Source organism: Streptomyces sp. NPDC102467 (assembly GCF_044765445.1).
Classification (GTDB): domain Bacteria; phylum Actinomycetota; class Actinomycetes; order Streptomycetales; family Streptomycetaceae; genus Streptomyces.
In genome coordinates, this window is record NZ_JBIWKA010000019.1 from 1 (window position 1) to 115,343 (window position 115,343).

General features: G+C 70.3%; 98 protein-coding genes and 1 pseudogene (1 of these 99 running past the window's edge). 63 read left to right on the plus strand and 36 right to left on the minus strand.

What is annotated here, in order from left to right; translation table 11 throughout:
- Positions 1 to 1,204: 1,204 nt before the first annotated feature.
- The 10 genes from ACIREE_RS33800 (at position 1,205) to panD (ending at position 11,947) form a co-directional block, all read left to right on the plus strand.
- Complete coding sequence (locus ACIREE_RS33800) at positions 1,205 to 1,885, plus strand: aminotransferase class IV (RefSeq protein ID WP_404160914.1); 681 nt, start codon at positions 1,205 to 1,207, stop codon at positions 1,883 to 1,885.
- A 128-nt stretch (positions 1,886 to 2,013) separates the two neighbouring features.
- A complete protein-coding gene (locus ACIREE_RS33805) occupies positions 2,014 to 2,376 on the plus strand; it encodes a hypothetical protein (RefSeq protein WP_404160917.1) in 363 nt (120 codons plus the stop codon).
- A complete protein-coding gene (locus ACIREE_RS33810; RefSeq protein WP_404160920.1) occupies positions 2,369 to 3,820 on the plus strand; it encodes a pyridoxal phosphate-dependent decarboxylase family protein in 1,452 nt (483 codons plus the stop codon). Before ACIREE_RS33805 ends, ACIREE_RS33810 begins: the two co-directional genes overlap by 8 nt.
- 237 nt (positions 3,821 to 4,057) lie before the next feature.
- A complete protein-coding gene (locus tag ACIREE_RS33815) occupies positions 4,058 to 4,984 on the plus strand; it encodes a phytanoyl-CoA dioxygenase family protein (protein WP_404160922.1) in 927 nt (308 codons plus the stop codon).
- Positions 4,985 to 5,110: 126 nt separating this feature from the next.
- The gene (gene hppD / locus ACIREE_RS33820) at positions 5,111 to 6,250 is read left to right on the plus strand and encodes a 4-hydroxyphenylpyruvate dioxygenase (protein WP_404160924.1); all 1,140 of its coding nucleotides are present in this window, start codon (positions 5,111 to 5,113) and stop codon (positions 6,248 to 6,250) included.
- Positions 6,247 to 7,431, plus strand: a complete 1,185-nt coding sequence (locus tag ACIREE_RS33825; RefSeq protein WP_404160927.1) for an alpha-hydroxy acid oxidase — start codon at positions 6,247 to 6,249, stop codon at positions 7,429 to 7,431. Before hppD ends, ACIREE_RS33825 begins: the two co-directional genes overlap by 4 nt.
- The gene (locus tag ACIREE_RS33830) at positions 7,428 to 8,741 is read left to right on the plus strand and encodes a PLP-dependent aminotransferase family protein (RefSeq protein WP_404160930.1); all 1,314 of its coding nucleotides are present in this window, start codon (positions 7,428 to 7,430) and stop codon (positions 8,739 to 8,741) included. Before ACIREE_RS33825 ends, ACIREE_RS33830 begins: the two co-directional genes overlap by 4 nt.
- 92 nt (positions 8,742 to 8,833) lie before the next feature.
- Positions 8,834 to 9,898 (plus strand): prephenate dehydrogenase, encoded by a 1,065-nt coding sequence (locus ACIREE_RS33835; protein ID WP_404161342.1) that lies wholly within the window; start codon positions 8,834 to 8,836, stop codon positions 9,896 to 9,898.
- 274 nt (positions 9,899 to 10,172) lie between these two features.
- Positions 10,173 to 11,363, plus strand: a complete 1,191-nt coding sequence (gene fabV, locus ACIREE_RS33840) for an enoyl-[acyl-carrier-protein] reductase FabV (protein WP_404160933.1) — start codon at positions 10,173 to 10,175, stop codon at positions 11,361 to 11,363.
- Positions 11,364 to 11,527: 164 nt separating this feature from the next.
- Entirely contained in the window at positions 11,528 to 11,947 is a 420-nt protein-coding gene (gene panD, locus ACIREE_RS33845) for an aspartate 1-decarboxylase (RefSeq protein WP_404160935.1), read from the plus strand.
- 748 nt (positions 11,948 to 12,695) lie between these two features.
- Here the strand turns inward: panD and ACIREE_RS33850 are convergent.
- Complete coding sequence (locus tag ACIREE_RS33850) at positions 12,696 to 13,271, minus strand: GNAT family N-acetyltransferase (protein ID WP_404161345.1); 576 nt, start codon at positions 13,269 to 13,271, stop codon at positions 12,696 to 12,698.
- Positions 13,272 to 13,355: 84 nt separating this feature from the next.
- Complete coding sequence (locus tag ACIREE_RS33855; protein ID WP_404160938.1) at positions 13,356 to 14,189, minus strand: hypothetical protein; 834 nt, start codon at positions 14,187 to 14,189, stop codon at positions 13,356 to 13,358.
- A 58-nt stretch (positions 14,190 to 14,247) separates the two neighbouring features.
- Between ACIREE_RS33855 and ACIREE_RS33860 the strand changes: the two genes are divergently transcribed.
- The 6 genes from ACIREE_RS33860 to ACIREE_RS33885 all read left to right on the plus strand — a co-directional run bounded on the left by ACIREE_RS33860 (position 14,248) and on the right by ACIREE_RS33885 (position 21,827).
- On the plus strand, positions 14,248 to 15,597 hold the full coding sequence (locus tag ACIREE_RS33860) for a 6-phospho-beta-glucosidase (RefSeq protein ID WP_404160941.1): 1,350 nt from the start codon (positions 14,248 to 14,250) through the stop codon (positions 15,595 to 15,597).
- Positions 15,598 to 15,804: 207 nt separating this feature from the next.
- The gene (gene tgmA / locus ACIREE_RS33865) at positions 15,805 to 15,996 is read left to right on the plus strand and encodes a putative ATP-grasp-modified RiPP (RefSeq protein WP_404160944.1); all 192 of its coding nucleotides are present in this window, start codon (positions 15,805 to 15,807) and stop codon (positions 15,994 to 15,996) included.
- A 14-nt stretch (positions 15,997 to 16,010) separates the two neighbouring features.
- Entirely contained in the window at positions 16,011 to 17,039 is a 1,029-nt protein-coding gene (gene tgmB, locus ACIREE_RS33870; RefSeq protein ID WP_404160947.1) for an ATP-grasp ribosomal peptide maturase, read from the plus strand.
- Positions 17,040 to 17,117: 78 nt separating this feature from the next.
- Entirely contained in the window at positions 17,118 to 18,572 is a 1,455-nt protein-coding gene (locus tag ACIREE_RS33875) for a carboxylesterase/lipase family protein (protein WP_404160950.1), read from the plus strand.
- Between the two features lie 149 nt (positions 18,573 to 18,721).
- A complete protein-coding gene (locus tag ACIREE_RS33880; RefSeq protein ID WP_404160953.1) occupies positions 18,722 to 20,776 on the plus strand; it encodes a phosphocholine-specific phospholipase C in 2,055 nt (684 codons plus the stop codon).
- Between the two features lie 112 nt (positions 20,777 to 20,888).
- The gene (locus tag ACIREE_RS33885; RefSeq protein WP_404160955.1) at positions 20,889 to 21,827 is read left to right on the plus strand and encodes a phospholipid scramblase-related protein; all 939 of its coding nucleotides are present in this window, start codon (positions 20,889 to 20,891) and stop codon (positions 21,825 to 21,827) included.
- 18 nt (positions 21,828 to 21,845) lie between these two features.
- Here ACIREE_RS33885 and ACIREE_RS33890 read toward each other — a convergent pair whose 3' ends face one another.
- Together ACIREE_RS33890 and ACIREE_RS33895 are read right to left on the minus strand one after the other, a co-directional pair.
- Positions 21,846 to 22,790, minus strand: coding sequence for a DMT family transporter (locus ACIREE_RS33890; RefSeq protein WP_404160958.1), 945 nt, complete (start codon positions 22,788 to 22,790; stop codon positions 21,846 to 21,848).
- On the minus strand, positions 22,787 to 23,779 hold the full coding sequence (locus ACIREE_RS33895) for a phosphatase PAP2 family protein (RefSeq protein WP_404160961.1): 993 nt from the start codon (positions 23,777 to 23,779) through the stop codon (positions 22,787 to 22,789). The genes ACIREE_RS33890 and ACIREE_RS33895 overlap by 4 nt, the downstream gene beginning before the upstream one ends.
- Before the next feature lie 209 nt (positions 23,780 to 23,988).
- Between ACIREE_RS33895 and ACIREE_RS33900 the strand changes: the two genes are divergently transcribed.
- A complete protein-coding gene (locus ACIREE_RS33900; protein WP_404160964.1) occupies positions 23,989 to 24,627 on the plus strand; it encodes a TetR/AcrR family transcriptional regulator in 639 nt (212 codons plus the stop codon).
- A 193-nt stretch (positions 24,628 to 24,820) separates the two neighbouring features.
- Here ACIREE_RS33900 and ACIREE_RS33905 read toward each other — a convergent pair whose 3' ends face one another.
- Positions 24,821 to 25,864, minus strand: coding sequence for a DUF2510 domain-containing protein (locus ACIREE_RS33905; protein ID WP_404160966.1), 1,044 nt, complete (start codon positions 25,862 to 25,864; stop codon positions 24,821 to 24,823).
- A 232-nt stretch (positions 25,865 to 26,096) separates the two neighbouring features.
- Here ACIREE_RS33905 and ACIREE_RS33910 point away from each other — a divergent pair, with 232 nt between their 5' ends.
- Positions 26,097 to 28,772 (plus strand): ATP-binding protein, encoded by a 2,676-nt coding sequence (locus ACIREE_RS33910; protein ID WP_404160968.1) that lies wholly within the window; start codon positions 26,097 to 26,099, stop codon positions 28,770 to 28,772.
- Here the strand turns inward: ACIREE_RS33910 and pcaD are convergent.
- The 4 genes from pcaD to pcaH all read right to left on the minus strand — a co-directional run bounded on the left by pcaD (position 28,769) and on the right by pcaH (position 32,810).
- A complete protein-coding gene (gene pcaD / locus ACIREE_RS33915) occupies positions 28,769 to 29,890 on the minus strand; it encodes a 3-oxoadipate enol-lactonase (RefSeq protein ID WP_404160971.1) in 1,122 nt (373 codons plus the stop codon). The two genes, ACIREE_RS33910 and pcaD, sit on opposite strands and share 4 nt — an antisense overlap.
- Before the next feature lie 227 nt (positions 29,891 to 30,117).
- The gene (pcaB, locus tag ACIREE_RS33920; protein ID WP_404160974.1) at positions 30,118 to 31,428 is read right to left on the minus strand and encodes a 3-carboxy-cis,cis-muconate cycloisomerase; all 1,311 of its coding nucleotides are present in this window, start codon (positions 31,426 to 31,428) and stop codon (positions 30,118 to 30,120) included.
- Positions 31,425 to 32,030, minus strand: coding sequence for a protocatechuate 3,4-dioxygenase subunit alpha (gene pcaG, locus ACIREE_RS33925; protein WP_404160977.1), 606 nt, complete (start codon positions 32,028 to 32,030; stop codon positions 31,425 to 31,427). Before pcaG ends, pcaB begins: the two co-directional genes overlap by 4 nt.
- A 6-nt stretch (positions 32,031 to 32,036) precedes the next feature.
- Positions 32,037 to 32,810 carry a protocatechuate 3,4-dioxygenase subunit beta gene (gene pcaH / locus ACIREE_RS33930; protein WP_404160980.1) on the minus strand — a complete coding sequence of 258 codons (774 nt, stop codon included), beginning with the start codon at positions 32,808 to 32,810 and terminating at the stop codon, positions 32,037 to 32,039.
- 177 nt (positions 32,811 to 32,987) lie between these two features.
- Here pcaH and ACIREE_RS33935 point away from each other — a divergent pair, with 177 nt between their 5' ends.
- Positions 32,988 to 33,455: a MarR family winged helix-turn-helix transcriptional regulator gene (locus tag ACIREE_RS33935; protein ID WP_404160983.1), complete on the plus strand. Its 468-nt coding sequence runs from the start codon at positions 32,988 to 32,990 to the stop codon at positions 33,453 to 33,455.
- Positions 33,456 to 33,485: 30 nt separating this feature from the next.
- Here the strand turns inward: ACIREE_RS33935 and ACIREE_RS33940 are convergent, their stop codons facing one another.
- Together ACIREE_RS33940 and ACIREE_RS33945 are read right to left on the minus strand one after the other, a co-directional pair.
- Entirely contained in the window at positions 33,486 to 34,406 is a 921-nt protein-coding gene (locus tag ACIREE_RS33940; RefSeq protein WP_404160986.1) for a DUF3048 domain-containing protein, read from the minus strand.
- A 44-nt stretch (positions 34,407 to 34,450) separates the two neighbouring features.
- The gene (locus tag ACIREE_RS33945) at positions 34,451 to 35,512 is read right to left on the minus strand and encodes an ATP-dependent DNA ligase (protein ID WP_404160988.1); all 1,062 of its coding nucleotides are present in this window, start codon (positions 35,510 to 35,512) and stop codon (positions 34,451 to 34,453) included.
- A 73-nt stretch (positions 35,513 to 35,585) separates the two neighbouring features.
- Here ACIREE_RS33945 and ligD point away from each other — a divergent pair, with 73 nt between their 5' ends.
- Positions 35,586 to 36,617 (plus strand): non-homologous end-joining DNA ligase, encoded by a 1,032-nt coding sequence (ligD, locus tag ACIREE_RS33950; protein ID WP_404160991.1) that lies wholly within the window; start codon positions 35,586 to 35,588, stop codon positions 36,615 to 36,617.
- Positions 36,618 to 36,653: 36 nt separating this feature from the next.
- On the opposite strand, the gene ACIREE_RS33955 is transcribed toward ligD, so the two are convergent.
- Positions 36,654 to 38,873, minus strand: coding sequence for an OmpL47-type beta-barrel domain-containing protein (locus ACIREE_RS33955; RefSeq protein ID WP_404160992.1), 2,220 nt, complete (start codon positions 38,871 to 38,873; stop codon positions 36,654 to 36,656).
- A 4-nt stretch (positions 38,874 to 38,877) separates the two neighbouring features.
- Positions 38,878 to 41,391 carry a ThuA domain-containing protein gene (locus tag ACIREE_RS33960; protein WP_404160995.1) on the minus strand — a complete coding sequence of 838 codons (2,514 nt, stop codon included), beginning with the start codon at positions 41,389 to 41,391 and terminating at the stop codon, positions 38,878 to 38,880.
- A 260-nt stretch (positions 41,392 to 41,651) separates the two neighbouring features.
- Here ACIREE_RS33960 and ACIREE_RS33965 point away from each other — a divergent pair, with 260 nt between their 5' ends.
- Together ACIREE_RS33965 and ACIREE_RS33970 are read left to right on the plus strand one after the other, a co-directional pair.
- Positions 41,652 to 42,596 (plus strand): multicopper oxidase domain-containing protein, encoded by a 945-nt coding sequence (locus ACIREE_RS33965; protein WP_404161347.1) that lies wholly within the window; start codon positions 41,652 to 41,654, stop codon positions 42,594 to 42,596.
- A gap of 112 nt (positions 42,597 to 42,708) precedes the next feature.
- Entirely contained in the window at positions 42,709 to 44,301 is a 1,593-nt protein-coding gene (locus ACIREE_RS33970) for a GMC family oxidoreductase (protein ID WP_404160998.1), read from the plus strand.
- Positions 44,302 to 44,322: 21 nt separating this feature from the next.
- Here ACIREE_RS33970 and ACIREE_RS33975 read toward each other — a convergent pair whose 3' ends face one another.
- Positions 44,323 to 45,543 carry a glycoside hydrolase family 64 protein gene (locus tag ACIREE_RS33975; RefSeq protein WP_404161001.1) on the minus strand — a complete coding sequence of 407 codons (1,221 nt, stop codon included), beginning with the start codon at positions 45,541 to 45,543 and terminating at the stop codon, positions 44,323 to 44,325.
- A gap of 246 nt (positions 45,544 to 45,789) precedes the next feature.
- Here ACIREE_RS33975 and ACIREE_RS33980 point away from each other — a divergent pair, with 246 nt between their 5' ends.
- Positions 45,790 to 46,581 (plus strand): VOC family protein, encoded by a 792-nt coding sequence (locus ACIREE_RS33980; protein WP_404161003.1) that lies wholly within the window; start codon positions 45,790 to 45,792, stop codon positions 46,579 to 46,581.
- Positions 46,582 to 46,669: 88 nt separating this feature from the next.
- Positions 46,670 to 46,912 carry a WhiB family transcriptional regulator gene (locus tag ACIREE_RS33985; RefSeq protein WP_404161006.1) on the plus strand — a complete coding sequence of 81 codons (243 nt, stop codon included), beginning with the start codon at positions 46,670 to 46,672 and terminating at the stop codon, positions 46,910 to 46,912.
- Here the strand turns inward: ACIREE_RS33985 and ACIREE_RS33990 are convergent.
- The gene (locus ACIREE_RS33990) at positions 46,899 to 49,376 is read right to left on the minus strand and encodes a hypothetical protein (RefSeq protein ID WP_404161009.1); all 2,478 of its coding nucleotides are present in this window, start codon (positions 49,374 to 49,376) and stop codon (positions 46,899 to 46,901) included. The genes ACIREE_RS33985 and ACIREE_RS33990 overlap by 14 nt on opposite strands.
- Positions 49,377 to 49,529: 153 nt before the next feature.
- Between ACIREE_RS33990 and ACIREE_RS33995 the strand changes: the two genes are divergently transcribed.
- The 3 genes from ACIREE_RS33995 to ACIREE_RS34005 are packed head-to-tail and all read left to right on the plus strand — an operon-like array spanning position 49,530 to position 51,935.
- Positions 49,530 to 50,057, plus strand: coding sequence for a hypothetical protein (locus ACIREE_RS33995; protein ID WP_404161011.1), 528 nt, complete (start codon positions 49,530 to 49,532; stop codon positions 50,055 to 50,057).
- A 2-nt stretch (positions 50,058 to 50,059) separates the two neighbouring features.
- A complete protein-coding gene (locus tag ACIREE_RS34000; RefSeq protein WP_404161014.1) occupies positions 50,060 to 51,274 on the plus strand; it encodes a histidine kinase in 1,215 nt (404 codons plus the stop codon).
- Positions 51,267 to 51,935 (plus strand): response regulator, encoded by a 669-nt coding sequence (locus ACIREE_RS34005; RefSeq protein ID WP_404161017.1) that lies wholly within the window; start codon positions 51,267 to 51,269, stop codon positions 51,933 to 51,935. Before ACIREE_RS34000 ends, ACIREE_RS34005 begins: the two co-directional genes overlap by 8 nt.
- Before the next feature lie 43 nt (positions 51,936 to 51,978).
- Here the strand turns inward: ACIREE_RS34005 and ACIREE_RS34010 are convergent, their stop codons facing one another.
- Entirely contained in the window at positions 51,979 to 52,623 is a 645-nt protein-coding gene (locus tag ACIREE_RS34010; protein WP_404161020.1) for a TetR/AcrR family transcriptional regulator, read from the minus strand.
- Between the two features lie 181 nt (positions 52,624 to 52,804).
- Here ACIREE_RS34010 and ACIREE_RS34015 point away from each other — a divergent pair, with 181 nt between their 5' ends.
- Positions 52,805 to 53,425: an SRPBCC family protein gene (locus ACIREE_RS34015; protein WP_404161023.1), complete on the plus strand. Its 621-nt coding sequence runs from the start codon at positions 52,805 to 52,807 to the stop codon at positions 53,423 to 53,425.
- A gap of 121 nt (positions 53,426 to 53,546) precedes the next feature.
- Here the strand turns inward: ACIREE_RS34015 and ACIREE_RS34020 are convergent, their stop codons facing one another.
- The 4 genes from ACIREE_RS34020 to ACIREE_RS34035 form a co-directional block, all read right to left on the minus strand.
- Positions 53,547 to 54,524, minus strand: a complete 978-nt coding sequence (locus ACIREE_RS34020) for an acyl-ACP desaturase (protein ID WP_404161025.1) — start codon at positions 54,522 to 54,524, stop codon at positions 53,547 to 53,549.
- Between the two features lie 97 nt (positions 54,525 to 54,621).
- Positions 54,622 to 55,398, minus strand: coding sequence for a dimethylargininase (gene ddaH, locus ACIREE_RS34025; protein WP_404161028.1), 777 nt, complete (start codon positions 55,396 to 55,398; stop codon positions 54,622 to 54,624).
- Between the two features lie 146 nt (positions 55,399 to 55,544).
- Positions 55,545 to 57,890 (minus strand): ATP-binding cassette domain-containing protein, encoded by a 2,346-nt coding sequence (locus tag ACIREE_RS34030; protein ID WP_404161031.1) that lies wholly within the window; start codon positions 57,888 to 57,890, stop codon positions 55,545 to 55,547.
- A 79-nt stretch (positions 57,891 to 57,969) separates the two neighbouring features.
- A complete protein-coding gene (locus ACIREE_RS34035; protein WP_404161034.1) occupies positions 57,970 to 59,610 on the minus strand; it encodes an ABC-F family ATP-binding cassette domain-containing protein in 1,641 nt (546 codons plus the stop codon).
- A gap of 294 nt (positions 59,611 to 59,904) precedes the next feature.
- Between ACIREE_RS34035 and ACIREE_RS34040 the strand changes: the two genes are divergently transcribed.
- Entirely contained in the window at positions 59,905 to 60,564 is a 660-nt protein-coding gene (locus ACIREE_RS34040) for a GPP34 family phosphoprotein (RefSeq protein WP_404161037.1), read from the plus strand.
- Positions 60,565 to 60,970: 406 nt separating this feature from the next.
- On the opposite strand, the gene ACIREE_RS34045 is transcribed toward ACIREE_RS34040, so the two are convergent.
- A complete protein-coding gene (locus ACIREE_RS34045; protein WP_404161040.1) occupies positions 60,971 to 61,387 on the minus strand; it encodes an SsgA family sporulation/cell division regulator in 417 nt (138 codons plus the stop codon).
- A gap of 256 nt (positions 61,388 to 61,643) precedes the next feature.
- On the opposite strand from ACIREE_RS34045, the gene ACIREE_RS34050 reads away from it, so the two are divergent.
- The 5 genes from ACIREE_RS34050 to ACIREE_RS34070 all read left to right on the plus strand — a co-directional run bounded on the left by ACIREE_RS34050 (position 61,644) and on the right by ACIREE_RS34070 (position 66,802).
- Positions 61,644 to 62,687 (plus strand): WD40/YVTN/BNR-like repeat-containing protein, encoded by a 1,044-nt coding sequence (locus ACIREE_RS34050; RefSeq protein WP_404161350.1) that lies wholly within the window; start codon positions 61,644 to 61,646, stop codon positions 62,685 to 62,687.
- A gap of 94 nt (positions 62,688 to 62,781) precedes the next feature.
- Positions 62,782 to 63,855: an ABC transporter ATP-binding protein gene (locus ACIREE_RS34055; RefSeq protein WP_404161043.1), complete on the plus strand. Its 1,074-nt coding sequence runs from the start codon at positions 62,782 to 62,784 to the stop codon at positions 63,853 to 63,855.
- 34 nt (positions 63,856 to 63,889) lie between these two features.
- Positions 63,890 to 65,104 (plus strand): ABC transporter substrate-binding protein, encoded by a 1,215-nt coding sequence (locus ACIREE_RS34060; RefSeq protein WP_404161046.1) that lies wholly within the window; start codon positions 63,890 to 63,892, stop codon positions 65,102 to 65,104.
- Positions 65,105 to 65,120: 16 nt separating this feature from the next.
- Positions 65,121 to 65,975, plus strand: a complete 855-nt coding sequence (locus ACIREE_RS34065) for an ABC transporter permease (RefSeq protein WP_404161353.1) — start codon at positions 65,121 to 65,123, stop codon at positions 65,973 to 65,975.
- Positions 65,976 to 65,986: 11 nt separating this feature from the next.
- Positions 65,987 to 66,802, plus strand: a complete 816-nt coding sequence (locus tag ACIREE_RS34070; RefSeq protein ID WP_404161049.1) for an ABC transporter permease — start codon at positions 65,987 to 65,989, stop codon at positions 66,800 to 66,802.
- Positions 66,803 to 66,818: 16 nt separating this feature from the next.
- On the opposite strand, the gene ACIREE_RS34075 is transcribed toward ACIREE_RS34070, so the two are convergent.
- The 4 genes from ACIREE_RS34075 to ACIREE_RS34090 form a co-directional block, all read right to left on the minus strand.
- Positions 66,819 to 67,826 carry an iron-siderophore ABC transporter substrate-binding protein gene (locus tag ACIREE_RS34075; RefSeq protein WP_404161052.1) on the minus strand — a complete coding sequence of 336 codons (1,008 nt, stop codon included), beginning with the start codon at positions 67,824 to 67,826 and terminating at the stop codon, positions 66,819 to 66,821.
- 35 nt (positions 67,827 to 67,861) lie between these two features.
- The gene (locus ACIREE_RS34080; RefSeq protein WP_404161055.1) at positions 67,862 to 68,683 is read right to left on the minus strand and encodes an ABC transporter ATP-binding protein; all 822 of its coding nucleotides are present in this window, start codon (positions 68,681 to 68,683) and stop codon (positions 67,862 to 67,864) included.
- A 62-nt stretch (positions 68,684 to 68,745) separates the two neighbouring features.
- Entirely contained in the window at positions 68,746 to 69,822 is a 1,077-nt protein-coding gene (locus tag ACIREE_RS34085; protein WP_404161057.1) for a FecCD family ABC transporter permease, read from the minus strand.
- Positions 69,819 to 70,892 (minus strand): FecCD family ABC transporter permease, encoded by a 1,074-nt coding sequence (locus ACIREE_RS34090; protein ID WP_404161356.1) that lies wholly within the window; start codon positions 70,890 to 70,892, stop codon positions 69,819 to 69,821. Before ACIREE_RS34090 ends, ACIREE_RS34085 begins: the two co-directional genes overlap by 4 nt.
- Positions 70,893 to 71,081: 189 nt before the next feature.
- Here ACIREE_RS34090 and ACIREE_RS34095 point away from each other — a divergent pair, with 189 nt between their 5' ends.
- Both ACIREE_RS34095 and ACIREE_RS34100 read left to right on the plus strand, forming a co-directional pair.
- Positions 71,082 to 71,660 (plus strand): MSMEG_1061 family FMN-dependent PPOX-type flavoprotein, encoded by a 579-nt coding sequence (locus ACIREE_RS34095; RefSeq protein WP_404161060.1) that lies wholly within the window; start codon positions 71,082 to 71,084, stop codon positions 71,658 to 71,660.
- Positions 71,661 to 71,670: 10 nt separating this feature from the next.
- Complete coding sequence (locus ACIREE_RS34100) at positions 71,671 to 72,375, plus strand: endonuclease V (RefSeq protein WP_404161063.1); 705 nt, start codon at positions 71,671 to 71,673, stop codon at positions 72,373 to 72,375.
- Here the strand turns inward: ACIREE_RS34100 and ACIREE_RS34105 are convergent.
- Positions 72,347 to 73,546: a saccharopine dehydrogenase family protein gene (locus ACIREE_RS34105; RefSeq protein WP_404161066.1), complete on the minus strand. Its 1,200-nt coding sequence runs from the start codon at positions 73,544 to 73,546 to the stop codon at positions 72,347 to 72,349. The two genes, ACIREE_RS34100 and ACIREE_RS34105, sit on opposite strands and share 29 nt — an antisense overlap.
- A 183-nt stretch (positions 73,547 to 73,729) precedes the next feature.
- On the opposite strand from ACIREE_RS34105, the gene ACIREE_RS34110 reads away from it, so the two are divergent.
- The 4 genes from ACIREE_RS34110 (at position 73,730) to ACIREE_RS34125 (ending at position 79,746) form a co-directional block, all read left to right on the plus strand.
- Positions 73,730 to 74,887: a CaiB/BaiF CoA transferase family protein gene (locus tag ACIREE_RS34110; protein ID WP_404161069.1), complete on the plus strand. Its 1,158-nt coding sequence runs from the start codon at positions 73,730 to 73,732 to the stop codon at positions 74,885 to 74,887.
- 8 nt (positions 74,888 to 74,895) lie between these two features.
- Complete coding sequence (locus ACIREE_RS34115) at positions 74,896 to 76,038, plus strand: acyl-CoA dehydrogenase family protein (protein WP_404161072.1); 1,143 nt, start codon at positions 74,896 to 74,898, stop codon at positions 76,036 to 76,038.
- Positions 76,039 to 76,083: 45 nt separating this feature from the next.
- Positions 76,084 to 77,298: an acetyl-CoA C-acetyltransferase gene (locus ACIREE_RS34120; protein WP_404161074.1), complete on the plus strand. Its 1,215-nt coding sequence runs from the start codon at positions 76,084 to 76,086 to the stop codon at positions 77,296 to 77,298.
- A 276-nt stretch (positions 77,299 to 77,574) separates the two neighbouring features.
- Positions 77,575 to 79,746 carry a 3-hydroxyacyl-CoA dehydrogenase NAD-binding domain-containing protein gene (locus tag ACIREE_RS34125; RefSeq protein ID WP_404161077.1) on the plus strand — a complete coding sequence of 724 codons (2,172 nt, stop codon included), beginning with the start codon at positions 77,575 to 77,577 and terminating at the stop codon, positions 79,744 to 79,746.
- A gap of 22 nt (positions 79,747 to 79,768) precedes the next feature.
- Here ACIREE_RS34125 and ACIREE_RS34130 read toward each other — a convergent pair whose 3' ends face one another.
- Positions 79,769 to 80,536 (minus strand): MerR family transcriptional regulator, encoded by a 768-nt coding sequence (locus tag ACIREE_RS34130; RefSeq protein WP_404161079.1) that lies wholly within the window; start codon positions 80,534 to 80,536, stop codon positions 79,769 to 79,771.
- A gap of 266 nt (positions 80,537 to 80,802) precedes the next feature.
- Here ACIREE_RS34130 and ACIREE_RS34135 point away from each other — a divergent pair, with 266 nt between their 5' ends.
- Both ACIREE_RS34135 and ACIREE_RS34140 read left to right on the plus strand, forming a co-directional pair.
- Positions 80,803 to 82,275, plus strand: a complete 1,473-nt coding sequence (locus tag ACIREE_RS34135; RefSeq protein WP_404161082.1) for an amino acid permease — start codon at positions 80,803 to 80,805, stop codon at positions 82,273 to 82,275.
- Positions 82,276 to 82,414: 139 nt separating this feature from the next.
- Positions 82,415 to 82,690 (plus strand): hypothetical protein, encoded by a 276-nt coding sequence (locus ACIREE_RS34140; RefSeq protein WP_404161083.1) that lies wholly within the window; start codon positions 82,415 to 82,417, stop codon positions 82,688 to 82,690.
- Here the strand turns inward: ACIREE_RS34140 and ACIREE_RS34145 are convergent.
- The gene (locus tag ACIREE_RS34145) at positions 82,687 to 83,562 is read right to left on the minus strand and encodes an oxygenase MpaB family protein (protein WP_404161359.1); all 876 of its coding nucleotides are present in this window, start codon (positions 83,560 to 83,562) and stop codon (positions 82,687 to 82,689) included. The genes ACIREE_RS34140 and ACIREE_RS34145 overlap by 4 nt on opposite strands.
- 119 nt (positions 83,563 to 83,681) lie before the next feature.
- Between ACIREE_RS34145 and ACIREE_RS34150 the strand changes: the two genes are divergently transcribed.
- Complete coding sequence (locus tag ACIREE_RS34150) at positions 83,682 to 84,521, plus strand: oxygenase MpaB family protein (RefSeq protein ID WP_404161086.1); 840 nt, start codon at positions 83,682 to 83,684, stop codon at positions 84,519 to 84,521.
- Positions 84,522 to 84,538: 17 nt separating this feature from the next.
- Here ACIREE_RS34150 and ACIREE_RS34155 read toward each other — a convergent pair whose 3' ends face one another.
- Positions 84,539 to 86,014, minus strand: a complete 1,476-nt coding sequence (locus ACIREE_RS34155; protein ID WP_404161089.1) for a M1 family metallopeptidase — start codon at positions 86,012 to 86,014, stop codon at positions 84,539 to 84,541.
- A 201-nt stretch (positions 86,015 to 86,215) separates the two neighbouring features.
- Between ACIREE_RS34155 and ACIREE_RS34160 the strand changes: the two genes are divergently transcribed.
- The 6 genes from ACIREE_RS34160 to ACIREE_RS34185 all read left to right on the plus strand — a co-directional run bounded on the left by ACIREE_RS34160 (position 86,216) and on the right by ACIREE_RS34185 (position 94,422).
- On the plus strand, positions 86,216 to 88,189 hold the full coding sequence (locus ACIREE_RS34160; protein WP_404161092.1) for a Xaa-Pro dipeptidyl-peptidase: 1,974 nt from the start codon (positions 86,216 to 86,218) through the stop codon (positions 88,187 to 88,189).
- On the plus strand, positions 88,186 to 89,478 hold the full coding sequence (locus ACIREE_RS34165; RefSeq protein ID WP_404161095.1) for a M14 family metallocarboxypeptidase: 1,293 nt from the start codon (positions 88,186 to 88,188) through the stop codon (positions 89,476 to 89,478). The genes ACIREE_RS34160 and ACIREE_RS34165 overlap by 4 nt, the downstream gene beginning before the upstream one ends.
- Positions 89,479 to 89,604: 126 nt before the next feature.
- On the plus strand, positions 89,605 to 91,236 hold the full coding sequence (locus ACIREE_RS34170; RefSeq protein WP_404161362.1) for a BCCT family transporter: 1,632 nt from the start codon (positions 89,605 to 89,607) through the stop codon (positions 91,234 to 91,236).
- Between the two features lie 220 nt (positions 91,237 to 91,456).
- A complete protein-coding gene (locus tag ACIREE_RS34175) occupies positions 91,457 to 91,621 on the plus strand; it encodes an HAD hydrolase-like protein (RefSeq protein ID WP_404161098.1) in 165 nt (54 codons plus the stop codon).
- Positions 91,622 to 91,688: 67 nt separating this feature from the next.
- Positions 91,689 to 92,723 carry an oxidoreductase gene (locus ACIREE_RS34180; protein WP_404161101.1) on the plus strand — a complete coding sequence of 345 codons (1,035 nt, stop codon included), beginning with the start codon at positions 91,689 to 91,691 and terminating at the stop codon, positions 92,721 to 92,723.
- Positions 92,724 to 92,784: 61 nt separating this feature from the next.
- Entirely contained in the window at positions 92,785 to 94,422 is a 1,638-nt protein-coding gene (locus ACIREE_RS34185; protein ID WP_404161104.1) for an ABC-F family ATP-binding cassette domain-containing protein, read from the plus strand.
- 42 nt (positions 94,423 to 94,464) lie between these two features.
- On the opposite strand, the gene ACIREE_RS34190 is transcribed toward ACIREE_RS34185, so the two are convergent.
- Both ACIREE_RS34190 and ACIREE_RS34195 read right to left on the minus strand, forming a co-directional pair.
- On the minus strand, positions 94,465 to 96,873 hold the full coding sequence (locus tag ACIREE_RS34190; RefSeq protein WP_404161107.1) for a Tex family protein: 2,409 nt from the start codon (positions 96,871 to 96,873) through the stop codon (positions 94,465 to 94,467).
- Positions 96,874 to 96,996: 123 nt separating this feature from the next.
- Entirely contained in the window at positions 96,997 to 97,872 is an 876-nt protein-coding gene (locus tag ACIREE_RS34195) for a hypothetical protein (RefSeq protein ID WP_404161109.1), read from the minus strand.
- A gap of 115 nt (positions 97,873 to 97,987) precedes the next feature.
- Here ACIREE_RS34195 and ACIREE_RS34200 point away from each other — a divergent pair, with 115 nt between their 5' ends.
- Together ACIREE_RS34200 and ACIREE_RS34205 are read left to right on the plus strand one after the other, a co-directional pair.
- A complete protein-coding gene (locus ACIREE_RS34200) occupies positions 97,988 to 98,980 on the plus strand; it encodes a GlxA family transcriptional regulator (protein WP_404161112.1) in 993 nt (330 codons plus the stop codon).
- Between the two features lie 74 nt (positions 98,981 to 99,054).
- The gene (locus ACIREE_RS34205; protein ID WP_404161115.1) at positions 99,055 to 99,690 is read left to right on the plus strand and encodes a DJ-1/PfpI family protein; all 636 of its coding nucleotides are present in this window, start codon (positions 99,055 to 99,057) and stop codon (positions 99,688 to 99,690) included.
- Here ACIREE_RS34205 and ACIREE_RS34210 read toward each other — a convergent pair.
- Entirely contained in the window at positions 99,677 to 100,510 is an 834-nt protein-coding gene (locus tag ACIREE_RS34210) for an enoyl-CoA hydratase/isomerase family protein (protein ID WP_404161118.1), read from the minus strand. The two genes, ACIREE_RS34205 and ACIREE_RS34210, sit on opposite strands and share 14 nt — an antisense overlap.
- Positions 100,511 to 100,733: 223 nt before the next feature.
- Here ACIREE_RS34210 and ACIREE_RS34215 point away from each other — a divergent pair, with 223 nt between their 5' ends.
- A complete protein-coding gene (locus ACIREE_RS34215) occupies positions 100,734 to 101,276 on the plus strand; it encodes an ATP-binding protein (RefSeq protein WP_404161121.1) in 543 nt (180 codons plus the stop codon).
- An 89-nt stretch (positions 101,277 to 101,365) separates the two neighbouring features.
- On the opposite strand, the gene idi is transcribed toward ACIREE_RS34215, so the two are convergent.
- From idi to galE, 4 genes and pseudogenes are all read right to left on the minus strand, one after another.
- A complete protein-coding gene (gene idi, locus ACIREE_RS34220) occupies positions 101,366 to 101,959 on the minus strand; it encodes an isopentenyl-diphosphate Delta-isomerase (protein ID WP_404161124.1) in 594 nt (197 codons plus the stop codon).
- A gap of 143 nt (positions 101,960 to 102,102) precedes the next feature.
- A pseudogene (locus ACIREE_RS34225) lies at positions 102,103 to 102,843 on the minus strand (SAM-dependent methyltransferase); the annotation flags it as partial.
- 154 nt (positions 102,844 to 102,997) lie between these two features.
- The gene (locus tag ACIREE_RS34230; protein WP_404161127.1) at positions 102,998 to 103,933 is read right to left on the minus strand and encodes a cation diffusion facilitator family transporter; all 936 of its coding nucleotides are present in this window, start codon (positions 103,931 to 103,933) and stop codon (positions 102,998 to 103,000) included.
- Positions 103,934 to 104,124: 191 nt separating this feature from the next.
- A complete protein-coding gene (gene galE / locus ACIREE_RS34235) occupies positions 104,125 to 105,108 on the minus strand; it encodes a UDP-glucose 4-epimerase GalE (RefSeq protein WP_404161130.1) in 984 nt (327 codons plus the stop codon).
- Between the two features lie 285 nt (positions 105,109 to 105,393).
- On the opposite strand from galE, the gene ACIREE_RS34240 reads away from it, so the two are divergent.
- The 11 genes from ACIREE_RS34240 to hpnE all read left to right on the plus strand — a co-directional run.
- Positions 105,394 to 107,166, plus strand: coding sequence for a DUF5941 domain-containing protein (locus ACIREE_RS34240; RefSeq protein WP_404161365.1), 1,773 nt, complete (start codon positions 105,394 to 105,396; stop codon positions 107,164 to 107,166).
- Complete coding sequence (locus ACIREE_RS34245) at positions 107,163 to 107,915, plus strand: phosphocholine cytidylyltransferase family protein (RefSeq protein ID WP_324772460.1); 753 nt, start codon at positions 107,163 to 107,165, stop codon at positions 107,913 to 107,915. Before ACIREE_RS34240 ends, ACIREE_RS34245 begins: the two co-directional genes overlap by 4 nt.
- Positions 107,903 to 108,970 carry an iron-containing alcohol dehydrogenase family protein gene (locus ACIREE_RS34250; RefSeq protein WP_404161134.1) on the plus strand — a complete coding sequence of 356 codons (1,068 nt, stop codon included), beginning with the start codon at positions 107,903 to 107,905 and terminating at the stop codon, positions 108,968 to 108,970. Before ACIREE_RS34245 ends, ACIREE_RS34250 begins: the two co-directional genes overlap by 13 nt.
- Positions 108,948 to 109,727, plus strand: a complete 780-nt coding sequence (locus tag ACIREE_RS34255; protein ID WP_404161137.1) for a CDP-alcohol phosphatidyltransferase family protein — start codon at positions 108,948 to 108,950, stop codon at positions 109,725 to 109,727. Before ACIREE_RS34250 ends, ACIREE_RS34255 begins: the two co-directional genes overlap by 23 nt.
- A gap of 53 nt (positions 109,728 to 109,780) precedes the next feature.
- Positions 109,781 to 110,626, plus strand: coding sequence for a glycosyltransferase family 2 protein (locus tag ACIREE_RS34260; RefSeq protein ID WP_404161368.1), 846 nt, complete (start codon positions 109,781 to 109,783; stop codon positions 110,624 to 110,626).
- A 95-nt stretch (positions 110,627 to 110,721) separates the two neighbouring features.
- Positions 110,722 to 111,657: an ABC transporter permease gene (locus ACIREE_RS34265; protein WP_404161140.1), complete on the plus strand. Its 936-nt coding sequence runs from the start codon at positions 110,722 to 110,724 to the stop codon at positions 111,655 to 111,657.
- Positions 111,650 to 112,447, plus strand: a complete 798-nt coding sequence (locus ACIREE_RS34270) for an ABC transporter ATP-binding protein (RefSeq protein ID WP_404161143.1) — start codon at positions 111,650 to 111,652, stop codon at positions 112,445 to 112,447. Before ACIREE_RS34265 ends, ACIREE_RS34270 begins: the two co-directional genes overlap by 8 nt.
- A 429-nt stretch (positions 112,448 to 112,876) precedes the next feature.
- Positions 112,877 to 113,788 carry a squalene synthase HpnC gene (gene hpnC, locus ACIREE_RS34275; RefSeq protein ID WP_404161146.1) on the plus strand — a complete coding sequence of 304 codons (912 nt, stop codon included), beginning with the start codon at positions 112,877 to 112,879 and terminating at the stop codon, positions 113,786 to 113,788.
- Positions 113,785 to 114,735, plus strand: coding sequence for a presqualene diphosphate synthase HpnD (gene hpnD / locus ACIREE_RS34280; RefSeq protein WP_404161149.1), 951 nt, complete (start codon positions 113,785 to 113,787; stop codon positions 114,733 to 114,735). The genes hpnC and hpnD overlap by 4 nt, the downstream gene beginning before the upstream one ends.
- Positions 114,735 to 114,905 (plus strand): DUF6380 family protein, encoded by a 171-nt coding sequence (locus ACIREE_RS34285; RefSeq protein WP_404161152.1) that lies wholly within the window; start codon positions 114,735 to 114,737, stop codon positions 114,903 to 114,905. The genes hpnD and ACIREE_RS34285 overlap by 1 nt, the downstream gene beginning before the upstream one ends.
- On the plus strand, positions 114,902 to 115,343 hold the 5' portion of the coding sequence (gene hpnE, locus ACIREE_RS34290; protein WP_404161154.1) for a hydroxysqualene dehydroxylase HpnE. Its footprint extends 992 nt past the window's final position; only the first 442 of its 1,434 coding nucleotides appear in the window; the start codon lies at positions 114,902 to 114,904; its stop codon lies beyond the right edge, outside the window. The genes ACIREE_RS34285 and hpnE overlap by 4 nt, the downstream gene beginning before the upstream one ends.

Genomic DNA, 115,343 nt, shown 5'->3' on the forward strand with positions numbered 1-115,343 from the left:
GTCAGCCCACCGCCTTGCGCGTACCTCATGCACTCGGCATACCGCAGGGATCATGAACCGTCAGTCCTACCGACACCACGCTTTGAAGGTCAGTAGTACTGCAATCTCGACTCAATTCCAAACAACTGCGACCGGAACTGATTCCGCAAGATCATCACCATATAGACACTTCGACGTCAAGGATCTTGAGGTTATTTGAGGTTCCCTTGAGGTTTCTTGGAGGTCGCTACAAATCCGACATGGGAGAGTTGGTGTCTATTACAATGGCTAATGCAATGTGATGCGCCCCCTAGGGGCCGTGTCCCGTTGGAGATTGGGCTTTGTCCGGGGTGCGGGCGGCTTTGCCGTAGGGCGTGCCGGACGGGCTGGTGCACACCGATGCCCAGTGGGAACTTGGGCTCCGCTGTGAGGTCCGGGGGCTGCGCGAGGTCGACGTGTGGCAATGCCTTGGCGAGGTCCTGCCGGCTGAGCTGAACGCGGCCGCGCGACGGTCCGGTATCGCCACGTGGGCGACTTCTGCCACGTCAGGGCCCTGAGCCCTGGATGGGAGATGCCGCCCAGCAGCGGCATTGACTGCGTGACTTCGACGGGCCAAGGGCCTGCCTGAAGCCATCGGTCGTGTCGCCCGTCGCCCGCCGAAATGCCCGCCTCTACGCCGTTACTTGGTATCTACCGGTGAGTAGTCGAGCAGACCTCTGCCGAGCCGCAAGGATTCTGATGACTCCGCATCCACCGGGAAAGCCGACCCGACAACGGAGCCTTCCGCGAACTGGACCGTGGCCTCATAACCCAGCGGTAACTCCAGTCATTGGGTTGCCCGTTCTCGGATCAGCGGAAGAACCCTCTTGTCGATCATCGTTGCCTGGTGCAGACTATGGACGCGACCGGGCAGTTTGCATGGGATGGCGGTATCGGACCGCAGACCCCCATGGTGGCCCACGGCTCAACCGAGACGGAGCGGCCGGGCCCTCGCTTACACGAGTAGGCGAATCACCCGAACTCGACACCTGCGACGCCTGTCGGCTCGCGGGTCACTATGCAGAACTCTGTCCGACTTGGCGCAGGAAGCTTTTTGACCACCGGACAGCCCACCGATACGTACGTAAAGGGTGGAGCCGTTTCAGGGCTGCGCACACGCGGTCCCCGCACGTGTGCTTAGAAACCGGCTGCCCTAATCACTGGTACGCAACGCACAGGAGAAAAGGTGTCGTCGGCAATATCCGGTAACTTGATCGAGGTCGATGGTGTCATTTCGACGCTAGGCCCCCACGGCACCGACTCGGCACACGAAGCTTCGAAGCATTCCTCCAACGTCGCCTCCGGGCACAACGGAGTCACGCTTTGGGTGAGCAGCCGCTACACCCGATCCGCCCTGGGCGGCACTGGCACAGCCAAGTTCGGCGGCAACTACGCCGCCGGTCTCGCAGCCGAGATCGAGGCCAAGGAGCACGGCTGCGACCAAGTCATGTACCTCGACAGGACGGGTGGGGACGGCAACCTGGAGGAGTCGGGCGCGATGAATCTGTGCCTGATCACTTCGGACGGTCACCTCGTCACACCCAAGCTCGGCACGATTCTGGAGGGCGTCACCCGCGATGCCATCCTCGCCCTAGCGCCCGAGTTCGGACTTACCCCGGTGGAACGGACGATCTCTTTGGGGGAGTTGCGTACCAACGTGGCCGAGGGCCTCATCACGGAAACGTTTGCCGCTGGAACCGCAGCTGTGATTACGCCCGTTGTTGGATTCAAGGGCGATGACTATGCGTTCACGGTGGGCGAGGGCACGCCAGGCAAGCTGACCTGCGCGCTGCGTGAACGGCTTCTCGACATCCAGTTTGGGCGTGCTGAGGACCGTCATGGCTGGATGCACCACATCCAGCCATGACGAGAGACTCGACCTGGCCGTAGGGCGTCCCGGCGCAGCGACGTACGAGAGACCCCGCCGACAGAACCCGTAGGGACCCGACTGCCCGGCCTTCGGTCAGCCGGCTTGATCAGAAGAGGAGAGAAAGCATGAGTGCAGAGAAGATCACGGTGATCGAGACCTGGAAGCTGAAGGAGGAGTTCACCGGGCGCGCGCTGGAATTGATGCAGGTGATGGACGACATCGTCGGCCCGGGCGCGCACGGCGACCCGGGCTGGTGCGAGCACGGCCGCTTTTATCAGCTTCAGGAGCGTGAGCGGGAGATCTGGATGATGTACACCTGGCGCAGCCGTGCCGAGCACGAGGTGTTCATCAAGGAGGAGGAGAAGCTGCTCGGCGAATTCTACGAACAGTACTGCGATGGCCCGCGCGGCATCCTCTACTTCACGGAACTTCCGGTCGACGTCGAGGCAACCGACCCGCACGCCCATGCGGCAAGCACGCATGTCTGAACACACGGGCGACTGGGCGCCGGCAGACTTCGAACACCATGGCCGTGAGCTGCTCGCGACAATCCGTCAGCACTTCGAACAGGTCAGGGACGTGCCGGTGGCGCGTCCGTACGACGCAGCGGAGCTTATGGGCCGTCTGGACGTAGACCTGCCTGAGCAAGGCGAGGAGTTCCCGCGCATCCTCACGGATACGTGGGAGAAGGTCGTTCCTGACCTTGTCCACTGGAACCACCCCGGCTTCCACGGCTACTTTTCCACCTGCGCGAGCTTTCCCGGCATGCTCGCCGAGACGATGACGGCTGCACTCAACGTCAACTCGATGCTGTGGAAGACCAGTCCGTCGGCCTCGGCTCTCGAGCAGGTGGTCTTGCGGTGGCTCGCCGAACTGGCGGGCTACCCGAGCGAGGCGGACGGTCTGCTGGTCGGGGGTGCCTCGCTGGCCACGCTCTACGCCCTCGGCGCGGCCCGGGACGCGGCGCTCAGTTACGACGTGCGCGAGGAGGGTATGAGCGGGCCGCATGCCCGGGTGGCTCGGATCTACACCTCCGACCAGGCCCACAGCTCCGTGGACAAGGCCGCCATCACGCTCGGCATCGGTCTGCGGAACGTGGTGAAGATCCCGTCCGACGACCAGTACCGGATGCGACCGGACCTGCTGGAGGAGGCCATCGCTCGTGACCTCGCGGCCGGTTGTGTGCCGGTCGCAGTCGTCGCAACGGTCGGTACCACCTCGGTGGCGGCGGCGGATCCGCTTGAGCCGATCAGTGACATCTGCCGGCGGTTCGGGGTGTGGCTGCATGTCGACGCCGCCTACGGCGGCCTGTTCGCCTTCTCATCTCGCATGAGCGGTGCAGCGGAGGATGTGTCGGTCGGTGACTCGCTGGTAGTCAACCCCCAGAAGACGCTGTTCGTGCCACTGGACTCAACCGCGCTGTACTGCAAGCGGCGTGGCGTGCTTGCCAACACATACCGTCTCGTGCCGGAGTACCTGACTTCGGTTCATACGGGCGGCACGTTCGACTTCATGGACCTGTCACCACAGCTCGGAAGGGGCTTCCGGGCCCTGAAACTCTGGTGGGTGATGCGTTCGTTCGGCCGCTCGGGGCTGCAGTCCCGGTTGGATTACGCGATGCAACTGGCGGACAAGTTGCGGCAGTTGGCTGCCGACGACCCGAATTGGCAGTGCCCCGCTCCGTCGCGTTACCCGCTTGTATGCCTGCGGTACCTGCCGCAGGACGGGACGGCTTCGGACGCAAAGGCGGTGGACGACCTGAACGCCCGCATCGTCACGGAGCTCAACAACTCCGGCGAAGCCTTCGTATCTCACTCGGTGATCCGCGACGGCTACGTCGTCAGGGTCTCCCTCGCCAACATCCACACCACGGGGCAGGACATCGAGCGTCTGTGGAGCGTGCTGAACCGCACGGCGAAGATGTGCCGGTGATCCGTCACGTCGTGCCTGTGGGCTGGATCCCGGCTTCAGCCGGGAGCGCCCCTGGACGCACGAGGCCAGGCCTGCTGAACAACGACGAAGTCCTCGGCCGCCGCCTCGCCGATCCCCTTTACCGCAAGACAGCGAGTATCCGGGCGCGGCGCGGCTGCCGCGGGATCGCCTACGAGAAGGAAGCCCCGCCTCGGTAGGCAACCGTCGCACCCCCGCAACAGCGTTAAGGAGAATGACGTGTCCGCACCCACCGAGACCTTTGCCCTGACCGATGAGGAGCGCGAACTCCTGCCGTCGGACAGCGATGTCGCGTTCTACGCCGAGCATGGCTGGTACCTGTCGAAGAAGCTGTTCACTGACCGGGAGACCGCTCTGCTGCGGTCGGCCAGCGAGGAGTTCTACGCGGGACGGCGCGACCGGGTGCTTCCGAAGCATCCCGCGCGGCTGGCGTACTGGACTCCCGAGAAGGGCGACGTCCAGCGTCACAACGACTACGTCCACTACGAGAGCGACACGATCGCCGAGGTGCTGCGCAAGCCGCTGCTGGGAGCGGTGGCGGCGCGGCTGGCCCAGGCTGAGCAGATCCGGGTGTTCCAGTCGACCCTCATCCGCAAGCCGCCGCGGCCCGAGGAGCCCAGCAACGTCGTGCCCTGGCACTTCGACCGGGACTACTGGGCGACGTCGACCTCGGAGCAGATGCTGACCGCTTTCATCCCGTTCCACGACTGCGACGAGCACATGGGCACCATCACTATGGTCGACGGCAGCCACCGCTGGAAGGAGCTGAGCCGTGACGCCGTCACAGCCCGGCACTTCGCAGAGCTCGGGCGTGACGCGGAGTCGGTGCTTGAGCGTACCGCCGAGGCCAATGGCGCGAAGGTCGTCAAGGTGCCGGTGGTGATCCCGGAAGGGCATGTGAGCTTCCACCACTGCCGCACCTATCACGGCAGCGGGGCCAATCGATCCACCGAGCCGCGCCGCGCCATTTCGCTGCACCTCCAGGACGGCGCCAACGCGTACCGGGACTTTCCTCTCTCGGATGGCACCCTCGCCGCCTACAACCACGACGAGTTGGTGCGCAGGGCACCACACGGGACTCCCGACTACGCCGACCCCGAGTTCTGCCCTGTCGTCTGGGACGGCGCCGTGCCTCCGGTCGCGTAGGACGAATCGTCTCAGGGGGGCGACAACGGGCCGAGGCCCGGAACGAACCCGTGGACACCGGCGATGTGGGCCCGCCCGGCATCGCAACGATAGATCACTAGTACAGGAAGAAGCGGTTTGAGCGGCATGACCATCGCAGCAGACTCCGAACGCCCCGCACACTCGCAGCCCGCCGCTGAGCTCCCGGTCGGAGATCTCCGCCTTGACCACGTGGAGCTCTACGTCGAGGACCTCGACCGCGAGGCCGCCGATTGGACCACGCGGCTCGGCTTCACCGTCGTGGGCTCCGCCGGCGGAGCGGGGGCGGGATTCCGTAGCCTCGCTCTGCGCCAGGGGAAGATCGTCCTGGTACTCACCGAAGGCATCGAGGAGGAACACCCGGCCTCGCTCTTCACGAGTCTGCACGGGACTGGTGTGGCCTGCATCGCTCTGCGCACCGCCGACGTCGCGGCCGCTTTCGCGTACGCGGTGGGTCGAGGTGCGCGGCCGCTGGCCAAGCCCGTCCAGCTGTCAGGGCCGGGTGTAGTCGCCACCGCCACCATCTCGGGCTTCGGAGACGTTGTGCACACCCTCATCGAGCGTGAGAGCACCGACTGTCTACCGGCGGGCTTTGAGCCGATGTCGTCCGACTCCGTGATGGGCCCGTCCGCCTCCGAGGACGCCGGCCTTGAGGAGATCGACCACTTCGCCGTGTGCGTGCAGGCCGGGGAGCTGGATGAGGTCGTCAAGTGTTACCAAGAGGCGCTGGGGTTCAAGGAGATATTCGAGGAGCGGATCGTCGTCGGCTCGCAGGCCATGCTGTCGAAGGTGGTGCAGAGTTGCGAGGGTGACATCACGTTCACGATCATCCAGCCGGATCCGGAAGCCGACCCCGGGCAGATCGACGACTTCCTGAAGAACCATGGCGGTGCGGGAGTCCAGCACATCGCGTTCTCCAGCCCCGACGCCGTCGGTTCGGTCCGTGGTCTGAGTGCCGCCGGTGTGGACTTCTTGAAGACTCCCGCGACCTACTACCAACTCCTGTCTCAGCGTGTGGAGTTGCTCCGTCACGGGCTGGAGTCGTTGCGCGAGTGGAACCTCCTCGTCGATGAGGACCACGGCGGGCAGCTGTTCCAGATCTTCACCCGGTCGACGCACCCCCGGCGTACCCTCTTCTTCGAGGTGATCGAGCGGCTCGGCGCTGAAACGTTTGGGTCCTCCAATATCAAGGCTCTCTACGAAGCCGTCGAGTTGGAACGGCTGCAGCAGAACGCCTCCGTTCGATGACGGCGGCCACGGACACGTTTACGTCGGGTGGCTTCTTCGCCCTGGCCGACTTCGAACGGGCAGCGGATGCCGTGCTGCCTGCCGCCGTACGTGACTTCGTGGCGGGAGGCAGCGGTGCGGAACTCACTCTCGCCGCCAACCGGGCCGCGTTCGACCGGCTGCGGATCGTGCCGAGAACGCTGCGCGACGTATCGGAATACGAAGGTGCGACCACCCTGCTGGGCAGCCGGTCCGCCATGCCTGTGGCCACCGCGCCGATCGGTTACCAGAGGTTGGTACACCCCAAGGGCGAGCTCGCCGCCGTGCGCGCGGCGGCTGAGGCCGGAATCCCCTTCACCGTCGGCACGCTGAGCAGCTACACCGTGGAGGAGATTACGGCCGTCGGGGCCACGACATGGTTTCAGCTCTACTGGCTGCGTGACCGTGAGCGGTCGTTCGACCTGGTGCGCCGCGCCGAGGACGCCGGGTGCAGCGCCGTGATGCTCACCGTCGACGTGCCCTGGATGGCCCGTCGGAGGCGTGACCTTCGCAATGGCTTTGTACTGCCGGACGATGTTGTGGCCGCGCATTTCCCGGCGGGTGCGGAATCGGCAGCGCATCAGGTGGTTTCGGGCGAATCTGCGGTTGCCCGCCACACCGCCGCAGCCTTCGCGCCGTCCCTGAGCTGGGCCGACCTGGAGGAGCTTCGGCGCCGCACCCGGCTGCCACTGCTGGTCAAGGGCGTGCTCGATCCGGCGGACGCGGCCCAGGCGGCCGAGTCGGGGGTGGACGGCATCGTCGTCTCCAATCACGGCGGACGACAGATGGACGGGGCCGTAGCAAGCATCGACGCGCTGGCGGAGGTGTGCGCGGCGGTGGACGGGCGTTGCGAGGTGCTACTCGACAGCGGCGTCCGCAGCGGGCTCGATGTGCTCAAGGCTCTAGCACTCGGGGCGAGCGGCGTTCTACTTGGACGTCCGCTGCTATGGGGGCTCGCGACAGGCGGGGCCGAAGGAGCGCGCGCGGTCCTTGACCTACTCGCGGACGAGCTGCGCGACGCGCTCGGGCTCGCAGGGTGTTCCGGTCCGGAGTCCGCGAGCACCCTGCGCGTCGTGCGGGACGCGATGGGCGCGGGTCGTACTGGTACGGCCCACGACCACACCACGTGCACGACCAGCCATGAAGGGATGGCCCTACGGTGACACAGCGGTATCCGGCAACTCTGTTGCGCACAGCGGAGTTGCATGCATCCCTCGAGGACAAGTCGCTGGGATCGATGAATTTTCTGAACGAGATCGCCCAGCGTTTTCCCGAGGCAATTTCCTTCGCGCCGGGGCGGCCCTACGAAGGCTTCTTCGACACCGATCTCGTCTACGACTACCTTCGGCGCTTCGAGCAGTATCTGAGAGAGGAGAAGGGGTACGACGAGGCGCAGGTGCGCCGGACCCTCTTCCAGTACGGGCGGACCAACGGCATCATCCACGAGCTGATCGCCCGCCACCTGGAAGTGGACGAGGGAATGACCGTGGACCCTGAATCGGTCGTGGTCACCGTTGGCTGCCAGGAGGCGATGTTCCTGGCGCTGCGCGCGCTGCGCGTGGACGAGCGGGACGTAGTCCTCGCCGTGTCGCCGAGTTACGTGGGACTTACTGGGGCCGCCCGCCTCGTGGACATGCCGGTCCTTGAGGTGGCCGGCGGGCCGAACGGCGTAGACCTGGAGAGTCTCGAGCGGGTGGTGTACGAGGCACGCGCGCGCGGTCTGCGTCCCCGAGCCTGCTACCTGGTTGCAGACTTCGCCAATCCCTCGGGCATCAGCCTGGATTTGGCGACCCGTCACGCACTGCTCGATCTCGCGGAGCGGCTCGACCTTCTGTTGCTGGAGGACAACCCGTACGGCTATTTCGCTGCGGACGGCGTGCGGTTGCCCACGATGAAGTCGCTCGACACCCGGGGCAGGGTTATCTATCTGGGGTCGTTCGCGAAAACCGGTCTGCCCGGTGCTCGGATCGGATACGCAGTGGCCGACCAGCGAGTCTTGGGCGCCGATGGCCGGGAGGGGCTATTGGCCGATGAACTGTCGAAGATCAAGAGCATGCTCACGGTGAATACCTCGCCCGTTGCCCAGGCTGTCATCGCGGGCAAGCTCCTGACTCACGACCTGAGTCTGTACAGAGCCAATGAGCGCGAGATCGCCTTGTACCGCAACAATCTGCATCGCGTGCTGGCGGGCTTGGACCGACTCTTCCCGTCCGCCGGCGCATCGGGAGTGACCTGGAACGTACCGGGCGGCGGGTTCTTCATCGTGTTGACGGTGCCTTTCCCGGCGGATGACGCGCTGCTGGAGATCTCCGCACGCGACTACGGGGTGCTGTGGACCCCGATGAGCTACTTCGGCTCAGAACCGGAGGCCGCTCACCAACTCCGCCTGTCCTACAGCCAAGTCGACGGGGCGGAGATCGATGAAGGGCTTGAACGCCTCGCCGCTGTGCTCTCCGTGCAGCGGCAGGGCTGACCCCTGGGACGGTCTGCCTTCCAACGGCCGCGGAATCAAGCGCAACTTCGGCCTGGGTGTTGTCGATTCGATCAAGCTTGAGGGAATCCATGTTGCGTAGTGCCGCTGTCGTCGGGACGGGGCTGATCGGTACTTCGATCGCTCTGGCGCTTTCCGCCAGAGGAGTCGTCGTCTACCTGATCGACCAAGAACCCATGGCCGCCATGACCGCTGCAGCAATGGGAGCCGGGCGTGCCGAGGAACCCGCGGAAGCGGTCGACCTGGCCATTCTTGCGGTACCGCCGGCGGAACTCGCCACCACCCTCGCACGGGTACAAAAGCGCGGGCTCGCCCGAGCCTATACAGACGTCGCCAGCGTCAAGGCGCGGCCCATGGCGGACGTCGTCGAGCTGGGATGTGATCTCACATCCTTCGTGGGAGGCCATCCCATGGCCGGCGGAGAACGTTCCGGCCCGCTCGCCTCACGAGCCAACCTGTTCGAAGGACGGGTCTGGATCCTCTCCCCCCACGCCGCAACTTCGGAGCAGGCTCAACATGCCGTCGAGAGCATGATCGATATATGTGGCGCCCATCTGCTCGTCATGAGGCCGGACGAGCACGATGCGGCAGTCGCCTTGGTCTCCCATGCTCCGCACATTGTTGCCAGCCTCATGGCCGCGCGCCTGGAGAATGCCGCAGAGTCACAGATCAGCCTGGCAGGTCAGGGCGTGCGTGATGTCACACGGATCGCGGCGGGTGATCCCGAGCTGTGGCTCGATGTTCTGTCCGCCAACGCCGGCTCCGTGGCCGACACCCTCACCGAACTGGCCCGTGACCTGGAAAGAGTGACAGCGGCGCTGAGACGTCTGGAGCTTGGCGCAGAGAGGACGAGCGACGACGGTGCCGAGGCTCTCCTCGACGTGCTGAACCGAGGCGTTGCCGGCCACGAGAGGCTGCCGAACAAACACCGTGCTCCGAAGGCTCGTTATGTAACGATCACGGTGCCGGTGGGCGACCAGCCAGGCGAGCTGGCTCGTCTCTTCACGGACATCGGGGCGGCAGGGGTGAACGTCGAAGACGTCTTCATAGACCACGATCCGGGGAAGACAACCGGGGTGGTGGAACTGCTGGTTGCGCCTGAAGTCGCTGAGGAGCTCTCTCGGAGCCTGAAGGGCTGAGACACTCGCCGAGGATGGTGTCAGCCACATCACGGGGCGAATTGCCTGTCGGATACAATCGAAGTTTGATCCAGCAGACAGCCCCGGCGTCTCTCACGCACAACGACAGATCTCCGTGTGGCGAATTGGCGCCGTGAGCCACTGCCCCTTTTGAGCAGCTCCGCGATGGTAAGAGGGCGGTTCGCTCCAACATCGCCTCGCCTGCCTGGGCACCCGTGCACTGCTCGCCGTGGCCCGGCGCATCCCCAATCTCGATCAAGAAGGGCACTCTCCCATGAGTGAACGACACCTCGCCCCCGGAGGCCGCGGCTTCCTTATGGTCAACGCCCACCCTCAAGGCGCAGTGGACACAGTTGACAGGCTCTGGCAGCAACTCCCGCAGCAAGAAGCCGCCGCGGAGAAGCCTCCGGTCGTGGTGGTTGTCGGCTTCAGCGCCGGCTACGGCCTGGCCGCGACACTTGCTGCGGCCCGCCGCGGAGCGGTCGGCGTCGGCGTTGCTTACGAGGCTGCCGAAACGCACCGCCGCACCGCCTCCGCCGGTTGGTACCGTGCTGCCCGCACCGCTGAACTCGCCGACGGGTGGACCTTCCTCAATACCGACGCGTTCGCCGACACCGCCAAGACCGAGGTCATCAAGGAACTGGCACAGCGCTACGGCAGGGTCGACCACCTGATTTACAGCATCGCTGCCCCGCGCCGCACCGACCCCGTCACCGGCCAGGTCCACCACTCCGTCGTCCTGCCGCTGGGGCAAGCCTCCACCGCCAAGACTTTGGAGTTCACAGACGATCGACCCGTCATCGGCAGCTCCACGCTGCAACCCGCCACCGACGCCGAACGCGACGCCACCGTCAAGGTCATGGGCGGCGAGGACTGGCAGCACTGGATTGGCGCCCTCGCAGAGGCCGATCTCCTCGCCGACGGCTTCACCACGACCGCGCTCACCTATGTGGGCTCCGACCTGACTGCCGACATCTATCGCAACGGCACCATCGGTGCAGCCAAGGAGCATCTCGAAGCATCCGCACACCACCTCGGCACCCGACTCGCCGACCACGGCGGGCGCGCCTTCACCGCCGTCGCCGGAGCCGCCGTCACCCAGGCCTCGACCGCGATCCCCAGCATCGCCCTTTACACCAGCCTGCTGCACCACGTCCTCGGGGAGGACGGCTTTCTCACCACCGCACAGCAGATGGACGTTCTGTGGTCCCAACTCGAGGGCGAACAGCCATTCCTCCTCGATGACGCAGGCCGCATCCGCCTCGACGGCTGGGAGCTCGACGCCACCGTCCAGAGCCAGGTCCGGACCCAATGGGACCAGATCACCACCGAGAACGTCACCGACCATGCCGACACCGGGTGGTTCCGCCGGCAGGTCGGGCAGCTCTATGGCTGGAACGTCCCTGGCATCGACTACGACCTCCCGAGCCAGACCGCCGTGCCCTGGCCCCAGCCCACTGCATAGCGCTATGGGGCTCGTCGGCCACCAGCTGCGGCCCCGGTCTTGTTGTCCGGTGAACGGCCGGGCAACAACGGTAGTGAATGCCCGAAAACGTGACTCATTGTAAAAAACCGCACTCGACCTGTCCCGAAATCAGGCAGCGAGCTTAGAAGGCCAGGAGTGTCTCGATGCTACGCACCATGTTCAAGTCCAAGATCCACCGCGCTACCGTGACTCAAGCCGAACTGCACTACGTGGGATCGGTGACTATTGACGCGGGCTTGCTTGAAGAAGCCGACCTGCTTCCGGGCGAGCTGGTTCACATCGTGGACATCACCAACGGTGCTCGCCTGGAGACATACGTCATTGAAGGTGAGCGCGGATCCGGTGTGATCGGTATCAACGGGGCCGCTGCCCATCTGGTCAACCCCGGGGAGCTGGTGATCATCATCAGCTACGCTCAGGTAACCGACGCCGAGGCGCGGAGCCTGAAGCCGAAGGTCGTCCACGTGGACGGCGACAATCGGATCGTGGCCATGGGCGCGGACCCGGCGGAACCGGTGCCCGGATCGGATCAGGAGCGCAGCCCGCAGGCGGTCGGGGGTTGAGCGGGGCATTGGTGGCTGCCACCCAGCATGTCCGTGACGTCGTCGCCGCGGAGTGACCCCGATCATGTGGACCCGCTGGGACCGGTTCATGGTCTCCGACGACTTGCCCGGGTGATCACGGGCACGCTTCATCCGCACCTGGCCCGCTACCCCCGCCCCAGGGACTTCTCAAGGACTTTCAGGTCTGCCCCAGGGAGGGGCCAGGGATTTTCCGCCAGGTAAGCAGGGAAGGCCCTGACAGCGCTGAAAGAGCTGAACTCGCTGTTCAGGGCCCATTTCCTCAGCACTCGATGATGTTCACCGCGAGACCGCCGCGCGCGGTCTCCTTGTACTTCACGAACAAGTGGGTCCAGGGCCATCGGGGCATCCCCGAGTTGGTGGGGAGGGCCAGGCCATCGCCGACCAGAACAGGTCCGCCTACGGAACACACGGGTCCGCGGGTGTGTTCCGATCTCTGGGCGCTCGCACACAGAACTGACGAGTCGTCACTAAAGTCAGCAACGGGTCAGCACCGATGCGGCCAGGGAGGGCGAAAGCCTGAGACACCTGCACATGAGGCTTTGCTCCAGTAGTCGTCCTCGCCTGGGTCTTTGCAGGTCAAAACCAGTCTCCTAGACCGATCGCGTGCCCGTGCAAACGAACCAGTCGTACCACTCGACGGCGTTGCCGACGGAGGCGGCGAGGAGTTGGCGCGCCGGGTGTCATGATCCTGACCCGTTCCCAAGAAGGTCCCTGCTCACGCGTGACATCAACCGCTGCCGGGGATCGCCTCGGTCGTCGGCTGCCACTCCCGCCTGAGCAACCCGAACACCCACGTGTCGGAGACCTCGCCGTTCACGACGCAGTCCTCCCGCAACGTCCCTTCCCGCACGAACCCGATCTTCTCCAGGACCCGGGCGGACGCCACATTGCGCGTATCGGTCTCGGCCTGCACCCGATTCAGGTCCAGTGTGTCGAATGCCCACTGGAGCACGGCGTGCGCGGCTTCCGTCGCGTAGCCCTGGCCCCACATCGCTTCGTCGAGGACGTAGCCCAACGACGCGCTGCGGTACTCCGGGTTCCATCCCGTCAGACCGCACCAGCCGACGAAGGCCCCGTCGGAAGCGCGGTCGACGGCCACCCGCGCCCCGGTGCCCTCGTCCGCCAGCTTCCGGCAGATCGTGATGAACCGCTCGGCGCGAGCCGGTTCGGTCCATGGTGCTGAATCCCAGTAGCGCATCACGTAGGCGCTGCTGTGCAGGGCGAAGAGGGAGGCCGCGTCGGCGTGGGCGAAGGGCCGCAGGCGCAGGCGAGCGGTGTGCAGAACGGGCGTGGCCAGAGTCATGCGCGCCATCTTGCGTCCTCATGGGGCGGGCGGAACACCGAATATCCGACCCCCGCGCCCCGCCGCCGCACACCTCAGGACACCTCAGGAGCGCTTGTACGCGATCACGGCCGTCGTCACCAGGCACGGTGAGGGCGGCACGACCGCGACGCGCAGGGTGCCGCGCGCGGCGTCGTAGTCGATGCCCTCCGCCTCGAACGTGCCGGAGCAGACGCTGCGCTGCGGGATGGCGAAGGCGGTCGTGACGTGGCCCGTGACCGGCTTGCCGTCGAGCGGCCGGTCGAGGGCGACGCCCAGTACCTCCTTCGCCGCGTCGTCGGACGAGCACAGCAGGTGCGTGGCGTCGGTGAAGTCGCAGCCCTGGATGTTCTCGACGGACGTGTCGAGGGTGATCTGCCCGGCCTGCGGCAGGTTCGCGCCGGGGGCGGGCGCGGACGCGTTCAGCGCCGGCGTGGGGAAGACCTGGAGCCGCTTCATGGCGCCCCACTCGCCGGACACCAGCCACTGTCCGTCGGGCGACACGGAGGCGAACGAGTTGTTGAGCAACTCGCCCTGGTCCAGCGCGTGTTCGTACGTCGTGCGGGTGCCGTCCGGGGCCGTCGCCGCGAACATCTTCTCCGTCGCGTCGTCGCCGCCCTGGTACGCGTCGAAGGTGTAGCCGCCCGCCACGTCCGGGTCCCCGACGTGCGTCCAGCCCGCTATGCGCAGATCGAGCGGGACCGAGGCGAGCCCCCGCTGCACGAGCGAGCCGTCGGCGCGGCTCGCCAGGCCCTGACTGCCGGTGAGCGAGTTCACGTGGCTCGTGCCGGTCTCGGTCCAGGCGGGCGCCGCCGTGGCCGACGCGGTGCCCGCGCCGAGGGCGAGCGCACCCGTCAGCGCGGTCAGGGTCAGGAGTTGACGTCTGGTGTGCCGGTTCATGGGGGGCCTCCGCCGGTCGAAGATCAGGTCGGGGACCAGGCTGCCCTACGATCACGCCATGAGGCTGACGATTCTCGGCGGTGGCGGATTCCGGGTGCCCCTCGTGTACGGAGCGCTGCTCGCCGACCACGCGCAGGGCAGGGTTACCGAGGTCACGCTGCACGATGTCGACGCAAACCGGCTGCGGGCCATCACCGGCGTACTGAGAGAACAAGCCACCGGCGTGCCGGACGCGCCCGCCGTGCGGGCCACGACCGATCTCGACGAGGCGCTGCGCGGCGCCGACTTCGTCTTCTCGGCGATCCGGGTCGGTGGCCTCGCGGGCCGCGCCGCGGACGAACAAGTCGCCCTGGCCGAGGGTGTGTTGGGGCAGGAGACGGTCGGCGCGGGCGGCATCGCGTACGGGCTGCGCACCGTGCCCGTGGCCGTACACATCGCGCGCCGGGTCAAGGAAGTGGCCCCCGACGCCTGGGTGATCAACTTCACCAACCCGGCGGGCCTGGTCACCGAGGCCATGTCCCGGCACCTGGGCGACCGCGTCATCGGCATCTGCGACTCGCCCGTGGGCCTCGGGCGCCGCGTCGCCCGGGTGCTCGGCGCGGACCCGGCCGACGCGTGGGTCGACTACGTCGGACTCAACCACCTCGGCTGGCTGCGCGGTCTGCGGGTGCGCGGCCGCGATGAACTGCCGCGCCTGCTCGCCGACGAGAAACTGCTCGGCTCCTTCGAGGAGGGCCGCCTCTTCGGCACGGACTGGCTGCGCTCGATCGGCGCGATCCCCAACGAGTACCTGCACTACTACTACTTCAACCGCGAGACGGTGCGCGCCTACCGGGAGGCCGAGCGCACGCGCGGCGCCTTCCTCGCCGACCAGCAGTCCGCGTTCTACGCCGACCCCTCGTACCCGAGCTGGGAGCGCACCCGCGCCGAGCGCGAGGCCACGTACATGGCGCACAACCGGGAGGCCTCCGGCGCGGGCGAGCGTGACGCCGCCGACCTGGAGGACTCCGGCGGCTACGAGAAGGTGGCCCTCGCCCTGATGCGGGCCATCGCGCGCGACGAACGCGCCACCCTCATCCTCAACGTCCGCAACCGGCGCACCCTCGCGGCACTGGACGCGGACGCCGTCATCGAGGTGCCCTGTCTCGTCGATGCCAACGGCGCCCACCCGGTTGCCGTGGACCCGTTGCCGCTGCACGCCACCGGCCTGGTCACCGCCGTGAAAGCCGTGGAACGCGAGGTGCTCGCGGCGGCCGATTCGGGGTCGCGCGCCACCGCCGTGAAGGCGTTCGCGCTGCATCCTCTCGTGGACTCCGTGACAGTGGCCGACCGCCTGGTCGACGGCTACATCGGCGTGCACTCGGGACTCGCCTACCTCTCCCATGGAGGACGCCGTAAGGACGTGTAAAGGCTTGTAAAGGCGGTAGTGCTAAGGGGCGGCCTTTCGGGCCGCCCCTTTTGCGTTCTGACGTCGTGCCATCGCACGCCGCGGCGGAAGCAACTCCTCCGCAGGTGTGATGCGTTCTACAGAGAGAATCTGAGAATTTCCTCAGGAGAGTGACGCCGGAGAGTCACCATGGGCTTGACTTGGTGGGCCCCTCAACTAGGAGTACTCATGCGACCGTTCGCCCTGAAGTACGCTCGTGCCGCGCGAGACGCTGAGGTCAGCGCGGTGTACACATATGACTCCGCACTGCAGTTGAATCTGCTGCCCGACGGCGGAGTGGCCGCGCGCGACTACGCAGTGTTGCGAGAATGTGCGGCCACCACGTCCACCGCAGGATCCAAAACCCATTTCGACGACTGAACGGCCGATCGGAAATGACGGTGCTGATCCTGACGAGCGAACAGGATGTGACGGCCGACATGGCCGTCGTCGAATTGAACGCCAAGGGAATCCCGGTCCTCCGGCTCGACCCGGCCGAACTGCCCGGCGGCGTCGACCTGTCGGGGGAGTACGCGCACGGCGTGTTCCACGGTCACCTCTCCGTCGGCGGTCGCGTGGTCAGCATGGGCGGGCTGCGCTCCATCTGGGTGCGCAGACCCGGCACGCCGGGCGCACGGTCCCCGGCAGCGTCGTCCTGGCTCACGGAGGAGGCCTCGCAGGCCCTGTACGGGATGCTGCGCTGCACGGACGCGCGGTGGATGAACCATCCCGACGCCGCCCGCCGGGCACGGCACAAACCCTGGCAGTTATGGCTTGCGCGGGAGTGCGGGCTGCCCGTGCCGGCCACACTGATCACGACGTTCCCGCGGGTGGCGCGGGCCTTCGCCGAGCGCTACCCCGACCTGGTCGTCAAGCCGGTGTCCGGGGCGCACCCCGGCGACGGAGCGCTCGCCGTGCCGACGACCCGGGTGCGGCCCGGCGAGGACTACCAGGACGTGGCGCACGGGCCGACGCTGCTGCAGCGCAGGGTGCGCAGGACCGCCGACATCCGCCTCACCTGCGTCGGCGACCGGCTGTTCGCCGCGCGTTCGCGGAGCGCCACCGACGGTGCCGATGGCGTCGATGACATCGATGCCACCGGCGACATCGTGGACGTCCGCTTCGACCCCGGCGCCGGTCCCTGGCGGCCGGTGAGCGTGCCGCGGCGCGTCGCCGACGGCGTCCACGCGTATCTCGACAGGGCGCAGTTGGCGTACGGCGCCTTCGATTTCGCCGAGGACGCCGACGGCATCTGGTGGTTCCTGGAGTGCAACCAGTCCGGCCAGTTCGGTTTCGTGGAGATCGAGACCGGGCAGCCCATCGGCCGGGCCGTGGCGGAGTGGCTCGCGGGAGAGCCGCTGGGGCCGGCCGGAGCACCGCCCGGGCCCGGTCCGCTGCCGGACGGGGACCCGACATGCCCTTGATCTTTACGTGGCGGGGGTCGGCAGGGTACGAGAGGGGTGGTGCCCGATCCCGGGCACCCTGGCCGAGGGAGCCTCCGCATGACCGACGCATCGCCTGAGTGCACCACCCGGCAGGGCGCCGTGCGCGGCCGCACCGAGCGAGGGGTCACCGCGTTCCTCGGAGTGCCGTACGCGGCCGCGCCGTTCGGGCCGCGCAGGTTCGCCGCGCCCGCGCCCGCCGAACCGTGGACCGGGGTGCGCGACGCCACCACGTACGGGCCGACCGCGCCCAAGGCCCCGTACGCGCCACCCTTCGACGTGCTCATCCCCGAGACGTCCGTGCCGGGCGAGGAGTGCCTCAACCTCAACATCTGGACCCCGGAGCCGGGCCCCGGCGCGCGCCTGCCCGTCATGGTGTGGCTGCACGGCGGCTCCTTCTCCAACGGCTCCGCGAACGCCTCCGGGTACCGCGGCGACACCTTCGCCCGCGACGGCGTCGTCTTCGTCGGCGTCAACTACCGCCTGGGCACCGACGGCTTCCTGCACCTGCCGGGCGCCCCCGACAACCGCGGCCTGCTCGACCAGATCGCCGCCCTCGAGTGGGTGCGCGACAACATCGGGGCGTTCGGCGGCGACCCGGACCGCGTCACCGTCTTCGGCGAGTCGGCCGGCGCCATGGCGATCGGGCTGCTGCTCACCGAGCCGCGCGCCCGCGGTCTGTTCCGGCGGGCCGCGCTGCAGAGCGGGGCGTGCCACCACTTCGTCCGCCCCGACACGGCGCTCCGGATCGGCGAGCGGATGGCCCGCAGCCTCGGCGTCGCGCACTCGGCGCAGGCCTTCGCGGACGTGCCGCTGCCCGAACTGATCGCGGCCCAGGACGCTCTGCGCGCCGACTACGCGTCCAGGCCGGACCCGGCCGTCTGGGGCGACGCGGCCCGCAACGGCATGGTCTTCGAGCCGGTCGCCGAGCGGCTCGCCCTGCCCGGACCCGACCTCGGCGTCGACCTCCTCGTCGGCAGCAACCGCGAGGAGAACCGGCTGTTCATGGTCCCGACCGGCCGCTTCGCCACGATCACCGAGGAGCGCGCCCGCCGGGGCGCGGCGGCCTACGGCATGGACCTCGACCGGTACGCGGCCGCCCGGCCCGGCGCGAGTCCGGGGGAGCTTTTGGAAGCGATCGGCACCGACTGGTTCTACCGGATCCCCGCCGTGCGCCTGGCCGAGTCCGTCCCCGGCTCGCACGTCTACGAATTCGCCTGGCGCTCGCCGCAGTTCGACGGCGAGCTCGGCGCCTGCCACGCGATCGAGATCGGCTTCGTCTTCGACCTCCTCGACGACCCCGACTACCTCCCCCTGGTCGGCGAGAAGGGGCCGCGCGAGCTGGCCCGTACGGTCCACGCGGCGTGGGTGGCGTTCGCGTCGACCGGAGATCCGGGCTGGCCGGCCTACGACCCGGCGGGGGAGCGGACGACCATGGTGTTCGACGACGGAGCCTGCCGCGCCGAGGCGGATCCGCGGGCGGCGGAGCGGGAATTCTGGCACGACGCGCGGTGACGCTTTGGTGACTTCACGCATCGGCCGCGCACATTTTGCGCGACTGTCACTTCAGTTCCCTTTCCTTCCACCCCGGTCGTCTTGAACACTCCCCGTTGCCCCTCATCGCGGACGGACCACCACCGAAGCAACAGGAGACCCCCACACTCATGACCGAACTCAATCGGCGTCGCTTCCTCCAGATCGCCGGCGGGACCGCCGCCTTCACGGCGCTGTCCGGCTCCATCGACCGGGCCGCCGCCATCCCCGCGGCGCGCCGCAGCGGCACCGTGCAGGACATCGAGCACATCGTCGTCCTCATGCAGGAGAACCGTTCCTTCGACCACTACTTCGGGTCGATGAAGGGCGTCCGCGGCTTCGGTGACCCGCGTCCGGTGACGCTGCCCAGCGGCAAGCCGGTGTGGAACCAGTCGAGCGCGGGCAAGGAGACCCTGCCCTACCACCCGGACGCCGACGACCTGGGCATGCAGTTCATCGCCGGTCTCGACCACGACTGGGCCGGCGGGCACAGCGCCTTCAACAACGGCAAGTACGACAACTGGATCGCCGCCAAGGGCACCGGCACGATGGCGCACCTCACGCGGGGCGACATCCCGTTCCACTACGCCCTCGCCGACAAGTTCACCGTCTGCGACGACTACCACTGTTCGTTCATCGGCGCGACCGACCCGAACCGCTACTACATGCTCACCGGCCACGTCGGCAACGACGGCACCGGCGGCGGTCCGGTCCTGGGCAACGAGGAAGCGGGGTACGGCTGGACGACGTACGCCGAGCGCCTGGAGAAGGCGGGCGTCTCCTGGAAGGTGTACCAGGACATCGGCGACGGCCTGGACGCCGCGGGCGGCTGGGGCTGGATCGACGACGCGTACCGCGGCAACTACGGCGACAACTCCCTGCTGTACTTCAACAGTTATCGCAACGCCAAGCCCGGCGACCCGCTCTTCGAGAAGGCCCGCACCGGCACGAACGCCAAGGCGGGCGACGGGTACTTCGACCTGCTCAAGTCCGACGTGAAGGCCGGGAAGCTGCCGAAGATCTCCTGGATCGCGGCCCCCGAGGCGTTCTCCGAGCACCCCAACTGGCCCTCGAACTACGGTGCCTGGTACGTCTCCCAGGTCCTCGACGCCCTCACCTCCAACCCCGAGGTGTGGAGCAAGACGGCCCTGTTCATCACGTACGACGAGAACGACGGCTACTTCGACCACGTCGTGCCGCCCTACGCGCCCGCCTCGGCGAACCAGGGCCTCTCCACGGTCGACACGAAGCTCGACTACTACCCGGGCGGCAGCCGGGCCGCGGGCCCCTACGGGCTCGGCCAGCGCGTGCCGATGATCGTGGTCTCGCCGTGGTCGACGGGCGGCTATGTGTGCTCGGAGACCTTCGACCACACCTCGATCATCCGCTTCATGGAGAACCGGTTCGGGGTCAAGGAGACCAACATCTCGCCGTGGCGCCGTGCCATCTGCGGTGACCTCACGTCGGCGTTCGACTTCTCCCTCAAGGTGACCGACCCGGCCGACCTGCCCGACACCGCGGGCTTCGAGCCCCCGGACCGCGAACGGCACAGCAGCTACGTGCCGAAGCCGCCCGCGCAGGGCGCCCTGCCCAAGCAGGAGAAGGGCTCGCGGCCCAGCCGTCCGCTCGGGTACGCGCCCTACGTCGACGGCGCGCAGGATGTCGCGACCGGCAAGTACAAGCTGACGTTCAGCGGCGGCGACAAAAAGGGCGCGGCCTTCCAGGTGCGCTCCCAGAACCGCGGCGACGGCCCCTGGACCTACACGGCCGAAGCCGCCAAGTCGCTCTCCGACAGCTGGAACTCGGCCTACTCCAGCGGCAGTTACGACCTCACGGCGCACGGCCCGAACGGCTTCCTGCGCGCCTTCAAGGGCAACAACAAGGTCGCCGAGCCGGAGGTGACCGCGCGGCACGACGGCGGCACGGGCAATCTCAAGCTGACCCTGAAGAACCCGACCACCGCCGACGTCCACCTCACGGTCACCAACGCCTACGGCGGACAACCGCAGACGTACACGGTGCGCGCCGGTGCCACCGTGGCACAGACCGTCGACCTGCGTGCCACCAAGCGCTGGTACGACCTGAAGATCGTCGTCGAGGGGAACGCCGGCTATCTGCGGCGCCTTGCCGGGCACGTCGAGAACGGGCAGGCCGGCGTGAGCGACCCGCTCATCGCGACCGCCTGACAACCGCCTGAACCGTGTGCCCCTGCGCCCCTGTCACGGCAGAGGCGGAGGGGCACACATCACATTTGTTGGGTCTGGATGTGTTCATGGGGTGGCGCGATAGTGTGCCCCGGTGACGACGCAATCGAACACCCCTGCAGGTTGGTACCCGGACCCCCAGGGGGCTCCCCAGGCGCTGCGGTGGTGGGACGGTTCCCAGTGGACCGAGCACACGCACGCGCAGGGGCAGGCCCAGGCGCCCGCCGCGGGGCAGGTGCCGCAGCAGCAGCCGCAGGCCGCTCAGCCGGTGCAGCAACAGCAGCCCGCCCAGGGGCAGTTCGCCGGATACGGACAGCAGCAGCAACAGCAGCAGCAGCCCTACGGTTCCCAGGTGCAGCAGAACGCGGACGTGGGCCGCGTGCAGCGTCAGGTGCAGCAGCAGGCCGGGGTCGCGCCGGCCGGGCAGGGTGGCGGCTCGCTGTTCACCGAGCCGGTCCTGGTGGTGAACCAGAAGGCCAAGCTGATCGAGATGACCAACGAGTACACGGTCATGGACCAGCACGGCAACCAGCTCGGCTCGGTCACCGAGATCGGCCAGAGCAGCCTGAAGAAGGCGCTGCGCTTCGTCTCAAGCGTCGACCAGTTCATGACCCACAAGCTGGAGATCCGGGACGCGTACGGGCAGCCGCAGCTGGTGCTCACCCGCCCCGCGAAGATCATGAAGTCGCGGGTCGTCGTGGAGCGCCCGGACGGTTCGCCGGTCGGTGAGATCGTCCAGCAGAACATGATCGGCAAGATCAACTTCGCGATGAACGTGAACGGCCAGCAGGTCGGAGCGATCAAGGCGGAGAACTGGCGGGCCTGGAACTTCGCGATCGTCGACCACGCGGACCAGGAGGTCGCCCGCATCACGAAGACGTGGGAGGGACTCGCCAAGACGATGTTCACGACCGCGGACAACTACGTGCTGCAGATCCACTTCCAGCTGCCCGAGCCGCTGCTCAGCCTCGTCGTGGCGACGGCCCTGACGGTGGACACCGCGCTGAAGCAGGACTCGCGCGGCTTCGGGTGAGCGAACGCCCGCCGGGCCTCAGGAAGCGCGCAGGGTGAGCGGTTCGGAGTCGGGCTGAGCCGGCAGGGTCGGCAGGGATGAGAGAGGCGCCAGGGACGGCAGCGTCACCACGGTGGCCTGCGTCCCTGCGGGCGGCGCGGGACGCGCACTACGGGTCAGCAGGAGCACCCCGCGCGCCGCCAGTACCGCGCCGGCGCCGGCGAGAACGATCCCCGCGACCCCGCCCTGCAGCCGCTCGCCCAGCAGTGACAGGCCGATGACCGCGGCGGCCACCGGGTTCGCCAGGGTCACCATCGCGAGCGGCGCGCCGAGCCCGCCGCGGTACGCGGTCTGGGAGAGCAGCAGACCGCCCGCGGCGAACGCCGCGACGAGCAGCGCCACCACGATCACCTGCGGGGCGAGCAGCGGGCCCGAGCGGTCCGTCGCCGCGACGGTCACGGTCTGGGTGAGTGCGGAGGCGACGCCCGACGCGAGTCCGGACGCGGTCGCGTGCCGCAGGCCCGGCTTCGCGCCGCGCCGCGAGAGGACGCCGATGAACGCCGCCGTGGCCGCCGCCACCGCGAGCGCCTCGGGCAGCGAGAGCGTGTCGTCGGGTGCGGGACCCGACGCCGTGACGAGCAGCGCGCCCAGGCCGGCCAGGGTCAGGGCCGTGCCCCGCCACTCGCCCGCCGTGACGTGCCGTCCGGCGATCCGGGCGCCCAGCGGCACGGCCGCGACGAGCGTGAGCGCGCCGAGCGGCTGGACCAGGGTGAGCGGCCCGTACTTGAGGGCGGCGACGTGCAGCAGCGCGGCCCCGGCGTTGAGGACGACCGACCACCACCAGGAGCCCGTGCCGAGCAGCCGCAACAGGCCCGCTCCGGCGCCGGCGGTGCGGGCGGCGAGCCGTTCCTGGGCCACCGCCGCGGCGGCGTAGGCCACCGCGGAGACGAGGGAGAGCGCGACGGCGAGCAGGGTGGCGCTCATCGGCCGGCCCCGGTCGTGACGAGCTGCGGGGCGGTCGCCGCCGAGGTGGACCCGGGTGTCGGGGAGACCCGCAGCGGTATACGCAGCGGCGGCGGCTGCTTCAGTACGTCCGCGGCGGACAGCGAGTCCGGGGGCGTGCGGAACGCGGTGGCGGGCCGCCAGGGCGCGGGCTCCAGTGCGGCGCGCGCCCGGCCGGCGGCCGGGGTGGCCGTGGTCGCAGGGGCGGGCAGCAGATGGCGGCGGATCGCGGCAGGACCGCCGACGGTGTGCGGCATCCGGACCAGCGCGAGGGCGATGCCGAGCAGCGCCGTCGCCACGATCGCGTCGAGCCAGTAGTGGTTGGCGGTGCCGACGACCACGAGCAGCGTGAGCAGCGGGTGCAGCAGCCACAGCCAGCGCCAGCGCGACTTCGTGGCGACGATCAGGCCGATCGCGACCATCAGGGCCCAGCCGAAGTGCAGCGACGGCATGGCCGCGAACTGGTTGGCCATGGTGTCGGTGGCCGGCTTCGCGGCGTACACCGAGGGCCCGTAGACCTGGGCGGTGTCGACGAGGTGGGCCGCCGCCAGCATCCGCGGCGGCGCCAGCGGGAAGCCGAGGTGCAGTGCGAGCGCCGCGGCCGTCAGCGCGGCGAGCACGCGCCGCGTCCACACGTAGTGGCGCGGGCGGCGCAGGTACAGGAAGGCCAGCGTGGCGAGCGTGGCGGGGAAGTGCACGGTCGCGTAATAGGTGTTCGCGATGTGCACCAGCGCGTCGCCGTGCAGCAGGGCGCTCTGGATCGCGCCCTCGCCCGGCAGGTGCGCGACGCGCTCGAAGCGCCACACGTCGCCCGCGTTGCGGAACGCCTCGGCGGTGTGGCCGTTGGCCAGCTGTCGGCCGAACTTGTAGATGAGGAAGAGTCCTACGACCAGCAGGAGCTCGCGGACCAGGGGCGGTCGGGCAGATCGGCTGTCCGGCTCCGGTTCGGCAGGCTCGGTAAGGGAATCCATCCCCCGGCCCCTTTTCGTGACGACTGGGTGGTACGTGGTGGTTCAGGTGCGCTTGTGGCGCGTGTGGTGAATGCGGCCCCGAACCGCACTCATCGATACGACAGTGTACCGATACGCCAGTGTACCGAAACGCGGCCGTACCGGTACACTGGCGTATCGATAGAGAGTGTGATCTCATCGACACGAACCGCAGAGCGAGGAGTGGAGCCATGGAGACGCGAGAACAGGCCACCGCGACAGCGACCGTGCCGCCCGCCTCGCGCCGCTCCAAGATCACCCCCGAGCGCGCCCAGGAGTTCTACGACGCGGTCCTCGACCAGCTCCGCAGGAACGGGTACGACGCCCTGACCATGGAGGGTGTGGCGGCCCAGGCCTGCTGCAGCAAGTCCACGCTGTACCGCCAGTGGAAGACGAAGCCGCAGCTCGTCGCCGCCGCGCTGCGGGCCGGACGCTGTACGAAATTCTCCGCGTCCGACACGGGCAGCCTCGCGGGCGACCTCGTCGCCGCCGCACGCAACGCGGCGGGGCAGGCGCTGCCGGACACGGCTCTGCTGCAGGCTCTCGGGCACGCGGTGCGCCAGGACGGCGAGCTGCGGGGTGCGCTGCGCGAAGCGCTGGTCGAGCCGGAGCTCATGTCGATCGACGTGATGATCGAGCGGGCCGTGGCGCGTGGCGAGATCGCCGCCGACCACCCCGCACTGCCCTACCTGGCCGCGCAGCTCTTCGGAGTCATGCGCAGCCGTCCCTTCCTGGAAGGGCGCGACGCCGACGCCGACTATCTGGTCGGCTTCGTCGAGTGTGTCCTGATCCCAGGACTCGGCCTGACCGTTTCGGATCGGGCCACCTGAACGGGAGGCCGCCGGTCGCAGAGATGACCGACCGGTGGTCTGCCCGCGCCGCACCGTGGGGACGGGGGCGGCGCGCACCCCCGGGCCGGGCGGGTTCCTCCTTGAGCGGAGGGGCACCCGCCCGGCCCCAGGTCTGCAGGGCCCGGGCGGTCACGCCGGGCCGGTCGTCAAAGACCGGCTCTCGGGCCGTGACTCAGACGTCCTGGCCGCTGCCGCCCGTGCCACCGGTGACCGAGGCCTTCTTGATGCCCTTGACGATCTTGTCGATCGCCGTGTTGTCCGGTCCCGCGGCCTTCTCCTTGCTGCTGCGCGGTATGTCGACGCCGATGCGGACCACGACGAGCGTCTTGGGGTCGGTCGGCGAGGGGAACGCGACCGACTCCACCCAGGCGTCGATCTTCGACTTGGTGTCCACGTTCCAGCGGACCCGGTAGCCCTGCTCCCCGGCGACCGTGACCTTCTCGGACAGCAGCTCGTCGTGCTGGACGATGCCGCCGTAGACCTTGCCGCCGTAGGACGCCTTCGCGTTCTTGAGGATGTCCTCCTTCGCCGCCGTCTCCGCCGTCGTCCCGTCGAGCTTGAGGCTCTTCGCGGACGAGACGGAGGCGCCGCCCTTCACGCAGCTCTGCTCCACGTCGTCGGGGCATTTGTACGTGCCCGTCTGCACGCCGGCGCCGCCCGCGCCGTCGGAGCCCGTCCACTTGTCGAGGACCGGCAGCGCGACCCCGTTCACTATGTCGGTGGCGAAACCCTCGTCGAGCGGGGCCCGCGGTGAACCGGGGGCCTCGGGTGAGCGGCTGCCGCCGCCCCCGCCGCTTTCGCCGCCCGGACCGCCGGGGCCCTGGGGCTCCTTGGGCTGCCGCGACTCGGCGCCGACCCTGCCGCTCTTGCCGCCGTCGTCGGACGTCAGCGCGAAGACCCCTCCGACGATGCCGGCGAGCACGACCACCGCGACCCCGGCCGCGATCGCGATCCGCGTCCGATTGCGCGGCTTCGGCGGCAACTGGCCGGGATATGCCGGATAGTTGCTGTATGCCGGAATGGTCCCGGGCGCGGTCGGCTGCTGCGCCAGCGGCGCGGGACCCGGCGCGGCCGCCCCCGGCGGGAACGGCGGCGGGGTGGTGGCGGGCCGGGTCTGATCCGTCCAGCGGCTGCCGTCCCACCAGCGTTCGGTGCGCGGGCCGTCGGGGACCTGGCCAGGATCGGGGTACCAGGCTGCGGGAGTCTGCGACGTCATGGACGGAACAGTATGAGGCGCGCCTGAAAAGGGGATGAGAGGGTCCGTGTTGCGGTCGGGATCGCTGCCGCGATCGTTATGGATCGAGCCGCACGGACCCGCCGGGCGCCCAGGTCCGGCCAAATGTCATCGGCTCCGCCCGACCCCCGACCATGGCACCGCGCGGCCCACTACTCTCGTGACCAGGACATCGATCGATCGGTCGACGTGCATGACACCGGGAGGGTGCGGGATGACTCAGGGACGGCACACCGACGCCGCCTCCTTTGGCCCGCCGCTGTGGGAGCGGGAGTCCGAACTGGACGTGGCGGTGCGGGCGTTGGACGACCTGTGCGGTGACGCCGCGTCGTCGGGCAGCCTCGTCGTGTACAAGGGCGAGGCGGGCATCGGCAAGACCGCCCTGCTCGGCTGTCTTCGCGAGATAGCGGCGGGCCGGGCCACCGTATGGTCCGCCCGGGGCGGCGAGACGGTCACCTCCGTCCCCTTCAACGTCGTACGCCAACTCCTGCAGCCCACCCTGCTCGCGCTCTCCGACGAGGAGACCCGCGAGTACTTCGGTGACTGGTACGACATCGCGGGCCCCGCCCTCGGCATAGCCGAGCCCACCGGACGGCAGGCCGACCCGCAGGGTGTGCGCGACGGTCTCGTTGCCGCAGTCTCCCGACTGGCCCGCCTGTACTGGCCGTTGGTGATCCTCATAGACGACGCGCAATGGGCCGACCTGGAGACCCTGGAGTGGCTGGCCGCCTTCGCCGAGCGCCTCGACGACCTGCCGGTGCTCGTCGTCGTCGCCCAGCGCGACCCCGAGGAGGAGGCCGCAGCCGTCTGTCTGGACGCGGTGGCCGCCGCCGCCAGACCCGGCACCCACAGACTGCGTGCCCTGACCCCCGACGCCACCGCGGGCCTCACCCGTGCCACGCTCGGCGACCACGCCGACGACCCGTTCTGCCGCGAGGTCTGGGCCGTCACCGGCGGAAACCCGTACGACACCGTCGAGTTGCTCGCCAAGGTGCAGGACAGCGATCTGCACCCCGAGGAGGACTCGGCCGCCGAACTGCGTGCGCTGAACAAGTCGGCGCGCGGCCGCGGACTCGTCGCCCGCCTCGAAGGCCTCGGCATCGAGGCGACCAAGTTCGCCTGGGCCGCCGCCATCCTCGGCACCCGGATCAACCCCGGACTCGCCGCGCTGCTCGCCGGTCTCAACCCGGAGCAGGCCGGCCGCTGCGCCGAGCGGCTGAGCGCCGCCCGCATCCTGACCGAGAGCCTGTACGGCGGCGAGGCCGCCCTGGAGTTCGTGCACCCGCTGATCGCGTCCGCCGTCTACGACGCCATCCCGGCGGCCACCCGCACCGCCATGCACGGCCAGGCCGCCTGGGCCGTCACCGCGTCCGGCCGCGGGCCCGCCGCGGCCTCCCGCCACCTGCTCGAAGTGCACCCGGACGACGACCCGGAGCTCGTCGAGCAGATGCGCGCCGCCGCCCGCGAGCACCTGGCCGTCGGCGCGCCCGACGCCGCCAGGCGCTGTCTGGAGCGCGCCCTGCAAGAACCGCCGCTGCCGGACGTCCGGTCCCATCTGCTCTACGAGTTGGGCTGCGCCACGCTGCTCACCTCGCCCGTCACCACCATCAAGCACCTGGACGCCGCGCTCGACACGGCATCAGGACTCGTCGGCCACCTGCGCGTCGACGCGGTGTGCCGGCTGTCCCAGGCGCTGGTCCACAACGACCAGCTGGAGGAGGCGCTGCGGCTCATCGACGGCGAGAGCGACCGCCTCGATCCCGGCCCCGCCCGCATGCGCCTGCAAGCCGTCCACTTCATGTGGGAGGGCATCCACGCGGGCGAGGAGGACTCCCCGGGCCGCTCGCGGCGGCTGGCCAGGATCGCCGACCAGCTCGCGGGCCGGGACAACTCCGAGCGCGTTCTGCTGATCCTGCGCGCGTTCGACGCCATGACCCGCGGGGAGAACGCGGAGGAGGTCGTCGAGCGCTGCGACCGCGCCCTGGTCAACGGCCGGCTCGCGCCCGGGCTCGGCTGGCTCGACCCCGAGTGGGGCTTCGAGGTCCTCGCCATGCTCGGCGCCGCGTATCTCTTCGCCGACCGGCTCGACCGCGCCGAGAGCCTGTTCACCGGGGCCGTCCGCGAGTACGAGTCGGCCGGCTGGAGCGGCGGTCACCTCGCCATCGCGCACGCCTTCGTCGGCTACGTGCACCGCAGGCGCGGCCGGCTCACCGACGCCGAGGCGTTCCTGCGCGAGTCGCTGCGCCTCGCCGACCGCGTCGGACGCGGGCTGCCGATGCACTGGGACGCGGCGTGCATGCTCATCGACACGCTGCTCGCCCGCGGCAAGGCGGACGAGGCGCAGGCGATCGCCGACCGCTACTCGTTCGGCCCGCCCTACCCCTCCACGATCGTGCTCCCCGACGCCCATTCGGTCCGCGGCCGCCTGCTCCTCGCGACCGGCCGGGTGGAGGAGGGGGTCAACGAGCTGGAGACCGCCGCCAAGTCCGCCATCGCCCGCGGCGGACACAACACGATCATGGCGCCGTGGGCCTGCGACCTGGCCCGCGCCCTCGCCCCCAGCGACCCGCACCGCGCCGCCGAACTGGTCGCGGAGGCCCGCGTCCAGGCCGAGCGCTTCGGCACGGACACGGCGATCGGCGAAGCGCTGCGCTGCGCGGCGGCGTTGGAGACGGGGCAGAAGCAACTCACCCTGTACGCCAAGGCGGTCACCTACCTCGAAGCCTCGCCCTGCGCCTACGAGCACGCCCTCGCCCGCGTCGAGTACGGTACGGCGGCCCGCTCCCTGTCCGAACTCAACCGCGGTCTCACCCTGGCCCGTTCCTGTGGCGCGGACGGTCTCGCGGCGCGCGCCCGTGAGGTTCTGGAGACGGGGCGCGGCCTGCGTTAGCTCTCCTCCTCGGCGAGTACGCGCCGGGCCACGGCGAACGCGGAGTTGGCGGCGGGTACGCCCACGTACACGGCGCACTGCTGCAGTACCGCGCCGATCTCGTCGGGGGTCAGGCCGTTGCGGCGGGCCGCCCGTACGTGCATGGCCAGTTCGTCGAGGTGCCCGTGGGCGACGAGCGCGGTAAGGGTCACCATGCTGCGCTCGCGCCGCGACAAGGTCGGGTCGGTCCAGATCTCGCCCCACGCGTAGCGGGAGATGAAGTCCTGGAACCGGGCCGTGAACGGCGTCTGCTGCCCCTGCGCCCGGTCCACGTGCGCGTCGCCGAGCACCTCACGGCGCACCTCCATGCCGCGCGGGGCGCCCTGCCCGAAGTGCGTGCGCAGCAGCCCGAGCACCGCCTCCGGCCGTTCGGCGACGGCCAGATGGGAGGCCCCGGCCAGCTCGGCGAGTTCGGCGTCCGGCACCGCGTCGGCGATCTCCCGCAGGTGCGCGGGCGGTGTGGCGGGGTCCTCGCGCCCGGCGACCAGCAGCGTCGCAACGGTGATCTCGCCGAGCCGGTCGCGCAGGTCGAAGGCGGCGAGCGCGTCGCAGCACGCGGCGTACGCCCCCGGGTCGGCGTCCCGGTTGTCCCGCACAAGGCGCGGGATCGTGAAGCCGGGCGTGAACCACCGGGTGGGTGCCGTCTCGGCGACGCCGCCGGTCCCCTCCTCGCGCACCAGCGCGGCCCGCTCCCGCCAGGGCGCGGCGCCACCGAAATGGGCGGAGGAGCACAGGACGGCGAGACGGGTGAGCCGCTCCGGGTGGTGCACGGCGAGATGCAATCCGACCGCGCCGCCCAGCGAGACACCCGCGTAGCCGAACCGCTCGATGCCCAGCGAGTCGGCGAGGGCGAGGACCAGCCCGGCGAGGTCCGCCACGGTGGCCCCCTCGGAGACCAGCCCGGCATCGGACCCGCCGTGCCCCGGCAGATCCCAGCGCACGACGCGGTGAGCACTCGACAACTCGGGCGCGACCTGGTCCCAGAGGGCCAGCGACGTCCCGAGCGAGGGCCCGAGAAGCAGCGGGGGAGCGGAGGGCGAGCCCTCGGTGCGGTGGTGGAGGAGGGGGGAGGGCGTCATGGGCGGGCTCCAGGTGGGGTGCGGGGGAGTCGGGGCGACGGGTCGGGCTCCGGTCCGTGTGCTCGGTCGACGGCGGTGTGGGAAGTCGGTGGCGGGCCGGGGCCGGTCCGTGGGTGGTTGCTGCCGTCGGGCCGGCTCAGGGCGTCGAGGCGGGGGCACAGCCGCCGCGGTGCCTCCGGTCAGCGGCAGCGTCTGGGCGGGGCACGACCGCCGCGTGGTGCCTCCGGTCAGCGGCGGGTCAGCGCGCGGTCCACGAGGTGGCCCGCCGCCCCGGTGTACCGCTCCGGGTCCGTCAGTTCGGTCAGGTCCATGGAGGCCAGCTCCGGTTCCGCGCCGAGTACGTCGGTCAGGGTGCGGCCCTCGGAGGTGGCGCGGCGTGTCGCCTCGCCGAGCAACTCCTTGGCCCGCCCGCGCCCGAGCACCGCGGCCAGCTCCGCCGACAGCCGCTCCGAGACGATCGCCCCGCCGGTCAGCGCCAGGTGCTCGCGCATGACGTCAGGGCGGACCACCAGGCCGTCGACCAGCTCGGCGGCGTTGCGTGCCGCCCCGCCGACCAGCCGCAGCAGCTCCCGCAGCGTGGCCCATTCGGCGTGCCAGGCCCCGGCCGGCCGCTCGTCCTCCGCGGCCAGCGATCCGTACAGCGTCGCCGCGAGGCCGGGCGCGCGGCGGGCCGCGGCGGCGATCAGCGTGGCGCGCACCGGGTTGGCCTTGTGCGGCATCGCGGACGAACCGCCCCCGGCGCCCTCCGCCAGCTCCCCGATCTCGGTCCGGGAGAGGGTCAGGACGTCGACGGCCAGTTTCCCGAGCGCCCCGGCGGCGAACACCGCTGCCCCGGCCAGATCCGCCACCGGCGTCCGCAGTACATGCCAGGGCAACTCCGGTTCAGCCAGGCCGAGTTCTCGCGCGTAGGCCGACACCAGCGCCGGCGGATCGCTCGCCCCGTACGCCGCGAATGCCGCCAACGTCCCTGCCGCGCCGCCCAGTTGCACCGGAAGCGCCGCCCGGACGGACCGCAGCCGGTCCCGCGCGTCGAGGACCAGCGACCGCCACCCGGCCGCCTTCAGGCCGAACGTCGTCGGCACGGCATGCTGCGTGAGCGTGCGCCCCGGCATGACGGTGTCCCGGTGCGCGGCCGCGAGCCGCTCCAACTCGCCCTGTGTGGAGTCGAGTTCAGACAGGGTCACGTCCAGCGTGCGTACTGCCATCAGCATCAACGCCGAGTCCAGCACGTCCTGGCTGGTCGCGCCCCGGTGCACGTACGGCCCGTACTCGGTGGGAACGGCCGCCGTCAGATCGGCGACCAGCGGGATCACCGGATTGCCCCCCGCGCGGGCCCGCCGGGCAAGATCACGCAGGTCGAAGGAGGCCGCCACCGCGACCGCCGTCACGGCGTCGGCCGCGTCGGCGGGCGCGAGCCCGAGCGCCGCCTGGGCCCGCGTCAGACCCGCCTCCGCGTCCAACAGGGCCTGCAGAAAGGCCTCTTCGGACGTGCTGCGCTCGGCGGGCGCGTCCTCGGTGCCGGGGTCGAACAAGCTCACGTGAACTCCAGGAAGACCGTCTCGCCCTCGCCCTGAAGGCGGATGTCGAAACGGTACGTGCCGTCTGCCTGCTCCCGCGCGACCAGCGTGTCGCGCCGCGCGGGCTCGACCCGCGACAACAGCGGGTCGGCGGCGAGGGCCGGGTCGTCGCCGGGCAGGTAGATCCGGGTGAAGAGATGGACGAGCAGGCCGCGCGCGAACACACAGAGGCTGAGGTACGGGGCGCTGTCGCCCCGCGCGCCGGGCCGCAGCGTACGCACGTACCAGTGGCCGTTCGCGTCGGTCTGGACGCGGCCCCAGCCGGTGAACTCCACGCCGTTGCGCCCGAGATAGCCGCCGCTCGCCGGGTCGCGCCGGATCGAGCCGTCGACCCGCGACACTCTGCCCTCGGGGTCGGCGCCCCACACCTCGACGAAGGCGTCGGGCAGCGGATCGCCCGCGCCGTCGTACACGTACCCCTGCACGGTGACGGTGTCCGGGTGCCCGACGGGCGCGATGTCGCCGCCGCCGGGGAACGGCAGGGCGTACCCGTAGAACGGGCCGACCGTGTGCGACGGGGTCGGCAGCGCGTTCCCGGGGCTGCTCGTGTCGATCTTCGTCATGGCTGCTCAGCGCCCTTCTTCTATCCAGGTGGCGGACGGTCCGTCGAGCACGATGTCCCAGTGGTAGCCCATCGAGAACTCCGGCACGGAGAGGCTGTGGTCGTACGTCGCGACCAGGCGCTGCCGGGCGGCGTCGTCGGTGACGGACTGGATGATCGGGTCGTACGGGAACAGCGGGTCGCTCGGGAAGTACATCTGCGTCACGAGCCGCTGGGTGAACGCCGAGCCGAACATCGAGAAGTGGATGTGCGCCGGGCGCCAGGCGTTGACGTGCTGACCCCACGGGTAGGGCCCCGGCTGGATCGTGGTGAAGCGGTAACGGCCCTCGGAATCGGTCAACGTCCGCCCCACCCCGGTGAAGTTGGGGTCGAGCGGGGCATCGTGCTGCTCGCGCTGATGGGCGTAGCGGCCGGCCGAGTTGGCCTGCCAGATCTCGACGAGCTGGCCGCGCACCGCGCGCCCGGCCCGGTCGAGGAGGCGGCCCGAGACGGTGATCCGCTCGCCGACGGGCTCGCCGACGTGCTGCTTGGTGAGGTCGTTGTCGAGCCCGGTGATGTCCCGTTCGCCGAAGGCGGGCGAGGCGAGCTCCACGAGCTCCGGGTCCTTCGACACGTCGATGTTGATCGGCGGCTGCACCGGGTGGCGCAGCACGGACGAGCGGTACGGGGCGTAGTCGCGGCGCGGGTGGTGCTCGACGGGCGCCCCGCCGGCGATCCGCTTCTCGTACGCGGAGTGCGCGGCCGCCATCTCCGCGTCGATGTCGTGCTGGGTGAGAACCATGTCGAGACCCGTCTCATCTCTAGGAACTGCTCAGGATCTATTCAAGATCGCTCAGGAATTACTCAGGGCACTGAGTATTTGTCGAGAGGGCCTCACGGTGCCACCGGCCATGTTGGCCGTCAAGGGTCTAACATCGCTCAGTACACGTACGTAAAGTGAGCAGAGCGGAGGACCGTGATGGCCGCGGTGGACCTGACCACCCACCCCGGGCACCTCGCCCGGCGACTCCAGCAGGCGCACTACCTGCTGTGGAACACGATGGTCTCGGAGGAGATCACGTCACCGCAGTTCGCGGTCCTCAACACCCTCGTGGCCGAACCGGGCCTCGATCAGCGCACGGTCGGGGAGCGGGTGGGCCTCGACCGGTCCACGATCGCCGAGGTGGTCAGCCGTCTCACCCGGCGGGACCTGGTCGACAAGACGCGGGACCCGGAGGACGGCCGTCGCTGGCTGCTGCGGCTGACACCGGAGGGCCTGCGCACGCACAAGAAGCTGACCGTGCGGACCGCGCGGATGAACCAGATCTTTCTGGCGCCCCTGAGCGGCGAGGAGCAGGCCGTCTTCTTCGACCTGATCCAGCGGGTCGCCGACGCGGCGGAGGGCCTGCGCCACCCGGCGGAGCCGTTCGCGAGCCCCGGGGTCTGACAGAGAGGCGTACTGCTTCTGGCAGGAGGCCTACTTCTTCGCGAACACCACCCACACCTGCCCCGGTGCGAACGGCAGCGGCCGCCCGTCCACCGTGAACGCGGTGCTGTTCCCGGCACCCGGCCGCTGCCACGTCGCGTCGTACGCCCGCCCGTCGCGCAGCACCACGGCCTGCCCGGAGCCGACGGTGCGGGACAGCGGTGTCATATTGCCGAGCTTGTCGTGGAAGCGGGACTGCTGCACGTCGACGTACTGCACGACGACCGTCGCCGCGGCGAGCCGGGTCCCGTCCGCTGTCACGGCCGCGCTGCCGTCCATGCTCACCAGCCAACGCCTTTTCGGCGCGGACCAGTTGAAGGTGAAGCGGGCCGAGGGGAAGCGCACCGTGCGCTCCGTCTCGGGCCGCCCGCCCGCAGGCACCCGCGCGGCGAACCGGAAGCCGGCCGCCGCCCCCGCGCTCGCCCCCGGCGCCGTCCGGCCCAACTTCGCGGGCCGTAGAAAAAGGTTGTGCGGAGCGGGCTTTTCATTGCTCCGGAAGTACGCCCCGTGGTCCTTGCCCTGCGGGATCGCGCGCAGCGGCGCCGCGTCGATCAGCGTCTGCACTCCGGCCTGGGCGCCCGAGTACGCGAGCGTCGGCTGTTCGAACTGCGCGAGCAGCTCCAGGTCGGTCTCCCGCGCGCTGCGCACCGGCCCCACGACGTCCGGGAGCCGCGAGCCGAACACCGCCATCAGCCGGCTGAGCCCGCCCTCGACCTGTTCGGCGTACACGATGTCGGCGTCCTGAACGCCGGTCTGCGGCCGCGCGGCGCCCACATTGTCGATCTTCACGGCGAGCAGGCCGGTGCCGCGCGCCGGAGCGGAGTCGGCCCCGCCGGTCGGCTCGCAGGCCGCCGCGGCCACCGCGAGCGCACCGACGAGGAATCCACGCCTCCGTAGCCCGTTCGTCTCCACGGCACCTCCCTACCCGCCCGGAGGGCGCTCCACGTCCGGCCTGTTCAGCGCAGTACGTCTGCCAGGTCGAACTTCATCGGCTCGTCCAACTGCGCGTACGTACAGCTCTCGGGTTCCCGGTCCGGGCGCCAGCGGCGAAAGCGCGCGGTGTGCCGGAAGCGTGCCCCGTTCTCCATGTGCTCGTACGCCACCTCGGCCACCAGCTCCGGGCGCAGCGCCACCCATGACAGGTCCTTCTTACCAGTCCAGCGGCTGGGCGCGCCCGGCATCCGGGAAGCCTCGTGCGCCGCGTCGTCCGTCCACGCCGCCCAGGGGTGATCCCCGGCGGAGTCCATGCGCAGCGGCTCCAGCTCGGCGATCAGCTCCGTGCGCCGCTTCATCGTGAACGCCGCGCAGACCCCGACGTGCTGCAGGGTGCCGGCGTCGTCGTACAGGCCGAGCAGGAGCGAGCCGACGACGGGGCCGCTCTTGTGGAAGCGGTACCCGGCGACCACGCAGTCCGCCGTCCGCTCGTGCTTGACCTTGATCATGAGGCGTTCGTTCTGCCGGTAGCGCAGGTCGAGCGGTTTGGCCACGATGCCGTCCAGACCCGCGCCCTCGTACTTCTCGAACCAGCGCTCGGCGAGCCCGGCGTCGGTCGTCGCGGGCGCCACGTGGACCGGCGCCGGGACGTCCGCGAGGGCCTCCTCCAGGCGCCGCCTGCGCTCGGTCAGCGGCGCGTCGAGCAGGGGCTCATCGCCGAGGGCCAGCACGTCGAACGCCACGAACGACGCCGGGGTGCGCTCCGCCAGGGTCTTCACACGGGACGCGGCCGGGTGGATCCGCTCGGTGAGCGCGTCGAAGTCGAGCCGTCCGTCGCGGGCGATGACGATCTCCCCGTCCAGCACGCAGCGCTCCGGAAGCCGCTCGGCGAGAGCCGCCACCAGTTCGGGAAAGTACCTGGTCAGCGACTTGGTGGAGCGGCTGGCGAGCTCGATCTCGGCGCCGTCCCTGAAGACGATCGCCCGGAAGCCGTCCCACTTCGCCTCGTAGTGCATCCCGGCGGGGATCCGGGCGGCGGACTTGGCGAGCATCGGGCGGACCGGCGGCAGCACGGGAAGATCCATGCACTGATTCTGTCGCTTATGCATGCTCATCGCCCGGTATGCGCGGTTCGTTCCTTCGGCCTAGCGTGGCCCCATGGGCAGCAAGGGCGCGGCAGTGGAACTGGAAGCGGGCGGGCGGACGGTGCGTCTGTCCAGCCCCGACAAGGTGTACTTCCCCGAGGGTGGCCCGTCCGGGTACACCAAGCTGGACGTCGCGCAGTACTTCCTGTCCGTGGGCGACGGCATCCTGCGCGCGCTCCGCGACCGCCCCACGACCCTGGAGCGCTACCCCGAAGGCGCCACCGGCGAGTCCTTCTTCCAGAAGCGGGCCCCCAAGAACCTCCCCGACTGGACCCCCACCGCCACCATCGGCTTCCCCTCCGGCCGCACCGCCGACGAGATGTGCCCCACCGAGGTCGGCGCCGTGCTCTGGGCCGCCCAGTACGGCACCCTCACGTTCCACCCGTGGCCGGTGCGGCGCGCCGACCTCGACCACCCCGACGAACTCCGCATCGACCTCGACCCGCAACCCGGCACCGACTACGCCGACGCGGTGCGCGCCGCCCGCGAACTCCGCGCCGTACTCGACGAGTTCGGCGGTCTGCGCGGCTGGCCAAAGACCTCGGGCGGCCGCGGCCTGCACGTCTTCGTGCCCATCGAACCGCGCTGGACCTTCACTCAGGTCCGCCGCGCCGCCATCGCCTGCGGCCGTGAACTGGAGCGCCGCATGCCGGAGTCCGTCACCACGGCCTGGTGGAAGGAAGAGCGCGGCGAGCGCATCTTCTTCGACTACAACCAGACGGCCCGCGACCGCACCATCGCCTCCGCCTACTCGGTCCGCGCCCGCCCGCACGCGCCCGTCTCCGCCCCGCTCACCTGGGACGAACTGGGCGACGCCGAGCCCCGCGACTTCGACATCGCGACGATGCCCGGGCGGTTCGCCGAGGTGGGCGACCTGCACGCGGGCATGGACGACGAGCACCATTCGCTCGACGCGCTCCTCGAACTGGCCGACCAGGACGAGCGGGACCGGGGTCACGCCGACCTGCCGTACCCGCCCGAGTACCCCAAGATGCCGGGTGAGCCCCCACGCGTACAGCCGAGCCGGGCCAGACACAAGGCCTGACCCGGCTCGACTCATGTACGCGAACTCACCTACGGACTAAGGGAGTTCCTTCACGCGGACGTCCCGGTACGAGATGACATCCGACGTGCTGTGCACCTGGAGCCCGATGTAGCCGGAGGAGTAACGCCGGCCGTCCGTGCCCGGGTCGTCCGACCGCGGCGGCTCGAAGACCTGGCCGCCGGTGTTGTCGAACTCGTTGATCAGCACACCGTTGCGGTAGATCGAGAAGTGCTGGTCCACCACCTTGATCTCGTAATCGTTCCACGTGCCCTTCTGGGTGACGCCCGCGCCCGCGAGGCCGACCCGGTCGAAGCCGTAGACCGAACCGGTCTTGTACATGTCCCCATCGGGCTTGTCGAGGGCCTGTATCTCATGCCCGTACTTGATGGCGACCCACTCCGGGTTCGGCTCCTCGGCGTTGCCGTGCACCCACGGGAAGCGCACGAACACACCGCCGTTGGCGTTACCGGTGCCCGGGGCGTCGTCGCGCCACTGGAGCTTCAGCGAGTAGTTCGCGTACTTGCGCTGCGGGAACCAGAGCATGCCCATGCCGTCCACCGACGTGTCGCTGGTGATCGACCCGTCGGCGTTCAGGTTGAACTTGCCACCGCCGACCTGCTCCCACTTGGCGAACTGGGCCTGCGTGCCGTCCAGGATCTTGGTGTAGCCGTCGGTCTGGCCCGGCTTGCCGATCGCGGACTGCTTCGCCGCCTTGTTGATCTTGTTGTACTCGCGCTGGTCGACGACGCCTTCCTTGAGGAGCTTGTCGGTGACCGTCTTCACGTGCTTGACGAAGAGCGCGTGCGACGTCCACTCCTTCTCGTCCTCGATCAACTCACCTATGCGGCACCGGTTGTTGGTGACGCGGTTCGGGATGCCCGTGTCGGTCGTGCCCACGAACACCGTTGTCCGCTCGTCCAGTTCGGGGCAGTTGGGCGCCGGGACGCCGCCTCCCGAGGAGACCGCGAACACGAAGGTCTGCGCCGCGGCGGCGTTGCCCGCCTTGTCGCTCGCCCGGTACGCCACCGAGTGCGCGCCCACCCGGTCGACCACCACGGGGGCGGTGTAGGCGAGATACGGGCCTCCGTCGAGTGAGTACTCGACCTTGTCGACGCCGGACTCGTCGTCCGTCGCCGTCACCGTCAGCTTCGCGTTGTTGATGTACGCGCCGTCGGAGTTCTTGTCCCCGCCGACCGCGAGCGACACCGACGGCGGCGTCGTGTCCTTGACCGGCGGCGCCACCACCGAGAAGCCGACGGACTTCTCGGCCGCCGCGTTGCCCGCCTTGTCCGCGGCCCGGTAGCGCACCGTGTAGGTGCCCGGGTCGTGGACCATCACCGGCGCGGTGTACGGCTGCCAGGCGCCGTCGGCGCCGAGCGCGTACTCCACCGTGTTGACCCCGGAGCCGGTGTCCGACGCGGAGACCGTCACCGTGGCCATGCCGACGTAGGCGCCGGTGTCGTCCTTGTCACCGGTCACCGTCGCCGAGGTCTCCGGCGCCGTCGTGTCGTTCGTGTCCGGCGCGACCACGGTGAAGTCGAGGGACTTCTCGGCGGCCGCGTTGCCCGCCTTGTCGGTCGCCTTGTACTTCAGGGTGTGCGTGCCGACCTGGTCGACGACCACGGCCGCCGTGTAGGGCGTGTACGCGCCGCCGTCGAGGGCGTACTCGATCTTGTCGACGCCCGAGCCCGCGTCGGTCGCGGCGATCGAGACGGAGGCGGACCCGACGAACGCGCCGTCGGCGTTGGTCTGCCCCTCGGCCTTCGCCGAGGTCTCCGGCGCGGTCGTGTCGTCACCGCCGCCGCCGTCCGTCACCACCAGGACCCCCTGCATGCTGAGGTGGCCGGGGATCGTGCAGTGGTAGCGGTACTTGCCGGGGGAGAGGGTGACCTCGGCGGTGTGCTTGCCGCCCTGGTCGTCGTTGGGGTTGGCCATGATGTTGAGCGGTACGTCGTTGTTGTACTCGGGGTCCGACACGTCGAACGTCAGCGTGTGCGGCATGCCCATCGTGTTGCCGGTCGCCGTGCTGTTCTCGAAGACGATCGTCGCCTTGCCGGCGACGGCCGTCGTCGGCGCCGACGCGTACTTCGTGATGTCGTCGCCGGCCGTCCAGGTCAGCACCTGGTCGGCAGCCGCGTCCGGTGCGGGCGCCGCCGTGGCGGCGGGCAGCACACCGAGCCCGAGACACATGAGCAGGGCACCGAGCAGCGCGGTCAGGACCTTGTGTCTGTGGAGAGGTCGCGATTGCAGTCGCATGGGATCAGCCCTTCCCGGTCAGCTGATCGGCCGCCGGAGTAGCCTCGCCGCCGGTGTAAGTGACCTTCCACAGCGCCGACTTGGAGTCGGAGGTGAAGAAGCCACGCCCGTAGTCGAGGACGTACAGAGCACCGTCGGGACCGAACTTCCAGTCCATGAGGTTCTTGATGCCGTCGTTGCCGATCGGAATGATCTTCTTCAACGACTCGGAGTGGACCGGGATCGATCCGTCGCCGTGCGTCTTCGGGTCGGTGAGGACCGCGTTGCGCGGCTGGTCGGAGTCGTAGAAGTCACCGACGAACCACTTGCCGTCCCAGTAGCTCGGCCACTTGTCGGCGTTCGGGATCGACGCGTCGTAGCGGTAGACGGGCCCGTCCATCGCCGCCTGGCCGCCACCCTTCAGCCACGGAAGCAGGTACTTCGCCTCGGACTGCTTGTAGGAGGGAACGCCCTTGGCATCGCGCGGATAGTCCGGGGCGCCGCCCTGCGGCGAGTACCAGATGTTGTTGCCGGTGACCGGCGGCAGGTTGACGAGACCGTTGTTGTTCGGCGACTCGTTCTTCGGGTGGTCGCAGTCGTACCAGCCCAGCGGCTTCGTCGGGTCGGGCAGATTGCGGTCGCGGTAGGGCTGCTTGTTGCCCATGCAGTACGGCCAGCCGCGGTTGCTCGGCTTGGTGATGACCGCGAACTGGTCGTACTTGGCCGGGCCCCAGGTCGTCGACGGCTCACCGGCGTCCGGGCCGACCCACCCCGCGTACAGGGTGTCGGTCTTCTTGTCGATCGAGATGCGCGCCGGGTTGCGGACGCCCATCACATAGATCTCGCCGCGGGTCTTCCCGCCGCCCTCGGCGGTCTCCTTGCCGGTGAAGAGGTTCCCCTCCGGCAGGCTGTACGTCCCGTCGCTCTCCGGGTGGATGCGCAGGATCTTGCCGTTGAGGTTGTTCGTGTTGCCCGCGGTGCGGCGCGCGTCGGCGAACGAGACGCCCTTGTAGTTCGGCTGCGGGTTGTTGCCCGAGTAGCCGTCGCTGAACTGCGAGGAGTTGTTGTCACCGGTCGCGATGTACAGGTTGCCCTTGGAGTCCCAGGCCATCCCGCCGCCCGCGTGGCAGCAACTGTGCACCTGAACCGGCCACTTGAGCAGGACCTTCTCGCTGCTCATGTCCAGCTTGTTCGTGGTCAGGTCGAGCGTGAAGCGGGAGACCTGCCGCTCGGCCATCTGCTTGTCCCGGTCGAGCCCGGAGTGCGGCGTGTAGTGCAGGTACACCCACCCGTTCTGCTCGAACTCCGGGTCCAGCTCGATGCCGAGCAGGCCCTCCTCGACCTTGACGAGCTCGTCGCCGCCGCCCTTGTTGCCGAAGATGGTCAGCGCCCCTGCGAGCGTCACCTTCTTCGTCTTCGGGTCGTAGACGTGGATCTGCCCGGTGCCCTTGCCGACATCGGGGTCGTTCCAGTCGGTGATCACCGGCTGCGAGGAGTCGGCTCCGCCCCGGCCGATGTAGAACACGCGCCCGTCGGGAGCGGTGACGACCCCGTGCGGCTCGCCGATCTGGTCGTTCTGGCCCGCCTGGTTGGGCTGGGTCAGACGCTCGGCCTTGTAGTTGGCGTCGATCGCCGCCTTGCAGTCGGCGCGCACGATCCGCGACGTCCACAGCAGGGCCCCGCGCAGATGGTCGCGGAAGTCCACCTCGTCGAACGACGCGACGGTCCCGCCCATACCGGTGTAGAAGGACCGGCCGCCGTCGTAGTCACGGCACCAGGACACCGGGTGGTCCGCGCCGTTCGCGCTCTCGCCCGGCTTGTACGTCGACTCGTTCACCCGGGCGACCGTGTGCACGTCGCCGGACGGGTTCTTCACCCAGTTCAGCCACTGGTCGGGCCGCTTCCACTGCACCGGCAGGTCCTTCGTGGCCGGATTCTGCCGGTCGCCGACCTCGACGGTCGCCCGCTGTACGGAAGTCGGCGACGTGGCGGTGGGCCTGGCCCCGATCAGACCGGCGAACCAGTCCGAGTACGGCTCGGCACGCGCCGCGTCATGGATGCCGACGAAACCGCCGCCCGCCTCCATGTACGCCTCCAGGCCGGCTTCCTGATCGGGGTCGAGGATGTCGCCCCCGCCGGTCAGGAACACGACGGAGTTGAAGCGACCCAGCTTCTTGGCGTTCGTGAACACGGAGGCGTCATCGGTCGCCGTGATCGTGAACTGCTGGGCCGCGGCGCCGGACTGGCCGATCTTCTCGATCGCCTCGATGCCCGCGTTCACCGTGGGCGACTCGTCGCCGCCGGCCGCGGACCCGTAGAACACCAGGACCCGCGGTGCGGCGCCGCCGGGTGGCGACTTCACGGACATCGTTGTCACGGACGGGCTCGGATCCTGGTACGCGCTGGCGGCAGGACCGCTCAGCAACCCGGCGGCCACCGCGCCGGCGGCAACACCGACCGCCAGTAGGCGACCGCGTCTCCTCCTGCTCGCTCTGAACTCTCGTACGGGCAACGGCTCTTGATGCGGAAACCGCCGCATGTGTTCACCCACCCCTCGTCGGACCCAGCAACAGCGCGGTGAAAACTAGACCTCTTTGCGTGTTCCGCCAATAGGTATGACCGGGATTCCACAAACTTTGTCCTGAGTGTGGATAAACGAAGATCACCTGGCTACCGTGCTCAGCGCGACGAGAAGGCCCGTACGAGGGTGGGGAGTTGGCTGTGACGACGGAGCACGATGGACCGCGGGACGAACCGAACCGGGCGAGCGAGCAGGACAGACGCGCGCTGAGCCGGCGCATGCTGATCGGCGGTGCGGTGGCGGCCACGGCCGGGGTGACATCGTTGTCGATAGCGGCCTCGGCCCCTCCGGCGGCCGGGGCCGACACCCCGCCCCGCACGGCCCCCGCGGGCGGCGAGGTCCGCCGCCTCACCCTGTACGCGGAGAAACTCGCCGACGGCCAGCTCGGCTACGGCTTCGAGAAGGGCAAGGCGTCGATCCCCGGCCCGCTCATCGAGCTCAACGAGGGCGACACGGCGCACATCGAGTTCCACAACCTCACGGACGTGGACGCGAGCCTGCACGTGCACGGCATGGACTACGAGATCTCCAGCGACGGTACGCGGATGAACCGCAGCCACGTCGAACCCGGCGGCACTCGCACCTACACCTGGCGCACCCACACGCCCGGCCGCCGCAAGGACGGCACCTGGCGCGCGGGCACCGCGGGCTACTGGCACTACCACGACCACGTCGTGGGCACGGACCATGGCACGGGCGGGATCAAGAAGGGCCTCTACGGTCCGGTGATCGTGCGCCGCAAGGGCGACATCCTGCCCGACCCCGGCAAGACGTTCACCATCGTCTTCAACGACATGACGATCAACAACAAGGGAATGCACGAGGCCCCCAACTTCGAGGCCACGGTGGGCGATCGGGTCGAGATCGTGATGATCACGCACGGCGAGTACTACCACACGTTCCACATGCACGGTCACCGCTGGGCGGACAACCGCACCGGCATGCTCACGGGCCCCGACGACCCGACCCAGGTCCTCGACAACAAGATCTGCGGCCCCGCGGACTCCTTCGGCTTCCAGATCATCGCGGGGGAGGGGGTCGGCGCCGGCGCGTGGATGTACCACTGCCACGTCCAGAGCCACTCGGACATGGGGATGGCGGGGCTGTTCCTGGTGAAGAAGGCGGATGGCTCGATTCCGTCGTACGACGCTCCGCATCACTGACCCGACGTTCGGCGCATGGGTGCGCAGGCCCCCGCCCCGGGTGTAGACCATCGGTAACACCTGTGGCACCTGTAGCACCTGTACGCGCCGGAAAGCCGTCGAGGGAGCCGAGTTGAGCAAGGATCGTACGTACGACTACGTCATCGTCGGGGCCGGGTCCGCCGGATGTGTGCTCGCCGGGCGGCTGAGCGAGGACCCGGCGGTGCGGGTCGCGCTCGTCGAGTCGGGGCCGCGCGACCGCAAGCCGGAGATCCGGATACCGGCCGCGTTCCCGAAGCTGTTCAAGACGCCGTACGACTGGGACTACACCACCGCGAAACAAGGCGCCCTGGACGACCGGGAGTTGTACTGGCCGCGCGGGCACATGCTCGGCGGATCGTCGTCGCTCAACGCCATGATGTGGGTGCGCGGACACCGCGCCGACTACGACGCGTGGGGCGAGGCAGCCGGGCCCGAGTGGGCGTACGACCAGTTCGTGCGGTATTTTCAGCGCGCGGAGAGGTGGGCAGGTCCCCGGCCCGAGAAGTCGGTGTACGGCACGCTCGGCCCGCTGCACATCGCGCCGCCGCGCCGGCCGAACCCGACCACGTCCGCCTTCCTCGACGCCTGTCGCGGCCAAGGGCTCCACGCATTGGGCGAGTTGAACGAGGCGGACCACAGCGGCTTCGCCCTCACCCCGGTCAACCAGTACCGCGGGCGCCGCTGGAGCGCCGCCGACGGCTATCTCAAGCCCGCCGCGCGCCGTCCGAACCTCGACGTCTACACCGATGCCCGCGTCACCCGTCTCGACTTCGACGGCACCCGCGCGGCGGGCGTCGTCGCCGATGGGGTGGCGGTCGGGACGCTGCGCGCCACCCGCGAGGTGATCCTCGCCGCGGGCGCCATCGGCTCGCCGCAGCTGCTGCAGCAGGCCGGCATCGGTGATCCGGAGACCCTCGCGGCCGCCGGCCTCGACACCCTCGTCGCCTCGCCCGACGTGGGCCGTCACCTCCGCGACCACCTCTCCTACGCCGTCACCGTCCGCTGCCCGCGCCCGGTCACGCTGACCGGCGCGGACACGCCGGCCAACATCGCCCGCTTCCTGCTCCGCGGGCGCGGACCGCTCACCTCGAACGTCGGCGAGGCCGTCGCCTTCATCAAGACGCGGCCCGAACTGGACGCCCCCGATGTCGAGTTGGTCTACGCGCCCGTGCCGTTCGTGAATCATGGGCTGACCCCGCCGACCGAGCACGGCATCACCCTCGGCGTGATCCTCCTCCAGCCGCGCAGCGCGGGCCGCATCACGCCGACCGGGCCCGGCGCCGGGGCCCGGCCCCGGATCGACCCCGGTTACCTCGCCGAGGAAGAGGATCTGCGCACGCTGGTCGCGGGGGTGCGCAGGGCGGAGGAACTGCTCGCCGACGCCGCGCTGCGACCGTTCCACTCGGAGCCCATGGCCGGATACCCGGGCGTCGTCGACGACGAGACACTCTCCCGCTCGATCCGGGCGGGCGCCGAGACGCTCTATCACCCCGTCGGCACCTGCCGGATGGGCACCGACGACGGCTCCGTCACCGATGAACGGCTACGGGTCCGCGGCACAGAGGCGCTGCGTGTCGTCGACGCCTCCGTGATGCCGCACATCACCCGCGGCCATACGCACGCACCGACGGTCGCCCTCGCGGAGAAGGCCGCCGAACTGATCCGCGAGGACGCCCGCAAGTGACCGCTCACCAGGGAGAGACGGTCAGGAACCCACGCTCACCGTGAAGCGGCGCGGGTTGCCGTCGTTGGCCGCGCCCGACACGTCGGCCTCGCCGTCGGGGCGCACGTCGTCGTACGGGAACGCGTACCCGATGGGGGAGTTGGCGTGCACGATCCGCGACCAGTGGTTCGTCGTGGCGTCCTGGTAGTAGTCGCCGGAGCCGGTGCCGTTCGGCTGCTCGGGATGGGTGAGCATGATGCTGCGGTTGAATCCGGCGGCGAGCCGGGCCAGCAGGCCCTTCTTGTCGTCGGAGTCGCCCGGGTTGTTCGTGAACGGCCCGTAGTTGCAGGTGAAGATGTCCTTCGCGGACGGCTTGCCGAACGTGTGCCCTCCGTTGAAGGTGAGCGTGTCACCGCTGACCCGGCCGGTGAAGACGCCGCGGCCGCCCTGCAGATCGATCTTCAGGTCGGTCGAGCGGTACTTGTCCCAGACCTGGTCGACGTAGCCGTTCCACGCGTCGCGGAACGGCATCTGGTCGGGCCGGTCGAAGTAGGGCGCCATCAGGTTCTGCGGCGAGATGACCCGCAGCACCTTCCCGTCGCCGCCCTTGATCACGAGCTTGTCCCAGGGCTGCCCGTCCTTGGCGGCCTGCGCGGCGAGATCCGCGGCGATTCTGTCGACGGCGCCGTCCGGCAGCGGCGCGACGGTGTGGGTGGCGTCGCCCTCCAGGGTCAGCCCGATCGGCAGCGCCGTCACCAGGTCGACGTAGCTGATGTTCGCGTACAACTGGTCGGAGTTGAACGTGAACTCGGCGAACGACCAGGTCTTGCCATAGTTCGCGTCGGTCGGCGTCGCGAAGGCCGGCTCGACCAGACCGGGACCGGGGTTGAGGAAGAAGTCCAGCGTGTCGTCGCGGACGAAGTAGACGCGCGCGCCGTACATCTGCGGCAGCGTCACCACTTTCGGCGCGGAGCCCGCCGCGCCCAGCGGGATCGCGCAGTCGACGGGCAGCGGCGTCTGCGGGGCGCTCGGCGACGCCGGGCGGTAGACACTGCCGTCGGCGCGCAACAACGCCCAGTTGCCGGTGGACTGCTCGTGGCCGGTGACGTACGCGCGCACGGTGCCGGGCAACGACTTGTTCTGCAGGGCGAGTTCACAGGTGGCGGGCGCGGCGCCCGCCGTCCAGGCGGGGACGGACAGTGAGGCGGCGGCAGTTGCGACGGTCGCCCCGGCGCCGGCGAGGAACATCCTGCGCGATATCACGATCGCACTCCTGAAGTGTGGGGGGTGTGTGGGGAGCACCACTGTGGCGAGAGGGACTGTGAGCGTCAAGACTTACGACGGGGAGCGCTCCCAGCTTTTGTTTACGTTCAATTGTTGAAGATCGCCGCTCCCCGGTTCATTGGTCCATACCTTGCCTGGTCAGCGCGGTGCGGCGGCGATTGTCAGTGGGCGGTGGAAGACTCGGCAGTCCAGGAAAGAGAAACCCTCGACGAGGAGGGCACGACCATGATCACCACGGATTTCGCGACCGGCGCACCGACCTGGCTTGACCTCGGCACCCCCGACCTGAAGGGTGCGATCTCGTTCTACCGGGGCGTCTTCGGCTGGCAGTTCCAGGCCGGAGGACCCGAGACCGGTGGATACGGGATGTTCCGGGTCGACGACAAGACGGTGGCGGGCGGGATGACCGTCTCCGCCGACCAAGGCGTCCCGGCCTGGACGGTGTACTTCGGGAGCGCGGACGCGGACGCCACCGTGAAGGCCGCCGAGCAGGCGGGCGGCACGGTGTTCCTCCAGCCGATGGACGTCCTCGACCAGGGCCGGATGGCGATCCTGGCCGACCCGGCGGGCGCTTCCTTCGGCATCTGGCAGCCGGGTCGGCACAAGGGATTCGGCCACGTGACGCAGGACGGCGGGTTGAACTGGGTGGAGCTGTACACCCCCGACGTGTCCGCGGCGAAGGACTTCTACGGATCGGTGCTCGGCTGGAGCGCGTTCGACGTGGAGTTCCCGGGTGGCTCATACACGACGGTCAACCCGGCGGGCACGGACGAGAACGGGATGTTCGGAGGTATCGTCCCGCTGGACACCGACCCGGCCGAGGCGCGGGCAGGCGCGCACTGGACGCCGTACATCCACGTCCCGGACGTGGACGCCGCGGCCGACAAGGTCCAGCAGACCGGCGGCACCGTGCGCTCCGCACCCGTCAGCATCCCCGGAGTGGGCCGGATCGCGAAGCTCGCGGACCCCTACGGAGCGGGATTCGCGGTGATCAAGGGCGACCCGGACCAGCAGTAGTCGCGTGAGAGGCGAGCGGAGCCGCCCGGCGAGCCGCGTTGATCGTTCATTCAGCAATCGTTTTTCGCCGCGCGGCACCCTCGTCACCATGCACGCGAACACGACCCTCACGCCCGGCGGCCCCACCTGGCAGGACCAGGCCCTGTGCGCCCAGACCGGTGGAGACTTCTTCTTCCCCGAGCCGGGCAGCTCCGTCCGCGAGGCCAAGCTGATCTGCCGGATGTGCGAGATCCGCCCCGCCTGTCTGGAGTACGCCCTCACCCACGACGAGCGGTTCGGCGTCTGGGGCGGCCTCTCCGAGAAGGAGCGCCACCAGCTCAGGCGTAGGTGACCGCGAACTCACCGGTTCCCGCGGGCACATGGACGTCGTCACCGAAGCCGGTCACGTCCAGCTCCCGCCCGTCGGCGACGGCGGAGCGCACCGTCCCGAAACGGCACGGGTAGACGAACCGCACCCCGTCGGGCGCCGCCCCGATCCGCACGATCACCCGGCGCGCGGCCGTATCGTGCGTGAGCCGGTACCCGAAGGGCCCGCCGAACAGGGTCGGCGCGTCCTCGACCGCCACGGGCCGCGCGTCCGGCACCCAGTGCGGCCGCACCCCGGGGGCGATGTACAGATGCGGGTCCCGGTCCTCGTCCGCCTCGAAGAACAGAATGTCGCGGACGAGCAGCAGATACTCGGCGGCGGCCCAGCCGTGCGGCATGTCGCCCATGTACCAGTGCCGGCCGGGCACTTCCGCGAAGTCCGACGCGATCGGGAAGGCGTGCTGCTCGTTCCACGCGCCCAGCGCCACCGCCCGGTCCCGCGTGCGCGCGAACGCCGACGCCACCACCCAGCCGAGCAGCGCGTCGGCCCGCTCCGGGTTCCCGGCCAGCAAGTAGGCGTGCGCCAACTGCATGGTCAGATAGGGCCCGTACGCGTTCCACGCCGCCTCGTGCCGGAACCCGCCGGTCACGAAGTGCGCGTACATCGTGTCGAGCGTGCAGCGAGCCGCCCGGTCGATGTCGTCGCCGAGCTTGCTGCCCATGTGCAGCCGCAGCGGATGGAAGTACGCCGCCGCGCCGATCATCGTCGAGTCGAGCCGGCCCACGTCGCCCGGCCCCGTCGGCAGGTACGTCTCCCAGGCCCCGCGCCGCCGCTGCTCGTCGAGCACCCAGCGCATCGACGCGACCGTGGCGGCCTTCAAGTCGTCGAAGGCGCCCCACAGTTCGGGCACCTGCGGCGCGCCGATCCGCTCCGCGAGCCGCGCGCTCTCGTAGAGCCCGGCAAGGCCCCACAGGTCGTCCCAGTAATGCGGCTTGTCCCGCTCGCCGAGGTGCTCGGCGCTCCACCCGCTGTGCAGCAGCCCGAACCCGTCCCGGTTGTCGCGCAGCCACCGCGCGCCGTCCAGCACGTACGGGCTGTACAGCTTGGCGCCGAACGCCGCGGACCGTCCGGAGGTCCGGTCGAACCGGCCGATCGCCCAGAGCGCCTGCCCGTTGCTGTCCCACTCCCGGTCGTCCTTCTCGTGCCGCCCGCCGTAGAACCCGTACTCGGCGCACGGGCCGATCCGCCCGCCGCCCCGGTTGAACTTCAACGGATAGTGCGTCCCCAACTGGTGCTCGGCCAGCGCCGAATCACCGACCAGGGAGCACGCCGTCGCCTCCACCGACGAGTCCCGGATCCAGAACGAGTCGTACACGGTCGGGCCCGGATGGATCTCCCCGAGGTCGGACAGGATGAGCAGCTCGGACCGCGCCTGCCGGAACAGGTCCGTCAAGTGGGCCACAGGGCGCGGCAGTTCGGGCTGCACGCCCTGCCGCAGCAGCTTCTCCGTCCAGAAGTCCCGGTTGGCGCTCTCCAGTACACCGGCCGGCGTCGCGCGCAGCTCGGCCAGGTCGTCGGGCCCGCTGTACAGATCGACGGGCAGCCGCACGTCGACCTCCATCAGCTCGTCCTCCACCACCCGGTACGGCCAGGCGAACACGGCGCTGCACAACCCCGCCACCTGGTCCTGCGCCTCGGCGGCCCCGTTCAGCTTGCCGTCCGTCACCAGGTCGCGGAACGGATTGTGCCGCACGTACAGGTCGGGATCCGTGCTGAAGTCCGCGTTGCCGTACACCCCGAACCGGTCGGGAGGCGTGTCGAAGACAGGACCCCAGCCGCTGTTCGTCTCGACCCGCCGCTCACCGGGCAGATACCGCAGGAACGTCAGCCGCCGGTCGGTGATCTCCCTCCCGTTGCGGTCGTGCCGCTGGAAGCCGCTCGGCCCGGCCGGCATCACCGCCGCGCACAACAGGCCCTCCCGAGCCTGCGCCGTCGGCGAGCCCACGGTCAGCCGTGTCACGACGACGTCCCGCTGCCGGGCCCCGATCGGCGCCGCGAAGGTCCGCTGCACGAACTCGACCCCGTCCACGGTGCGGAACGTCGTCAGCACCACGGGCAGATACGGCGCCTCCATCCGCTGCTCCACCGTCCCGCCGTCCGCGAGCTGCGGCAGGTGCAGCGCGCCGGTCGCCGGGTCGAACAGGAAGAACGAAAGGCAGTACTTGTCGTAGACCGGCTCGATCTCACCGGCCTGCCCGACCAGGGACTCCTGCCGGTGGTCCTTCACCCCGACCATGCTCCAGTACCGGTACAGCGCGTTCGAGGCGAACGCCGCCTCCTTGGAGTCGTACGTCCCGGCGTCGAAGTCGTCGCTCCACCGCCCCAGCGCCTGCTGCGCCCACCACGGCACCGGATACGGCACCTGGGCCCGCCCGGCCCAGCTGCGCCACATGACCTCGTAGAACATCCACTCGTGCGTCTGGGCCATGGAGTTCACCCCCTGGTCGCACCGTGGCACCGTTGCGACGGCGCGGGAAGGGCCCTGGAGCCTCTCCGGAGCCGAGGGGTACGGGCCATCTCCACCCCGGGTTCCACCTATGGGTCCAGGTGCCGGAGGCCTTGCCACAGCAGGCTTAAGGGCATGACAACGACCGAGTGGATCACCGACATCGCTCTCATCCTCGTAGTCTTCCGGCAGCTGCGGGAAGGCCGTCTGGACCTCAGGTCCTTCCTGATCCCGCTGGGGATCGTGTCCTTCGTGGCCTACTCCTACCTCGACACCATCCCCACCGCGGGCAACGACCTGGTGCTGATCGGGACCCTGATGGGCGCGGGCGCCGCGCTCGGCATCGCCGGCGGCGTCTACACCCGGATCAGGACCTCGGGCGAGCACCTCCTGATCAAGGCCGGAGCGGTCTCGGCGATCCTGTGGGTGCTCGGCATGGGCGCCCGGATGGGCTTCCAGCTGTGGACCGACCACGGCGGCGCCGACAACGTGGGCCGGTTCAGCATCGCCCACCACATCACGAGCGACCAGGCCTGGGTCGCGGCGTTCGTCCTGATGGCGCTCACCGAGGTCGTCACGCGACTGGCCACGATCTTCCTCCGCAGCCGGCTGGTCCGCGCCGGGCAGCCGGTCGCCGGGACCGTTCTCGACGGGACGCTCTGACCGTGCGTTATGGTCTGGCCGTGCCCACAAGCGAGACCGATCCGCCGCCCGGGCCGGCCCCCTCGAAGGGGGCCGGCCCCCGGCCGGTTCCCGGTTACGACCCCCGTGCGCAATGGGTGGCGACCCTCACGGTCATCGTCGCCGGGATCGTGACGATCCGGCCCATGGGACTCAGCGGTCGCGGCCTGGCGGTCGCCGCCCTCTTCGTGGTCAACTGCCTTGCCCTGCTGGCCCGGCGGCTGCCCGAGGCCAAGGTCCCCCCGCGCATCGCCCTGGTCTGGCTGACGCTCGGCATCATCGCGGCGGCCGCGCTGATCGGCGTCAGCCGCGGCGGCACGAGCTACCTGTTCGCCTTCTTCCTCGCCGGTCACATCGGCTACCGCCTCGAGACCAGGCCGGCGATCATCCTCGCGGTCTTCTGCAGTCTGCTGTGCGGCGCCGTCCTGTACTTCCGTCTCGGCCCCGGCCACCACGAGTTGCTCTGGGGAGTCGGCCTCGCCGCCGGAGCCCCCGTGCTGGTCGGCATCGCCAACCGCAGCAGGCACCGCGCCATCCTGGCGGCGATCTCCGTCGCCGAGTCCGCCGAGCGGGCCGCCCGGGCCGAGGCCCGCACCGCCGTGCTGACCGAGCGCAGCCGGATCGCCCGCGATGTGCACGACGTCCTCGCGCACTCGCTGGCCGGGATCAACATGCAGCTGGAACTGGCCGACGCGCTGCTCGACACCGGCGACCTGGACAAGGTCCGCGAGGCCAACGACAAGGCCCACAGCATGGTCAAGGAGAGCCTGAAGCAGGCCCAGTGGACCGTGCACGCGCTGCGCGAGGACGCCCTGCCGCTCCTCGAGAGCCTCACCGCGATGATCGAATCGTCCGGCCACCGCGACGCCCTCAGGATCACCGGAACCGTCCGCGAGGTGCCGGCCCGCGTGACCCAGGCTCTGCTGCGGATCGCCCAGGAGGCGCTGACCAACGCGGCCCGGCACGCGCCCGGCGGCGACGTCGGGGTGGAGCTCACGTTCGCCGCCGCGTCGACCACGCTGACCATCCGCAACCGTCCCGCCACCCGCGCGGCGGCCGCGGGCGTCGGCAGCGGCATGGGACTGATCGGAATGCGCGAACGCGTCGCCCTCTTGGGCGGAACCATCACCGCGGGCCCGGTCGTCGAAGGACCGGACCAGGGCGGCTGGCAGGTGGAGGCAGTGATCCCGAATGAGTGAACAGACCGAGAAGCAGAAGAAGTTGAGAGTGGTCGTCGCCGACGACCAGGCCGCCGTGCGGGAACCGCTCGCCGCGGTGCTCGGGCTCTCCGAGGACATCGAGGTGGTCGCGGCGGCCGCGGACGGCACGGAGGTGCTGACCGCGGTGGCGGACGCCGGGCCGGTGGACGTGGTGCTGATGGACCTGCGCATGCCGGTCATGGACGGCACCGAGGCGACCCGCCGACTGGGCGAGGAGCACCCGGAGGTGGCTGTGGTCGTGCTGACCACCTTCGCCGACGACGACTCGATCCTGGCCGCGCTGAGCGCCGGGGCCCGCGGCTATCTGACGAAGAACGCCGGGCGCAAGGACATCGTCCGGGCCATCCGGGCGGCCGCCGCCGGGCAGTCCGTGCTCGACCGCGAGGTGCAGGACCGGCTGCTCGCCACGGTGCGGACCAAGTCACCCGCGCCGGGCGGGTCGTTGCCCGAGGACATCACGCCCCGCGAGCGCGAAGTGCTCACCCTCATCGGCCAGGGCCTGCCGAACCGGGCGATCGCCGAGAAGCTGTTCATCAGCGAGGCCACGGTCAAGACCCACATCAACAACCTGTTCGCCAAGGCGGGGATCCGCGACCGGGCCGACGCCGTGCGCCGGGCCATCTCGGCAGGCCTCGCCTGAGGTTGAGGCTGACGCTGAGACCGGGCTGGGCCGGTGCGGGGCGTCAGCCTGCCAGCAGGTCGTCCAGTTCGGCCTCGAAGAGCCGCGCCGGGTCGAATCCCATCCCGGCGAAGTGACCGGCGGCCTCCAGGGACAGGACGCCGTGCAGCCGCGTCCAGACGGACAGGGCCCGGTGGAGGACCGCGGGCGGGGCGGAATGACCCGCCGCCCACTGCCGATGCGCGTCGATGTGCGTGTCGAACGGGGCCGGGGTGCCGTCACCGGTCAGCGCCGCGCAGGCGTCGAGCAGCGAAGCCATGACCTCGGAGGCGATGGCGGTGATGTCGTCGGGCGCGTGGTAGCCGGGGACGGGTGTGCCGAAGACGAGGAAGTAGCGGTGCGGGTCGTCGAGCGCCCAGCCGCGCAACGCGTGCGCCAGCGCGGGAAGGTCGGCGCCTGCGCTCCCCACGGTGGTGCGGAAGAGGTCGGCGAGGCTCCGGTAGGCGTCCCTGACGAGCTCGGTGATCAGCTCGTCGCGGCCGGCGAAGTAGCGGTAGAGCGCGGGTCCGCTCATGCCCATCTGCTTGGCGATCGCGTTGAGGGAGAGTGCGGACGCTCCCGCCGTGGCGATCTGCTGCCACGCGTGTTCTTTGATCTCCGCGCGCACCTGGGCCCGGTAGCGCTCGCGCGGGGTCTTCGTGTCCGCCATCGGCCTGCCACCTTTCTTCAGTTGGAAGCGTTTAGCCAGAGGCCTCAGTTAGAGGCTATCACGAAGGTTATTGACGCTTCCCGAGCCCGGGTGCTACAACTTCGGCGTGGGGCGTTAGAGCCTCTAACGAATGAGAAGGAGCGTAATCAGAACGTTCCTCTCGCCTTCCAAGGGGAGTGCCATGTCCAGCATCCGCAAGCCCGGCGTCCGCGCCGCCCTGGTCGCCGTCCCCCTCGCCCTCGGCGTCCTCGCGACCGCGGTCGCCCCCGCCGGGGCCACCGCCTCGCACCGTCCCGGCCGGGCCCTCACGTGCCGCGGGGAAGGCGTCGACCCCGACGCCCGCGTCCGCTACAGGACCCGGACGGTGATTCACGCGCCGCTGAGCACCATCTGGAAGGTGCAGACCGATGTGCGGCGCTGGCCGTCGTGGCAGAGCCCCGTCAAGACCGCGGAACGTCTCGACCACGGCCCCCTCCGCGCGGGCTCGGCGTTCCGCTGGACCACCCCGGTGCCGCCCAATCCATCGACTCCCGCCACCAGCCTGGAGATCACTTCGACGGTCGAGCAGCTGGAGCGCGGCTCCTGCATCCGCTGGACCGGGCCCGCGATCGGCGAGGGGCTGCGGATCGACGGCGTCCACGTCTGGAACTTCACCAAGGTCAGGGGCGGCGTCCTCGTCCGCACGGAGGAGACGCACACCGGCGCGCAGGTCGACGCCGACGTCCCCACCGCGACGAAGATCCTCGGCGACGGCCTCGAAGGCTGGCTGAGCGACCTGAAGACCGAGGCCGAGGCTGAGTGAGTCGGACCGGGCGCCGAACGGGTTGCCGTGCGTCGGACGCGAGGGGCGCATGCCGTAGTGGCGTGCCGCCGCCACCGTGACCGGCGAGGCGCCGTGGGGCGATCGGCGCCTCGCCGGACGGTCAGGCGCTCGCGGCCCGCGCGGCGAGCCGGGCCTTGCGGGCGGCCAGCTTCTCGTCGAACTTGGCGGCCTCGGCATCGAGCCCGTTCATGAACAGGCCCAGCTCCTCCTGTGCGCGCAGACCCTCGGGGCCGAGCCCGTCGATGTCCATGATCTTCAGGAAGCGGAGCACGGGCTGGATCACGTCGTCGTGGTGGATGCGCAGGTTGTAGACCTCGCCGATCGCCATCTGCGCCGCGGCCCGCTCGAAGCCGGGGATGCCGTGACCCGGCATGCGGAAGCCGACGACGACGTCGCGCACCGCGCACATCGTCATATCGGGGGCGATCTCGAACGCTGCCTTCAACAGGTTCCGGTAGAAGACCATGTGCAGGTTCTCGTCCGTCGCGATGCGCGCCAGCATGCGGTCGCAGACCGGGTCGCCGGACTGGTGTCCGGTGTTGCGGTGCGAGATGCGCGTAGCCAGCTCCTGGAAGGAGACGTAGGCGACCGAGTGCAGCATCGAGTGCCGGTTGTCCGACTCGAAGCCCTCGCTCATGTGCGCCATGCGGAACGTCTCGAGCTTGTCCGGGTCGACCGCGCGCGACGCCAGGAGGTAGTCGCGCATGACGATGCCGTGCCGGGCCTCCTCCGCCGTCCAGCGGTGCACCCAGGTGCCCCAGGCGCCGTCGCGGCCGAATAGCGACGCGATCTCGTGGTGGTAGCTGGGGAGGTTGTCCTCGGTCAGCAGGTTGACGATCAGGGCCGTGCGGCCGATCTCCGTGACCTTCGACTGCTCCTTGTCCCAGGCCTCGCCGTCTTCGAAGAAGCCGGGGAAGTTACGGGCGTCGGACCAGGGCACGTACTCGTGCGGCATCCAGTCCTTGGTGACCCCTAGATGGCGGTTGAGCTCCTGCTCGACCACTTCTTCCAGCGCGTGCAGAAGACGAGCGTCGGTCCAGGTGGTCGACGACCCGAGGCGGGGGGAGATGACGGTCACGAGGGCTCCTGGGGGACGGAGGTACAGCGAGCGGTGGTATTACCTACGGTGTCGTAGGTTACGTTGCCGTAGGTTAAGCGCTCGATAAAGGCTCGGGTCAAGCTTGAAGCCCGCGGAGCCGGACTGAGAGGCACGTCACACAGCCCTCCAGTTTCTCGAATTCCGAAATGTCCACCAGGACGGGCTCGTAACCGAGGTCGGCGAAGAGTTCCGCCGACTTCGGGGCGCTCGCCGCCATGAGCAGCCGGTCTCCGCCGAGCAGGACGACGTGAGCGCCCGCTTCCTCCGGCACCGGCAGGAAGCGGGGGAAGATCGAGGCGTGGTCCACCAGTGGCGCGTGCCCGATGACCGTACCGTCCGGCAGCGCCGTCACCGCGGACTTCAGATGCAGCACCGAGCTGACGGGAACGGGCACCACACGCGCGCCGAGCGGCTCGAAGACCGCCCGCAGTTGCTGTACCCCCGCCGCGTTGGTGCGTCCGCCGCGCCCCACGTAGAGGGTGTCGCCCACCTTCAGTACATCGCCTCCGTCGAGGGTACCGGGCTCCCACACCCAGTTGACGGAGCAGCCGAGCCGCGCCACGGCCTCCTCGACCCCGGCGGTCTCGCCGCGCCGGGACTCGGCGCCAGGCCGCGCGATCAGTGCCACGTTGCGGAAGGCGACCACCGCGTCCTCGATGAACACCGCGTCCGGGCAGTCGTCGGCCGGCTCCACCAGGAAGGTCTCCCAGCCGTGCGTCTCCAGCGCCGTGACGTACTCCTGCCACTGCGCGAGCGCCTTGCCGACGTCGACGGGTGTGCGCTCCACATGCGTGACCAGCCCCTCCGCGATGCGCGGTCCGGGGTGGCGGACGAGGGCCTTCTGGCTGGGCACGGGCGTACTCCATGGCTGGTGCTGGTGCTGGTGCTGGTGCTGGTGCTGGTGCTGGTGCTGGTCCTGGTGTTCTGGCGCTGGGCTGTGTGTCCGTGGGGCGACGGCGTTCATCATGCACAGCCCGGGGGCCGCGGCGGTATCCCCCGTTACGCGGCTGTCACCTGCCCCTCACCGCGCCCCTCCACGCCCGCGACCGTCCGCCGCAGGTGCTGGGCGGTGAACGACCCGTCCGCGTCGAGGAGTTGGGCCGGCGTCCCCTCGAAGACGACCCGTCCGCCGTGCCGCCCGCCACCGGGGCCCAGATCGATCACCCAGTCCGCACGCCGGACCACATCGAGATTGTGCTCGACGACGATCACGGTGTTGCCCGCGTCGACCAGCCGGTCCAAGAGCGCCACGAGCCCGTCGACGTCCGCCATGTGCAGCCCCGTGGTCGGCTCGTCCAGGACGTACGTCGCCGCCGTGCGGTGCAGCTGCGTGGCCAGCTTGATCCGCTGCCGCTCGCCGCCGGACAGGGTGCTCAGCGCCCGGCCGAGCGTGAGGTAGGTCAGGCCGACGTCGCGCAGCGCGCGCAGCCGGCGGCGCACCGGCTCCTCGCCGGGTCCCGTGAAGTAATCGAGGGCCTGCCCGGCCGTCATGTCGAGCACATCGGCCACGCTGCTGCCGCGCACGGTGAGCCGCAGCACCTCGTCGCCGAACCGCCGACCTCCGCAGGCCTCGCACACGGTGGTCACCGGGTCCATGAAGGCGAGGTCGCTGCAGACCACCCCGCGGCCCTGGCAACTCCCGCACGCGCCGGACGAGTTGAAACTGAACAGGCCCGCCGGCGCGCCGGTCCCGCGGGCGAAGAGCGTGCGTACGCCGTCCATGATCCCGAGGTACGTCGCCGGGGTGGACCGCCCGGAGATGCCGATGGACGACTGGTCGACGACCACCGCGTCCGGCTGCGCGGCACACAGTGCCCCCGCCACCAGCGAACTCTTTCCGGACCCGGCGACCCCGGTCACCGCGGTGAGCACCCCGGTGGGCACCCGTACGGTCACGTCCTTCAGGTTGTGCAGCCGGGCCCGCTCGATCCGGACGGCGCCGGTCGCCTCGCGCGGGTGCTCCTTCACGCCGCCGGAGCCGCGCAGGCACCGGCCGGTCAGGGTGTCGGCGCGCCGCAGCCCGTCCGGCGTCCCCTCGTACATCACGCGCCCGCCGCCCGCTCCGCCCAGCGGCCCCATGTCGACCACGTGATCGGCGACAGCGATGACATCGGGGTCGTGCTCGACCACCAGGACGGTGTTGCCCTTGTCGCGCAGGCGCAGCAGCAGGTCGTTGAGGCGGTCCACGTCGCGCGGGTGCAGGCCGACGCTCGGCTCGTCGAAGATGTACGTCATTCCGGTCAGGCTGGACCCGAGGTGCCGCACGGTCTTGAGGCGCTGCCCCTCGCCGCCGGAGAGCGTGGAGGTGGGCCGGTCGAGGCTGAGGTAGCCAAGACCGATCGACTCGATCCGTTCGAGCGCGGTGACGGCTGCCGCGGCGATCGGCCCGGCCACCGGCTCGGCGGCCTCCTCGATACGCCGCAGTACGGGAATCAGCTCGCCGACCTCCATCCGCGTGCAGTCGGCGATGTTCCGGCCGTCGATCCGGGTGGCCAGCGCGGCGGCGGTGAGCCGCGCGCCCCGGCACGCCGGGCAGGGGCCGTCCGTCAGATACGGCTGCACCATGTCGCGGGTCCGCCGGCTCAGCGCCGACAGGTCGCGGTTCACGTACAGCCGCTCGAACCGGTCGGCGAGTCCTTCGTAGGCGATGTCGCGGCTGCCTCCGGTGTTGTCGACCCGCACCTGCGTGCCGCGCCCACGCAGGAGGAACTCCCGCTCGGCGGCGGTGAATTCGCCCACCGGTTTATTCGTGTCGAGGTCGGTGGTGTTCGTGTACGTCTGGCCCTGCCAGGTGCCGACGGCGAACGGCGGGAAGCGCACCGCGCCGCCCGCGAGCGACTTCCCCGGATCGAGGATGCGCTCGTAGTCGGGCCGCACGGTGCGCCCGAGCCCGTCGCACCCGGGACACATGCCCCTCGGGTCGTTGAACGAGTACGCGGTGGCCGGCCCCGCGCTCGGCGTCCCGCACCGCGAGAACAGCACGCGGATCACCGAGTAGATGTCCGTCATCGTGCCGACCGTGGAGCGAGAGTGCCCGCCGATCGGTTTCTGGTCGACGACGATCGCGGGGGAGAGGTTCTCCAGCGCGTCCGCGTGCGGCCGCTCGTACTTCGGCAGCCGGTTGCGCAGGAACCAGGTGAACGTCTCGTTCAGCTGGCGCTGCGATTCGACCGCGATGGTGCCGAAGACCATCGACGATTTCCCCGAGCCGGAGACCCCGGTGAACACGGTGAGGCGCTCTTTGGGGATGCGCAGGGCCACGTCCCGGAGATTGTTCTGGCGGGCGCCGACGATGTGCAGATAGGCGTGGTGGGGTCCAGTGGTACGTCCTGTTGTACTCGGCATGTTTTCGACGCTAGACGCGATACCGGACACCTTTTGTCGGTGTTTCGCGCCCGAGGGGCGCGGGGATTCCGCGCACCCCTCACGGAGCCGTCGTGTCCCGGAGGGTGCCGTCCAGCAACAGCCACCGGGTCACCCCGATCGAGGCGAGGAACGGCAGGTCATGGCTGGCCACGATCAGCGCTCCCTCGTACGACTCGAGCGCCGACGTCAGCTGCCGGGTGCTCGCCAGGTCGAGGTTGTTCGTCGGCTCGTCGAGCATGAGCAGCTGCGGTGCCGGTTCGGCGAGCATCAGCGCGGCGAGCGTCGCGCGGAAGCGTTCGCCGCCTGACAGGGTCGCGACCGTCTGATCGGCCCGCGCCCCCTTGAACAGGAACCGGGCCAGCCGGGCCCTGACCCGGTTGTTGGTGGCGTCCGGCGCGCACAGTGCCACGTTCTCGGCGACGCTCGCCTCCTCGTCCAGTACGTCGAGTCGCTGCGGCAGGAACCGGAGCGGCACATGCGCCGTCGCCTCGCCCGCGACCGGCGCGAGCTCTCCGGCGATCGTGCGCAGCAGCGTCGTCTTGCCCGCGCCGTTACGCCCGATCAGGGCGATGCGCTCGGGACCGCGCAGCTCGAACTCGCCCTCCACACGCGCCCCGTGGGCCAGGTGCAGCCCGCTCAGTGTCAGGACGGACCGGCCCGGCGGGACGGCGGTGTACGCCAGGTCGACGCGGATCTCGTCGTCGTCACGTACCGCCTCCACCGCCTCGTCGAGGCGCTCCTTCGCCTCGGTGAGCTTCTCCTCGTGCATGATGCGGTGCTTACCGGCGGAGACCTGGGCCGCCCGCTTGCGCGCACCCATCACGATCTTCGGCTCGCGCTTGCTGTCCCACATCTTCTGTCCGTAGCGCTTGCGCCGGGCCAACTTCACCTGCGCGTCCGACAGTTCGCGCTTCTGCTTCTTCAGGTCGGACTCGGCGACGCGCACCATCCGTTCCGCCGCGTCCTGCTCGACGGCGAGAGCCTCCTCGTAGGCGGAGAAGTTCCCGCCGTACCAGGTGACCTCGCCGCCCCGCAGATCCGCGATCTGGTCGACGCGGTCGAGGAGTTCGCGGTCGTGGCTGACCAGGATCATCACCCCTGACCACCCTTCGACGGCCGCGTACAGACGGTGCCGTGCGTGCAGATCGAGATTGTTCGTCGGCTCGTCGAGGAGCAGCACGTCTGGCCGGCGCAGCAGCAGCGCCGCAAGCCGCAGCAGTACCGACTCGCCGCCGGACACCTCGCCGGTCGTGCGGTCCAAGTCGACGTGCGCGAGGCCGAGTTCGCCGAGCAGGGCGACCGCGCGCTCCTCGACGTCCCAGTCGTCGCCGACCGCGGTGAAGTTCTCCTCGCGCACGTCGCCCGCCTCGATGGCGTGCAACGCGGCACGGGTGTCGGCGATGCCCAGGGTCTCGTCGACCCGGAGCGTGGTGTCGAGCGTGACGCTCTGTGGCAGATAGCCGATCTCGCCGGATACGCGCACGGCGCCCTCGGCCGGGACCAGCTCGCCGACGATCAGCTTCAACAGGGTTGATTTACCAGACCCGTTGACGCCGATCAGGCCCGTGCGGCCAGGGCCGAAGGCGGCTTGCAGTCCGTCGAAGACGCCGGTGCCGTCCGGCCAGGCGTACGAGAGCGCGGTGACGGCGACGGACGTGGGGCCGTGGCTGTGGCTGTGGGAGGGGGAGGAGGTAGACATACAGGCCTCGCGGTTGCTCGGTGCGAACGGTGACGGATACGACGCGTTCGAGACACCGCGGGCCATGAGGCAACAAAAAAGGGCCTGGAGCGGCGGGGAGGACGGCTCGGATGCCGAGGTCTCACACGACGACATGTACGCGGCGAAGGGCACGTGAAGGAACGTGCACGGCGTGACATGCGCGGTGTCTCAGGACCTCAGACGAGCAACGTCCTACTCCGATCGACGACAACAGAACCGCTATACACCGTAAGAGCCTGTCGCTGGGCGTGTCAACCGAATAACGTGGCGCGGGTGCCCCCTGGCTCCCTCTCCGTTCCCGCCCGCCTCTTCCTCCTGGCGTACGACACCGGCAAGGACCGGGTCGCCGGCGCCCCCGACCTGCCGCTCGCGATCCGCGCGGCCGTCCTCGCGGAGCTCGCCGAGCGAGAGCTGATCCACGAGGTGGACGGCATCGTCACCCCGGTCCTCGGCGTCCGCACCGGTGACGCGGTCCTCGACGACCTCCTGGAACTCATCGAGGAGTCCCGGCCCAGGAAGTGGCGCGGCTGGATCACCCACCGGGCCCGGAGCACCGCCTCACTGGTCCGGCAGAGCCTGGTCACGGACGGCTACCTGCGCGCCGCGCGCCGCCGCGTCCTCGGTCTCTTCCCGAGCACGCACTACGCGCTGGAGCGCGCGGGATACGTGGAGGTGCTGCGCGGGGAGGTCCTCGGCGCGCTGACGGGCCCGGCGCCGCCCGACGAGATCCGGCGCGAGGACGCGACCCTGGCCGCCCTCGCCGCCGCGGGCCACCTCCGCACCGTGCTCCGCGCCCGGGAGCGCCGCCACCACCAGACCCGCCTGGCGGCGCTGACCGTACGGGCGGGCCCCCACCTGCCGCCGATCGCCAGGGCCCTGGAATCCGCGGTGAAATCCGCGGAGGAGGCCAGATCCTCCGGAGGCGGCGCCTGACACGACCCACGTCGCCTCACGCCCGGCCGAGGGGGCGCCCCCTCAAGGGCGACCCGTACCCACCGACGACCGGGTCCCGGCAGAGGGGCCCCGCCCCCGCGCCGTGATCCGCCGGACCCCGATCGCCCCGCCGGCGACCCCCGCCCCGAGAATGACCGCGGCCAACGGCCGCCCGGCCCCGGACATGCCGGCCGGCACCGCCGCGGCCCCCACCACGAGGCACGTCCCGACGCACGCGCCGACCCCCTCCGCCCAGACCCCTGAAGCGGACCGCTGAGCCGTCGGACCCGTCGACCAGGCATCACTCGCCACGAGGTATCCGACCAGAAGCGCGGCCGCGCAGGCGGCCTGCCACATCGGCGGATCGCCGAACGCCGCGACGGTGACCGCCGCGCACCCGGGAGCCTCAGTACACGTCCCGCAACAACTCCGCGAGATCCGCGTCCACGTCCACGTACAGGTGCTCCTCGCCGACCGGCACCAGCTCCGTGGTGTCTGAAAGGAAGCGCTCGACCTCGCCCGTGCGGATGTGCACGACGGCGGTGCCCTCCATGGCGTGGAACTCCAGGACCGTCCGGTCGTAGCCGTACGGACGGACGCGGACGTCACCGGCGCCCACCGGCTCCTCCACCCCGGAGGCGAGCAGCTCGCGGGCGAACGTCCAGCACACCTCGACACCCTCCAGCGTGGCCGGGGCCGGGAACGACATGCGCACGGCGAACGGGTCACGCGCGTCGTAGGCCAGCGTCGCGGGGATGCTCGCCATACGCGGCGCGGCGGCGACGAGACGGGCCTCTACGGCTTGCTCGATGACGATGGACAACGCCTGCTCCTTGGGACAACTGCACGGACGACGACGGACGGTCGGACGGGCTCACTTGACTAGACGGCGGAACGGGGGAATCCGTGCACCTGAAGCCGGACGAAACACGAGTGACCTCTGTCACCGGTTTCAATCAAGGTCCTCTGGACGCCACCCGGACGGCGGACTACCTTCGCGCGCCATGAGGAGACTGAGGACTGTGAGAACACGGAGAAGTGCGGGTCGTGCGGCGAACGCGGGGCGGATGGTGCAGGTCATGGGGGTGGCGGTGGTCGCGGCCGTCGCGTTCGGCGCCGCGCCGGGACCCGCCGCCGCCCAGGCGCCGGCCTGGGACCTGAAGGACAGGCACACCGACGCCCGGTTCCGTGGCCTGGCGGCCGTCGACCGGAGCACGGCCTGGGTCGCGGGCACGAAGGGCACGGTGCTGCGCACCACGGACGGCGGCGCGCGGTGGAAGACCGTGTCCCCGGCCGGCGCGGAAGCGCTGGAGTTCCGCGACATCGAGGCGTTCGACGCCCGCCGCGCGGTGGTGCTCGCCATCGGCGAGGGCGAGGCGTCCCGGATCTTCCGCACCGATGACGGCGGGGCGAGCTGGACGGAGTCGTTCCGCAACACCGACCCGAAGGCGTTCTACGACTGCGTCACGTTCTTCGACCACCGGCACGGCCTCGCGATGAGCGACCCGGTCGACGGCAAGTACCGCATCCTGTCGACGCGGGACGGCGGCCGCTCCTGGCGGGTCCTGCCGAGCGCGGGGATGCCGCCCGCGCAGACCGGCGAGGCGGGGTTCGCCGCGTCCGGGCAGTGCCTGGTGGCGTCGGGCCCGAAGGACGTCTGGCTGGCCACCGGCGGCGGCGCCGCCTCCAGGGTGCTGCACTCCGCCGACCGCGGCCTGACCTGGACCGCGGCCGGGACCCCGGTCCCGGCGGGCGACCCGGCCCGGGGCGTCTTCGGCCTGGCGTTCCGCGACCGGGCGCACGGCATCGCGGTCGGCGGCGACTACCGTGCCGACCAGCCCTCGCCGCGGGCCGCCGCGGTGACCGGCGACGCGGGCCGCCGCTGGACCCCGTCGGCGCAGCCGCCGCCCGCCTACCGCTCCGGCGTCGCCTGGCTCCCGCGCGGCCACGCCGCCGCCCTCGCCGTCGGCCCGACCGGCACCGACCTCTCCACGAACGGCGGTCGCACCTGGCGCACCGTGGACACCGGCTCGTACGACACCGTCGACTGCACGCGCGACGGCGCCTGCTGGGCGGCGGGCGAGAAGGGGCGCGTGGCGCGCCTGGGACACCGGTTGCCCTAGCCGCGCGGGCGACATTTCAATTCCAGTACAAGAGTGATCGACGGGCCGCAGGCGCTCTTGTGGGGGGTCGTTGAAATGTGCATGATTTACACGTATGGCTATGCCGGAACATGCGACAGAAGGCGCGGAGCACGGGGCAGCCGCGATCGCCCTGCGCGGTGTGCACAAGACATTCGGTGACGTACGTGCCGTCGACGGCATCGAACTCGACGTGGCCGAGGGCGAGTTCTTCTCGCTGCTCGGTCCGTCCGGTTCGGGGAAGACCACCGTGCTGCGCCTGATCGCCGGGTTCGAGACGCCGACGAGCGGCACCGTCCGGCTCGACGGTGCCGACGTCACCCGGCGCGCCCCGTTCGAGCGTGACGTCACCACCGTCTTCCAGGACTACGCGCTGTTCCCGCACATGAGCGTCGAGCAGAACGTCGCCTACGGCCTGAAGGTGCGCGGCGCCGGCCGAAGAGAGCAGGCCGAGCGGGCCCGTGCCGCCCTCCACTCCGTGCGCCTCGAGGGATTCGGCAGGCGCAGGCCTGGCCAGCTCTCCGGCGGTCAGCGCCAACGCGTCGCGCTGGCACGGGCGTTGGTCGTACGCCCCCGCGTCCTGCTCCTCGACGAACCGCTCGGCGCCCTCGACCTCAATCTGCGCGAGCAGATGCAGACCGAGCTGAAGGAGCTGCAGCGCGACGTCGGCATCACCTTCGTGCTCGTCACCCACGACCAGGCCGAGGCTCTCGCGCTGAGCGACCGGGTCGCGGTCATGAACGCCGGACGTGTCGAACAGGTGGGCACGCCGGGGGAGTTGTACGAGGCGCCCGGCTCCGTGTTCGTCGCCTCCTTCGTCGGCACCTCCAACACCCTCACCGGCGCGGCCGCCGAACTGATCGTGGGGAAAGCCGGGACATTCGGCGTCAGACCCGAGAAGATTCGGGTCCTGCCCGACGCGGAGAAGCACGACCGGGTCCACCACAGCGAGGTGCGCGGTACCGTCGCCGACGCCGTGTACCTCGGGGACAGCACCCGCGTCGTCGTCGACACCGACGCCGGCGCGCGCTTCGTCGTCGTACGGCAGAACCTCGACACGACGGCGGCCGACGCGCTCGCCCTGCCGGGCAACCGCGTCCTGCTGCGCTGGCACCGACGGCACAACGTCCCACTGAGTCAGACGACTTGAGCGACACACGCGAATCGACCGACAGGGAGACCTCGTGCGCGCACCCCGAACCCTTCTGGCCGCCACCGCCCTCGCCGGGCTGCTGCTCGCCACCGCCTGTGGCTCCTCCGACGGCGGGGGAGACAAGGCCGGCGGCGCGCCCGGCGGGCAGGGCTTCACTCCGCCGAAGCTGTCCGCCCCCACCTCTCTCGGCAAGACCGAGGGCGAGGTCAACCTCATCGCCTGGGCCGGCTACGCCGAGGACGGCTCCAACGACCCGAAGGTCGACTGGGTCACCCCCTTCGAGAAACGGACGGGCTGTCAGGTCAGCACCAAGATCGCCGGCACCTCCGACGAGATGGTCAACCTGATGAAGACCGGCCAGTACGACGCCGTCTCCGCGTCCGGCGACGCCTCCCTGCGCCTGATCGCCTCCGGTGACGCGGCCCCCGTCAACACCGACCTCGTGCCCAACTACCGAGACATTTTCCCCGGGTTGAAGATGCAGCCCTGGAACTCCGTCAAGAACGTCGCCTACGGAATCCCGCACGGCCGCGGCGCCAACCTCCTCATGTACCGCACCGACAAGGTCACCCCGGCCCCCGACTCCTGGAAGGCCGTCTTCGACGACGCGTCCGCGTACAAGGGGAAGGTCACCGCGTACGACTCGCCGATCTACCTCGCCGACGCCGCGCTGTACCTCATGAAGACGCGGCCGGACCTCGGCATCAAGGACCCGTACGCGCTCGACCAGAAGCAATTCGACGCGTCCGTGGCCCTGTTGAAGAAGCAGAACGGGAACGTCGGCGAATACTGGAGCGACTACCTGAAGGAGATCTCCGCCTTCAAGAGCGGTGACTCGGTGATCGGCACCAGCTGGCAGGTCATCGTGAACAGCGCCCAGGCCGAGAAGGCCCCCGTCAAGGCCGTCCTCCCGAAGGAGGGCGCCACCGGCTGGTCCGACACCTGGATGGTCGCCGCGAAGGCCGAGCACCCCAACTGCGCCTATAAATGGCTCGACTGGATCGTCTCCCCGAAGGCGAACGCACAGGTCGCCGAGTACTTCGGCGAAGCTCCGTCGAACGCGAAGGCCTGCGCGCAGACCGCCGACAAGCGACACTGCGCGACCTACCACGCCGACGACGCCGCCTACTGGAAGCGGGTCCACTTCTGGACCACGCCCATCCCGCAATGCCTCGACGGACGCACCGACGTCGCCTGCGTCCCGTACGCGAAGTGGGTCCAGGCGTGGACCGAGATCAAGGGCTGAGGTGGTCGTGACCGTCGTGAAGAAGGCCGCCGGGGTGCTGCACCGCAGGCCCCGGCTGCGCTTGCCCCTCCTGCTGGCGGCCCCCCTGACATGGCTCGTCGTGGCCTACCTGGGGTCGCTCGCGGTGCTCTTCCTGTCGGGCCTGTGGACCACGGACCCGTTCACGTCGGACATCGTGCGCACCTGGACCCTCGACAACTTCAGGACTCTGTTAACGACCGACGTGTACCGCCAAGTGGCCCTGCGCAGCATAGGAGTTGCCCTGGGTGTCACGGCGCTGTGCGTCGTGCTGGCGTTCCCGATCGCCTTCTACACGGCGCGGGTCGCCCGCCCCCGGTGGCGTCCGCTGCTCGTCGTCGCCATCCTCACCCCGCTGTGGGCGAGCTACCTCGTCAAGGCATACGCGTGGCGCGTCATGCTCGCCCAAGGCGGCCTGCTGGACTGGCTGTTGACCCCCTTCGGACTGACCGGCCCCGGCTACGGACTCACCGCGACGGTCCTCGTCCTCACTTACCTCTGGCTGCCCTACATGATCCTGCCGATCCACGCGGGCCTCGAACGCGTCCCCGCGGGCCTGCTCGACGCCTCCGCCGACCTCGGCGCCCGCACCTGGCGCACCTTCCGCACGGTGCTGCTGCCGCTCGTCCTGCCGTCCGTCGCGGCAGGCTCCGTCTTCACGTTCTCGCTCAGCCTCGGCGACTACATCGCCGTACAGATCGTGGGCGGCAAAACGCAGTTGATCGGCAACGTCGTCTACTCCAACATCACCCTCGACCTGCCGCTGGCCGCCGCCCTCGGCACCGTGCCGGTCGTGGTGATCGTCCTCTACCTGCTCGCCGTGCGACGCACGGGCGCGCTCAGCAGCCTCTGAAGGAGCCCGTGGTGCACCTGTCCCGCCCCGCGCGCATCGCGCTCCGCGTCGGCGCCCTGGCCGGCTTCGCCGTCATCTATCTCCCGCTGCTCCTGGTCATCGTCAACTCCCTCAACCAGGACCGCAGTTCGGGCTGGCCGCCGAGCGGACTCACCCTGCGCTGGTGGCGGGACGCCTGGCACAGCGCGGGCGCCAGGGACGCACTGTGGACGTCGGTGAAGGCGGGCTGCGGCGCCACCGTCATCGCCCTCGTCCTCGGCACGCTCCTCGCCTTCGCGGTCTCCCGGCGCCGCTTCTTCGGCCGGGAGACGATCTCCTTCGCCGTCGTCCTGCCCCTCGCACTGCCGGGCATCATCACCGGCGTCGCCCTCAACACGGCGTTCCGCACGGTCCTGGAACCGCTGGGGATCGGCCTCGGCCTGTTCACCGTCATCGTCGGCCACGCCACGTTCTGCGTCGTGGTCGTCTTCAACAACGTCGCCGCCCGGCTGCGCCGCCTGCCGGGCTCGTACGAGGAAGCGGCCATGGACCTGGGCGCCGACACCTTCCGCACGTTCCGCGACATCACGTTCCCGCTGACCCGCTCGGCGCTCGCGGCCGGCGGCCTGCTCGCGTTCGCGCTGTCCTTCGACGAGATCGTGGTCACGACGTTCACGGCGGGCCCCGGCGTCCGGACGCTGCCCTTGTGGATCTTCTCCAACATGGCCAGACCGCAGCAGGCCCCCGTGGTCAACGTCGTCGCCGTCGTCCTCGTCCTGCTGTCGGTCATCCCGGTCTACGTGGCCCAGCGGCTCTCCTCCGACACGGCGGCGGGCAGCCGGGTGTAGGGGCCCCGTACCTGCTCTACTTCATGGCCTCCGCGAACAGCGGGACCACGTGCTGGAGCGCGTACCGCACGGACAGGACCGAGTCGGTGGCGAAGGCCGAGCTGATGTCCGTGTCGTCGAAGACCACCGCGTGCCCCTTCTTCGCCGCGGGGATCGACGCGAACAGCGGGTCGGAGCTGATCTTCTTCGCCGTGGTGCCGATCGGCGCCATCACCATCAGATCGGCGTCGAGCATCTGGAGGTTCTCCTCCGACACGGCCACGGAGAACGCGCTGCCCGCCTTCTTCTCCACCGCCGGGTTGTTCTTGAAGCCGAGCCGCTCGACGAAGTCCACGCGGCCGGTGCCGCGCACGTACGCGCCCCAGGTCGTGGCGGTACGGGACGCCACGGTGATCGTCCTCCCCTTGAACTCGGGGTGCGCGGCGGCCGCTTCGGTGAACTGCTTCTCGGTGTCCGCGATCAGCGTCTTCCCCTTCTCGGGGGCGCCGAGTGCCTGGGAGACCATCGTCGTCTGCTTCTTCCAGGAGACCTTGTACTGGTCGCCGCCATTGGGCACTCCGACCGTAGGCGCGATCTTGCTGAGCGTGTCGTAGCGGGTCCGGTCGCCGCTCGACTTGGTGTCGAGGATGAGGTCGGGCTTGAGCGCCGCGATCTTCTCGTACTCGGGCTCAAGGGTGCCGATCTTCTGCGGCGACTTGTCGTACTTCTCCTTGACCCAGGGGCCGAGGCCGTCCCCGCCGAACGCCAGCCAGTCGCTCGCCCCGACGGGCTGCACGCCGAGCGCGAGGGCCGTCTCCGCGTCGCCCCAGCCGAGGGCGACCACGCGCTTCGGCTGCTGCTTCACCGTGACGGTGCCGAACTTGGTGGACACCTTCGCGGGGAAGCTGCCGGCGGACTTCTGGCCGGCGCTGTCGGCGGTGTCGTCCGTGCCGGAGCCGCAGGCCGCGAGCGAGCCGGCGAGCGCCAGGGCGAGGGCGCCGACGAGGAACCGGCGGCGACCGGTACGGGGAGAGGGGGTCGGCATGGGTGTGCTCTTTTCTTGATTCACGGGGGTTGGCCCTACGCGGCCGGAGTGGGGGAGGCGCCGACGTGATGGCGCCCCATGGGGACGATGAGCGGGGTGCCGGATGCCGGGTCGGGGACGACGGTGCTGCGCAGCCCGAAGACCTCCTCGACGAGGGACTCGGTGACGATGTCCGACGGTGCGCCCTCGGCGACGATCCCGCCGTCCTTCATGGCGACGAGATGGTCGGCGTAGCGGCAGGCCAGATTGAGGTCGTGCAGAACCACGACCAGCGTGACGCCGCGCTCCCGGTTGAGATCGGTCAACAGGTCGAGGACGTCGAGCTGATGGCTGATGTCGAGATACGTCGTCGGTTCGTCGAGCAGCAGGACATCTGTCTCCTGGGCCAGGGCCATGGCGATCCAGACGCGCTGGCGCTGCCCGCCGGAGAGCTCGTCGATGGACCGCTCCGCGAGGTCGAGGACGTCGGTGGCGTGCAGGGCCGCGGCGACCGCCTCGTCGTCGGCGGGCGTCCAGCGCCGGAACCAGCCCTGATGCGGATAGCGGCCCCGTCCGACCAGGTCGGCGACGGTGATCGACTCGGGTGCGACCGGTGTCTGCGGCAGCACGCCGAGCACGGCGGCCACGTCCTTGGTGGACATGTCGTGCACGCTGCGCCCGTCGAGCAGGACCGTGCCGGCCGTCGGGGCGAGCAGCCGGGCCATCGAACGTAGCAACGTCGACTTGCCGCAGGCGTTCGGCCCGACCACGACGGTGATTCGGCCGGGCGGGATGTCGACGTCGAGCCCGGCGACGATCCGGCGCTCGCCGTAGCCGAGTTCGAGGCCGCGGGCCTGGAGGGTGTGCGGGGCAGCCACGGGCGTCTCCTCGGCGGGGCCGGAGCGGGGGCAGGGGGTGGTGTGCGGTGCCGTGCGCATGGTCAGCCGCCCCGGCCGGTCCGGTTGGCGCGGGCCAGGAGCCAGAGCAGGTACGGGGCGCCGATCACGCTCGTGACGATGCCGACCGGCAGTTGGGTGCCGGGGAGCAGGTGCTGTCCGGCGAAGTCGGCGACGATCACGAGCAGCGCGCCGGTGGCCGCGGACGGCAGCAGCGCGGCCCCCTGTCCCGGCAGCAGGCGCCGGGCGATGGGCGGCGACACGAAGGCGACGAACCCCACGGGACCCGCGGCTGCCGTCGCCACTCCGGCGAGGGCGGTGGCGCAGGCGAGCAGGGCGAGCCGGTCCCGCTCGACGCGTGCGCCGAGCCCGCCGGCCGTGTCGTCGCCGAGCTGCAGCGCGGGCAGCGCCCTGGCCGCCAGGGCGGTCAGCGGCACGAGCAGCGCGGCGCCGACGAGCAGCGGCCAGAAGTGCGGCCAGGAACGGCCGTTGAGGCTTCCGGCCAGCCACAGGAACGCGGTCTGCGCCTCGCTCACGTCCGACCGGGTCATCTGGTACGAGATCACGCTCGACAGCCCCGTCCCGATGCCCAGGCCGACCAGGACGAGCCGGTATCCGCTGACGCCCTTGCGCCAGGCGAGCAGATAGACCGCGGCGCCCGCGGCGAGGGCGCCGGCCAGCGCCACGAACGACAGCGGCGTGCCGCTCAGCCCGGCGAGCCCGCCGGCCAGGACGACGGCTGCGCCCGCGCCCGAGCTCACCCCGATCACGTCGGGGCTCGCCAGCGGATTGCGCAACAGCGTCTGGAACACGGCGCCCGACAGCCCGAAGCAGCAGCCGACCAGCAGCGCCAGCAAGGCGCGCGGCAGCCGTAGTTCGAGGATCACGAACTGGGTGCCGGTGTCACCGCCGCCCAGCAGGGTGGCGACCACGTCGGGCACGGGCACGGTGTAGTCGCCGAAGCTGAGCGCGAGGCACAGCGCGGCGAGCGCGGCCACGAGCAGGGCGCAGCTGACGCCGATGAACCGGGCGCGTCCGCGGCGGCGTACCGATGACACCCGGGTCACCCGGGCCGCGGCGGCCGGTAGGGCGTCGCGGGCCGGACGGAGCGTGTCGCTCACAGCTCCACCGTCTTTCTGCGCCGTACGAGGACGACGAAGGGGATCGCGCCCAGCGCGGCCGTCATGACCCCGACCTGGACCTCGCCCGGCCGGGCGATCAGCCGGCCGATGACGTCGGCGAGCAGCAGCGCGGCCGGCGCGAGCAGGGCGCTGTACGGGAGGATCCACCGGTAGTCGGGCCCGGTGATCAGGCGTGCCGCGTGCGGAACGGCCAGGCCCACGAAGGCGATCGGCCCCGCGACGACGGTCGCGGCCCCGCACAGCAGGACCACACAGGCGGCGGCGCCGAGCCGGGCCAGGGCGATCCGCTGGCCGAGCCCGCGGGCCGTGTCGTCGCCCAGGGCGAGTGTGTTGAGCTGCGGACCGAGTGCGAGGGCCAGTACCGCGCCCACGGCGATGAACGGCAGGGCCTGCCACAGCACGGCGGGTTCACGGCCCGTGAGCGAGCCGACCTGCCAGAAGCGGAACTGGTCGAAGGTGTTGCTGTCCGTGAGCAGCATCGCGCTGGTCAGGGCGGAGAGGGCGGCGGCCACGGCCGCGCCGGACAGGGCGAGCTTCACCGGGGTGGCGCCGTCGCGGCCCATGCTGCCGATCCCGTAGACGAGCACGGCGGCGAGACAGGCGCCCAGGAAGCCGAACCAGATGTACTGCCGCGGCTCGGTCAGGGCGAGCACGCTGATGGCGAGGACCACGAAGACGGAGGCTCCGGCGTTGACCCCCAACAGGCTGGGGTCGGCGAGAGGGTTGCGGGCCACGCCCTGCATGACGGTGCCGGCGAGTCCGAGCGCCAGGCCCGCGAGGAGGCCGGCGGCCGTGCGCGGCATGCGGACCTCTCGCACGATGAGCTGGGCGCGGTCGCCGCGATCGGGGCTGAAGAGTCCCGCGGCGACGTCGTGGAGCGGCACGTGCCCCGAGCCCACGCCGAGGCTGAGTGCCACGGCGGCCACGAGGACGAGCCCGACGGCGAACAGCCCGAGGAGCAGCCGTCCGCCACGAGGAGAGCGGGGAGACCGAGGAGAGCGGCGAGGGGTCCGGGGAGCCGTCCGGCGCGGTAGCGCCTTCGGTCCCACCACGGTGAGTTGCACTGGATCGTTCCTTGTCCGCCGTCCGGCTTCGGCCGCGCAGCGGCAGGCACCGGAACGAGGGGCTCCAGTGCGTTAGGTGAGGCTAACCTAACATCAGATAAGGTTCACCGAGCAACTACTCTGGCGAGCCTCCGGCGGGCGCCGCCGGAGGCCCGTACGAATCCAGGAGTCGGCTTGCTGCACACGACGGACACCCTCGCGCCCCGGCCGCCCGGCGAGCAGGGAGACGGCTACGTGGAACTGCGCTCCGCGGCCCAGCTGCGCGAAATCCTCGGCGAGCCGCACCCGATCGTGATCGACAAGGTCCATGACCGACTCGAGGACGGCGACCGGGAGTTGATAGCCCGTTCGCCGTTCTGTCTGCTCTCCACGGCCGACACCCGCGGCAACTGCGACGTATCGCCGCGCGGGGACGGCCCCGGGTTCGCGCACATCATCGACGACGGCACCCTCGCCCTGCCGGACCGGCCGGGCAACCGCCGCGGCGACAGCTTCCACAACGTCCTGGAGAACCCGCACGCGAGCCTGCTGTTCCTGATACCCGGCGCCACCGACGTCCTGCGGGTCAACGGCCGGGCCCGCGTCCTCACCGACGCGCCCTTCTTCGACGCCATGACCGTCAAGGGGCAGCGGCCGACCCTCGCGCTGCTCCTGGACATCGACGAGATATACCTCCACTGCCCGCAGTCGCTGCGCCGGTCGGGCCTGTGGAAGCCGCAGACGTGGGAGAGCGCGGGCCGCGGCGCCGTCTAGGGTTGGCCGCATGCCGACGATCACGGGGATTCCCGAGGGCTGGCCGACGAACGAGGCGGCGGCGCGCGCCGTGCAGGACACGCTGCGCGGCCGCGTCGTGCTGGACGAGGCCGGACCGCAACCGGGGGCGGGCACGGTCACCGGGATCGACGTCGCGTACGACGACGCACGCGATGTCGTCGCCGCGGCCGCGGTCGTGCTGGACGCCGCGACGCTCGACGTCGTCGAGGAGGCGACCGCCGTCGGGCGCGTCGCCTTCCCCTATGTGCCGGGCCTGCTGGCGTTCCGCGAGATCCCGGCGGTGCTCGACGCCCTCGCGGCACTGCGCACAGACCCGGGCCTCGTCGTGTGTGACGGCTACGGCCTCGCCCACCCGCGCCGCTTCGGCCTCGCGAGCCACCTCGGCGTGCTCACCGGCCTTGCGACGATGGGCGTCGCCAAGAACCCCTTCGCCTTCGCGCACGGCGAGTTGGGGCGCGAGCGGGGGAGCGCGGCCGCTCTCACGGACGGGTCCGAGGAGGTCGGCCGCGCCCTGCGCACCCGGGCGGGCGTGAAGCCGGTGTACGTCTCGGTGGGGCACCGGATCTCCCTGGCCAACGCATGCGCCCACGCGCTGGCCCTGACCCCCGCCTACCGGCTGCCGGAGACGACCCGCAGGGCCGACCGGCTGTGCCGGGACGCGCTGCTCACCGCTCCGCGGCGACCCGGAAGGTGAGTCCGGCCGCCCGCAGCCGCCCGATCAGCGCGTCGCCCATCGCCACGGCGGTGGTCACCTGCCCCGCGGTGTCCGGGAGTTCGTCCTGGGCGAGGCACATCGCGGACTCCGCCAGTATCTTCGCGGTCTCCTCGTACCCGGGATCGCCGCCCGACACCTCGGTGAAGACCCGGCGCCCGCCGCCCTCACCCACGAACCGCACCGAGAACCAGCTCTTGGCCCGGCGGGCCCGGTCCGGCCCGCTGCCGGGCAGCAGCCTGCCTCCCAACCAGCGCCGGACGGGCGGCACTTGGGCCGCGGCGAAGAGCGCCCCCGCGGCCGCCGCCCCGCCCACCGCGAACGGCAGCGACTTCACGGCCGCGTAGTGCCGGTAGCGGAAGTCCGGGCCGTAGCACTCAAGGGCCCGCGCGGAACGCTGGACCACCTGCGGGTCGATCGTCGGCAGCGGCAGGGCCCACGCCCCGACCTCCTTGGCGTACCGGGGCGTCCCCGTCGGCGCATACGCGGTGCGTCCCACCAGCCGCGGCTGATGGCGCCGCCGGTCCTGCTGCGCGGCGAGCATCTGCCGGGCCCGCCCGAACTGGTTCAGCGCGGACGCGAACGTGCCGCCCGAGAGCGTGGCGTTCGTCCGCACGAACCCGTCGACCCGCAGCGGCACCGCCTCCGGCAACTGCCGCACGGTGAAATACGCGCCCAAGTCGTGCGGGACCGAGTCGAAGCCGCACGCGTGCACAAGGCGGGCCCCCGTCTCGCGCGCGCGGGCGTCGTGCCGCACATACATGAGGTCCACGAACTCCGGCTCACCTGTGAGGTCCACGTAATCGGTGCCCGCGTCGGCACACGCGGCGACCAGCCCCTCCCCGTACTCCAGATACGGGCCCACGGTCGTGGCCACCACGCGCGCGCGGGAGGCGAGTGCGCGCAGCGACGCCGCGTCGGCGACGTCCGCGCGCTCCAAGGGCAGCACCGCGCACGCCGGGTCGATACCGGTGAGCCGCTCGCGCAAGCGCTCCAGCTTGGCGGTGTCGCGGCCCGCGATCGCCCAGCGCAGCCCCTCGGGAGCGTGCGCCGCGAGGTACTCGGCGGTGAGCTCCCCGACGAAGCCCGTCGCCCCGAACAACACCACGTCGTACGCCCTGTCCGTGTTCCCAGGGCCTTCAGGCCTGTTCATGACACCCCTCATCGTGCTTCGTGCCGCTGTCGGTGGCCGAGGCTAGCGTGCGCGCGGACGGCGGGCCGTGTCCGGGCCGGAAATTGGCTAAGCGCTTGCTCGTCGGGGGTTGTGCCGACCGGAACGGCTTCATAGCATCAATGGTGTTACAGCAGTTGTGTCACAGACTGGGGGCGTGGCGGGATGGCAATGGCAGGCACGGAAGCAGGTGGCGGCCCGCTCGCCGGGGTGCGGGTGGTCGAGCTCGCCGGCATCGGCCCCGGCCCGTTCGCGGCGATGCTCCTCGCCGACCTCGGCGCCGACGTCGTACGGGTCGACCGGCCGGGCGGCGCGGGCCTCGCCATCAACCCCGAGTACGACGTCACCAACCGCAACAAGCGGTCCGTGATCGTCGACCTGAAGGCCACGGGCGGCGCCGAGCGGGTGCTGCGGCTCGTCGAGCGCGCCGACGTGCTGATCGAGGGCTACCGGCCGGGCGTCGCCGAGCGCCTCGGCGTGGGCCCCGGGACCTGCCACGCCCGCAACCCGAAGCTGGTCTACGGCCGGATGACCGGCTGGGGCCAGGAGGGCCCCCTCGCCCAGCGCGCCGGGCACGACATCGCGTACATCGCGCTCACCGGCACCCTCGGCATGATCGGCAAGCCGGACGAGCCGCCGACCGTGCCCGCCAACCTCGTCGGGGACTACGCGGGAGGCTCCCTCTACCTGGTCGTCGGCATCCTGGCCGCCCTCCACCGCGCCCAGGCAACCGGCGCCGGGCAGGTCGTCGACGCCGCGATCGTCGACGGCGCCTCCCACCTCTCCGCGATGATCCACGGCATGCTCGCGGCGGGCGGCTGGCAGGACCGGCGCGGCGCCAACCTCCTCGACGGCGGCTGCCCGTTCTACGGCACGTACGAGACCGCCGACGGCCGGTACATGGCGGTCGGCGCCCTTGAGCAGCAGTTCTACGACGAGTTCATCGACCTCATGGGGCTCGCCGGCGTCGCGCCCGAGCGCAAGGACCTGGCCCACTGGGACGAACTGCGCGAGAGCGTCGCCGCGCGCTTCAAGCAGCGTACGAGGGACGAGTGGACAGCCGTCTTCGAGGGCTCCGACGCCTGCGTGGCTCCCGTCCTCTCGCTGCGCGAGGCCCCGGACCATCCGCACCTCGCCGCCCGCGGCACCTTCGTCGACCACGGCGGCATCACCCAGCCCGCCCCGGCGCCCCGCTTCTCGGGGACCCCCACCGCCGTCCGCTCGGGCCCCGCCCTGCCAGGCGCCGACACCGCGGCGGTCGCCCGCGACTGGGGCGTACCCGAACTGGACGAGCACACCGACCCTCCAACGAAAGGCAGTTGATCGCGAGCATGGAGCGACGCCTGTTCAGCGCCGAGCACGAGGCGTTCCGCACGACCGTCCGCACCTTCCTCGACAAGGAGGTGACCCCGCACTACGAGCAGTGGGAGAAGGACGGCATCGTCGCGCGCGAGGCCTGGCTCGCCGCCGGACGCCAGGGGCTGCTCGGCCTCGCCGTGCCCGAGGAGTACGGGGGCGGCGGCACCGCCGACTTCCGCTACAGCGCCGTCCTCGCCGAGGAGTTCACGCGCGCGGGCGCCGCCGGACTCGCCGTGGGCCTGCACAACGACATCATCGGCCCGTACCTGACCTCGCTGGGCACGGAGGAACAGAAGAGGCGCTGGCTGCCCGGATTCTGCGACGGCTCGACGATCACCGCCATCGCGATGACGGAACCCGGGGCCGGCTCCGACCTGCAGGGCATCCGCACCACCGCAGAGGACCGCGGCGACCACTGGCTGCTGAACGGCTCCAAGACCTTCATCTCCAACGGCATCCTCGCCGACCTCGTCATCGTCGTCGCCAAGACCACGCAGGAAGGCGGCGCGCACGGGCTCTCGCTCCTCGTCGTCGAGCGCGGCATGGAAGGCTTCGAGCGCGGCCGCAACCTCGACAAGATCGGCCAGAAGGCGCAGGACACGGCCGAGTTGTTCTTCGACGACGTCCGCGTCCCGAAGGAGAATCTTCTCGGTGAGGCCAACGGCGCGTTCCTCCACCTGATGACGAACCTCGCGCAGGAACGCATGGGCATCGCCGTCGCCGCCATCGCCGCCGCCGAGCACCTGCTGGAGATCACCACGACCTACGTCAAGGAGCGCGAGGCCTTCGGACGGCCGCTCGCCAAGCTGCAGCACATCCGGTTCGAGATAGCCGAGATGGCCACCGAGTGCGCCGTCACCCGGACCTTCCTCGACCGCTGCATCGAGGACCACTCCGACGGCACCCTCGACGCCGTGCACGCCTCCATGGCCAAATGGTGGGCCACCGAACTGCAGAAGCGTGTTGCCGACCGCTGCCTCCAACTGCACGGTGGTTACGGGTACATGACCGAGTACCGCGTCGCAAAGGCCTTCACCGACGGGCGCATCCAGACCATCTACGGCGGCACGACCGAGATCATGAAGGAGATCATCGGCCGTTCGCTGCTGTCCTGAAGCACCGCAACCCTCAGCATTCGTAGCTCCGTGAAAGGCAACCCAGTGACCACTGACGCGTACGTCTACGACGCGATCCGCACCCCGCGCGGCCGGGGCAAGGCCAACGGCTCCCTGCACGGCACCAAGCCGATCGACCTCGTCGTCGGTCTCATCCACGAGCTCCAGGCCCGCTTCCCGGGCCTCGACCCCGCCGAGATCGACGACATCGTGCTCGGCGTGGTGGGCCCGGTCGGCGACCAGGGCTCCGACATCGCCCGCGTCGCGGCGATCGCCGCCGGCCTGCCCGACACGGTCGCCGGCGTCCAGGAGAACCGCTTCTGTGCCTCCGGCCTCGAAGCCGTCAACCTGGCGGCGATGAAGGTCCGTTCGGGCTGGGAGGAGCTCGTCCTCGCCGGTGGGGTCGAGTCGATGTCGCGGGTGCCGATGGCCTCGGACGGCGGCGCCTGGTTCGCCGACCCGATGACCAACTTCGACACCGGCTTCGTACCGCAGGGCATCGGCGCCGACCTCATCGCCACCATCGAGGGCTTCTCGCGGCGGGACGTCGACGAGTACGCGGCGCTCTCCCAGGAGCGGGCCGCCGCCGCGGTCAAGGACGGGCGCTTCGACCGGTCGATCGTCCCGGTCAGGGACCGCAGCGGCCTGATCGTCCTCGACCACGACGAATTCCTGCGCCCCGGCACCACCGCGGACTCACTGTCCAGGCTCAAGCCGTCCTTCAAGGACATCGGCGACCTGGGCGGGTTCGACGCGGTCGCGCTGCAGAAATACCACTGGGTCGAGAAGATCGACCACGTGCACCACGCGGGCAACTCCTCCGGCATCGTCGACGGCGCGTCGCTCGTCGCCATCGGCTCGCGCGAGGCCGGCGAGCGGGGCGAGCTCACCCCGCGCGCCCGCATCGTCTCCGTGGCCGTCTCCGGCTCCGAGCCGACCATCATGCTCACCGGCCCCGCGCCCGCGACCCGCAAGGCCCTCGCCAAGGCGGGCCTGACCATCGACGACATCGACCTCGTCGAGATCAACGAGGCGTTCGCGGCGGTTGTGCTCCGCTTCGTGCGGGACATGGGTCTGTCCTTGGACAAGGTCAATGTCAACGGCGGCGCGATCGCTCTCGGGCACCCGCTGGGTGCGACCGGCGCGATGATTCTGGGCACGCTCGTGGATGAGCTGGAGCGCAGGGACCTCCGGTACGGGCTGGCCACGTTGTGCGTCGGCGGGGGGATGGGGATCGCCACGATCGTGGAGCGGGTGTAGCGCCGTAGGGGCGAGTGGTCCGTCGCCGGGTGCGCGTCTCGTCGTGGCTGGTCGCGCAGTTCCCCGCGCCCCTGGAGCATGCGGCTCCGCCGCAGCCCCATGAGGGCGCACCACGCGCCCCTGAAATGGCGCACGCAGTGCGCATTTCAGGGGCGCGGGGAACTGCGCGACCAGCCCCCCACCGGGCGGCACCCGGTCACGAACCACAAGCACCCGCCCCGGACTCCGTCCCACCCGCCAAAAACTTCCCGCATCGGACTTCACGGAGACGCAGACATGACGCAGAGCACCACCATCCACTGGCAACAAGACGAAACCGGCATCGTCACACTCGTCCTGGACGACCCGAACCAGTCCGCGAACACCATGAACCAGGCGTTCAAGGACTCCATCGCCGCCATCGCCGACCGCGCGGAGGCGGAGCGGGACTCCATCAGGGGCATCATCTACACCTCCGCCAAGAAGACCTTCTTCGCGGGCGGCGACCTGAAGGACATGATGAAGGCGGGGCCCGAGGACGCGCAGGCCGTCTTCGAGACCGGCACCGGCATCAAGAACTCGCTGCGCCGCATCGAGACGCTCGGCAAGCCGGTCGTCGCGGCCATCAACGGCGCGGCCCTGGGCGGCGGTTACGAGATCGCCCTCGCCAGCCACCACCGCGTCGCGCTCGACGCGCCGGGCTCCAAGATCGGCCTCCCCGAGGTCACGCTCGGCCTGCTGCCCGCGGGCGGCGGCGTCGTCCGCACCGTCCGCCTCATGGGCATCGCCGACGCGCTCCTCAAGGTGCTGCTCCAGGGCACCCAGTACACCCCGAAGCGTGCTCTGGAGAACGGCCTGATCCATGAAGTGGCCACGACCCGCGAGGAGATGATCGAGAAGGCCCGCGCCTTCATCGACGCGAACCCCGAGTCGCAGCAGCCCTGGGACAAGCCCGGCTACCGCATCCCCGGCGGCACCCCGGCCAACCCGAAGTTCGCGGCGAACCTGCCCGCGTTCCCGGCCAACCTGAAGAAGCAGCTGAACGGCGCCCCCTACCCGGCCCCGCGCAACATCCTCGCGGCCGCCGTCGAGGGCTCCCAGGTCGACTTCGAGACGGCCCTGACCATCGAGGCCCGCTACTTCACCGAGCTGGTCACAGGCCAGACCGCGAAGAACATGATCCAGGCGTTCTTCTTCGACCTCCAGGCCGTCAACTCGGGAGCCAACCGCCCCCAGGGCATCGAGCCGCGCAAGGTCACCAAGGTCGCCGTGCTCGGCGCCGGGATGATGGGCGCGGGCATCGCCTACTCCTGCGCCCGCGCGGGCATCGAGGTCGTCCTCAAGGACGTCTCCGCCGAGGCCGCCGCCCAGGGCAAGGGTTACTCCGAGAAGCTGTGCGAGAAGGCGGTGAAGCGCGGCCGCACCACCCAGGAGAAGGCGGACGCGCTGCTCGCCCGCATCACGCCCACCGCCGACCCGCAGGCGCTGGCCAACTGCGACGCGGTCATCGAGGCCGTCTTCGAGGACCCTTCGCTCAAGCACAAGGTGTTCCAGGAGATCCAGCACGTCGTCGCCCCCGACGCGCTGCTCTGCTCCAACACCTCCACGCTGCCGATCAGCGTCCTGGCCGAGGGCGTCGAGCGCCGCGCCGACTTCATCGGCCTGCACTTCTTCTCGCCCGTCGACAAGATGCCGCTCGTCGAGATCATCAAGGGTGAGCAGACCGGCGACGAGGCACTGGCCCGTGCCTTCGACCTCGTACGGCAGATCAACAAGACGCCGATCGTGGTCAACGACTCGCGCGGCTTCTTCACCTCGCGCGTGATCGGCCACTTCATCAACGAGGGCGTCGCCATGGTCGGCGAGGGCATCGAGCCCGCCTCCGTCGAGCAGGCCGCGGGCCAGGCCGGCTACCCGGCCAAGGTGCTGTCCCTGATGGACGAGCTGACCCTCACCCTGCCTCGGAAGATCCGCAACGAGTCCAAGATGGCGATCGTCGAGGCGGGCGGCACCTGGACCCCGCACCCGGCCGAGGGTGTCATCGACCGCATGGTCGACGAGTTCGGACGCACCGGCCGCAGCGGCGGCGCGGGCTTCTACGAGTACGGCGAGGACGGCAAGCGCGCCGGACTCTGGCCGGGCCTGCGCGAGCACTTCACCAAGGCCGGCTCGGAGATCCCGTTCGTGGACATGCAGGAACGCATGCTCTTCTCGGAGGCGCTCGACACGGTGCGGCTCGTGGAGGAGGGCGTCCTGACGTCCGTCGCCGACGCCAACATCGGCTCCATCTTCGGCATCGGCTTCCCCGGCTGGACCGGCGGCGTGCTCCAGTACATCAACGGTTACGAGGGCGGCCTCACCGGCTTCGTCGCCCGCGCGCGGGAGCTGGCCGAGCGTTACGGCGACCGTTTCCTGCCGCCCGCGCTGCTGGTGGAGAAGGCGGAGAAGGGCGAGACCTTCACGGACTGAGCCCGGCCCCGGCGGGAGGCGTTCAGCCCTCGGTGCGGAACGCCTCCCGCAGCTCCTCCTTCAACGACCGCTGGAACGCGGTCACCAGGGCCTGCACGACCATCGGCTGCATATGGGCCGACAGCGACTTCATCGCCGCGAGATGCTCGGGATCCGACTCGCGGTCGCGGTAGGGCCCCCACACCTCGTCCCGGAAGAGCCGCGACAACTCGTGCGCCGCCTGCCGGGTGTGCTCGAGCAGGACCGTGCGCGCGGCGAGGATCGTCTCGTGCGCGATCGGCACGCCGAGCAACTGCACGCCGAGACGGAGCAGCCCCACGTCCACCCGGTACACGTCTGCGTTCTCTGCGTTCTCTGCGTTCTCGTCGTACGTGATGACGCCCATCGCGGACAGCCGGTCCAGATCGGTGCCGGACAGGGCACGGCCCGCCCGGCGCTCCAGCTCGGCGCGCGGCATGTCCTCCGAGGCGTCCGGGGCCCAACTCGCCACGACGGCGCGGTGAATGGCCAGGTCTTGAGCGCTCAGGTCGGTCGGCAGCTGCTCCAGATAGCGCTCGATCGCGGCGAGCGTCATGCCCTGGTGCTGCAGTTCCTCGATGAGAGCGAGCCGCGACAGATGGTCCTGCCCGTAGTGGCCGACCCGGCGCGGGCCGATGACCGGCGGCGGCAGCAGCCCGCGCGTGCTGTAGAAGCGGATCGTGCGGACCGTGACGCCCGCGCGCGCGGCCAGCTCGTCGACCGTCCACGTGGGGGAGGACGCCGCCTCGGCGTCCCTGATGTCCGTCGTCATGGCCGCCTCTGGTCGTTCGGGTTCAACAGTATTACTGAGACACCGATGTTGTGAAAGTGCCTTATACGCCCTGATTGGCAGCCTGTACAGAGCCGTCCCGCCCTGTGAGAAGAACCGCTATGTGATCTGTGCCACCGCGTGTCCGGTGATCTCTGGGGGAAGGTGCACAGTCGGTCCGCGCACTGTCAGGGGTGTCGCGGGCCCCAGTACATCCGGACCCCGGCTGACCTGTGCGTCGCCGGGCACCACAGAGTGGACACCCCCACGTGAGCAAGGACGCCGTCAACACGGCTGTGGACGCATCCCCCACTGATGCGACCCAGACGCCCGCCGACGCGGGCGACGCCGGTTACAGCAAGGATCTCAAGGCCCGCCACGTCAACATGATCGCGATCGGTGGCGCGATCGGCACCGGACTCTTCCTGGGTGCGGGCGGCCGCCTCCACTCGGCGGGCCCCGCCCTCGTCTTCGCGTACCTCGTCTGCGGACTCTTCGCGTACCTGGTCGTGCGCGCCCTCGGTGAGATGGTCGTGTACCGGCCCTCCTCCGGTTCCTTCGTGTCGTACGCGCGCGAGTTCCTCGGCGAGAAGGGCGCCTACGTCGCCGGTTGGATGTACTTCCTCAACTGGTCGATGACGGGCATAGCCGACATCACGGCGATCGCCCTCTATACGCAGTACTGGAGCGCCTTCACCACGATTCCGCAGTGGGTCCTCGCGCTGATCGCGCTCGCGGTCGTGCTCGGCGTGAACCTCATCTCGGTGAAGTACTTCGGCGAGATGGAATTCTGGTTCTCGATCATCAAGGTGGCCACGCTCGTGGCCTTCCTGTTCGTGGGCATCTTCCTGATCGCCACGCAGCACCCGGTCGACGGCCATACGCCAGGGCTGAGCATGATCACGGACAACGGCGGCTTCATGCCGAGCGGCATGATGTCGGTGGTCCTCGTCATGCAGGGCGTCGTGTTCGCCTACGCGGCCCTGGAGCTGGTGGGCGTCGCCGCGGGCGAGACGGCCGAGCCGCACAAGGTCGTCCCGCGCGCCGTGAACTCGATCATGTGGCGCGTCGGCCTGTTCTACTGCGGCTCGGTGCTCGTACTCGCCCTGCTGCTCCCGTCGACGACGTACTCGTCGAACGAGAGCCCGTTCGTCACCCTGTTCAGCAAACTGGGCATCGGCGGCATCGGCGACATCATGAACCTGGTCGTGCTCACCGCCGCCATGTCCAGCCTCAACTCCGGCCTGTACTCAACCGGCCGCATCCTGCGCTCCATGGCGATGTCGGGTTCCGCGCCGAAGTTCACCGCCAGGATGAACCGCAGCCAGGTGCCCTACGGCGGCATCCTGCTCACCGCGGGTGTCGGCGTCCTCGGCGTGGGCCTCAACTACCTTCTCCCGCACGACGCCTTCGAGATCGTCATCGAGATCTCCTCGATCGGCATCATCGGCACCTGGGTCATGATCATGGTCGCCCACCTGGCGTTCGTCCGCCGGGCCAAGGAGGGTCTGGTCCAGCGCCCCGCGTTCCGCCTCCCGTGGTCCCCGGTCACCGAGATCGTCACGATCGTCTTCCTCCTCGTGGTCCTCGGCCTGATGTGGAACGACGCGGAGACCGGCCGCAAGACGCTCTCCCTGATCCCGGTCGTCGCGGTCCTCCTGGTCGCCGGCTGGTTCGCCGCCCGCCGCCGCATCGCGCGCGAGGGGCTGCAGGAGCTGACAAAGTCCCCCAAGGACGAATAAACCGTTCCAAGGGCGAATGAACCGCCCCACCCCGGCCCGGGAGTCCACCGGGCCGGGCTTTCCGGGCATGACTGCCGGTGTGAAAGTTCCGGAGCGCCCGACGCGTTGAGTCCGTGTGCCGATCGGGTAGGACCCAGGCATGGCCCTGGTTCCGTGGGACGTTCATCTGAAGTCGGGTCAATTGGCCGTTGTCGCGGCCGCATTGGTGACCGCGCTCGTCACCTCCAGGCGGCGGCCCCGCCGGTCGTCGCAGGCACCACCCGCACCGCCCGCACCCCCACTGCTGCGGGCCCACATCGTGCCGACCCACCACACCCCGGCGGACGCCGAGCACACCGCCGCCGTCACGGACCTGTACACGTGCGTCGCCGAACTCGCCTCCGACCTGGCCAAGCGGTACGGGGGAGAGCTCTAGAGCTCGTCCTTGAGCGGCTGCAGCGGACGGCTGTGCGCCCAGTGCGGGCCCAGGTCGTCCAGCGTGTAGCCGAACGGGTAGGCGCGCGGCTTCGGCCGGACGGGCCGGCGGTTCGGGCGCGGCGGCAGCAGCCGTACGCACGCCGAGCGCGTCCGCAGCGCGCGCACCGACAGCGACCGCACCCGGCGCGGCTGCGGCCGGTAGCCGAGCGCCCGCAGCAGGGGCTCGTCGAGCAGGGACAGCGCGAACCGGGCGATCAGGGGTCGCAGCGGACCGGGATACCAGGAGGAGATGATCCGGAAGGTGGCGCTCGCGACCCGCCGGTTGGCCGGATCGTAGGCGAACATCTCCCGCTCGTAGTCGTCCATCAGCTTCTCGAAGTCGGTGTACGAGCGCGGCACGTCGCTGATCCCCATCAGCAGACCCATTTTGTGTCCGACCAGGGCCAGTGCCTGCGTCTCGTTCGCGCACAGCGGCCGCCACCCGTAGGCGTCGATCCAGCGCTTCGGCCCGACGACCGTGGTCGCCAGGACGTAGCGGAAATCCTCGTCGGCGATGTCGTAGCGTCCGTGCACCCGGTTGAGATGGCGCGCCGCCGCCCGGCCGCGCTCCGAGTCGAAGCCCTCCTCGGCCATCTCGTACGCGAACAGCACCGTGTCGTCGTACCGCTTCTGCCCTGCCTTCTCGAACTCCTGCGTGCGGTCGAGGAGCCGGGAGATCCTCGGCACCCCGTAGTCGCGCAGGAACGCGACAGCTATGCCCTGGTTGTAGTCCCAGGGGAACTCGTACTGAGCGATGAGCTTGTGAATGCGTTCGTAGTCCCGCTCGGGGTCCATGCGTCTTATCTCGCGAAGTCTGCTGTAACGGCCCATGAGCAGGGTGTAGCGCACATCGGCCGCACTATCGAGAGCCATCGGCGAAGAGCCGTCGAACCGGGCGGCGCATACTGGGCACTGACATCAGTAACCCCGCGCGCCCCACAGGAAGCCGCATGAAGCAGCACGACCCGGACCCGCCGCCGCCCCCGCCCGGCGGAATCCTCTGGGACACAGCGGGCGACATCCGCTCGCTGCTCGCCCTGCCCGCCGCGTTCGTGCTCCAGGTCGCTCACCCCGCCGTCGGCGCCGGCGTCGACGACCACTCGGTGTTCAGGACCGACCCATGGGGCCGCGGGCAGCGCTCGCTCACCTCGGTCCTGCTGTGGGTCTACGGAGGCGAGGTCGCCGCCGAGGAGGGCCGCAGGCTGCGCTCCCTGCACCGCACCATCCAGGGCACGGACCCGGACGGCCGCCGCTACCACGCGCTGACCCCCGCGTACTACGCCTGGGTGCACGCCACGGGTTACCCCGTCGCGCGCTACGCCCGCCGCTACTTCGCCCGCCCCTTCACGCCTGCGGAGGACGAGCAGTTCTACGCGGAGTGGCTGATGGTCGGGCGGATCCTCGGCATCCACGACCGTGACATGCCGCAGACGACCGAGGAGTTCTGGCCGTACTACCGCAAAGTACTGGCGCAGGAGGTCGGGCGGAACGCGGTGGTGGACGAGCTGACGGCCCGGGACCGGGCCGTCCCCGCGCCGGATCACTTCGTCCTGCGACTGCTGTGGCCCGCCCTGCGTCCGGCACTCACCCGCGCCATGGCCTTCCTGTCGGTCGGCCTGCTCCCACCGGAGGCCCGTGAGGCGATCGGACTCCCGTGGACCCCGCGCCAGGAACGCCGCCTGCGCCGGTTCGCGGTGCTGGTCCGCCTCCTGGCACCCCGTCTCCCGGAGCGCCTGCGCTACTTGCCGATGGCCCGAAGGGCGCGCCTCCGAGGGAGGAGCGCCCCGTAGGGGCGAGCACTGACGCGTCAGTGCTCCGCGTGCACCCCGTTCGTGGCAGCGATCTTCTTCCAGGACTTCGGCTGCTGCGGAGCGACGGCGACGCGAGCAGCGGGCTGAGCCGGCTTCACCGGCTGGTACAGCCACGTGTCGAACAGCGCCGCGAGCGGCTTGCCGGAGATCTTCTCCGCGTACTGCTCGAAGTCGGAGACGTTCGCGTTGCCGTACGCGTGCTGCTGCGGCCAGCCCTTGAGGATCTTGAAGAACTTCTTCTCGCCGACCGCGTTGCGCAGCGCCTGGATCGCGACGGCCCCCCGGTCGTAGACGGCCGCGTCGAACTGGTTCTCCGCGCCCGGATCCCCCGGCTTGACCTTCCAGAACGCGTCGTCGGCCGGGTGCTGCGCGTACGTGTAGTCCGCGAGCTCCTGCGTCGTGCCCTCGCCCTCCTTCTCCGACCACAGCCACTGGCTGTAGCGGGCGAAGCCCTCGTTGATCCAGATGTCCTTCCAGCCGTCGACGGAGACGCTGTCGCCGTACCACTGGTGCGCCAGCTCGTGGACGACGACGGACACGTTGGAGCCGTTCGCGAACTGCGCGGGCGAGTAGAACGGCCGCGTCTGCGTCTCCAGGGCGAAGTGCGACGGCACGTTCGGCACGTATCCGCCGAGGGCCTCGAAGGGGTACTTGCCGTAGACCGACTCCAGCCACTCGGCGACCTCGGTGGTGCGCTCCACGCTCGCCTTCGCCGCGCCCTCGTTCGCACCGAGGTCCTTGCTGTACGCGTTGATGACGGGCACGCCGTCCGCGGTCCTGTCCGTCGTGATGTCGAACTTGCCGACCGCGAGCGTCGTCAGGTAGGTGGCCTGCGGGTGGCTGGAGCGCCAGTTGAAGCGGGTCCAGCCGAGGCTCGAACTCTGCGACTGCAGCGTGCCGTTGGAGATCGCCTGGGTGCCGTCCGGCACGGAGACCGAGACGTCGTACGTCGCCTTGTCGCGCGGGTGGTCGTTCGACGGGAACCACCAGGCCGCCGACTCCGGCTCGTTGGCGAAGACGGCGCCGTCCGGGGTGCGCTGCGGGGAGGTGAAGCCCCACAGCTTCAGGTCGGTCGGCTTGCCCGCGTACTTGACCACGACGGTGAAGGGCGTGCCCTTCGGCAGTCCGGCCGCGGGCGTCACCTCCAGCTCCTGCTCACCGGACTTCGCGAACGTCGCCTTCTTGCCGTTCACCCGGACCTCGCTCGCGGTGAGCCCGAGGTCGAGGTTGAAGCGCGAGAGGTCCTGCGTGGAGGAGGCGAGGATCGTCGCCGTGCCCTCCAGCAGGTCCGTCTTCGGCTGGTACTTCAGCCGCAGGTCGTAGTGGGAGACGTCGTAGCCGCCGTTCCCGTACGTCGGGTAGTAGGGATCGCCGATGCCCGAGGCCCCCGGCTGGAAGTCGGCGGCCGATGCCGGGATCGCCAGCAGGAGAGAGGCCGCCAGCGCGCCGGGGGCGATGAGTCTGCGGTACACGAAAACTCCAAGTCGTAGGAACAAGACGAGGGTTGATCTCGTCCGCGAGCCTATTCAGCACCCCGCGCCCCGGTCATGTCCATGGCCGCACCTGTCACACGATCGCCATTCGGCCGACATGTGCCAATCCGCCCCATGCGCCTGTCCACGCACGCTACTGCCCTCTGTTGCGAGGGAGTTGACCCGTGTACCTTCCGCGCCATGCCGATACTTGCCAGACGCACCCACCGCCTCTGGAGAACGTTCGCAGCCGCGGCCACCGCCGCCCTGCTCGCCGTTCTCGTCGTCCCCGGCGCCGCCCAGGCGGCTGCCCCCGCCTCCCGCGAGTCGGCGCCCGTCTACTCGTACGAGAACGCGATCCGCGAGTCCGTCTGGGTCGACACCCGGGTCGACGGTGACGACAACGGTAAGACCGACCGGGTCGCCGTCGACATCGTCCGCCCGCGCGAACCCGCCGCGCAGGGCCGCAAGATCCCCGTGATCATGGACGCCAGCCCGTACTACTCCTGCTGCGGGCGCGGCAACGAGAGCCAGCTGAAGACGTACGACGCGAACGGCAACGTCGTCCAGATGCCGCTCTACTACGACAACTACTTCGTGCCCCGCGGCTACGCCTTCGTCGCCGTCGACCTCGCCGGCACCAACCGCTCCGACGGCTGCGTCGACGTCGGTGGGCGCTCCGACGTCCAGTCGGCCAAGGCCGTCATCGACTGGCTGAACGGCCGCGCCAAGGGCTACTCCAGCCGCACCGGCACCGAAGCCGCCCAAGCCTCCTGGAGCAACGGCCGCACCGGCATGATCGGCAAGAGCTACGACGGGACCATCGCCAACGGCGTGGCCGCGACCGGCGTCGAGGGCCTGAAGACCATCGTCCCGATCAGCGGGATCTCGTCCTGGTACGACTACTACTTCCAGCAGGGCGCCCCGCTCTACGACTCGGGCCCCGAGTGGCTGTCCGACTACGTCGAGAGCCCGGAGGCCCGCGCCCGGTGTGCGGCCGTGCAGAAGCGACTTGTCGATGAAGCACCCCGCAGCGGTGACTGGACCTCCCTGTGGCAGGAGCGCGACTACGTCAAGGACGCCCACAAGGTGAAGGCCAGCGTCTTCATCGCCCACGGCATGCAGGACCTCAACGTCCGCGCCAAGCACTTCGGCCAGTGGTGGGACGCGCTCGCCAAGAACGGCGTCGAGCGCAAGATCTGGCTCTCCCAGACCGGCCACGTCGACCCGTTCGACTACCGCCGTGACGCCTGGGTCTCCACCCTGCACCGCTGGTTCGACCACGAACTCCTCGGCTACGACAACGGCATCGACCGCGAGCCGATGGCCGACATCGAGCGCACCCCCGACCACTGGAGCACCGACCAGGTCTGGCCCGCGCGCACGGCAGCGACGACCACCCTGCACCCGGGTAAGGGCAGCGCCGCGGGCGTCGGCACTCTCGGCCTCACGTCCGCCCGCGGCACCGAGACGTTCACCGACGACCCGGCCCTGAGCGAGACCGACTGGGCCGCGCAGATCGATACATCGACCCCCGGCAAGGCCGGGTTCATCAGCCGTCCGCTCGGCAAGGACCTGCGCCTGTCGGGCTCCTCGAAGGTGACGGTCACCGCGACCCCGACGACGACCAGTGCGCACCTGAGCGCCGTCCTGGTCGACCTCGGCCCGGCCACCATCCGCGACTACGCGGGGGCCGGCGAGGGCATCACGACCCTCACCGACCGCAGCTGCTACGGGCCCAGCACCACCGGTGACAGCTCCTGCTACCTCAACGCCCAGGCGGCCACCGCCGACGTCAACTCGACGGTCTTCAGCCGCGGCTGGGCCGATCTCGGCACGTACGCGAACCCGGACAAGGGCCGTCCGCTGACCCCCGGCAAGACCTACAGCGTCACGCTCCAGCTCGCCGCGAGCGACCATGTCGTGCCCAAGGGCCACCGGCTCGCCCTGATCGTCGCCGGGACGGACAAGGACCTGATCGACCCCCCGTCGACCAGGCCGACCCTCGCCCTCGACCTGTCCCGCACCGTGGCCCGCGTCCCCGTCGTCGGCGGCGCCAAGGCGTTCACGGCGGCCACCGCCGGGTCCCACCGCGCCACCCCGCACACGACCGGGGCCGACGGCGTGAGCCCGTTCCGTCAGGACCGCCCCGTCCCGGGAGGCAGTAACCGATGAACCCCCGCAAGCGCGCCCTCGCCCTGGCCACCGCCGGTGCGGCGCTCGTCGCGCCCCTCGTGGCGAGCGCCCCCGCCCAGGCGACCTCCACGGTGCCGCGGACCGGCTTCGAGCAGACGAACGGCGCCCGCTGGACCAGCCAGCCCGAGGAGCAGCGGCTCCTCGCCGCCGTCGACAAGGCCTCCGACCGGGTCGCCGTCTCCCGCATCGGCACGACGAAGCAGGACCGCCCCGTCCAACTGGTCCGCATCGGCGCACACCGCACCGCGAACACCGTGCTGCTGATCTGCAGCCAGCACGGCGACGAACCGTCCGGGCGCGAGGCGTGTCTCACCGAGATCCGCGACCTCGCGTACGCCAAGTACACCAAAGACGCGGCCACGCAAGCCTTCCTCGCACGCACCACCCTCCTCGTCGTCCCCACCGCCAACCCCGACGGACGCGCCGCCGACACCCGCGGCAACTCCGACGGCATCGACATCAACCGTGACCACCTCGCCCTCAAGACGGCGGAGGCGCGGGCGATGGCGGCCGTCATCCGCGACCGGCGGCCCGACGTCATCTACGACCTGCACGAGTACGGGGCCACCCCGCAGTACTACGACAAGGCCCTCTTCGACCTCTGGCCGCGGAACCTGAACACCGACACCACGGTGCACGACGAGGCCGAGACGCTCTCCCTCGACTACGTCCGCCCCGCCGCGAACGCCGCCGGGCACTCCACGGGCACGTACGGCATCTGGACCGACCCGGTCACCGGTGACCCGATCAAGCAGACCGCGGGCGACGGACAGGAGCGCATCCTGCGCAACATGTCCGGCGTCAAGCACGCGGTCGGCCTGCTCATCGAGAGCCGCGTCGACCCCGGCACCCCCGCGGAGGAGGCCGACGCGTCGCTGAACAACCGGCGCCGTCGTGACTCCCAACTCGCCGCGCTCGGCGGCCTGTTCCGGTACACGAAGGAGCGGATCGGACGGATCGAGGCGGCGACGGGCGCTGCCCGGGTCGCCGGGTTCCGTGACACCGGGCCGATCTATGTGGGCGGCGCCGACAACGACCCGGCCGAGCCCGCCGACACCCTCCAGAACCCGCCCTGCGGATACCGCCTCACCGCGGACCAATACGCCGAGTTCAAAGATGAGTTGTCCCTGCACGGCATCACCGTCCGGAAATCGGGCAGTGGAGCCTACGTACCGCTGCGGCAGTCCGAACGGGCCCTGGTCGCACTGCTGCTCGACGCTCGTGCGCCCTACCACTTGACGGAAGGGGCGCCCGACACCAGCTGCTGAGCGGGTGTGGGACGCGTCGGATGTGGTAGGCCCTAAAGGGTGACAACCCCTCAGAAACCACCCCCCGATGCGTCCCACCTCGATGAGGGCGCGGCAGACGGCCGGCGCCCCACCACCGACCGGATCGTGTTCGGCGTCACCGCCGTGCTCACCCTGGCCTTCGTGGTCTGGGGCTCCGTCGCCACCGACAGCCTGGAAAGCGTCTCCACCAGCGCGCTCAAAGGCCTTATCCACAACGGTGGTTGGGCCTTCATGCTCGCCGCCACCGGCTTCGTGGTCTTCGCGCTGTGGCTGGCCATCAGCCGCTACGGGAAGATCACCCTGGGCGAGGAGGGTGAGGAGCCGGAGTTCCGCACCGTCTCCTGGGTCGCCATGATGTTCAGCGCCGGCATGGGCATCGGCCTCATGTTCTACGGCGTGAGCGAACCCCTCGCCCACTTCACGACGCCCCCGCCGGGCACCGACCCGGCGGACTCGGCCGACGCCATGGAAACCGCCATGGCGACCACCCTGTTCCACTGGACCCTGCACCCCTGGGCGATCTACGCGGTCGTCGGACTCGCCATCGCCTACAGCACGTTCCGACGCCGCAGGCGGCAGACGATCTCCTCCGTCTTCGTGCCGCTCATCGGCGAGAAGCACGCCCACGGCGCGTGGGGCCGGGTCATCGACATCATCGCGATCTTCGCCACGCTCTTCGGCTCGGCGGCCTCGCTCGGCCTCGGCGCGCTGCAGATCGGCTCCGGATTCGAGGTCCTGAACTGGATGGACAAGGCCAGTACCGGGCTGCTCGTCTCCATCATCGCGGTCCTGACCGTGGCGTTTGTGGCCTCCGCCGTCTCCGGAGTGGAGAAGGGCATCCAGTGGCTGTCGAACATCAACATGGTGCTCGCGCTCATCCTGGCGGTCTTCGTCTTCATCGCGGGCCCCACGATCATCGTCCTTGACCTCCTCCCCACGTCCATCGGCGCCTACCTCGGCAACCTGCCCCAGCTCATCGGCCGCACCGAGGCGTCCAGCGGCAAGGGCGTCGCCGACTGGCTCGGCAGCTGGACGGTCTTCTACTGGGCCTGGTGGATCTCCTGGACGCCCTTCGTCGGCATGTTCATCGCACGCATCAGCCGAGGCCGCACCATCCGCCAGTTCGTCGGCGGCGTCATCCTCGTACCCTCCACCGTGAGCCTGCTCTGGTTCGCGATCTTCGGCGGTACGGCGATGAAGATGAAGGAGCACGGGCAGCTCGCCGGCGCCTCCAGCCAGGAGGCCCAACTCTTCGGCGTCCTGCACGAGTTCCCCATCGCCACGGCATCCAGCCTGCTGGTCATGATTCTCGTCGGCATCTTCTTCGTCTCCGGCGCGGACGCGGCCTCGATCGTCATGGGCACGCTGTCGCAGAAGGGCGCGCTGGAACCCGGCCGGTTCGTCGTCATCTTCTGGGGCGTCGTGACCGGCGCGGTGGCGGCCGTCATGCTGCTCATCGGCAACGGCTCCGGCAACGCGCTCACCGGTCTGCAGAACCTCACGATCCTCGTGGCGGCGCCCTTCACCCTGGTCATGATCGGCATGTGCGTGGCCCTCATGCGCGACCTGCGACAGGACCCGCTGATCGTCCGCGGTGACATGGGCATCGAGGCCGTCGAGGCGGCGGTGGTCGCCGGACACGTGAAGTACGGCGGCGATTTCGAGATCCGGATCGGCCCGGGCGACGGTCTGGAGACGGAGGGCGACCCCATCGGAAAACCTGATCCGAAACTCTGAGTTCCCCGCGGTCGGGGCGTGATCCACTGGCGCTCGTGCCCCTGCTGATGCTCGACCTGGACAACACGCTGGTCGACCGGGACGCCGCGGTCCGCTCCGCGACGGCGGCGTTCCTGACCGACCACGACCTGCCGGCCGCGGATCTGGCCTGGCTGATGAGAAACCCGGCCCGGAGATCTTCCACGCGGCGGCCGCCGGCCGTTCCCTCCGGGCGGCCTGGATGGTGGGGGACTCGGCGGCGGCCGATGTCGGGGGAGCGCTGAAGCTGGGCCTGCGCACGGCCTGGGTGACCCGGGGGCGCCCCTGGACGGAGCCGGCGTTCGCGCCGACCCACCTGGCGCCCGACACGGCGTCGGCGATCGCACACGTGCTGACCAGCCCCTGAAGACGGGCCAAGAGCGGAATATGTCATGCCGTGCTCATATCAGGTGCCAAGTGGGGATACTCAGGGCATGTCTGCCGAGTACGCGACTTTCGGCCTGGCACCGGCGATGCGCGCCGGTGGCGTTCTCTCCAATGGTGATGTCCAAGTGCACCGCGACTTCGTGGACTTCATCGTGAACGGCCGCCCCCTGCTCTTCCAGCTCTCCGACCTCGACGCCGTGTCCCCGTTGGCCGCCGACATCCCGCCCGCGATCTTCACCGACCACGTCAGGAGCCTGCTGATGGAGGCCGAGGCGCCGCTCGCGCACGGCCGTTACGTCATCTACGGCTGTCCCGAGTGCGAAGGCCTGGAGTGCGGCGCGGTCACCGCCGTGATCGAACAGGCCGGCGACGGCGGTGACGACTACGTATGGCGGGACTTCGCCTGGCAGACGGACGAACGGGTCGACCTGGAGCTCAACGGCTACCACGGCATCGGCCCGTTCCGGTTCGACGGCGCCGAATACCGCGCGGCACTGGGCCAGTTGCTCGACGGAGCGGCCGAGCCCGTGCGGCGCCGCCGAGTGCTGCTCATCGGCGCGCGCGTCGCCCTCCTCGCCAAACTCGCCGCCGCCCTGCGCGCCATCGGCATCGGCGCCGAGATCACCGAGGACGCCTCCGGCGTATCGGCCGAGGAGCTGCGCACGTACGGGGCGGTCGCCTTCGGCCGCGCCGCCGACGAGGACCAACGGGCGGCTGTACGGGCCCAGTTCGAGCAGGCGGGCGCCGACCCGGCGTACGTCGAAGGACTAGCACCGATCGTCCCGCTGCTCGTCGCCCAGATCGAGGCCGCGCTCGACCGCAGCCCGCAGGAACAGCGCCGCCTCACCGGACTCGTCGCCGCCGACGGGGAGGCGGGCCTCGAAGTCACCTCCACCTGCCGCGTACAGCTCACCGCGTACCGGCTCGACCGCCTGAACCGCGCCCGCACCCTCGAGGTCTACGACGACACCCTCGGCCCCGGCCGGCACCGCCTGTCTCTCGACAGGGCGGCGACCAAGGGGGAGTCCTTCCTCGTGGCGCGCACCACCGGGAGCGTCCTGGTGGCGCCGATGGCCCGCTGACCGCGCGCGGGGCAGTGCGAGCGCGCCCCCGCCCGGCGTCCCGATTAGGATCGACCCCCTGATGACTGCCACGCTCGTAGCCAAGAACCTCGCCGCCGGACACGGGGACCGTGCCCTCTTCGCCGACCTCGACCTCGTCGTCGCGCCCGGCGACGTGATCGGACTCGTCGGCGCCAATGGAGCCGGCAAGTCCACCCTCCTGCGCCTGCTCGCCGGACTCGCCACCCCGGAAGAGGGCGAACTGCGGCTCTCCCCCGCGACCGCGACCGTGGGCCACCTCCCGCAGGAACCGGACCGCAGGCCCGGCGAGACCGTCCGCCAGTTCCTCGCCCGCCGCACCGGCGTCGACGAGGCCCAGCGCGTCATGGACGAGGCCACCCAAGCCCTCGTCGACGGGGCCCCGGGCGCCGACGACGCGTACGCGACCAGCCTGGAGCGCTGGCTCGGCCTCGGCGGCGCCGACCTCGACGAGCGCGCCGACGAGGTTGCCGGGCAGCTCGGCCTGCGGGTGGGGCTCGACCAGACGATGACCTCGCTCTCCGGCGGCCAGGCCGCCCGCGCGGGCCTGGCCTCGCTGCTCCTCTCCCGCTACGACGTCTTCCTCCTGGACGAGCCGACCAACGATCTCGACCTGGAGGGCCTGGAGCGCCTGGAGGCGTTCGTCCGCGGTCTGCGCGCGGGCACCGTCGTCGTCAGCCACGACCGCGAGTTCCTCGCCCGCACGGTCACCAAGGTCCTCGAGCTCGACCTCGCCCAGCAGCAGATCAACCTCTACGGCGGCGGCTACGACGCCTACCTGGAGGAGCGCGACGTCGCCCGGCGCCACGCGCGGGAGGAGTTCGAGGAGTACGCCGACAAGAAGTCCGCGCTCGAAGGCCGCGCCCAGATGCAGCGCGGCTGGATGGACAAGGGCGTCAAGAACGCCCGGCGCAAGGCGACCGACAACGACAAGATCGGCCGCAAGTTCCGCAGCGAGGCCAGCGAGAAGCAGGCCGCCAAGGCCCGCCAGACGCAGCGCATGATCGAGCGGCTCGACGTCGTCGACGAGCCCCGCAAGGAGTGGGAGCTGCGCATGGAGATCGCGGCCGCGCCCCGCTCGGGCGCGGTCGTCGCCTCGCTCAGGGACGCCGAACTGCGGCGCGGTGACTTCGCGTTCGGCCCGGTCACGCTGCAGATCGACTGGGCGGACCGGATCGCGATCACCGGGGCGAACGGCTCCGGAAAGTCGACCCTGCTCGCCGCCGTGCTCGGCCGCATCCCGCTCGACTCGGGGCATGCGACGCTCGGCTCCGGCGTCGTGGTCGGCGAGGTCGACCAGGCCCGCGCCCTGTTCCACGGCACGGAGGCGTTGCTCGACGCGTTCTGCGCGGCGGTCCCCGACACCGAGCCGGCCGAGGTGCGCACCCTGCTCGCCAAGTTCGGCCTGAAGGCGGAGCACGTCCTGCGCCCTGCGGCCACCCTGTCGCCCGGCGAACGGACCCGCGCCGCCCTCGCCCTCCTCCAGGGCAGGGGCGTCAACCTCCTGGTCCTGGACGAGCCGACCAACCACCTGGACCTGCCCGCCATCGAGCAGGTGGAGTCGGCCCTGGAGTCGTACGAGGGCACGCTGCTGCTGGTCACGCACGACCGCAGGATGCTGGACGCGGTCCGCACGGACCGGCGCCTGGAAGTGAACGCGGGAAACGTCACGGAGGCCTGACCCGGAGCGCCCCCGCGGGGGCGCTCCGCGATCAAGAGTGCTCTACGCCAGTCCTGCCTTGCGCAAGGCGTCCAGCATCGCCGAGTTGGCGGGCGCCGGAGCGGGCCGCCCCTTGCCCTTCGCACCGGCGTTGGCGCCGGCGCCGGAGCCGGCATTGGATCCGGCCGAACCTCCGCGGTTCTGCCGGGTCTTCTGCTGCGGCGGACGCTGACGCCCACCACGCTCCCCGCCCGGGGCGCTGCCCTTCTCGTCATCGAGGCGCAGGGTCAGCGAGATCCGCTTGCGCGCCGCATCGACCTCGAGCACCTTGACCTTCACGATGTCGCCGGGCTTCACGACGTCGCGCGGGTCCTTCACGAACGTACGGGACAGGGCCGAGACGTGCGCGAGCCCGTCCTGGTGCACGCCGATGTCGATGAACGCACCGAAGGCGGCGACGTTCGTCACGACGCCCTCCAGGATCATCCCCGGCTCCAGGTCGCCGATCTTCTCGACGCCCTCCTTGAAGGTGGCCGTCTTGAAGGCGGGCCGCGGGTCGCGCCCCGGCTTCTCCAGCTCCTTCAGGATGTCCGTCACGGTCGGCAGACCGAACGTGGTGTCCACGTAGTCGGCCGGCTTGAGCGAGCGCAGCGTCCCCGTGTCGCCGATCAGCGAACCGACCGCGCCACCGGTCGACTTCGCCATCCGCCGCACCAGGGGGTAGGCCTCCGGGTGCACGGACGAGGCGTCCAGCGGGTCGTCACCGCCGCGGATGCGCAGGAAGCCCGCACACTGTTCGTACGCCTTCGGGCCGAGCCGGGCCACGTCCTTGAGGCCCTTGCGGTTGCCGAACGGGCCGTTGGCGTCGCGGTGCGCCACGATGTTCTCCGCGAGTCCGGTGCCGATCCCGGAGACCCGGGCCAGCAGCGGGGCCGACGCGGTGTTCACGTCCACCCCCACACCGTTCACACAGTCCTCGACCACGGCGTCCAGGGAGCGGGAGAGCTTCACTTCGCTCAGGTCGTGCTGGTACTGGCCGACCCCGATCGACTTCGGGTCGATCTTGACCAGTTCGGCGAGCGGGTCCTGCAGCCGCCGGGCGATGGAGACGGCGCCCCGCAGCGTCACGTCCATGTCCGGCAGCTCCTGCGAGGCGAACGCCGACGCCGAGTACACCGAGGCGCCGGCCTCGGAGACCATCACCTTGGTGAGGTTCAACTCCGGGTGCTTGGCGATGAGTTCACCGGCGAGCTTGTCGGTCTCGCGCGACGCCGTGCCGTTGCCGATCGCGATCAGGTCGACCGCGTGCTCCTTGGCGAGCCGGGCCAGCTTGGCGATCGCCTCGTCCCAGCGGTTGGCCGGGACGTGCGGGTGGATGACATCGGTCGCCACGGCCTTTCCCGTCGCGTCGACGATCGCGACCTTCACGCCCGTACGGAAGCCGGGGTCGAGGCCCAGCGTCGCGCGCGTGCCCGCGGGGGCCGCGAGCAGCAGGTCCCGCAGGTTCGCCGCGAAGACCTTGACCGCCTCGTCCTCGGCGGCCGTACGAAGACGCAGCCGCAGGTCGATGCCGAGGTGCACCAGGATGCGCGTACGCCAGGCCCAACGGACCGTGTCCGCCAGCCACTTGTCGCCGGGACGCCCCTGGTTGCGGATGCCGAACCGGTCGGCGACGATCGGCTCGTACGAGGAAGAGGCCGAGGCCGCCGTGCCTGCCGTATCCGGCTGCCCCGGCTCCTCCGGTTCCAGGACGAGCTCGAGGACGTCCTCCTTCTCGCCGCGCAGCATTGCCAGGATGCGGTGCGAGGGAAGCTCCTTGAACGGCTCCGCGCAGTCGAAGTAGTCGGCGAACTTGGCGCCCGCCTCCTCCTTGCCGGGCTTCACCTTCGCGGCGAGCCGCCCGCGCACCCACATGCGCTCGCGCAGCTCACCGATCAGGTCGGCGTCCTCGGAGAACCGCTCGGTGAGGATCGCGCGGGCCCCGTCGAGCGCGGCCTGCGGATCGGCGACGCCCTTGTCGGCGTCCACGAACGCGGCCGCGGCGGCCAGCGGCTCCACCGACGGGTCGCCGAACAGGCCGTCCGCCAGCGGTTCGAGACCCGCCTCGCGGGCGATCTGCGCCTTCGTCCGCCGCTTCGGCTTGAACGGCAGGTAGATGTCCTCCAGGCGCGCCTTGGTGTCGGCGGCACGGATCTGTGCCGCCAACTCCTCGGTGAGCTTGCCCTGCTCGCGCACCGATTCGAGGACCGACGCGCGCCGCTCCTCGAGCTCGCGCAGATACCGCAGCCGCTCCTCAAGGGTGCGCAGCTGGGCGTCGTCGAGAGACTCCGTCGCCTCCTTGCGGTAGCGGGCGATGAAGGGCACCGTCGAACCGCCGTCCAGCAGCTCGACGGCAGCCTGTACCTGCCGCTCCCGTACGCCGAGTTCCTCGGCGATCCTGCCTTCGATGGACCCAACAGTGGGTGTCGCCACGATCCCGTACCGCCTATGTCGAATGAGGTTGCGCGGCAATTGTGGCAGGTGGCACCGACAACGGGGGATCAGGGCACGGACCTGCGCACACGCTCCGTCCGTCCGGAGCGGGCCTGCGGGGCCTCAGGCCGTCTTGCCGATGAGGTCCTCGGGGAACGCGCCGTTGCCGAGTGCCGCTCCGATGAATCCCGTGGCCAGCTCGGTCAGCCGGGCCACGCCCTCGTCACCGAGGTGCTCGTAGGGTCCCCGGTCGAGGACGTCCGTGCGCTCCTCCAGCGTCGCGCGCAGCTGAACGCCCTGTTCGGTGAGTGTCAGCTCCTCGTCCCCGGTGAGCAGGCCCCGGGCGCGCAGCCGGTCGGCGGCCTCGCCGAACTCGGCCCGGGTCCAGCCGCGCGTGGCGAGCAGCCACTTCGGGGCCATGCCCTTACCGGTCGCGACATGGCTGACGAGGGCCTCCACCGGGTCGAGTTCGGCGGCGAGCAGCGCGGCGAGGTGCCCGTCGCCGCGGTGCTCGCGCAGCAGCGTCGCCGCGTGCCAGTACGCGAGGTGCGGAGCCTCGGGGACGGGAAGGTCCGCGTGGGCCGCATACAGGGGGCGGGCGTGCCGGGTGCAGGCTTCGGTGGCGCGCAGGGCGAGTTCGGCGGCCTCGGCCATCTCCTTGGAGGCGAGCGTCTCCTCGCCGAGCAGGCGGCGCAACGTCGAGTCGACGGCACGCGCGCGTGCCGCGAGGACCGTCTCCGGGGAGGCGACCTGCCACACCGCGGGCACGTGCCGGGCCACGAGATCGTGCTTGAAGTTGTAGAAGGTCGAGCTCACGGTTCCGGCGCCGACGGCCCCCATGGCCGCGGACCGCACCGCGAAATAGGCGGCGCTGCGGTCTTCCACGCCCACGGCGGCCAGTTCCTTGCCCAGGTCGGGCGAGAAGTAGTGCGTCGAGTGGAACGGGTTGACGACGTTGTGACAGCGGCGGGCGGCGCGCAGGCGCGGGTCAGGGGTCATGCCCGTACGTTACCGACCGGTTGGTACGCAGGGGAGTGCGGGGGAGTCGACGATGGCAGGAAAGGAGGGGTGCTCGTCATTGCGGCCATGCGTGAGGCCCCGAAGAATGACACACATGCCGCCCCGCACCGATCGCGTTGTTCTCGTACTCCTCTTCGACGACGTACAGAGCCTCGACGTCACAGGCCCCGTCGAGGTCTTCGCCGGCGCCTCCCTCGCCGCGGGATCCGCCTCCACCGGGTACCGCGTCCGCACCGCCTCGCTCGACGGTGCTCCGGTGCGTACGTCGAGCGGCCTGACCCTGGTCCCCGACCACTCCCTCGCCGAAGCCGCTGCCTCTGCCGCTGCCCCGCACACGGTGCTGGTCCCCGGCGGCCAGGGCACGCGCCGGCCCGACCCGCGCCTGGTCGACTGGCTGCGGGTGAACGCGCCGCACGCCCGGCGGATCGTCTCGGTGTGCACGGGCGCGATCCTCCTCGCGCAGGCGGGCCTCCTGGACGGCCGCAGGGCGACGACGCACTGGGCGTACTGCGACCGCCTCGCCCGCGACCACCCTGCGATCGATGTCGACCCGGAACCCATCTACGTACGCGACGGAAACGTGGCGACCTCCGCAGGCGTCACCGCCGGCATCGATCTGGCCCTCGCGCTCGTCGAGGAGGACCACGGCAGGGACGTGGCCCTGACGATCGCCCGCCACCTGGTCGTCTTCCTGCGGCGCCCGGGGAATCAGGCCCAGTTCAGCGCCCAGCTCGCCGCCCAGACCGCCCGCCGCGAGCCGCTGCGCGAGGTCCAGCAGTGGATCACCGAGCATCCCGGCGACGACCTCTGCGTGGCGTCGATGGCGGCCCGCGCCCGCCTCTCGCCCCGCCACTTCGCCCGCGCCTTCCAGGCGGAGACGGGACTCACCCCCGGCACCTACGTGGAGCGCGTCCGGGTCGAGCACGCCCGCCGCCTCCTGGAGGACACGACCGACGGCGTCGAGGAGATCTCCCGCGCCAGCGGCTACGGCACGCCGGAGGCGATGCGCCGCGCCTTCCTCAAGACCCTCGGCACACCACCGGCCGAGTACCGGCGCCGCTTCCACGCGCCCGCCCCCTCGCACTGACCGACCGGCCCGCCGGGCCGTCACCCTGTCGCTCCACCTGTCGCTCCACCTGTCGCTCCACCGAAGGGAACGCCGTGCAGATCGCCATCGTCCTGTTCGACCGATTCACCGCGCTCGACGCCGTCGGCCCCTACGAAACGCTCGGCCGCCTCCCGGACGCGGAGCTCGTCTTCGTCGCCGAGGAAACGGGCCCCGTCCGCAGCGACACCGGCGCCCTCGCCCTCACCGCGGACAAGACGCTCGCCGAGGTCGCGCACCCGGACATCATCGTCGTCCCGGGCGGCCCGGGACAGACCGCGCAGATGGAGAACGAGACCCTCCTCGGGTGGCTGCGGGCGGCCGACGCGACCAGTACCTGGACGACGTCGGTCTGCACCGGCTCCCTGCTGCTGGCCGCCGCGAGCCTGCTCCGCGGGCGGCGAGCCACCTCGCACTGGCTCGCTCTCGACTTCCTGAAAGAGTTCGGCGCGCAGCCGACGGGCGAGCGCGTCGTCATCGAGGGCAAGTACGTCACCGCGGCCGGGGTGTCGTCCGGCATCGACATGGGTCTGACCCTGCTCGGGAAGATCGCGGGTGACGAGCACGCCCAGGCCGTGCAGTTGCTGACCGAATACGACCCGCAGCCGCCCTACGACGCGGGCTCACCGCAGAAGGCGCCCGCCCACCTCGTCGAGGAGTTCCGGGCCAAGAGCCGCTTCATCCTGAAGTAGACCGTGTAGTCGAAGTAGGCCGTGCAGTTGGTGTAGTTGGCGTATTCGGCTCAGTTGACGCAGTCGGCACGGTCCAGCCGAAGCGCGGCGCCCTGCGCTCCAGGAACGCGGCGACGCCCTCCGCGGTGTCGCCGCTGCCGCGCGCCTGCTCGCCCCAGTAGGCGTCCCGGTCGGTGCGCCCCGCCGCGAACTCCTTCGCCGCCGCCTGTGTCAGCTGCGAGCGGCCGGCAAGCACCCGGGTGAACTCCGCGACGCGCTCGCCCAGTTCGGCCTCGGCCAGGACCTCGTCCAGGAGCCCGGTCCGCAGCGCCCGCTCCGTCCCGATCAACTCGCCGGAGAACAACAGGTACTTGGCGGTCGCCGGACCCACCAGCTCCGCGAGGCGCCGCGTCGAGGAAGCCGGGTAGACGATCCCGAGCTTGGCCGGGGTCACCCCGAACAGCGCGCCCTCGGCGGCGAACCGCAGATCGCACGCCGCCGCCAGCTGAGCCCCGCCACCCACGCAGAAACCGCGGATCACGGCCAGCGTCGGCTTCGGGAACGCGGCCAGTGCCTCTTCCGCCGCGACAGCCAGCCGCTGCGCCACGCCCGCGCCCGAGGCGAGCGTCGAGATGTCCGCCCCGGCGCAGAAGGTGTCCCCTGCGCCGGTCAGCACCAGGACCCGTACGGCCGGATCCGTCGCGAGCTCCGTGAGCAGCGGTGGCAGGGCGGCCCACATCGTGTCGGTCATGGCGTTGCGCTTGGCCGGATGGTCGATGACGACGGTGGCGACCCCGTCGGTGACGGTGTGCGTGAGTTGCTGCGAGGACAAGGAGGCCATGCGGCGGATGCTATCCGTCGGACTCGAACGGGCGATCAAGAAGGGGCGCCCCCGGCCCGTGAACCTCGTACAACAAGCTGAAGAGCCCCCGAAAGAGGAACGACCAGGACAGGACCGGTCGCACGGCTGAAGCTGCCACACATTCGCGATCAAAATCCGCCGATACTCGCTGACTTCTGGTCAGTAAGCCGGTCCGGACCTGTGTGTTACCAACACTCGACGGGTGGTGACAATCGAGCGCGAGGACGGGGACCGGACGATGGGTGACGACGGGCCGGGGGCCCGCACACGCCCTCACGGCAGTGGGGGAGAGCTCGCCGAGCGGTTCGCGGGCGGGCCGCCGCTGCCGTACGAGGGGATCTGGCGGTTCACGGCGCAGGCGGTCGACGCCTCCGTGCCACAGGCCCGACGGGCGGTGCGCGAACTGCTCGGCCGGCAGGGCGTGCCCGCCTCGGACGATCTGGTCCACGGGCTGCTGGTGATCGTCTCCGAACTCGTCACGAACGCGGTGAAGCACGCCGCCCTGCTCTCGCCCACGCTCGCCGTGGAGGTCGCCGTCGGCGCGGAGTGGGTGCGGGTCTCCGTGGAGGACGAACACCCCTACCGCCCCACGGCACTCGAAGCCACCAGTGGCCAGACCGGCGGCCGCGGGCTGCTGCTCGTACGGGAGATCACCGCGGAGGCGGGCGGCGTCTGCGACGTCGAGCACACCGCGAGCGGGGGCAAGGTGATCTGGGCCGCCCTGCCCCTCAGCTCCTGCGTGTGAACCCCACGAAGAACCCCACGAAGGACCCTACGGAGAACCCCGCGAAGAATTCTCGCGGAGAACTCCGCGGCCGCCTGACGACCGGACGGCTACCAGCCCGCGGCCGGGCCCGTCAGCTCCCTGACGGCGGGCCGAGCCGCGTCGAGCACGGTCATGAACCACGCCGAGAACGGGTCCGCGGCGTGCCGCTCGGCCAGTTCGTCGGCCGTCACGAACGCGGTCGCCCCGACCTCCTCCGGATCCGCGTTCGGCCGCGCCTGCACCATCCCGACGAACAGGTGGTTGAACTCCTGCTCCACCAGGCCCGATTCGGGATCGGGGTGGTTGTAGCGCACGGTGCCGGCCTCCGCCATCAGCGACGGCGAGACGCCCAGCTCCTCGAAGGTGCGCCGGGCGGCCGCGGCGAACGGGGCCTCACCCGGGTAGGGGTGCCCGCAGCAGGTGTTCGACCAGACGCCGGGGGAGTGGTACTTGCCGAGCGCCCGCTGCTGGAGCAGCAGCCGCCCCTGCTCGTCGAAGAGAAACACGGAGAACGCTCTGTGCAGTCGGCCGGGTGGCTGGTGGGCGGAGAGCTTCTCCGCGGTGCCGATCGTCCTGCCGTCCTCGTCGACGAGTTCCAGCAAGATCGCTTCTCCGGTGCCGTTCGACGAACTGTTCGCCGCGGTGGCAGGTGTGATCGGCATACCCATCCTTCGCTTCGGTCCTCAAGCCCCAAGTCTGCCGTACGGAACGGGCACTCTCCGACCTAGCCACGTTCGGAATGTCCCGCCCGGCCGCGAAGCCGGGCGGGACCAGGCGCTCAGGGGGTGTTCGGCACCTGTGTCACGGGCCTCAGGACAAAGCCCCTGTACCCGTACTCCGCGCCGTGCGCACGCCGCAACGCCAGCTCCGCGCGCGTACCGGCGAGCGCCTCGGCCATGCCGGGACGCTCCGGATCGGCGGCGTCGGACCGCTCGGCGAGCGGCCCGTAGTACTCGTCCCAGTCGGACTCGGGCTGTGGGTACACACCGAGCACGGAGTACCCGGCGGCCGTGCAGGCCCGCAGGTTCCCCTCGGTCGTGCGGAGTTTGTAGTGCTCCTCCCAGAAGGCGCGGGCCTGCGGGGAGGGGGTGTCCGTCGTCCACTCGCACTCGGTGAGCACCAGCGCGCCACCGGGGGCGAGCAGTCGCTTCCACCGCGCGAGCGCGGTGTCGAAGCCGATGCTGTACGCCGAACTCTCGGCCCAGATCAGGTCGAACGAACCATCCGGACAGGTGAGTTCGCCCATGTCGGCCGCGACCGCGTGGACCCGGTCGGCGAGTCCGCGCTCACGGGCCGCCGTCCGCAGCTCGTCCAGGAACGGTTCGTGCAGGTCCACGGCCGTCACCTCGCCGCCGGTCTCGGCGGCGAGCAGCAGCGCGGAGCGGCCCGGGCCGCAGCCCAGGTCGAGGATGCGCGGACGTGCGGGCAGGACGCCCGCGAAGGAGAGCAGGCGGCGCGTCGTGGCGTCGGAGCCGGGGCCCTGCCGGGGGAGACCGTGGTGCAGGGCGAAGAAGGAATCGCGTACGACGTTGCTGTCGTCAGTCAACGTAAAACCCTTGAGTGAAGGGGCTCGCTCAGACGAGGGCCCGGGAGATGGGGATGTACCTGTCGCTGCGCACGGCAGCGGTCACCGCGACGACAGTCATCAACCCACCTCCTCAAAGATCGCCGACCACGCTAGCACGTACGGCAACGGCCCGTCAGTGGCAGAGCTTCGCCTCGTGCTCCGCGTGACCGCTGGGCTCCAACTGGAAGGTGCAGTGCTCGACGTCGAAGTGGTCGCCGAGGCAGCCCTGCAGCTCGTGCAGCATCTTCTCGTTGCCGATCGTGCTGAGCACGTCCTGGCTGACGACCACGTGCGCGGAGAGCACCGGCATGCCCGAGGTGATCGTCCAGGCATGCAGATCGTGGACGTCCTCGACGCCCGGCAGCGCCACTATGTGGGAGCGCACCTGGGCCATGTCGACGCCCTTGGGGGCCGACTCGAGCAGCACGTTCAGGGTCTCGCGCAGCAGCTTGACCGTCCGCGGGACGATCATGAGGCCGATGACGAGCGAGGCGATCGGGTCGGCGGTCTGCCAGCCCGTGGTCAGGATGATCACGGCCGAGATCAGCACCGCCAGCGAGCCGAGCGCGTCCGCCGCCACCTCCAGGAAGGCGCCGCGCACGTTCAGGCTCTCCTGCTGGCCCTTCACGAGCAGGGACAGCGAGATCATGTTCGCCACCAGGCCGATGAGGCCGTAGACGATCGTCAGGCCGCCCGCCGTCTCGGCCGGCTCCATGAAGCGCTGGATCGCCTCGTACAGTACGTAGCCGCCGACGCCGAGCAGGAGCAGGCAGTTGGCGAGGGCGGCGAGGATCTCGGCGCGTGCGTAGCCGAAGGTGCGCTGCTCGCTGGCCGGACGGTTGGCGAAGTGGATCGCGAGCAGCGCCATCGCAAGGCCGAGCGCGTCCGTGGCCATGTGTGTGGCGTCCGCGATCAGGGCGAGCGAGTCGGCCATGATGCCGCCGACGATCTCCACCACCATCACGGTCAGCGTGATCGAGAGCGCGATGCGCAGTCGGCCCTTGTGGGCCGCGGCGGCCGTCCCGGTCGTCAGCCCGTGGCTGTGCCCGTGGTCGTGTCCGGCCCCCATGGGAACCGCCCTCCGTGTCGATCGGCCGTGCCGCTCCGGTGCGGGCGGCGATCACAGTGAACTACGGGCAGGGGGTATCCGCAAACACTGCCATGAACACCGTTGTCATCTGCCCTGACCTGCGGTGATGTCCTGCGGACGCACTCCGTATGTCCGCAGGTCAGGGCGTCGGCAAGATCACGTCGGCGCGATCACTCGGCGGTCGTACCGGGGTGCCGGAGACGCCAGCCGGCCCAGGCCGACTCGACCATCTCGCGTACCCCGCGCGTCGCCGTCCAGCCGAGCTCCTTCTCGGCCCGCGCCGAGGAGCCGATCGCGGTGGGCGCGTCGCCGGGGCGGCGCGGCTCGACGAGCGCCTGCGTCGGGTCCCCGGTGACCTCCGCGATCAAGTCGATGAGCTCGCGCACCGAGACGCCCCGGCCCGTACCGATGTTGAGGGTCAGATCACCGCTCGCGTCGGGCAGCGCCAGCCTGCGGGCCGCCGCCAGATGTGCCTCGGCGAGATCGGCGACGTGGATGTAGTCGCGGACGCACGTGCCGTCCGGCGTCGGGTAGTCGTCGCCGAAGATCCGCGGGGCCTCGCCGCGCGTGAGCCGGTCGAAGACCATCGGGATCACGTTGTAGACGCCGATGTCGGCGAGCCGCGGCTCGACGGCGCCCGCCACGTTGAAGTAACGCAGGCACACCGTCGCCATCCCGTGCGCGTGCCCGGCGGCCCGCACCAGCCACTCGCCCGCCAGCTTCGTCTCGCCGTACGGGTTCACGGGAGCGCACGGCGTCGACTCGGTGATGAGATCGGTGTCGGGGTTGCCGTAGACGGCCGCCGAGGACGAGAAGACGAAGCGCCGCACGCCCGCCGCCGCGACGGTCTCCAGGAGCGTGGCGAGCCCGCCCACGTTGTCCCGGTAGTACGGCTCGGGCTTCTCGACCGATTCGCCGACCTGCTTGTGCGCGGCGAGGTGCACCACACCGGTCACCTCGTGCTCGGCGCACACCCGCCGCACCAGATCGGCGTCCAGCGCCGAGCCGCGCACCAGCGGGATCTGCGCGGGCAGCCGGTCGGGCACCCCCGACGTCACGTTGTCGAGGACGACGACGCGCTCCCCGGCTCCCACCATCGCCCGCGCCACGTGTGCCCCGATGTATCCGGCTCCGCCGGTGATCAGCCATGTCATGACGCACCACCCTAAGCGGGCCCATGCGGGAACAGACCGCCCTCGGGTTTGTGGCGCGGGGCCTTGATCGACAATGATGAACCGGCGGCCTGGCCTACACAGACCGCGTGAGACAGGGGCCAATCGGGCCGTAAACGGGCGGTGAACGTCCGGCGCTCAACATCCGATAGCCTCTGCCGACATACCGCCCGGCCACCCCTAGGAACTGTTGGGGGCTGTGCTCCGGGCGCCTCCACCGTGCTTGAGCCCGGCGCCCTCGCGTCGGCACCCAAGGAGTGAGTTCGTCTGTCGACCGCCATCGTCACCGGTCAGCCGGTCCCCGGGTCGTCCCTGGAGGGCGATCTTCGGGCACTCGGCTTCGACGTGCGACTCGCCCCGGACCCGGCGGACGCCGAAACCGCGCTCGCGAGTGCCCCGGGCGACCAGCGGGTCGCGGTCGTCGACGCGGGTTTCGTGGGCCATGTCCACGCCCTGCGCCTCGGCCTCACCGACCCCCGCTTTCCCGCGTCGGCGATCCCCGGCGCCCTCACCGCCCAGCCCTCGGCCCGCCAGGCCCTGCAGCGGGCCGTCGCGGAGACGGGTCCCGCCCCCGACGCCGCGGCCGAGAGTCTGGCGGCGGCCGGCACCGACGTGCACCGCCCCGAGCTCGGTGAACTCGTCGCCGCGGTGCCCGCCGACCCGCAGGCCCGCAACGAGGCCCGCCAGGCCGTCGCCGCCGTCGACGACGAGGCGATCCGGCTGCGTACAGCGGTCAAGGCGCGGGACGGCTTCTTCACCACGTACTGCATCAGCCCGTACTCCCGCTACATCGCGCGCTGGTGCGCCCGCCGCGGCCTGACCCCGAACCAGGTCACCACCGCGTCGCTGCTCACCGCCCTGATCGCGGCGGGCTGCGCGGCCACGGGAACCCGGATCGGCTTCGTCGGCGCGGGCCTGCTGCTGCTCTTCTCCTTCGTCCTGGACTGCACCGACGGGCAGCTCGCCCGCTACTCGCTGCAGTACTCGACACTCGGCGCCTGGCTGGACGCGACGTTCGACCGCGCCAAGGAGTACGCCTACTACGCGGGCCTCGCGCTCGGCGCGGCCAACGCCACCGGCGATGACGTATGGGCCCTGGCGCTCGGCGCGATGGTCCTGCAGACCTGCCGGCACGTCGTCGACTTCTCGTTCAACGAGGCGAATCACGACGCGACCGCCAACACCAGCCCCACCGCAGCTCTTTCGGACAGACTCGACAGCGTCGGGTGGACGGTCTGGGTGCGCCGGATGATAGTGCTGCCGATCGGCGAACGCTGGGCGCTGATCGCGATCCTCACCGCGCTGACCACACCGCGCATCACCTTCTACGTCCTTCTCGTCGGCTGCGCCCTCGCCGCCTGCTACACGACCGCGGGCCGCGTCCTGCGCTCGCTGACCCGCAAGGCGCACCGCACCCCGCGCGCCGCGCAGGCCCTGGTCGATCTGGCCGACACCGGCCTGCTGACCGGCGGCACGATCCGCAAGCTGCGCGGCGGCGGGTACACCGCGCCGCTGCTCGCCGCGGTCGCCGCGGCCCTCCTGGTGATCACCACCGCGGTCTGCGGCTACGGGTCCTGGACCGTCTTCGGCGCGGCCTGCGTCTACGTGATCCTCACCTCCCTCGCCGTCTCCGGACCGCTCACAGGACCCCTGGACTGGCTGGTCCCGCCGGTCTTCCGGGCCGCCGAGTACGGCACGGTCCTGCTGCTCGCGGCCAAGGCGGACGTACAGGGGGCCCTGCCCGCGGCTTTCGGGCTGGTGGGTGCGGTCGCCTACCATCACTACGACACGGTGTACCGCATCCGCGGTGGCACCGGAGCGCCGCCGCGGTGGCTGGTGCACGCCATCGGCGGACACGACGGCAGAACGCTGCTGGTCACCTTGCTGGCCGCGCTGCTCGCAACGTCAGATTTCACGCTCGCGCTCACGGCGCTCGCCGTGCTCGTGGCACTTGTGGTGCTCGCCGAGAGCATCCGCTTCTGGGTCGCTTCCGCTCGTCGTGGAGCACCCGCCGTACACGATGAAGGAGAACCCGCATGATCGGCCTCGTCCTGGCCGCCGGCGCCGGCAGCCGGCTTCGCCCCTACACCGAGACGCTTCCCAAGGCGCTCGTGCCCGTCGCGGGCGAGGGAACCGAGAACGAGCTCTCCGTCCTCGACATCACCCTCAAGAACTTCGCCGAGATCGGCCTCGAGGAGGTCGGCATCATCGTCGGCTACCGCAAGGAGGTCGTCTACGAGCGCAAGGCCGCGCTCGAGGCGAAGTACGGCCTGAAGCTGACGCTGATCGAGAACGACGTCGCCGAGAAGTGGAACAACGCCTACTCCCTGTGGTGCGGCCGTGACGCCATCAAGCACTCGGTGATCCTCGCCAACGGCGACACCGTGCACCCCGTCTCCGTCGAGAAGACGCTGCTCGCCGCCCGTGGCGACGGCAAGAAGATCATTCTTGCCCTGGACACGGTGAAGGACCTCGGCGAGGAGGAGATGAAGGTCGTCGTGGACCCCGAGACGGGCGTCCGGAAGATCACGAAGCTGATGGACCCGGCCGAGGCCACCGGCGAGTACATCGGTCTCACCCTCATCGAGGGCGAGGCCGCCGACGAGCTGGCCGACGCCCTGAAGGCCACGTACGAGCGTGACCCGCAGCTGTACTACGAGGACGGCTACCAGGAGCTCGTGAACCGCGGCTTCAAGGTCGACGTCGCCCCGATCGGCGACGTGAAGTGGGTCGAGATCGACAACCACGACGACCTCGCCAAGGCCCGGGAGATCGCGTGCCAGTACTGACGAGGCTCATCCCCTCGCCGGTCGTCGTCGACATCCGGCCGGGGGCGCTCAACGACCTGGCCGGGGTCCTGGCCGACCAGAGGATCTCGTCGTCCACGGGGCGCCTGGCCATCGCGATCAGCGGTGGCTCGGGCGCCGCCCTGCGGGCTCGCCTCGAGCCCTCGCTGCCCCGCGCCGACTGGTTCGAGGTCGGCGGCGGCACCCTCGACGACGCCATCCAGCTCGCCGACGACGTCAAGAAGGCCGGCCGCTACGACGCGATCGTCGGGCTCGGCGGCGGCAAGATCATCGACTGCGGCAAGTTCGCCGCCGCGCGCGTGGGTCTGCCGCTGGTCGCCGTCGCGACGAACCTGTCGCACGACGGCCTCTGCTCGCCGGTCGCGACCCTCGACAACGACGCGGGCCGCGGCTCGTACGGTGTGCCGAATCCCATCGCGGTCGTCATCGACCTCGACGTGATCCGTGAGGCGCCGGTCCGTTTCGTGCGCTCCGGCATCGGCGACGCCGTGTCCAACATCTCCGCGATCGCGGACTGGGAGCTGGCCGCCCGTGAGCGCGGCGAGGACATCGACGGGCTCGCGGCCGCCATGGCCCGCCAGGCCGGCGAAGCGGTCCTGCGCCACCCCGGCGGCGTCGGCGACGACGACTTCCTCCAGGTGCTCGCCGAGGGCCTGGTCCTCACCGGCATCGCCATGTCGGTGTCCGGCGACTCCCGGCCCGCCTCCGGCGCCTGCCACGAGATCAACCACGCCTTCGACCTCCTCTACCCCAAGCGCGCGGCCAGCCACGGCGAGCAGTGCGGCCTGGGCGCGGCCTTCGCGATGCACCTGCGTGGTGCCCGCGAACAGTCCCGCTACATGGTCGACGTGCTCCGCCGTCACGGCCTGCCCGTGACGCCCGAGGAGATCGGCTTCACCGTGGAGGAGTTCGTGAAGGTCGTGGAGTTCGCTCCGCAGACCCGGCCGGGCCGCTACACGATCCTCGAACACCTCGCCCTCACCTCCGACCAGATCAGGGACGCCTACGCCGACTATGCAAAAGCCATCGGTAGCTGAGCTCCGCCCGGTCGTCCACCCCGCGGGTGTGAAGGACCGGCGCAGCGGTGAGCACTGGGGTGGACGGCTCTACATGCGCGAGATCTCGCTGCGCATCGACCGACACCTGGTGAACACCAAGGTCACGCCCAACCAGCTGACCTACCTGATGACCGTCTGCGGCGTCCTCGCGGCCCCCGCCCTGCTCGTGCCGGGCATCTGGGGTGCCGTCCTCGGCGTCGTCGCGGTCCAGCTGTACCTGCTCCTCGACTGCGTCGACGGCGAGATCGCCCGGTGGCGCAAGCAGTACTCGCTCGCCGGTGTCTGGATGGACCGCGTCGGTGCGTACCTCACCGACGCCGCCGTCCTCGTCGGCTTCGGCCTGCGCGCCGCCGATCTGTGGGGCACGGGCCGGATCGACTGGCTGTGGGCCTTCCTCGGCACGCTCGCCGCGCTCGGCGCGATCCTGATCAAGGCCGAGACCGACCTCGTCGGCGTCTCCCGCGCGCAGAGCGGCCGTGAGCAGGTCAAGGAGTCGGCCTCCGAGATCAAGGCCTCCGGCATGGCGCTCGCCCGCAAGGCGGCGTCCGCGCTGAAGTTCCACCGCCTCATCCTCGGCATCGAGGCGTCCCTGCTGATCCTGGTCCTCGCGATCGTGGACCAGATCCGGGGCGACCTGTTCTTCACGCGCCTCGGTGTGGCCGTGCTGGCGGGCATCGCGCTCCTGCAGACCCTGCTCCACCTCGTGTCCATCCTCGCTTCGAGCAGGCTGAAGTGAGCACGCGGGCACGGGCGTCAGGGTCCGCATCGGTCGGCGCGGTGATCATCACCATGGGCAACCGCCCGGCCGAGCTGCGCGCCCTCCTCGACTCGGTCGCCAAGCAGGACGGCGACCCGGTCGAGGTGGTCGTGGTCGGCAACGGCTCGCCCGTCCCGGACGTCCCCGAAGGCGTACGGACCGTGGAACTGCCGGAGAACCTCGGCATCCCCGGCGGCCGCAACGTCGGCATCGAGGCCTTCGGGCCCTCGGGCTCCGACGTCGACATCCTGCTCTTCCTCGACGACGACGGCCTGCTGCCGCTGACCGACACGGCCGAGCTGTGCCGCGAGGCCTTCGCCGCCGACCCGAAGCTCGGCATCATCAGCTTCCGCATCGCGGACCCGGACACCGGCGAGACCCAGCGCCGGCACGTGCCGCGGCTGCGCGCCGCCGATCCGATGCGCTCCTCGCGCGTGACGACGTTCCTGGGCGGCGCCAACGCCGTGCGCACCCGGGTCGTCGCCGAGGTCGGCGGACTGCCCGACGAGTTCTTCTACGCCCACGAGGAGACCGACCTCGCCTGGCGTGCCCTGGACGCGGGCTGGATGATCGACTACCGCGCCGACATGGTCCTGAACCACCCGACCACGGCCCCCTCCCGGCACGCGGTCTACCACCGCATGGTGGCCCGCAACCGGGTCTGGCTCGCCCGCCGCAACCTGCCCGCGCCCCTGGTTCCCGTATACCTCGGCGTGTGGCTTCTCCTCACCCTGGCCCGCCGCCCATCGGGACCGGCCCTGAAGGCCTGGCTCGGCGGTTTCAAGGAGGGCTGGACGACTTCCTGCGGCCCCAGGCGTCCCATGAAGTGGCGTACGGTGTGGCGCCTGACCCGACTGGGCCGACCTCCTGTCATCTGACAAGCTCGAAGTCTGAGAGCATTCGGCCGAACCCCGTTCCGCGGCTCTCGCCTCTGCCCGATCAGGCTGCGCTTTTGAAGACGAAAGTTCCCCTTGTGAGTGAGACAACGCATGACGGACCGGTCGCGGTGACCGCGGCCCCGTCGCCCGACGACGGGCTCTCCGCGGCCGAGCTCGCCGCCAAGTACGGCTTGTCCGTCAGCGGAGCCCGTCCCGGTCTGTTCGAGTACGTACGACAGCTGTGGAGCCGGCGTCACTTCATCATCGCCTTCTCCCAGGCGAAGCTGACCGCCCAGTACAGCCAGGCCAAGCTCGGCCAGGTCTGGCAGGTGGCGACGCCGTTGTTGAACGCCGCGGTCTACTTCTTCATCTTCGGGCTGCTGCTCGGCGCAAGGAAGGGCATCCCGCACGACATCTACGTGCCGTTCCTGGTGACGGGCGTCTTCGTCTTCACATTCACCCAGAGCTCGGTGATGGCGGGGGTCCGGGCGATCTCCGGGAACCTGGGCCTGGTCCGCGCGCTCCACTTCCCGCGGGCCTCGCTGCCGATCTCCTTCGCGCTCCAGCAGCTCCAGCAGCTGCTCTTCTCGATGATCGTGCTCGTCGTGGTCATGGTGGGCTTCGGGATCTTCCCGGCCCTGTCCTGGCTGCTCGTGCTGCCCGCGCTGGCCCTCCAGTTCGTCTTCAACACGGGGCTCGCGCTGATCTTCGCCAGGGCAGGCAGCAAGACGCCCGACCTGGCGCAGCTGATGCCCTTCGTCATGCGCACCTGGATGTACGCCTCGGGCGTCATGTTCAGCATCCCCGCGATGCTCGCGGACAAGAACGCGCCCGGCTGGCTCGCCGACGTCCTCCAGTGGAACCCGGCCTCCATCTACATGGACCTGATCCGGTTCGCCCTGATCGACGACTACGGTCACTCGTACCTGCCGCCGCACGTGTGGGCGTTCGCGGCCGGATGGGCGGTCCTGATCGGGGCCGTCGGCTTCATCTACTTCTGGAAGTCAGAGGAGCGGTACGGCCGTGGCTGATCTCGACAAAACGCTCGACAAGACCACCGATGCCCGCATCCCCACGGTCATCGCCGACGACCTGCACATCGTGTACCGCGTCAACGGCACGCGGACCGGCAAGGGCAGTGCCACCTCCGCGCTGAGCCGCATGATCAAGCGCGGCGAGGAGCGTGGTGTGCGCAAGGTGCACGCCGTGCGCGGCGTCTCCTTCACCTCCTACCGCGGCGAGGCCGTCGGCCTGATCGGTTCGAACGGGTCGGGCAAGTCGACGCTGCTGCGCGCCATCGCGGGCCTGCTGCCCGCGGAGCAGGGCAAGGTCTACACCGACGGCCAGCCCTCGCTGCTCGGCGTGAACGCGGCCCTGATGAACGATCTGACGGGCGAGCGCAACGTCATCCTCGGTGGCCTTGCGATGGGCATGTCCCGCGAGGAGATCAAGGAGCGGTACCAGAGCATCGTCGATTTCTCGGGGATCAACGAGAAGGGCGACTTCATCACCCTGCCGATGCGCACCTACTCGTCCGGCATGGCGGCCCGACTGCGCTTCTCCATCGCGGCCGCCAAGGACCACGACGTGCTGATGATCGACGAGGCGCTGGCCACCGGCGACCGCTCCTTCCAGAAGCGCTCCGAGGCCCGGATCCGTGAGCTGCGCAAGGAGGCCGGCACGGTCTTCCTCGTCAGCCACAACAACAAGTCCATTCGCGACACCTGCGACCGCGTTCTCTGGCTGGAGCGCGGGGAGCTGCGTATGGACGGTCCGACGGGCGAGGTACTGAAGGAGTACGAGAAGTTCACGGGCAAGTAACCGCCCTGCTTCCCGTCGCGTCATAGAAGGCCCCACCGAACTCCGGTCGGTGGGGCCTCTGATATGCCTGTATCCACCAACTACCTGGCCGCGGTCATTGCGATCAAGGTCAAGGGTGGGTCAACTTCCTTGACCGCAAGGAATCTTGGCGTCGATCGGTGCGTTGTTGTGATGCGCGGAACGCCCCGCCGTGGCGGCCATCGTTGTACAACGTAAGCTGTACCGGTGCTTATTCGCGGCAAGTAGGGCGATAATGCGCGATGTCCCGGTCCGATGGGGGAGGGCCGACTGTGCGGACGGCCGGGCGGCGTGTCCGAAATAGGATGTATTAGGTCCGCAGTGTAGAACGGGAGATGTGACGGCAATGGCTACGGAAACTCTCCAGGTCCACGAGGCTTTCGCCGTCGTTCCGGAAGCGGACCGCACCCGGTGAGCGCATCGTTCCGTGTGCGCCCGGAGGCCACGAGGTCCCCGGAGAGCGCCACCCTCGACAAAGCCGCCGACGAGAACTTCCCGGTCGCCCCCTTCTTCCTCCCGCGCGCCTGGCGCGACGACCTGATGGCCGTGTACGGATTCGCGCGCCTGGTCGACGACATCGGCGACGGCGACCTCGCCCCGGGCGGTGCCGACGCCCGTTTCCTCGGCGTCCCACCCGAACGGGCCGACGACAGGCTCGCGATGCTGGACGCCTTCGAGGCGGACCTGCACCGGGTCTTCGACGCGACGCCCCGACACCCGCTGCTGCGTGCCCTGCAGCCCACCGTCCGGCGCCGCTCGCTCACCCCCGAGCCGTTCGCCGGCCTCATCGAGGCCAACCGCCAGGACCAACTCGTCACGCGCTACGAGACCTACGACGACCTGCTCGCCTACTGCGAGCTGTCCGCCAACCCGGTCGGCCGCCTCGTCCTCGCCATCACCGGCACCGCGACACCCGAGCGCGTTCGCCGCTCGGACGCGGTCTGTACCGGACTGCAGATCGTCGAGCATCTGCAGGATGTCGCCGAGGATCTGGGGCGCGACCGCATCTACCTTCCCGCCCAGGACATGAAACAGTTCCACGTCCAGGAATCGGATCTCGCTGCACCGACCGCAGGCGCATCGGTGCGCGCTCTGGTCGCGTTCGAAACGGAACGCGCCCTCCGGCTCCTGAATGAAGGCACCCCCCTCGTGGGTAGCGTCCACGGCAGATTGAAGCTGCTGCTGGCCGGGTTCGTGGCTGGGGGGAAGGCGGCGGTCCACGCGATCACCGCCGTTACGTACGACGTCCTTCCTGGACCACCCAAACCCACCAAGCTCCAGCTGCTGCGCGAGGTGGGAGCGACTCTGCGAGGAGAGGGGTGAGCAAAACCGTGGAGTCTGACCAGCAACTGTCGGCACCGGTGCTCGCCGCATACAGCTACTGCGAGACCGTCACCGGCCAACAGGCGCGGAACTTCGCCTACGGCATCCGACTGCTGCCCACCGCGAAGCGGCGGGCCATGTCGGCGGTGTACGCGTTCTCGCGCCGTGTCGACGACATCGGCGACGGCACACTGGCGCCGGACGTGAAGGCGCAGCGGCTCGACGAGACCCGGGCGCTGCTCGGCCGGGTCCGTGACGGCAAGGTCGACGAGGACGACACCGACCCGGTGGCCGTCGCGCTCGCGCACGCCGCCGACCGGTTCCCGATCCCGCTCGGCGGGCTCGACGAGTTGATCGACGGCGTCGTGATGGACCTGAACGGCGAGACCTACGAGAGCTGGGACGACCTGGCGGTGTACTGCCGGTGTGTCGCCGGCGCCATCGGCCGGGTCTCCCTCGGCGTGTTCGGGACCGAACCGGGGGCGCGCGGCGCGGAGCGGGCGTCCGAGTACGCCGACACGCTCGGGCTCGCGCTCCAACTCACCAACATCCTCCGTGACGTTCGCGAGGACGCCGCCGACGGGCGTACCTATCTGCCGGCCGACGACCTGGCCAAGTTCGGCTGCTCGGCCGGATTCAACAGCTCCGTGCCGCCGTCCGGCTCCGACTTCGCCGGGCTCGTGCACTTCGAAGTGCGTCGGGCCCGCGCCCTGTTCGCCGAGGGATACCGGCTCCTGCCCCTGCTCGACCGGCGCTCCGGTGCCTGCGTCGCCGCCATGGCCGGGATCTACCGGCGCCTGCTCGACCGCATCGAGCGCGAACCGGAGGCCGTGCTGCGCGGCCGCGTCTCGCTGCCGGGGCACGAGAAGGCGTACGTCGCCGTGCGCGGCCTCTCCGGGCTCGACGCGCGCACCGTCTCCCGATCCGCGCTCAGGAGGCGCGCCTGATGGGCATCCCGGTGCTCCGTGCCGGCTCCGCCGCGAAGTGGCGCGCAACCCTCCAGGGCAACGCGGCGTCCCTGCATGCAACGGCCTGCCGAACGTTCGTCGTACCCGTCGAACCCCGCCGCACGCTGGTCGTACGCACCACAGGCAGCACCGAGGGAGAGGGCGCATGAGCACCGGCGACACGGCACCGCAAGAGCGCGAGGCGGACTCCGGCGCGTCCCGACACAGGCCCGCCGCGGTGGTGGTCGGCGGCGGGATCGCAGGGGTGACAGCGGCGCTCTCGCTCGCCGACGGCGGCATGGACGTGACGCTCCTCGAAGGGCGGCCCCGCCTCGGCGGTCTGGCGTTCTCCTTCCAGCGCGGGGATCTCACCGTCGACAACGGCCAGCATGTGTACCTGCGCTGCTGCACCGCCTACCGCTGGTTCCTGGACCGTATCGACGCCACGGCGCTCGCGCCCGTGCAGGAACGTCTCGACGTGCCCGTACTCGACGCGAGCAGGAACCGGCTCGGCCGTCTGCGGCGCACCGCGCTGCCCGTACCCCTGCATCTGGCCAGGAGCCTGGCCACCTACCCGCACCTGTCACTGGCCGAACGCGCCAACGTCG

Excerpts from the sequence above, each read along its gene's own strand:
- ACIREE_RS33805 (WP_404160917.1), top strand. The coding sequence starts at position 2,014 with ATGAGTGCAGAGAAGATCACGGTGATCGAGACCTGGAAGCTGAAGGAG.
- ACIREE_RS33810 (WP_404160920.1), top strand. The coding sequence starts at position 2,369 with ATGTCTGAACACACGGGCGACTGGGCGCCGGCAGACTTCGAACACCAT.
- hppD (WP_404160924.1), top strand. The coding sequence starts at position 5,111 with ATGACCATCGCAGCAGACTCCGAACGCCCCGCACACTCGCAGCCCGCC.
- ACIREE_RS33825 (WP_404160927.1), top strand. The coding sequence starts at position 6,247 with ATGACGGCGGCCACGGACACGTTTACGTCGGGTGGCTTCTTCGCCCTG.
- fabV (WP_404160933.1), top strand. The coding sequence starts at position 10,173 with ATGAGTGAACGACACCTCGCCCCCGGAGGCCGCGGCTTCCTTATGGTC.
- panD (WP_404160935.1), top strand. The coding sequence starts at position 11,528 with ATGCTACGCACCATGTTCAAGTCCAAGATCCACCGCGCTACCGTGACT.
- ACIREE_RS33850 (WP_404161345.1), bottom strand. The coding sequence starts at position 13,271 with ATGACTCTGGCCACGCCCGTTCTGCACACCGCTCGCCTGCGCCTGCGG.
- ACIREE_RS33855 (WP_404160938.1), bottom strand. The coding sequence starts at position 14,189 with ATGAACCGGCACACCAGACGTCAACTCCTGACCCTGACCGCGCTGACG.
- ACIREE_RS33860 (WP_404160941.1), top strand. The coding sequence starts at position 14,248 with ATGAGGCTGACGATTCTCGGCGGTGGCGGATTCCGGGTGCCCCTCGTG.
- tgmA (WP_404160944.1), top strand. The coding sequence starts at position 15,805 with ATGCGACCGTTCGCCCTGAAGTACGCTCGTGCCGCGCGAGACGCTGAG.
- tgmB (WP_404160947.1), top strand. The coding sequence starts at position 16,011 with ATGACGGTGCTGATCCTGACGAGCGAACAGGATGTGACGGCCGACATG.
- ACIREE_RS33875 (WP_404160950.1), top strand. The coding sequence starts at position 17,118 with ATGACCGACGCATCGCCTGAGTGCACCACCCGGCAGGGCGCCGTGCGC.
- ACIREE_RS33880 (WP_404160953.1), top strand. The coding sequence starts at position 18,722 with ATGACCGAACTCAATCGGCGTCGCTTCCTCCAGATCGCCGGCGGGACC.
- ACIREE_RS33890 (WP_404160958.1), bottom strand. The coding sequence starts at position 22,790 with ATGAGCGCCACCCTGCTCGCCGTCGCGCTCTCCCTCGTCTCCGCGGTG.
- ACIREE_RS33895 (WP_404160961.1), bottom strand. The coding sequence starts at position 23,779 with ATGGATTCCCTTACCGAGCCTGCCGAACCGGAGCCGGACAGCCGATCT.
- ACIREE_RS33900 (WP_404160964.1), top strand. The coding sequence starts at position 23,989 with ATGGAGACGCGAGAACAGGCCACCGCGACAGCGACCGTGCCGCCCGCC.
- ACIREE_RS33905 (WP_404160966.1), bottom strand. The coding sequence starts at position 25,864 with ATGACGTCGCAGACTCCCGCAGCCTGGTACCCCGATCCTGGCCAGGTC.
- ACIREE_RS33910 (WP_404160968.1), top strand. The coding sequence starts at position 26,097 with ATGACTCAGGGACGGCACACCGACGCCGCCTCCTTTGGCCCGCCGCTG.
- pcaD (WP_404160971.1), bottom strand. The coding sequence starts at position 29,890 with ATGACGCCCTCCCCCCTCCTCCACCACCGCACCGAGGGCTCGCCCTCC.
- pcaG (WP_404160977.1), bottom strand. The coding sequence starts at position 32,030 with ATGACGAAGATCGACACGAGCAGCCCCGGGAACGCGCTGCCGACCCCG.
- pcaH (WP_404160980.1), bottom strand. The coding sequence starts at position 32,810 with ATGGTTCTCACCCAGCACGACATCGACGCGGAGATGGCGGCCGCGCAC.
- ACIREE_RS33935 (WP_404160983.1), top strand. The coding sequence starts at position 32,988 with ATGGCCGCGGTGGACCTGACCACCCACCCCGGGCACCTCGCCCGGCGA.
- ACIREE_RS33945 (WP_404160988.1), bottom strand. The coding sequence starts at position 35,512 with ATGGATCTTCCCGTGCTGCCGCCGGTCCGCCCGATGCTCGCCAAGTCC.
- ligD (WP_404160991.1), top strand. The coding sequence starts at position 35,586 with ATGGGCAGCAAGGGCGCGGCAGTGGAACTGGAAGCGGGCGGGCGGACG.
- ACIREE_RS33955 (WP_404160992.1), bottom strand. The coding sequence starts at position 38,873 with ATGCGACTGCAATCGCGACCTCTCCACAGACACAAGGTCCTGACCGCG.
- ACIREE_RS33960 (WP_404160995.1), bottom strand. The coding sequence starts at position 41,391 with ATGCGGCGGTTTCCGCATCAAGAGCCGTTGCCCGTACGAGAGTTCAGA.
- ACIREE_RS33965 (WP_404161347.1), top strand. The coding sequence starts at position 41,652 with ATGCTGATCGGCGGTGCGGTGGCGGCCACGGCCGGGGTGACATCGTTG.
- ACIREE_RS33980 (WP_404161003.1), top strand. The coding sequence starts at position 45,790 with ATGATCACCACGGATTTCGCGACCGGCGCACCGACCTGGCTTGACCTC.
- ACIREE_RS33985 (WP_404161006.1), top strand. The coding sequence starts at position 46,670 with ATGCACGCGAACACGACCCTCACGCCCGGCGGCCCCACCTGGCAGGAC.
- ACIREE_RS33990 (WP_404161009.1), bottom strand. The coding sequence starts at position 49,376 with ATGGCCCAGACGCACGAGTGGATGTTCTACGAGGTCATGTGGCGCAGC.
- ACIREE_RS33995 (WP_404161011.1), top strand. The coding sequence starts at position 49,530 with ATGACAACGACCGAGTGGATCACCGACATCGCTCTCATCCTCGTAGTC.
- ACIREE_RS34005 (WP_404161017.1), top strand. The coding sequence starts at position 51,267 with ATGAGTGAACAGACCGAGAAGCAGAAGAAGTTGAGAGTGGTCGTCGCC.
- ACIREE_RS34010 (WP_404161020.1), bottom strand. The coding sequence starts at position 52,623 with ATGGCGGACACGAAGACCCCGCGCGAGCGCTACCGGGCCCAGGTGCGC.
- ACIREE_RS34015 (WP_404161023.1), top strand. The coding sequence starts at position 52,805 with ATGTCCAGCATCCGCAAGCCCGGCGTCCGCGCCGCCCTGGTCGCCGTC.
- ACIREE_RS34030 (WP_404161031.1), bottom strand. The coding sequence starts at position 57,890 with ATGCCGAGTACAACAGGACGTACCACTGGACCCCACCACGCCTATCTG.
- ACIREE_RS34035 (WP_404161034.1), bottom strand. The coding sequence starts at position 59,610 with ATGTCTACCTCCTCCCCCTCCCACAGCCACAGCCACGGCCCCACGTCC.
- ACIREE_RS34050 (WP_404161350.1), top strand. The coding sequence starts at position 61,644 with ATGGGGGTGGCGGTGGTCGCGGCCGTCGCGTTCGGCGCCGCGCCGGGA.
- ACIREE_RS34055 (WP_404161043.1), top strand. The coding sequence starts at position 62,782 with ATGGCTATGCCGGAACATGCGACAGAAGGCGCGGAGCACGGGGCAGCC.
- ACIREE_RS34075 (WP_404161052.1), bottom strand. The coding sequence starts at position 67,826 with ATGCCGACCCCCTCTCCCCGTACCGGTCGCCGCCGGTTCCTCGTCGGC.
- ACIREE_RS34100 (WP_404161063.1), top strand. The coding sequence starts at position 71,671 with ATGCCGACGATCACGGGGATTCCCGAGGGCTGGCCGACGAACGAGGCG.
- ACIREE_RS34105 (WP_404161066.1), bottom strand. The coding sequence starts at position 73,546 with ATGAACAGGCCTGAAGGCCCTGGGAACACGGACAGGGCGTACGACGTG.
- ACIREE_RS34110 (WP_404161069.1), top strand. The coding sequence starts at position 73,730 with ATGGCAATGGCAGGCACGGAAGCAGGTGGCGGCCCGCTCGCCGGGGTG.
- ACIREE_RS34115 (WP_404161072.1), top strand. The coding sequence starts at position 74,896 with ATGGAGCGACGCCTGTTCAGCGCCGAGCACGAGGCGTTCCGCACGACC.
- ACIREE_RS34125 (WP_404161077.1), top strand. The coding sequence starts at position 77,575 with ATGACGCAGAGCACCACCATCCACTGGCAACAAGACGAAACCGGCATC.
- ACIREE_RS34130 (WP_404161079.1), bottom strand. The coding sequence starts at position 80,536 with ATGACGACGGACATCAGGGACGCCGAGGCGGCGTCCTCCCCCACGTGG.
- ACIREE_RS34140 (WP_404161083.1), top strand. The coding sequence starts at position 82,415 with ATGGCCCTGGTTCCGTGGGACGTTCATCTGAAGTCGGGTCAATTGGCC.
- ACIREE_RS34145 (WP_404161359.1), bottom strand. The coding sequence starts at position 83,562 with ATGGGCCGTTACAGCAGACTTCGCGAGATAAGACGCATGGACCCCGAG.
- ACIREE_RS34150 (WP_404161086.1), top strand. The coding sequence starts at position 83,682 with ATGAAGCAGCACGACCCGGACCCGCCGCCGCCCCCGCCCGGCGGAATC.
- ACIREE_RS34160 (WP_404161092.1), top strand. The coding sequence starts at position 86,216 with ATGCCGATACTTGCCAGACGCACCCACCGCCTCTGGAGAACGTTCGCA.
- ACIREE_RS34165 (WP_404161095.1), top strand. The coding sequence starts at position 88,186 with ATGAACCCCCGCAAGCGCGCCCTCGCCCTGGCCACCGCCGGTGCGGCG.
- ACIREE_RS34175 (WP_404161098.1), top strand. The coding sequence starts at position 91,457 with ATGGTGGGGGACTCGGCGGCGGCCGATGTCGGGGGAGCGCTGAAGCTG.
- ACIREE_RS34180 (WP_404161101.1), top strand. The coding sequence starts at position 91,689 with ATGTCTGCCGAGTACGCGACTTTCGGCCTGGCACCGGCGATGCGCGCC.
- ACIREE_RS34185 (WP_404161104.1), top strand. The coding sequence starts at position 92,785 with ATGACTGCCACGCTCGTAGCCAAGAACCTCGCCGCCGGACACGGGGAC.
- ACIREE_RS34195 (WP_404161109.1), bottom strand. The coding sequence starts at position 97,872 with ATGACCCCTGACCCGCGCCTGCGCGCCGCCCGCCGCTGTCACAACGTC.
- ACIREE_RS34200 (WP_404161112.1), top strand. The coding sequence starts at position 97,988 with ATGCCGCCCCGCACCGATCGCGTTGTTCTCGTACTCCTCTTCGACGAC.
- ACIREE_RS34210 (WP_404161118.1), bottom strand. The coding sequence starts at position 100,510 with ATGGCCTCCTTGTCCTCGCAGCAACTCACGCACACCGTCACCGACGGG.
- idi (WP_404161124.1), bottom strand. The coding sequence starts at position 101,959 with ATGCCGATCACACCTGCCACCGCGGCGAACAGTTCGTCGAACGGCACC.
- ACIREE_RS34230 (WP_404161127.1), bottom strand. The coding sequence starts at position 103,933 with ATGGGGGCCGGACACGACCACGGGCACAGCCACGGGCTGACGACCGGG.
- galE (WP_404161130.1), bottom strand. The coding sequence starts at position 105,108 with ATGACATGGCTGATCACCGGCGGAGCCGGATACATCGGGGCACACGTG.
- ACIREE_RS34245 (WP_324772460.1), top strand. The coding sequence starts at position 107,163 with ATGATCGGCCTCGTCCTGGCCGCCGGCGCCGGCAGCCGGCTTCGCCCC.
- ACIREE_RS34255 (WP_404161137.1), top strand. The coding sequence starts at position 108,948 with ATGCAAAAGCCATCGGTAGCTGAGCTCCGCCCGGTCGTCCACCCCGCG.
- ACIREE_RS34260 (WP_404161368.1), top strand. The coding sequence starts at position 109,781 with ATGGGCAACCGCCCGGCCGAGCTGCGCGCCCTCCTCGACTCGGTCGCC.
- ACIREE_RS34285 (WP_404161152.1), top strand. The coding sequence starts at position 114,735 with ATGGGCATCCCGGTGCTCCGTGCCGGCTCCGCCGCGAAGTGGCGCGCA.